The organism is Pseudomonas sp. FP818 (genome assembly GCF_030687335.1).
GTDB classification, from domain to species: domain Bacteria; phylum Pseudomonadota; class Gammaproteobacteria; order Pseudomonadales; family Pseudomonadaceae; genus Aquipseudomonas; species Aquipseudomonas shahriarae.
The window spans coordinates 1,480,590-1,594,848 of sequence record NZ_CP117427.1 but is presented as its reverse complement, the minus strand read 5'-3'; the positions used below and the strand labels follow the sequence as shown (position 1 = coordinate 1,594,848).

Sequence of the window (114,259 nt, the reverse complement as noted above, 5' to 3'; positions counted from 1 at the left end):
AGATCAAGGGCCTGTTCCAGTGACAGCTGTTGCTTGCCAATGGACTCGGCCAGCAAGGTGTAGACGTTCTTTTCCGAGCACTGCAACTGCCCGGCGATCTGGATCGGGGTCATGCCGGCGCGGGCCAGGCTGATCAGTTCGTGACGGATATCGGCGACTTCCTTCGGCGCCTCGGCCTGGCCGCCCAGGACTTCCAGGAAGGCCTGGCCATAACGCTCCAGCTTGCGCGCACCGACGCCACTGACCCGAGCCATTTCGGCCATGGTGGTGGGCTGCTCACGCAACATTTCCAGCAAGGTGGAGTCGGGGAAGATGACGTAGGGCGGCACGCTGTGCTCTTGCGCCAGCTTGCGGCGCAAGGCACGCAGGGCTTCCCACTGCTCGCGCTCTTCGCCACGCACCAGTTGGCTGGCCTGGCTGGTGCTGCTGGATTTGGCAGTGGTCTGCGGCTTGAGGTCGCGGCGCAGCTCCAGGCTGACCTCGCCTTTGAGCAGTGGCCGGCAACTGTCGTTCAAGCGCAGGCCGCCGTAGCCTTCCAGGTCGATATCCACCAGGCCACGGGCCACCATCTGGCGGAACAGCGAGCGCCATTCGCCTTCAGCCCGCGCCTTGCCCACGCCATACACCGACAGGTGCTGGTGGCCAAAGCTGCGGATTTTTTCGTTGTCCTTGCCCAGCAGCACATCCACCAGATGGCCGACGCCATAACGCTGGCCGGTACGGAAGATCGCCGACAGGCCCTGACGTGCTGGCTCAGTGGCATCCCAGGTCTGCACACCATCTACACAGTTGTCGCAATGCCCGCAGGGCTGGGGCATGTCTTCGTCGAAATAGGCGAGCAAGGTCTGGCGACGGCAGCGGGTTTCTTCGCACAGCGACAGCATGGCGTCGAGCTTGTGCTGCTCCAGGCGCTTGTGGCGCTCATCGCCCTCGGAGTTCTGCAGCATCTGCTTGAGCATCACCACATCCTGCAGGCCATAGACCATCCAGGCATCCGCCGGCAGGCCATCACGCCCGGCCCGCCCGGTTTCCTGGTAGTACGCTTCCAGGGATTTGGGCAAGTCCATATGGGCCACGAAGCGCACGTTGGACTTGTCGATGCCCATGCCAAACGCAATGGTCGCGACCATGATCAGGCCTTCCTCGTTGAGGAAGCGCTTCTGGTGGTAGGCCCGCAGTTCGTTGGGCAGGCCAGCGTGGTAAGGCAGCGCGGGGTAGCCCTGCTCGCACAGGAACGCCGCCACTTCATCGACCTTCTTGCGTGACAGGCAGTAGACAATCCCGGCATCGCTGCGCCGCTCCGAAAGGAACGCCAGCAACTGCTTGCGCGGCTGTTCCTTGGGCACGATGCGGTAAAAGATATTCGGACGGTCGAAGCTGGAGAGAAAACGCTCGGCGTTCTGCAGGTGCAGGCGCTCGACGATCTCTTCGCGGGTGCGCTTATCGGCCGTGGCGGTCAGGGCGATGCGCGGCACGTTGGGGAACAGTTCGGCCAGTTGCCCCAATTGCAGGTATTCACGGCGGAAATCGTGGCCCCACTGGGAAACACAGTGGGCCTCGTCGATTGCGAACAGGGAGATTTCCAGGCTCTGCAGGAACGCCAGCATCCGCGGCTGGACCAGACGCTCGGGCGCCAGGTAGAGCATTTTCACTTCGCCGCGGCGGATCCGCGCCGCCAGGTCGCGCTGCTGCTCGGCGCTCAGGGTAGAGTTCAACGCGGCGGCGGCGACGCCCAGTTCTTCCAGGGTGGCCACTTGATCGTCCATCAGCGCGATCAACGGCGAGACCACCACCGCCAGCCCTTCGCGCAACAATGCCGGCACTTGGAAGCACAACGACTTACCGCCGCCGGTAGGCATCAGGACCAGGGCATCACCGCCGCTGGCCACGCGCTCAATGATCGCACCCTGGCGGCCACGAAAGCTGTCGTAGCCGAAGATGTCCTTGAGGACGCGTTGAGCCTGTTCAAGCATGAAAAACTCCAAATTCCACCGAAATCCCTCTGTACAGGCTGGCTGAAAAAGCACGCCTGGCCGGAAAATAATCCGTAAGCGAACTTTTCCCGCAACCGCATCCGGCCTGCAGGGGCATCACAAAACGCGGCAGTATACCCGAGCACTCCCCGGCAAAGGGCGCCGCTGACGAATAGCGGCCCATCTGAAAACCTTGCAAATATGCCGTGCGGCTGGCCTGCACGCTCAAGAAAGCCTAGAATTCAGCATCGTATATTCCCAAGGTAGTCTTTCAATGTCCTTCGCTGAGCAACTAAACCGCCTGCAAGCCTTCCTCGATGCCGATGAGCTGCATGACGAGGCGCTGGACTACGTGGCCGCCCATGGCTACCTGACTGCGCTGTCGATCTGCTCCGAACCGGTTCCTGATCGTGAATGGATCGACGCCCTGTTCGCCGAAGAGCCACACTACAAGGATGAGGCCCAGCGCAGCGAGATCGAAGAAACCCTGATCCAGCTCAAGGCCCACATCTCCCGCCAACTGGCCTCCGATGAAGAGTTCGAGCTGCCCTGTGAGCTCGACCTCGGCGAAGAGCCGGACGACTCCGACCTGCGCGGCTGGTGCATTGGTTTCATGGAAGGTGTGTTCCTGCGTGAAGCCGCCTGGTTCGAAACCGCCGAGGAAGAAGTCAGCGAAATGCTGCTGCCGATCATGGTCGGTTCCGGCCTGTTCGACGACCAGCCTGAGTTCGCCGACATCGCCAGCGATGCCAACCTGATGGACGACATGATCGTACAGATCCCGGAAGCACTGACCGCCCTGTACCTGCTGTGCAACGCCCCCGACGAAAAACCGGCGATCCTCAAGCCTCGCCATCACTGAGTCCCCCGCCCGTGGCGCCCATGGGCAACCGCTCCCCGATTGTGCGCTACGTGCTGCTGGCCATTGGCTGGTTGAGCGTAGTGCTCGGGGTGATCGGAATCTTCCTGCCGGTCTTGCCGACCACCCCCTTCCTGCTATTGGCCGCCGGCTGCTTTGCCCGTAGTTCACCGCGCTTCTACGACTGGCTGGTCAACCATCCGCGCCTGGGCCCTTGGATTCGGGATTACCTCGATGGCAACGGCATCCCACTCAAGGGCAAAGTCTATGCAATCGGCCTGATGTGGCTGAGCATCGGCATCTCTTGCTACCTGGTGCCATTGCCCTGGGCACGGGGTTTTATGTTGACCAGTGCGGTGTTGGTGACAATCTACATCCTGCGCCAGAAGACCCTGCCGCCACGATCGTAGGAACTGCCCCCTACCCGACCTTCGTCGGCACTGACTAACCCCGGCCATCATGCGAGACTGTCGTCCCGGGCCTGGAATGCCTGGGCGTTCTTATGTCCGGAGTATTCATGACGCTGTCCAGCGGGCTGATCGCCGCCGTTGCCCTGGCCTATATGGCCATTATGTTTGCCATCGCCTTCTACGGTGACCGCCGCCGTGCGCCCCTGCCGCCACGGGTGCGTGCGTGGGTGTATAGCCTGTCGCTGGCGGTGTACTGCACCAGTTGGACCTTCTTCGGCGCTGTAGGTCAGGCCGCCGAACAGTTGTGGGCATTTTTACCGATCTACCTGGGCCCCGTCCTGCTGCTGGTGCTGGCGCCCTGGGTCCTGCAAAAGATGATTCTGATCAGCAAGCAGGAAAACATCACCTCCATCGCCGACTTTATCGCCGCGCGCTATGGCAAATCCCAGTCCCTGGCCGTGGTCGTGGCGCTGATCTGCCTGGTGGGCGTGCTGCCTTATATTGCCCTGCAACTCAAAGGCATCGTGCTGGGGGTCAACCTGCTGATTGGCGCCGGCGCCGATGCCACCGGCACGCGGGCCCAGGACACCGCCCTGATCGTGTCCCTGGTGCTGGCGCTGTTCACCATCGTGTTCGGCACGCGCAACCTCGACGCCACGGAGCACCACCGTGGCATGGTGCTGGCGATTGCCTTCGAGTCTCTGGTCAAGCTGTTCGCGTTTCTCGCCGTGGGTGCGTTTGTGACCTACGGCCTGTACGACGGTTTCAACGATCTGTTCAGCCAGGCAATGCTTGCGCCGAGGCTGGAGGAATACTGGAAAGAGACCGTCAACTGGCCCTCGATGGTGGTGCAGACCGGCGTGGCGATGATGGCGATCATCTGTCTACCCCGCCAGTTCCACGTCACTGTCGTGGAGAACATCGAGCCCCAGGACCTGCGCCTGGCCAAGTGGGTGTTCCCGGCGTATCTGGTGCTGGCCGCACTGTTTGTAGTGCCGATTGCCCTGGGCGGCAAGATGCTGCTGCCCAGCTCGGTACTGCCGGACTCCTACGTGATCAGCCTGCCTCTGGCCGAAGCCCATCCGGCCCTGGCGCTGCTGGCGTTTATCGGCGGTGCGTCGGCGGCGACCGGCATGGTCATCGTGGCCAGTGTGGCGCTGTCGACCATGGTCTCCAACGATATGTTGCTGCCGTGGCTGCTGCGCCGAACCAACGCCGAGCGCCCGTTCGAAGTCTTCCGTCACTGGATGCTCTCGGTACGCCGGGTCAGTATCGTGATCATTCTGCTGCTGGCCTATGTCAGCTACCGCTTGCTCGGCTCCACCGCCAGTCTGGCGACCATCGGCCAGATTGCGTTTGCCGCCGTGACCCAGCTGGCACCGGCGATGCTCGGCGCGCTGTACTGGAAGCAAGCCAACCGGCGCGGCGTGTTTGCCGGCCTGGCGGCGGGCACTTTCCTGTGGTTCTACACCCTGGTGCTGCCAATTGCCGCCCATAGCCTGGGCTGGTCGCTGAATATCTTCCCGGGCCTGGCCTGGCTGCATGGCAACCCACTGGGGCTGCCGATCACCCCACTGACCCAGGGCGTGGTGCTGTCTTTGGCGGGTAACTTCACCCTGTTCGCCTGGGTCTCGGTGCTGTCGCGCACACGGGTATCGGAGCATTGGCAGGCCGGGCGGTTCATCGGCCAGGAAACCAGCCAGCGCGCCAGCGCCCGCTCCATGCTCTCGGTGCAGATCAATGACCTGTTGAGCCTGGCCGCGCGTTTTGTCGGCGAAGAACGAGCGCAACAGAGCTTCATCCGCTTCGCCTACCGCCAAGGCAAGGGCTTTAATCCCAACCAGAATGCCGACAACGACTGGATCGCCCACACTGAACGGCTGCTGGCTGGCGTACTGGGTGCATCGTCGACGCGGGCGGTGGTGAAAGCAGCGATTGAAGGCCGCGAAATGCAGCTGGAGGACGTAGTCCGTATCGCTGACGAAGCCTCCGAAGTGCTGCAGTTCAACCGGGCGCTGTTGCAGGGCGCGATCGAGAACATCACCCAGGGCATCAGCGTGGTGGATCAGTCCCTCAAGCTGGTGGCCTGGAACCGTCGTTACCTGGAGCTGTTCAACTACCCCGAGGGCCTGATCAGCGTCGGCCGGCCGATTGCCGACATTATTCGCTACAACGCCGAGCGCGGGCTGTGCGGCCCGGGCGAGGCCGAAGTCCACGTGGCACGGCGCCTGCACTGGATGCGCCAGGGCCGGGCCCATACTTCGGAACGGTTGTTTCCCAACGGGCGGGTGATCGAGCTGATCGGCAACCCGATGCCGGGTGGCGGGTTCGTCATGAGTTTTACTGACATTACTGCCTTCCGCGAGGCCGAGCAGGCCCTGACCGAGGCCAACGAGGGCCTGGAGCAGCGGGTGACCGAGCGTACCCATGAACTGTCGCAGCTGAACGTGGCCCTGACCGATGCCAAAGGTGTGGCCGAGTCGGCCAACCAGTCGAAAACCCGCTTCCTCGCCGCGGTCAGTCATGACTTGATGCAACCGCTGAACGCTGCGCGACTGTTCTCGGCCGCCCTCTCCCACCAGAGCGAAGGTTTGTCCGGCGAAGCCCGGCAACTGGTGCAGCACCTGGACAGTTCGTTGCGCTCGGCCGAAGACCTGATCAGCGACTTGCTGGATATCTCCCGCCTGGAAAACGGCAAAATCAACCCTCAGCGTCAGCCATTTGCCTTGAGCGAACTGTTCGACGCCCTGGGCGCGGAGTTCAAGGTGCTGGCCCAGGAGCAAGGCTTGCGTTTCCGCCTGCGCGGCAGTCGCTTGCGCGTCGACAGTGATATCAAACTGCTGCGGCGGATCCTGCAGAATTTCCTGACCAACGCCTTCCGCTATGCCCACGGCCCGGTGCTGCTGGGTGTACGACGGCGGCGTGGCGAACTGCGCCTGGAAGTGTGGGACCGTGGCCCGGGCATTCCGCTGGACAAACAGAAAGTCATCTTCGAAGAGTTCAAGCGCCTGGACAGCCACCAGACCCGTGCCGAGAAAGGCCTGGGCCTTGGCCTGGCCATTGCTGACGGCCTGTGCCGAGTGCTCGGCCACCGCTTGCGCGTGCGCTCATGGCCAGGCAAAGGCAGCGTGTTCAGCGTCAGCGTGCCGCTGGCCAAGGCGCAGACCAGCGTGCAGGTACAGGCCACACCGGAAAAGGGCCTGCCGTTGAGCGGCGCCCAGGTGCTGTGCGTGGACAACGAAGACAGCATCCTGATTGGCATGCGCAGCCTGTTGAGCCGCTGGGGCTGCCAGGTCTGGACCGCACGCGATCAGGCGCAATGCGCCGTGTTGCTGGCAGAAGGCATGCGCCCGCAATTGGCCCTGGTGGATTACCACCTGGACCACGGCGAGACAGGTACCGAATTGATGGGTTGGCTGCGCGCACAACTGGCGGAACCGATTCCGGGGGTGGTGATCAGCGCCGATGGCCGGCCGGAAATGGTGGCCGAGGTGCATGCGGCGGGCTTGGATTACCTGGCCAAACCGGTGAAACCGGCGGCGTTGCGGGCGCTGCTGAATCGGCATTTGCCGTTGTAACGTGTGGGAGTTGGTTTGCCTGCGATGGTCAACGGTATCTACACGACTCTTTCGTGGTTCTTGGGGTTGTGTACAGATCCATTGCTGCGGTCACGGCGGCTATTGGTTCCGCCCTTACGGCGGGTCACTTTTGGAAAAGAGCCCGGAGTGCCGGCCCAGCCAAAAGTAACCAAAAGGGCTCCTGCCCCACCACTCGGCACCTCGCCTGGGCTCGGTGTGCCCGTCATCCGACATTGATTTGGGGGGCCGCCGCGATGGGCCATCCATGGCCCAGCGCGGCTAACCCGGCGTCCTGCCGGGTTACCCCCCAAATCAATATCGGATGACGGCCAGCGTGGTTTAACGGGGCGCCTGAGATCAAAATCACAAGCAAAGCGAGGCGGCCTTAGAGCCGACCTGATCATTGAAGCGTGCGCGTCCTCCGGCTCCCACAAAAGCCCACTCCCGCATTTCGGTTCTGCGTCTAGTCAGGTAGCTGGGCGACGCCATCTTCGTCGGTCATCGCTTTTTCCAACAGATCCGCAGGCAGACCTTTACTGGCGCGCGCGCCGAGCAGCTTCAATTGTTCCACCCGGCTGACCAGATTGCCGCGACCATCTGTGAGCTTGTTGCGCGCTGCACTGTAAGCCTTATCCAGCTGTTGTAGGCGATTACCCACTTCATCCAGGTCCTGGATAAACAATACGAACTTGTCGTACAGCCAGCCGGCGCGTTCGGCAATTTCCCGGGCGTTCTGGCTTTGCCGCTCCTGCTTCCACAGGCTGTCGATCACCCGCAGGGTCGCCAGCAAGGTGGTCGGGCTGACGATTACGATATGGCGGTCGAAGGCTTCCTGGAACAGGTTCGGCTCGGCCTGCAACGCAGCTGAAAACGCGGCCTCGATGGGCACGAACAACAACACGAAATCCAGGCTGTGCAAGCCTTCAAGACGCTTGTAGTCCTTGCCGGCCAAGCCTTTGACATGATTGCGCAGCGACAGCACGTGCTGCTTGAGGGCGGCTTGGCCGATCACCTCGTCATCGGCCGCCACGTACTGCTGATACGCAGTCAGGCTGACCTTGGAGTCCACCACTACCTGCTTGTCGCCCGGCAACATGATCAGCACGTCGGGCTGGAAACGCTCGCCATCGGGGCCCTTGAGGCTGACCTGGGTCTGGTACTCGCGGCCCTTCTCCAGGCCGGCATGTTCCAGCACCCGCTCCAGAATCAACTCACCCCAGTTGCCTTGGGTCTTCTGCCCCTTGAGGGCGCGGGTGAGGTTGGTGGCTTCGTCCGACAGGCGCAGGTTCAATTGCTGTAGGCGCTCCAGCTCCTTGCCCAGGGAAAATCGCTCCCGCGCCTCGTTCTGATAGCTTTCTTCCACGCGTTTTTCGAACGACTGGATGCGCTCCTTCAGCGGGTCAAGCAATTGCCCGAGGCGTTGCTGGCTGGTTTCGGCAAATCGCTGCTCGCGCTCGTCGAAGATCTTCCCGGCCAACTCGGCGAACTGCGCGCGCAGCTCATCCCGCGAGCCTTGCAGGTCGTTGAGGCGTTGTTGATGGCTGTCCTGCTGCTCGCGCAGTTCGGCACGCAGGGAGGCCGACAAGGCGTCCAGGCGGCGCAGCTCGCCTTCCTTAGCGGAGCGCTCGAGGTTCCAGGCGTGGGCCGCATCGCGGGCGTTGTCGCGGTCGATCTGCAGCAGCTCGACTTCCCGGCGTACCGCCGCCAGGTCGGCCTGTTTGGCCGCATTGGCCTGGCTCAGGTCGCTGATCTCGTCACGGCTGGCGTCCAGTTGTGCGGCCAGCCCTTCCTGGGCCATCTGCGCGGTAGCCAGGCGCTCCTCCAACAGCTCCCAACCGGCGCTGCGAGCGTTCAGGCGACGCTGGATCTGCCAGCACAGGACCATCAGAGGCAACGCCGCAGCGGCGAGGCCCAGTGCCACACTGGTCCAGTCAAAAGCCATAGCCATTCCTGCCATTACGGTAAAAGAGGAAGGTTAACCAAGCAGGCGCTTCGTGGACAGCTCAGTCTTTGATCTGACCCAGTTCACGCTGGGCGCCAGGGTCGCCGGCACGGGCGGCCTGGCGCAGCAGGTCGTGGCCGATGCGGCGGTCCCGGGCATTGCCGCACTCACGGCACATCAACAGGCCCAGGCGACTCTGCGCCACGACCACCCCTTCACGGGCGGGCTGCTTGAGCAAACGCCCGGCGAAGTGCTTGATATTGGGGTTATCGCCAATGCGCGGGTTATCCAGCAGCCACAGCGCGACTTTCAAAGAGAAACGCTTGGGCGGGGTAACACTCGGAGGGTTGTCGGTAACAGCGGGTGATACTGAGCGAAACTTCATAAAGCACTGTAGGGCAGAACGGAAGGCGCGCCACTCTACTCCTTTTTTCGTACGGGTAAAGCTGAAAAAACCCGGCACGCCCGTTCTAGAGCAAGCGCTTGGGACAATCCACAGAAGCTGTGGATAACTCAGTGGACAACCGTGCTTTAACTCGCGCAAAGGCCCATGGAACGGGGGCCGCGCTTAAACTGACGATTTTTTCACCAATAAAAAAAAGCCAGATTTTTCATTGACTTAAATTTTCGATGCAGGCATTCGTGGGCTAATCCGACCACACGCCTTCCGGGTGACACACTGCGCAACCAATGTGCACAACTACCTGCCTGGTGGTTATATCGCCGCCGCTTTGTGGCCCAAAACGTTACAGGGGTGACACACAAGCGTGGGCTGTACCAGGGGCCCAAGTAAGGTATTTTTGCTAACACACTTGCTTTACCGGTTTCAAGCCATTACTATCCGCAGCGTTAGTACCAAGCTGAAAGTCAATTCTGGTCGAACAAATCCCCGCGACGTAGCTTCCCTAAAGAGAAGTTTTGTCAATCTTGATGGGATCGACCACCTCGATGGTTTCCAGGTATCACTTGAGACGACACTGCCTTTGAACAATGCAAAGGGTGTCGCGAAGTTTCCATACTCTGACCGAACCAACCTGCAAATTGATCAGGATCTTCACCCTGGGCCCAGAACCTTTGCCCCTGTTGTGTTGCCTGCCCTCCTAAGTACCTACCTGCCAGCCCAAGCGCGCCAAATTATTCAGCGCTTCAAACTGGCTGCTTTGTTCCAGTCGGGTTCTTCGCATGATCAATGGTGATCAGCGTCACTGGAACGTTTTAACGTTGCACGGTTCTTAACCGTGTCATTTGTAGGAACACCAATAATATGTCCACTCAAATCCATACTCAGGATGCCATTCGCACCCTCACCAATGCTTTTGCTCCAATGAACTGCCTGATCATGGCCGCTCGCAAAGGCTGCTTCAGCTTCACCCTGGTCAACGAACACGGCATCGCTCGTCACAGCGAGCGCCTGTACCCCGATCAATACTCCAGCGCAGAGCCGCTGCAGGCCGTGATCGAGCGTACCCGTCAGGCCCTGGTTGCCTGATTGACCCGACGCTGAACATCGAAAACCCTGCCCGCAGAGCAGGGTTTTTTATTGCCTGGAATTCGGTTTTTTGTCGGTTGGCTTTAGGTCAAACAGATATAACGCTTATAACCCCCCACCGGAAATATTTTAAAAACAGACCTTTACGTCGTGAATCTGACACTACACTTCAACTCAGGCGGCATGATCCGCCTCCGGCGAGCCTGAGATCCGATCCACCGCTGCCAAGCACCCCCCCCCTTCTCAGGCATCGCCGACCATTTTCAAGGGTTCCGAGGGTTCTATGGGCATTGCCGCCAGCGAATTGTGTCGTTATGTGATCCGACCCACGCTGATTTACCTGGGTCGCCACAGCCAAACCGCAGAATCCCTGCTGCTGGGGGTTGCCGCCAGCCAATCGGAACTGGGCTCGGCCCTGCATGACCGGCGCGGCCACGGCCTGTACCGCATTACCGAATCGCGCCACAGGGCCTTATGGGACAGCTACCTGGCCCTCGACCCGGAACGTGCCAGCCTGGTGCGCGGCCTCGCCAGCCAGCATGCCTTCCTCAGCGGGCCGCAGCTGGAACTGACGGTCAACCTGCGCTACGCCACCGCCATCGCCTGGTTGCTGGTGGAACAACATCGCCCCGAACTGCCCCAACCCGACGATCTGCTGGCAATGGCGCGTATCTGGAAAGAAATATTTCACCCTCAGGGTCGGCTGCGGGATTACACCCAGGCCTGGCAAACCTGTGTAAACCCAATGAATCAGGTCGCGTGCTGATCGGGCGCTTTGCAAGATTCGGCAAAAAGCGGCAATTTTGGTCGGATTGTCCTACAAAACCGCTCTATCTCCGGCATTACAGCCTATAGCGCTAAGTTAATTTTATTGATACTTTCCGCAGCGGTGATCACCCCGGAGTTCTAATAATGAAAAAAGTAATGCTCAAGACCACACTTAGCCTCGCCGTTGCCATGGCCTCCTCCCAACTGTTCGCAAGCGGCTTTGCCCTCAACGAACAAAGCGTCAGCGGGATGGGTACCGGGTTCGCGGGCCGTTCTTCTTCTGCCGATGATGCAAGCACTGTTTTTGGCAACCCTGCCGGTATGGCTCGCCTTGAAGGCCAGCAAGTCACGGGCGGTGTTGCGGCGATTGATGCTTCCACTGATATCAAAGATGTCAGCGGTCGCTCCAGCGGCACCAACAAAGGCGACATGGTCCCCTTCACGGCGGTACCGTTCGGCTTCTACACCAACAAACTCAGTGACCAGTGGGCAGTCGGCTTCGGTGTGTATGCACCGTTCGGCCTGATTACCGACTACGAGAGCAAATATCAGGGCCGTGGCTTTGGCAGCAAAAGTGAAGTTCAAGTCATCACTTTCCAGCCAACCGTCAGCTATGCCTTCAACGACAGGGTTTCCGTCGGTTTTGGTCCAACCTTCAACCGCATTGCCGGCACCCTGGAATCAGAACTGACACTGAACCCTGCTGCGCCTGACACCCGGATCAAGATCAAGGGCGACGATACTGCCATTGGCTTCAACGCCGGCGTGCTGGTCCAGGCAACCGATAGCACCCGCGTTGGCCTGACCTACCACTCGAAGGTCAAGTACAAGCTTGAAGGCCACACCGAAGTGAACGCCCCGGCCATCACCTCCGGCGCCCTGGCGACCGGTCGTTATGACGCCTCGCTGAAAATCGACACCCCTGAATCCTGGGATCTATCGGTTACCCAGGACATGAACGACGCCTGGAAGCTGTATGCCGGTGCCACCTGGACGCGCTGGAGCCGTCTGAAGGACATCACCGTCAACAACAAAGGCGTCACCACCGCCGGCGGCGGCTTCGCCCCAACGCTGGTAGGTACCATCAAGGAAGAACAGAACTGGCACGACACCTGGGCTTATGCCGTGGGTACCTCTTACCAGTTGACCAAGCAGGTTGTGCTGCGTACCGGCTTGACCTTCGACCAGTCGCCAACCAACAGCACTGATCGTTCGCCACGTATCCCTACCGGCGACCGGACCATCTTCAGCGTTGGCCTGGGCTACGCCGTCATGGATAACATGACCATCGACCTGGCCTACTCCTACCTCAGGGAAGAAGAAGTCAGCGTCAACCGCTCCAACCAGTTGGCCAGCTACAACGCCAAGTACAAAAACAGCGCCAACGGTTTCGGCCTGGGCATGACATACAAGTTCTGATCCAACGCTGCATAAAAAAGCCCCGCTCTCCTGCAAAGGAGGCGGGGCTTTTTAGTGGCTGATAATCAGGGTTTGGAAGCCAGTGCCTGCTCCACGGCCTTGATCAGATCCGGGCTATCCGGTTTGGTCAGGCTGGAGAAGCTGGCGATCACCTTGCCCTGGCGATCCACCACGTACTTGTAGAAATTCCATTTCGGCGCGTTGCTCTGCTCGGCCAGGACCTTGAACAGATGCGCCGCATCGGGGCCCCTGACCTTCTGTGGCTCGGTCATGGTGAACGTCACGCCGTAGTTCACATAGCAGACCTTGGCCGTCTCCTCGCCTGTCTTGGCTTCTTGCTTGAAGTCATCGGAGGGCACACCAATCACTTCCAGGCCGTCGCCTTTGTAGCGCTGATACAACGCCTCCAGCCCCTTGAACTGCGGGGCGAACCCACAAAAGCTGGCGGTATTGACGATCACCAGAGGCTTGCCGGCAAAGCGCTGGCACAGGTCGATGGACTCCTTGGCGCGCAATTTGGGCAACTGGCCCTCAAGCAACGTTGGGCAATCGGCGGCCATGGCGACACCACCAAAGGCCATCATCAGGGCGGGTACTGCAAGCCAACGCATCAACATGTCGGGTGTCCTTGGACAAAGTCAGGCAAACAACTTAACAGATCGACATACCCAGTTGCATCAACGCCAGCCCGCTGCGCTGCCAGCCCCACCAGGCCAGCAGCAACAGCGTCAGCAGGCCGGCTGCGCCAACCCAATACCCGATCGAGTTCATGCTACCCCCATCTGCGCTTGCAACCTGGCCACAGGCCGCTCACGCACGGGCCAATTAAGGGCGGCCGCGACCAGGCTCAAGACGATCGCCACCTGCCAGATCAAATCGTAATTACCGGTTCGATCATAGACCACGCCCCCCAGCCAGCCGCCGAGGAACGAGCCCAACTGATGGAACAGGAACACGATCCCACCCAGCATCGACAGGTTTCTTACACCAAACAAGGTCGCCACCGTACCGTTGGTCAGCGGCACGGTCGACAGCCATAAAAAGCCCATGGCCATGCCGAACAGGTAGGCACTCATTTGCGTCACTGGCGCCCACAGGAACAACACGATCACCACCGCCCGCAGCAGGTACAGCGCGGTGAGCAAACGCGGTTTGGACATCCGCCCGCCGAGCCAGCCCGCCGTGTAGGTGCCGAAGATATTGAACAGGCCGATCAGCGCCAACACCGTGGTGCCGACGGTCGCCGGCAGGTGCTGATCCACCAGGTAGGCCGGCAAGTGCACGCCGATAAACACCACTTGGAATCCGCAGACAAAAAAACCAAAGGCCAACAACCAGAAACCGGAATGGGAACAGGCTTCATGCAAAGCCTCGCGCAGGGTTTGCTGGCCAGCCATGACCGGCAGCGGGCGGTCCTTGATCATCGTCACCAGCGGCACGATCAGCGCCACCAGCAGCCCCAGCACCAACAAGGCGGCGGACCAGCCCAGCCAACCGATCAGGCCGAGGGTGCCCGGCAACATGGCGAACTGGCCAAAGGAACCGGCGGCGCTGGCAATGCCCATGGCCATGCTGCGTTTTTCCGGGGCCACGGCACGTCCGACCACGCCGAGGATCACCGAGAATGAGGTGCCGGACAGGCCGATACCGATCAACAAGCCGGCACTCAAGGACAGCGACCACGCCGAATCGGACAAGCCCATGAACACCAGGCCCAAGGCATACAGAACGCCACCGATCATCACCACTTTGGCCGCGCCAAAGCGGTCGGCCAGGGCTCCGGTAAACGGCTGCGCCAGGCCCCAGATCAGGTTTTGCAAGGCGATGGCAAAGGCAAAGGTTTCACGACCCCAGCCGAACTCAGCGCTCATGGGTGCCAGAAACAAACCAAAGCCATGCCGCACGCCCAGGGAAAGGGCCAGGATCAGCGCACTCCCGACAAGAATCCAGCCACTGGTACGCCACATCGAGGTCATTATTATTCTCCGCTACGGGTATATACCCGCTTGTATTCGAACAAGCCCGCGTTTAAGCGAGTTCATCCAGCAAGGCCAACAGGGTTTCGCGTTTTTGCACGCCCAATTTATCGATCAGTTTCTGCTGCGCCGCTTCCCAGGCCGGCAATGCGGCCGCCAGGCGCTGCTTGCCTTGCTCCGTGAGCACCACCAGACGGTTGCGCAGGTCATCGCCTTCGACCAACCGTACCAGGCCTTCGCCCTCCAGCACCCGCAGGTTACGCCCCAGGGTGCTGCGGTCCAGGCCCATGGCATCGGCCAGGCTGGAAATACTCGGTTGATTCAGACGCTGCAGGTTACACAGCAAAGAATACTGGGCGACGTTGATTCCGAAGCCATCGAGGGCGCCGTCGTAGTGCCTGCTGACGCCACGGGCGGCACGACGCAGGTTGGTGCATAAACATTGGGAGGTAAGCATGGAACGTGTATATACCCGCGATTAAGGAAATGCAAGAAAGTGTTACAGAGCCAGGCCGATCAACACCGCCACTTCGAGCAGTTCCAGCAAGGCGCCGGCCGTGTCACCGGTGGTGCCGCCCAGTCGATTGATCATCACCTGCCGCAAGCCCACAAAGCAGATGGCCGCCAGCAACACCGCAATCCCGCCGCTGAAACCGCCGATCAACACACACGCCAGGCCACTGAGGATCAGCACCAGCTGCCCGACAATCCGTGGCAAATGGTCAGCCAGCGCCTGGCCCAGGCCCCCGGCACGCACATAGCGGGTGGTGAGAAACAGTGCCAGCAACGAGCTGCGACCGATCAATGGGGCGAGGATCAAGGCGGCGCCATTGTGTTGCTCGATCAGCGCCACCAGCGCGGTGAATTTAAGCAGCAGCACCAAGCCCAGGGTCACGACAGCAATCGGGCCGCTGCGCGGGTCCTTCATGATGCTCAGGGTGCGTTCTCGGTCGCCAAAGCCACCCAGCCAGGCGTCGGCGCTGTCCGCCAGGCCATCCAGGTGCAGGCCGCCACTGAGCCACACCCACGCCGTCAGCAGCAAGGCCCCGTGCAACAGCAAGGGCGCGCCCATTAACAGCATGTTCAAGCCCCACAGCAGCAACCCGAACAACAGCCCCACCAGCGGATAAAACAGCAGCGAGCGCCCCAGCTCCTGGGGTTGCGGCATGCCCGGCAGGCGAATCGGCAGGCTGCTGAGAAACTGCAAGGCAATCCAGAATGGCAACATTCAGGCGCCCTCGCTCAACACACCGTCGGCCTCGACCCGCAGGCTGAACAGGCCGCCGTGGCCCACCTCGACATTCAGCAACTGCTCACGGGGCAAGCCGCGGGCCTGGGCCAGCAGTAAACGCATGACGCCACCATGGCTGATCAGCAGCACCCGTTGGCCGGCATACAGCTGATGCAGACGCAGGACAGCGTCCCGTACACGCTGGGAAAAGGCCTCGACAGGCTCGCCATCCGGCGGCGTAAAGCTATACGGATCAGCCCAGAAAAGCCCCAATGCCTCGGCATCGGTTTCCATCAATTGCACCGCGCTCTGCCCTTCCCAGGCGCCGAAGTGCAGTTCCTGCAGATCCTGTTCCAGGCTCACCGGCAGGTTCAGGCGTGCGCCCAACTCCTCAGCAAAACGCGCGCAGCGCTGCAGCGGCGAGCTGACCAGACGATCCCACGGCCCGCCCGCCAGCACCGCCTCGCGCATCTGTGCCCAGCCCTTGGCGGTCAGGGCATCATCCAGGCTGCCGCGCAAACCGCCGCCCAGTTCGGTCTCACCATGGCGTAGCAGGTCCAGGTGCAAGGTCATGCCGGGCGGTCCGCCACGGCCGCTTCTGCAAATGTCGCCATCTGCCCGTGTAACGCACAGGCCAGACGCAACAGCGGCACCGCCAGCGCCGCGCCGCTGCCCTCGCCCAGGCGCAGGCCCAGTTCCAGCAGTGGCTGGGCTTCAAGGCTATGCAACACATGGCGATGGCCCGGCTCGGCGCCCCGATGGCCGAACAACAGCCATGGCCGGCACGACGGGTTGAGGCGCGTGGCGACCAGCGCCGCGACGCTGCAGATAAACCCGTCGACCAGCACCACCACCCCCGCCTGGGCGCAGGCCAGATAGGCCCCCACCAACCCGGCGATCTCCAGGCCACCGAGATTGAACAAGGTCTGCAACGGGTCGCCCCGCTGCCCGGCATGCAATGCCAGGGCCCGCTCGATCACCGCCACTTTATGGCTCACGCCCTGGGCATTCAGGCCGGTGCCGGGACCGGTCAGGTCGCTGACTTGGCAATCGAGCAAGGCACAGGCCAGCGCACTGGCGGCAGTGGTGTTGCCGATGCCCATCTCACCGCCAATCTAAACAGCTGCGCACCGGCGTTTGATCGCGCGCTGCACGCTGTCACGCCCCGCCGCCAGGGCCAACTGGCCCTGGGCCTCGGTCATGGCCGCGCCCAGCACAAAATTGGCCGTGCCCGGGGCGATATTCAGGTGGCGCACGCCCGGCAGGTCGAGCGACGGCTTCACGGTGCCCAGATCCACCACTTCCAGCTGTGCATCCAGTTGGCGGGCCAGCACACTGATCGCCGCGCCACCGCTGACAAAGTTATGCAGCATCTGCCCGGTGACTTCCTGGGGATAGGCCGAGACCCCTTCCGCGACCACTCCGTGATCGCCGGCAAAGATGGCGATCCACACCTGCTCGACCGTCGGTTTGACCCGGCCCTGCAAACCGGCCAGTTGCACCGCCAACGCTTCCAGTTGCCCCAGGGACCCGGCGGGCTTGGTCAGTTGTTGCTGGCGGGCCAGGGCTTGTTCATAAGCCGCAGCGTCCAGCGCCTTGCACGGGTCCAGCCACCAGGATGGGCTCATAACGCAGTACCTTTCAAAGTCAGGGGCAGGCCGGCAACGGTCAGCACTACACGCTGACACCGCTCGGCCAAGGCTTGATGCAGCCATCCGGCTTCATCCACATAGCGGCGAGTCAATTCGCCCAGCGGCACGACACCCAGACCGGTCTCGTTGCTGACAAAAATGATTTCGCCCGGCAGCGACGCCAGGCAGTCCAGCAGGGATTCACGCTCGACGCCCAGGCGCTGCGGGTCGTCCAGCAGCAACAGGTTGGTGAGCCACAGGGTCAGGCAATCGACCAGCAGGCAATGCCCAGGGGCCGCGTTTTCACGCAGAACCCGCGCCAATTCCAGAGGTTCCTCGATCAACCCCCACTGGCTGGGACGGCGCTGGCGATGCAGGGCCACGCGCGCATTCATCTCACCGTCCAGGGGTTGGCTGGTGGCGATATAGGTGACAGGCATGGCGCTGTCGCTGGCGAGTTTTTCCGCCAGGCGGCTTTTACCAGAGCGGGCGCCGCCGAGGATCAGTTGCAACATGGTCAAGCCCTCAAATCCCACATAGCTGACGCAGCAATCGGGTATCCAGATGCTGTTCCACCAGGTCCGCCAAGCGCTCGATATCGCGCTCGCGCAAGCCGTGGTAATCCACTTCCTGCACGTCCTGCAAACCGGCCCAGCGCAACACGGCGCTGCAGGCCGCCGGGGTTTCGAACAGGCCATGCAGATACGTGCCGAGGATTTGCCCGTCATCGCTGCAGGCACCGTCGCTGCGGCCGTCATCCAGGCGTACCGCTGGCTGCGCCAGGGCGGCACCTCGGGTCACGCCCGCATGGATCTCATACCCGCTGACCGACGCCTCTTCCAGCACCAGGCGGCCGTGCACATTGCGCAATTGTTTCTCGGCTTCCAGGGTGGTGCTGAACGCCAGGAGGCCCAGGCCATCACTGGAGCCCTCAGGCCCTTCCAGACCCAGTGGGTCGTGAACCTGCTCGCCCAGCATCTGCAGGCCACCGCAGATGCCCAGCACCTTGCCGCCGTAACGCAGGTGCCGGGCAATGGCGGTGTCCCAGCCATTGGCGCGCAGGTAGGCCAGGTCGCTGCGCACGCTTTTCGAGCCGGGCAGGATGATCAGGTCGGCGGCGGGGATTGCCTGGCCCGGGCCGACAAACTGCAAATCCACCTGGGGATGCAGGCGCAGCGGGTCAAAATCGGTGTGGTTGCTGATGCGCGGCAGCACAGGCACCACCACCTTGAGCACCTGCGCCGCCTTGTCGATCTGGCGCTGGTCGATGCCATCCTCGGCTTCCAGGTGCAGGTCCATCACATACGGCAGCACCCCCACCACCGGCTTGCCGGTGCGCGCCTCAAGCCAGTCGAGGCCCGGTTGCAGCAGGGCGATATCGCCGCGAAAGCGGTTGATGATAAAGCCCTTGACCCGCGCCTGTTCCGACGGCGACAACAGCTCCAGGGTGCCCACCAGATGGGCGAATACCCCGCCGCGATTGATATCGGCAATCAGCAACACCGGGCAATCCACCGCTTCGGCGAAGCCCATATTGGCAATGTCATTGGCCCGCAGGTTGATCTCGGCCGGCGAGCCTGCGCCTTCGACCATCACCACCGGGTAGGCCGCACTCAAACGCGCGTGGGAGGCCAGCACCGCCTGCATGGCGATGGCCTTGTAGTCGTGATAGGCCACGGCATTCATGCTGGTCACGGCGCGGCCATGGATGATGACCTGGGAGCCGGTGTCGCTATTGGGCTTGAGCAGCACCGGGTTCATATCGGTGTGCGGCGCCAGGTTGGCAGCCTGGGCCTGCACAGCCTGGGCGCGGCCGATTTCGCCACCTTCTGCTGTCACCGCGCTGTTGAGCGCCATGTTCTGCGGCTTGAAGGGCACCACCGGCACGCCCTGGCGCACGACCCAACGGCACAGTGCGGTCACCAGGGTGCTTTTGCCCGCGTCGGAGGTGGTGCCTTGCACCATCAGGGTGGTCATGAGGTTTGCTTCCAGGCAGTCAGGGCCTGTTCAAGGCGCAGCCAATCGGCATCAGTCCCGGGCAGGCCAAAACGCAGGCTGCTGTCGTGGACAAACAGGCGCAGCAGGATGCCGCGCTGGGCCATGAATTCATGCAACTGCTCGGCGTGATCGCTGATCAGCCACTGGAACAGCGCGCAGCCACCTTGCGGGCGCAGGCCATACTGCTCCAGCAGGCGGAACAGGCGCTGGCTGGCGTCTTCGCAGCGCTGGCGCTGGTAGGTATGGCCGGCGCTGTCGCGCAGGCAGACCTGGCCCAACTCCCGGGCCGGCCCGCTCACCGCCCACGGCCCGACCTGTTCGGCCAGCAGCTTGAGCAGTTTGCGTTCGGCCAGCACAAAACCCAGACGCACCCCAGCCAGGCCGAAAAACTTGCCGAACGAGCGCAACACAATCAGCCCGACTTGATTGGCCTGGCTCGCCAGGCTCAAGTGCGGGGTGTTGTCCATAAAGGCCTCATCCACCACCAGCCAGCCACCGCGCTCGGCCAGGCGCGCATGCCAATCCAGCAGGCGCTGGGGCGTGAGGCTCAGACCGGTGGGGTTGTTGGGATTGACCACCACCAACACGTCGAGGCTGTCGAGGAAGAAGTCGACTTCCTGCTCCAGCACCTCGCGCACGATGTAACCGGCGCGGCGCCAGGCTTCGGCATGCTCGGCATAGCACGGCGACAACACGCCGACCTTGCCCGCCCGGCGCAGGCGCGGCAGCAACTGGATGGCCGCCTGGGAGCCCGGTACCGGCAATACCTGGGCCGCGCCGTAGTAATCACAGGCTGCTTGTTCAAGGCCATCATCGGTCTCTGGCAAGCGGGCCCAGGCCCGCAGCGGGATGGGCGGGATGGGCCAGGGCCAGGGCGCGAGGCCACTGGACAGGTCCAGCCAGTCTTCCTGGGCAATGCCGTACTGCAGCGCCGCCTTGCGCAGCCGTCCACCGTGTTCAAGCATAGAAATGCGCCCCCGCACACAGGATCAACACCCACAGCCACACGCCGCGCTGCACCAACTGCCAGCCACGCTCGATGGAATCGGCATCGGCCGGCGGCCCTTCGCCGAGGATCGGACGCTGGTGCAACTCACCGTGATAAATCGCTGCCCCGCCCAACTCGACGCCCAGGGCGCCAGCGCCCGCAGCCATCACCGGCCCGGCATTCGGGCTGTCCCAGGTCGGCCCCTGGCGGCGCCAGCATGTAAGCGCCAGGCGCGTCTTGCCGAGCACGGCGTAGGTCAATGCGACCAGCCGCGCAGGGATGTAATTCAGCAGGTCGTCAATCTTCGCCGCCGCCCAGCCAAAACGTTCAAAACGTTCATTGCGATAGCCCCACATGGCATCCAGGGTATTGCTCAGGCGGTACAGCACCACGCCGGGCACGCCGGCCACGACAAACCAGAACAGCGCGGCAAACACCGCGTCGCTGCCGTTTTCCAGCACCGACTCGGTGGCTGCGCGGGCCACTTCGGTGCTGTCCAGCTCACTGGTCTGGCGGCTGACCAGGTAACTCACGCGCGTGCGTGCTTCGTCCAGGTCGCCGCTGCGCAGGGCCTGGGCCACCGGCAACACGTGCTCGCCCAGGCTGCGCATGCCCAGGGCCAGGTACAACGCGAGGATCTCGATCACCCAGCCGAAGTAAGGCGCCCAGGACAAGGCCGTGGCCAGCAAGGTCAGCGGTATCACCGTGATAAACCACGCGCTCACGCCATGGCTGCGCCAGCCACGCCCCGCGGAGTTGAAACGTTGCTCGATGCGCCCGGCAAAATTGCCGAACGCCACCAGCGGATGCCAGCGCCTGGGCTCGCCCAGCAGCGCATCCAGCGCCACTGCAGCGACACTCAGCAAGGCCACACTCATTGACTCACTCCCCAATAATTCTCATACAGCATGTCACTCAGCGGACGCGGTTCGGTCCAGCCTTCGAGTTGCAACATCGGTGCCGGATAAAACTCCGTCACCGGGCCCAGGCACAGCACGGCCAGGGGCTTGGCACCGGGTGGCAGGCCCAGCAGGTCAGCCAGGTCCCGGGGTTCGAACAGTGACACCCAGCCCATGCCCAGGCCTTCGGCGCGGGACGCCAGCCATAGATTCTGGATTGCACAGGACAGCGAGGCCAGGTCCATTTCCGGCAAGGTCCGACGCCCGAAAATATGCCGCTCACGGTCATCCATCAACGCCGCCACCAGCACCTCGGCGCAGTCGTGGATGCCTTCGACCTTGAGCCTCATAAAGTCGTCCGAGCGCTCGCCCAGGGCTTGCGCGGTGCGGATGCGTTCGGCTTCCACCAACTGCTGGATCTGCCCACGCAGGTTGCGGTCGCTGATGCGGATAAAGCGCCAGGGCTGCATCAGGCCGACGCTGGGGGCCTGGTGCGCGGCGTGCAGCAGGCGGTGCAACAACTCGGGGGCGACGGTGCCGCCACTGAAGTGGCGCATGTCGCGGCGTTCGGCAATGGCGCGGTAGATGGCATCGCGCTCGGCCTGGGGGAAGGCGTTGTCGGTCATGACCCTATCGCGGGCAAGCCCGCGCCTACCGTTGCAATACAATCGCCTGCGTTGGCGGCGTCTCGATCCGGCGCAAACAGCGCGGCCACTGCAACCGGGTTCGACGGGAAATAAAAGTGCACATAGGAGGCCGTCATCCGCCCCTGGCGATACACCGCCTCGGCGCCGCGCCCGCCATTGGGGCTCAGGCCACGGGCAATCGGCTGCCACGGCGTGCTGGTCAGGGAATGATGATAGGTGTGGCCGCGCAATTCGCCTTCCGGCAATTCGACCGTTTGCAGGGCCAGGGCCGCCAGGCGTTTCTGCATGACCGCATCGCCTTGCAGCAGCCCCAGCAGTTCGGCACGCGTGCCCTCGACATCGGTCAGGGAGTCGAGCAGGTAGAGCATGCCGCCGCATTCGGCCAGCAATGGTTTGCCGGCGCTGTGGTGGGCGCGGATCGCCTGCAGCATCGAGGTGTTTTGCGACAGCGCCTGATGATGCAACTCCGGGTAGCCACCGGGCAGATAGAGGCTGTCGGCGTCGGGCAGCACGCGGTCATGGATCGGCGAGAAGAAGTGCAACTGCGCGCCCATCGCCCGCAGTAAGTCGAGGCTGGCGCCATAGGTGAAGGCAAAGGCTTCGTCACGGGCCACGGCAATCCGCACCCCGGCCAGCAACGGCTGGGCCTCGATCACCTCCGGCGCAGCGAATTCCACCGGCGGTGGCAGCGCTACCTCGCAACTGCTGGCCAGGGCGGCGGCGGCAGCATCCAGGCGCAGGTCGAGGTCATTCAACTCGCTGGCCTGCACCAGGCCCAGGTGGCGGCTGGGCAGCTCGATCCCGGTTTCCCGGGACAGCGCGCCGTACCAGCGCAGGCCTTCAGTCAGGCTGCCTTCCAGCAACTGCGCATGGCGCACGGTGCCGACGCGGTTGGCCAGGACCCCGGCGAACGGCAGGTCCGCCTGGTAACGCGCCAACCCCAGCGCCAGGGCGCCAAAGGTTTGGGCCATGGCGGTGCCGTCGATCACTGCCAGCACCGGCACGCCAAAATGGCGCGCCAGGTCGGCGCTGGACGGTGTGCCGTCGAACAGGCCCATCACGCCCTCGATCAGGATCAGGTCCGCCTCCCCCGCGGCTTCCCACAACAGGCGACGACTTTCCTGCTCGCCGACCATCCACATGTCCAATTGATAGACCGGCGCACCACTGGCGCGCTCATGGATCATCGGGTCGAGAAAGTCCGGGCCGCACTTGAACACCCGGACCTTGCGCCCCAGGTTGCGATGCAAACGGGCCAGCGCGGCGGTAACAGTGGTCTTGCCCTGGCCTGACGCCGGCGCGGCGATCAACACCGCTGGGCAATGGCGCGGCTGGTTCAAAGTTCGATGCCTTTCTGTGCCTTGATACCGGCCTGGAACGCGTGCTTGAGCATGCCCATTTCGGTGACGGTATCGGCCATTTCAATCAGTTCCGGTTTGGCGCCGCGGCCGGTGACCAGCACGTGCTGCATCGGTGGCCGGGCTTGCAGGTCGCTCAACACTTGGTCCAGGTCCAGATAGCCGTGCTTGAGCGCGATGTTCAGCTCATCCAGCACCACCAGGCCGATGGATGGATCCTGCAACATTTCCCGGGAAACCTTCCAGGCCGCTTCGGCGGCGGCGATATCGCGCTGGCGGTCCTGGGTCTCCCAGGTAAAGCCCTCGCCCATCACATGGAAGCGCACCTGCTCGGGGAAGCGGCGGAAGAACAGTTCTTCACCGGTGCTGTTACGGCCCTTGATGAACTGCACCACACCGCATTGCATACCGTGCCCCATGGCCCGGGCGAGCATGCCAAACGCCGAACTGCTCTTGCCTTTGCCGTTGCCGGTCAACACCAGCAGCAAACCGCATTCATTCGGTGAATTGGCAATGCGCTCGTCAATCACCGCTTTTTTGCGCAGCATGCGCGCCAGGTGGCGTTCGTCACGATCAGGGGTATCAGTCATGGCAGCTCTCCGTTGGGGCTGGACAAAAACGGCGGGCAGGAAAAGACAACTTAAATGAAGCCAAGCATCGCCCACCGTGATGCTGTTGGATGAATCAGGCCGGTCTCCGGGCTCATGAGTGGCGCCCGATTGACCAGGGCAAGCCGACGATGCGCCTTCCCATATCGCAGGCGATACAGTGGCAAAAGCAGCGTCTTGACTCATTTACCGTTGCGGGGGCAGCGCCGGGATCGTGGCCACACTGTAGAAAAGTGCGCACACTCACCGGCTTCCCTGTTTCACTCGGTCGGCGCGTACGCCACAGAGCACCTGAAACAAGCGGCGAAGGTTAGTGGGTTGGGGGTACAGCGTCAATTAAAGCCGGCCACGTACTTGAACCATCGCCGCGCGCCATACCTCTATGACTACAGGCATTGAGGAGAAAAACATGCACAAGACCCGACTCGCCCTACTGATCATGGCCGCAGGCGCACTCGCTGCCTGTGGCGAAAGCTCAACCTTGCAGGTATCCGATGGCACCGGGCCGTCGCCCAAGCTGCCGGAACCGAATAAAACCCTGATCCCCACCGTCAACATCGCCCCGGCGATTGGCTGGCCCGCCGGGGCCAAGCCCAAGGCCGCCGCCGGCACCCAGGTTGGCGCCTTTGCCGAAGGCCTGGATCACCCGCGCTGGCTGTATGTATTGCCCAATGGCGACGTGCTGGTGGCCGAGACCAATGCGCCGCCCAAGCCGGATGATTCCAAGGGCATTCGCGGCTGGGTCATGGAAAAGGTCATGGGCCGTGCCGGTGCCGGCGTACCCAGCCCGAACCGTATCACCCTGCTACGCGATGCCAACCATGATGGCGTGGCAGAAACCCGCACGGTGTTCCTGGAAAACCTCAACTCGCCGTTTGGCATGACCCTGGTGGGCAACGACCTGTATGTGGCCGACTCGGACAAGCTGCTGCGCTTCCCCTATCAACCGGGAGAAACCGCGATCAAGGCCCAGGGCACCAAGGTCATCGACCTGCCGGGCGGTCCGCTCAACCACCACTGGACGAAAAACGTGGTGGCCAGCAAGGACGGCAACACGTTGTATGTGAGCGTAGGCTCCAACAGCAACGTCGGTGAAAACGGCCTGGAAGCCGAACAGGGGCGTGCGGCGATCTGGGAAGTCGACCGGGCCAGCGGCAAGCAGCGGATTTTTGCCTCCGGGCTGCGCAACCCCAATGGCATGGCCTGGGAGCCGCAAAGCGGCAAGCTGTGGACGGCAGTCAACGAGCGCGATGAAATCGGCAGCGACCTAGTGCCGGACTACATCACCTCGGTCAAGGATGGCGGCTTTTATGGCTGGCCGTTCAGCTATTACGGCCAGCATGTGGATGTACGGGTCACGCCGCAGGACCCGGACCTGGTGGCCAAGGCCATTGCGCCGGACTATGCCGTCGGCCCCCACACCGCGTCGCTGGGCCTGACCTTTGCCGAAGGCAACACCCTACCGGCGCAATTTGCCCAAGGCGCTTTTATCGGCCAGCACGGTTCGTGGAATCGCAAGCCGCACAGTGGGTACAAGGTGATCTTTGTGCCATTTGCGGAGGGCAAGCCCAACGGCGCGCCGGTGGATGTGCTGACCGGCTTTCTCAACAGTGATGAGAAAGCCATGGGCCGGCCGGTGGGCGTGGTGATCGACCAGCAAGGCGGGTTGCTGGTGGCGGACGATGTGGGGAATAAGGTGTGGCGGGTGTCTTCAGCCAAATAAATGATTTGCGAGCACCCCAAAACAACTGTGGGAGCGGGCTTGCCCGCGATGGCTGTGGATCAGTCAGGAATCTATCCACTGACACACCGCCATCGCGGGCAAGCCCGCTCCCACATTGGGTTTTATATTTGGCTTAGGGATTACGCGCCAATTGCCCCGCCGGCAACACGCGCTTGGCGCTCAAATAGGCATTCTGCCAGTAGGCCTTGGACAAGGTATCAAGCTTCACCGTACCGCCGGTTTGCGGCGCATGCACGAAACGCCCCTCACCCACGTAGATGCCGGCATGGCTGACCTGCGAGCCGCCGCCCGTGGCGAAGAACAGCAGGTCGCCGGTCTGCAGCGCATCTTCGCGTACGTCCTGGGCCCGCATCACAATCAGCTCGCGAGTGGTGCGCGGCAGCGAGATGCCCGCGGCGTCGCGGTAGACAAAACCAATCAAACCACTGCAATCAAACCCCGAATCCGGGGTGTTGCCGCCCCAGCGGTAAGGCGTGCCCACCAGGCCCAGGGCGCGAAACAGCACATCTTCGGCCACTGGCGAAAAGTTCTGGGTGGAATAGTTGAATACCGGCTTGGGCTTGACGGCCACAGGCGCAGGTGGAGGACGGCTGGCGCAGGCACTGAGCAGTGCGGCGCAAACAACAAGAATTAGGCGGGCCGAGGTCGACATGGGCAGAACAATCCTGATCTGGATGCGGCTTTCGCTGCCGAACGCTGAAAACTAGACCGCGCAAGCAAGCTTGCGCGGTCAGGTTCGCAACAATATCTCAGGATTCTAGCGCTTACGCGTCAAACTTCAAGTATCACTTTAACTTTACTTGCGAGCGGTAACGGTAGTCGGGGCCATCGCCAACGCGCGCTTGGCTTCGATGAAGGTTTTGCTCCAGTAGCTGTCACCCAGCTTATCGACCCGCACCCCACCGCTACGGCGGCTGCTGGAGTGGATGAACTGGTCATCGCCCAGGTAGATACCGGCGTGGCTGACGCGACCACGGCCGTTGGTACTGAAGAAAAGCAGATCGCCGGGCTTGAGGTTGTTTCGTGCGACCAACGGTGCATCCACGTTGATCATTTCGCGGGTGGAGCGCGGCAGGTTCATGCCGGCTTCTTCACGAAACAGGTAGCCGATAAAGCCACTGCAGTCGAAACCGGCTTCAGAGGTACCACCGAAACGGTAACGGGTACCGATCAGGGACATGCCGCGTTCGAGGATACTGTCGGCCAGCAGTGGCAGTTGATAAGGCTTGCTGTCGGCGAACTCAGCCAGTTCTTTTTCGGTCGCCACCTCTTCTTCATAAACAGAAGAAGACTGTGCTGCGACGAATTTGGCTTGATGCTGTTGTTGTGGCTTTTGCTGCTCGACCACCTGCTGGGGGTGGGTGGCGCAACCAAACAACAGGGTAACGAGTGCGAGAGGCACGAGGGGTGCGAAGCGATTTAGCATGGGCACGACCGTGGCTGATATGTAAAGAAGTCGAGACTATGCCTTCTATGACATCGATTTGCAAATTCAATCGTGATCTATGTGACTTCTTGTTTGACCTATGTCATCTAAGCCCTTGAACCCCATTTAGACCCTTTTGCGTGGCCAGAGCGGCCCAAACGCAGGTTTTCTGACGCCTGTAATTTGCCAGGAGCCCCGGTTTTAAAGGGCTGGCTACCAGCCGAGGGTTTCTTTGAGGAAGGGAATGGTGAGCTTGCGCTGGGCCTGCAACGAGGCCTGGTCGAGTTGTTCGAGCAAGTCGAACAGCGCGCTCATGCTGCGGGTGCCACGGGTGAGGATGAAATGCCCGACTTCATCGGTCAGGTGCAGGCCACGACGCGAAGCGCGCAGTTGCAGGGCACGCAGCTTGTCTTCGTCGGACAGTGGGCGCATCTGGAAGATCAGCGCCAGGGTCAGCCGCGACTTGAGGTCTGCCAGCTTGACCGGCAATTCCCGTGGCGAGGTAGAGGCGGCAATCAACAGGCGCCGGCCGCTGTCGCGCAGGCGGTTGAACAGATGGAACAGCGCTTCTTCCCAGTCCGCCCGGCCGGCAACGGCTTGCAGGTCATCCAGGCACACCAGTTCGTATTGCTCGAGGTTATCGAGGATGCCGATGCCACGGTCCAGCAGTTCGGCCAACGGCAAATACACCGCTGGCTCCCCCATCTGCTCAAAGCGCAGGCAGGCGGCCTGCAACAGGTGGGTACGCCCCACGCCGTCCTTGCCCCAGAGGTAGATCAGGCTTTCCGTCCACCCGGCGTCGGCTTCGCAGAGCCGCTCGACATAGCCGAGTGCAGCGGCATTGGCGCCTGGGTAGTAATTGATGAAGGTAGCGTCGTCACGCAGACGCACACCTAGGGGCAGCTGAATCGGTTTCATGCTGACTGAACGGTCCCAATCGAACCGTTAGTGGCCTCTGTGAAAAGTTTGCAAAGTTTATACCCGTGACGCCGGGCGCACAATGCAACAGACCACAAGCAAAATCAAAGGTTTGCGTTAACTCATTGGATTTTTTGGAGATTGTTTGGCGCGATGGCTAAATGCCAAGCCCCACAGACAACAAACCCGGCCTTGAGCCGGGTTTGTGATCAGTCTTACAACTGGGGGTCATCGGCGCCCGTATAGGCGCCCGAATCCTTGTACACATCGTGCACATGGCGCACCAGCACCATGATCACCGCCGCTACCGGCAGCGCCAGGAGGATGCCGGTAAAGCCGAACAGCTCGCCGCCCGCCAGGATCGCAAAGATCACCGCCACCGGGTGCAGGCCGATGCGATCGCCCACCAGCAACGGCGTCAGCACCATGCCTTCCAGGGCCTGGCCGGCCATGAACACCGCGACAATCCCCAGCATCGGGTACAAGTCACCGCCAAACTGGAACAGGCCAGCCACCAGCGCCGCACCAATCCCGATGACAAAGCCCATGTACGGCACAATCGCCGCCAGGCCGGCAATCATGCCGATCAACAGGCCCAGTTCCAGGCCAATCGCCATTAGCCCGCCAGCGTAGATAATCCCCAGCGCCACCATCACCAGCAACTGCCCACACGGACAAAGGCGCCCAGCACCTCATGGCACTCCCCGGCCAGGGACACGATGCGCTCCTCGCGATCACGGGGCAGCAGGCTGCGGATCTTGGCCATCATGATGTCCCAGTCACGCAGCAGGTAGAACGCCACCACCGGGATCAATACCAGGTTGGTCAGCCAGCCAATCAACGCCAGGCTGGAGGCCGTGGCCTGACTGAGGATCACCCCGACGATATCGGTGGTCTGGCCCATATGCTCGCTGATCGCGGCCTTGACCTTGGTCGAACTTCCAGAAGCCATCGGCCAGGCCGAGTTTGGACTGCACCCAGGGCATGGCCGTGTGCTGCAGCCAATCGAGCATTTGCGGCGCCAGTTCGTACAGGCGCAACAGTTGCTTGGCCAGCATCGGCACCAGCACCAGCAACAGCGCCATGACGATCAGGGTAAACAGCGCAAACACCGCCACCACGCCCCAGGTGCGCGACAGCCCGGCCTTTTCCAGGCGATCCACCACAGGATCGAACAGATAGGCCAGCAGCAAGGCGACCAGGAACGGCGTCAGGATCGAATGCAGCAAGAATACAAAGACGCACAGCAGGACAATCCCGCCAAGCCACACCCAACGACGCGTATCCGCCATAAACCACTCCATCTGTTATTTGCTTCTATATAAGGAAGAACATTTACCAACGGAAACGCAGTTGCGGCTCAGGCTCGGCTTGCGGCACCGGCTGCGCGCCTTCGGCCACGGGCGACGGCACAGGTTGTGGCGCGAGCGCCTCACCGGCCGGCACTTCCTGCAACTTGGCCAGGCTCAATTGGCTGCGCAACTGCTCGCTGCTGCCGTTGACGCGATAGACGATCCGGTCACCCTCCACCCGCTGCAACTGAGCACCAAACGGCTCCAGCAGATGACCGAGGGCGGCGTAGCGCTCCAGGGTCATGCCCTGCACTTGCAGCAACTGCTCGCTGGACACCCCGGTTTTTACCGCAAAACGGGGCGCCAGGCGCTCGCTGACTGCCAGCAGCACGGCATCGGCCAACGCCGCGGGGTCGGCGCCCTGCACCGTGCCCTGCTCGGCTTTGTCACCCAGCCACAGGCGCCACTTGGCTTGCCATTGGCCCGCATCTTCACGGGCATGCACCGCCAGCAAGGCGTCGGCGCCATAACGCTCGGAGGCCGCACGCAGAGGGGCCGGATCGGCACTTTCAAGAGTGGGTGCGGTGGCGACGATCTGCTCATCGAGATCGCCCAGCGGCAGGCGCAAAGGCAGGCCGCGATGCTGGGCCGCACGGCGCAGCGGCTCGGCAGCCGACTGGCCATCACCGACCAGGCTGCTGCCTTCAGTGGAATCGCTCAGCCACCAGCCAAGGATCGACGGCCGATTGTTGCCCCACAACGCCAGGCCGGCATCGCGCAGGGCGCGGTCGGTGCTGACCGGATCGAAATCCACTTGCAGGCTTTCCGGCGGGCCGGCGTCGTAACCGTACTGGCTGATGATCTGTTGCGGATCCTTGCGGATCGCCGCCAGGCCAGGGCCCTGGGCGGCCTTGGCGTCGCCGGTGAGGCGGACTACCAGGGTCTGCAGGGCGCGCTGGGTAGCTTGTTCGCGCTCCTCCGGCGCCTGGCTGCTGACCGGCTCCAGCACTTGATAAAGACCATTAACGGTTTCGGCATGACTGGCCAGGCTGACCAACGACAAACAGCCAACAAAAAAGTATCTACTCAGACCCATGAAAAAAGATTCCCGAACGACAAAAAAGCGGCTGGAACAGGCCGCGTGAAGAAGGTTAAGCAAGGCTGTGACCACAGCGACCGGCAAAACATTCACAAGGCCCCGGTAAGTTTTCGTACTGTCATAACGATAGCGGGTTAAAGGCTATACCTTAATACAGGCGATCGCGGCGCCTATTAAGGTTTTTTTAGCACCATATGCCCCTGCCCGTCGGCCCGAGGATGGCCGCTGCCCCTCAAGCCTGATAAAATCGCGCGCCTTCGCAGACCGTCAACGGCTGGGCGTCCTGAAGTGTTCAGCTTCTGTGCCCACCGCATCGGTCGTTACCCCTGAATCCCCTAAAGGCCTGGATCATGAGCAAGCAACCCTCCCTGAGCTACAAGGACGCCGGTGTAGACATCGACGCCGGTGAAGCATTGGTCGAACGCATCAAGAGCGTCGCCAAGCGCACTGCGCGCCCCGAAGTCATGGGCGGCCTGGGCGGTTTCGGCGCCCTCTGCGAGATCCCGGCCGGCTACAAGCAGCCAGTGCTGGTCTCCGGCACCGACGGCGTGGGCACCAAGCTGCGCCTGGCCCTGAACCTGAACAAGCACGACACCATCGGCATCGACCTGGTGGCCATGTGCGTCAACGACCTGGTGGTATGCGGCGCCGAGCCGTTGTTCTTCCTCGACTACTACGCCACCGGCAAGCTCAACGTGGAGACCGCTGCACAAGTGGTCACCGGTATCGGCGCTGGCTGCGAACTGTCGGGTTGCTCCCTGGTCGGCGGCGAAACCGCTGAAATGCCAGGCATGTACGAAGGCGAAGACTACGACCTGGCCGGCTTCTGCGTCGGCGTCGTGGAAAAAGCCGAGATCATCGACGGCTCCAAGGTGGCTGCCGGTGACGCCCTGCTGGCTCTGCCATCGTCCGGCCCGCACTCCAACGGCTACTCGCTGATCCGCAAGATCATCGAAGTGTCCGGCGCCGACATCGAGAACACCCAGCTCGACGGCAAGCCTTTGACCGACCTGCTGATGGCCCCGACCCGCATCTACGTCAAGCCATTGCTCAAGCTGATCAAGGACACCGGCGCGGTCAAGGCCATGGCCCACATCACCGGTGGCGGCCTGCTGGACAACATCCCGCGCGTACTGCCAAAAGGCGCCCAGGCCATCGTCGACGTGGCCAGCTGGCAGCGCCCGGCGGTCTTCGACTGGCTGCAAGAGAAAGGCAACGTCAACGAGACCGAAATGCACCGCGTGCTGAACTGCGGCGTGGGCATGGTCATCTGCGTGGCTCAAGAGCACGTGGAAACCGCGCTGAACGTTCTGCGTGAAGCCGGCGAGCAGCCATGGGTGATCGGTCAGATCGCCACGGCTGCCGAAGGTGCTGCCCAGGTTGAACTGAAGAACCTCAAGGCTCACTGATGCCAGCAACCTGTGATGTCGTGGTGCTGCTCTCCGGCACCGGCAGTAACTTGCAGGCCCTGATCGACAGCACGCGCGCCGGCGACAGCCCGGTGCGCATCGCTGCGGTGATTTCCAACCGCAGCGACGCCTACGGCCTGCAACGCGCCCAGGACGCGGGTATCGACACCCGCGCCCTGGATCACAAGGCGTTCGACGGTCGCGAGGCCTTCGATGCAGCCTTGATCGAATTGATCGACGCCTTCAACCCCAAGCTCGTGGTCCTCGCCGGTTTCATGCGCATTCTCAGCGCTGATTTCGTGCGCCATTACCAGGGGCGCCTGCTGAATATCCACCCTTCCCTGCTGCCTAAATACAAAGGGTTACACACTCACCAACGGGCCCTTGAGGCCGGCGATACGGAGCACGGCTGCAGCGTGCACTTTATCACCGAGGAACTCGATGGCGGGCCTCTGGTCGTACAGGCAGTAGTTCCGGTAGAGTCTGCGGACTCAGCGCAGAGCCTTGCGCAACGGGTTCACACCCAGGAACACAGGATTTACCCGCTGGCGGTTCGCTGGTTTGCCGAAGGCCGCTTGGTTCTCGGTGAACAGGGTGCATTGTTGGATGGCCAGTTACTTGCGGCCAGCGGCCACTTGATTCGTACCTAGGAGATTTTATGCGTCGCGCCCTGCTCTTCGCTTTTGCTCTGTTTGCCCTGCCTGCCGTGCACGCGGCAGACCTTCAGCCTTTCTCCGCCAGCTATACCGCCGACTGGAAGCAGTTGCCCATGAGCGGCACTGCGGAACGCAGCCTGGAAAAAAACGCCGACGGTACCTGGAAGCTCAGCTTCAAGGCCTCGATGATGATCGCCAGCCTGACCGAAACCAGCACCTTGACCCTGGACAAGGATACTTTGCTGCCACAGTCCTACCACTTTGAACGGGGTGGGCTGGGTAAAGCCAAGAAAGCCGACCTGGACTTCGATTGGACCGCCAAGATGGTCACCGGCACCGATCGCGGTGATGCGGTGAAGATCCCGCTGAACCGTGGCATGGTCGACAAATCCACTTACCAGTTGGCCCTGCAGCATGACGTGGCCGCCGGCAAGAAAACCATGAGCTACCAGGTGGTGGATGACGGCGAGGTCGACACCTATGACTTCCGCGTGCTGGGTGCCGAGAAAGTCGAGACCAAGGCCGGCAAGATCGACGCCATCAAGGTTGAGCGCGTGCGCGACCCGACGCAAAGCAAGCGCATTACTGTGATGTGGTTTGCCAAGGATTGGGATTACCTGCTGGTTCGCCTGCAACAAGTCGAAACCGACGGCAAGGAATACAACATCATGCTGTTGGACGGCACGGTCAACGGCAAGGCTGTGAAAGGCAGCTGATCGTTGAGTGTTTAAAAGAGCCTCGCTAAATGCGGGGCTTTTTTTCGCCTGGCGTTTGGAGTGAGGCGACTGGCGTTATCGCAGGCAAGCCAGCTCCCACAGGTGGTGCATTCCAAGGTGGGAGATTCTATGGTTTTGGGGAAGCCCCCAAAACCGCTTTTGACTGGTATTCGCTCAGGTTTTTCATGAGCGAAAAGGCGATGCGCGCCAGCTTGCGGCCAATGATGACCAGGGCTTGAGTCGTTTTCAGGCCCCTGGCCAGATAACCCTCGTATAAAGGTTTCCAGGCTTCTGACCTGATACCTGCTGACGCCGCGTTATGCAGCAATCTGCGTATCTCTGAATCTCCCTTCTTGCTCAATGAGCGGCGTCCGCTCATTTGCCCAGAATCGGATACTCTCAAGTCCATTCCCAAGAACGCGATGTAAGCGTCAGCACTTTCAAATTCTCCTCGCTGAAACGCCATTACCAGGGCAACTGCTGTCAGAAAACCAATGCCCTCGACGGCTTGGCAGCGCTTGACCTGATGCAAAAGCCCCGCCTCAGTAACAGCATCTAATATCCTTTTCTCAATGAGCCCCTCATGCCTATCAAGACACGCTGAAATGCTCTTGGACGAGGCCTTGAGTGATGGCTCGCCCGCCCAGCTCTGATTCAGCGCAACACGCATTTTCACCAGCGCTGCGCGTCGACGCAGCAAGCTTTGAAGCTTGGTATAAATCTTCGGCGGCGGATTCCAGGCGCGTAAATCAGCCTGTTCATTCTTCAAGTAGCGAGCCAGCAACTGCGCATCACTGAAGTTGTTTTAGCGCGACACCTGTGCCTTTGCGGTAATGGCTAAGGCGATATCCATCAATCACGTAAACGATATGGCCCATCGAATGAGCCAAGTTGACGGTATCCACGTGATAGATATTGGTGGCTTCAATTGCGATGGCGCTGCCCGCAGGCAAAGACTTCAGCCATGCCTTCAGCTCGCTTTTCTTGTTCGATACGATCTTTGTTTCAGCAGTTTCACTTTGATAAACAACTACTTCGGCTTTAGCGACATCCACTCCAATGATTGATTGCGAGACAGTCATTGCCATGAGAAAAGCTCCGGGTTAGGGTTTACGGGCTTGTCGGGGCTTCACCGTTGCGCTGGCTTGCTTCTATCGTCGGTCATGGCCGATGCATTCCTTATCGGCGCTTTGGTGAAGGGGTGGGACGAAGTCTCCCACGGTCTGTACTGGCTAGAGTCAGATGCTGGCTTTTAGTCCCACCACCCCTACAAGTCTAACCATACAAGCTGGCTCGCCTGGGATAGCGGTGGAAGGCCTGGCACCCGGCCAAAGCCTGACTCGAACATGAAGCTTTTGTCATAAAACCCCAGGCCCTGCGACGCAATGTCGCGGTTTACGTGGCTTGGAGCATTGTTGCGTTTGCTGCAATGAATTGTTGCGTGCAAAGTCAGTTTACTTAGCAAGCTAACAAAATATATAACAAAGGCCTGCGACGCCTTGCCGCAGATCAACCAGAGACTGGAGCAAGCAGATGACAGTAAAAGTAACGGAACGCGACGATGCCCATATGTCCCACGAGGCCCTGGCCCACGGGATTCATATCTGGGATGTGCATCAACAAGACCTGCTGGTCGGTATGTTTCACAACGAGTGCGACGCCCATAATTATAAAAACGAGCTCGAAACCCTCGAAATGAGACGCCAGGCATCAAGCGCCTGAAGCGCTGAAATCCCATAGCCACCCGGCCCACGCAGCCGCAGTGCCTATAAACACAAACCCCGCCTTTTGAGCGGGGTTTGTTGTTTTTAACGCCTTACCACATCAGGTCGTCAGGGATCTGATAGGCGGCGTACGGATCATCCTCATCCGGCACCTGGGTCTCGGTGAGGATGTTCATCTGGACGATACGCTCAGGTGCGCGCTCCTGGATTTTCAGCGCGGCCTCCCGTGGAATAACTTCGTAACCGCCACCGTGATGGACAATCGCCAACGAGCCATTGCTCAGCTTGTTGCGCATCAAGGTGTTGACCGACAGGCGCTTGACCTTCTTGTCGTCCACGAAGTTGTAGTAGTCCTCGGTGGTCAACTTGGGCAGGCGCGAGGTCTCGATCAATTGCTTGACCTGCGCGGCACGGGCCTTGGCCTCGACCTTTTCCTGCTGCTGGCGGTTGAGCTCCTGGTCGCGCTTGACCTTCTCGGCCTGCGCTTCCAGGGCCAGGCGCTGCTGGGTGTCATCGGCCTGGGCCTGGCCTTTGTGAACCAGGCGCTGCTGCTTCTGCTTGTCTTTGCCGACCTGCTTGGCCTGCTTCTGATTGACCAGGCCTGCTTTGAGCAACTGGTCGCGAAGGGAAATGCTCATGGTGCTTACTCACTTAGGCAACTGCTCAACCGCAGTTGGACACATTCTTTTCCTGGCGTTTGGCTTCGCCCCAGAGGGCGTCCAACTCTTCGAGGGTGCAATCTTCCATGGGACGGTGGGTGTCGCGCAATGCCTGTTCGATAAATCGGAATCGCCTTTCGAATTTGGCATTGGCACCGCGCAGGGCGGTTTCCGGGTCCACCTTGAGGTGCCGGGCCAGGTTGACCGCTGCAAACAGCAGGTCACCGACTTCATCGGCAATCGCTGCCGGGTCATTGTCGGCCATGGCTTCGAGCACTTCATCGAGCTCTTCACGCACGTTATCCACCACCGGCAGCGCCGCTGGCCAGTCGAAGCCGACCTGGCTCGCGCGCTTTTGCAATTTGGCGGCGCGGGACAGGGACGGCAAGGCGTTGGGTACATCATCAAGCAGGGACAGTTGCTGCGGGGCGTCGGATTTTTCTGCGCGCTCCTCGGCCTTGATTTGCTCCCAGCGCGCCTTGACCTGCTCTTCGCTTAACTGAGGGATATCCAGCGGCGCATACAGGTCGCCGGTGGGGAACACATGGGGATGCCGGCGAATCAGCTTGCAGGTGATGCTGTCGACCACGCCGGCGAACTCGAAGCGCCCTTCTTCCCGGGCCAGTTGGCTGTAATACACCACCTGGAACAACAGGTCGCCCAGCTCGCCTTGCAGATGCTCAAAATCCCCACGCTCGATGGCGTCGGCGACTTCGTAGGCTTCTTCCAGGGTGTGAGGCACGATACTGGCGTAGGTTTGCCTGATGTCCCACGGGCAACCGTATTGCGGGTCGCGCAGACGGTTCATCAGGTGTAGCAGGTCTTCAAGTGAATACATCGTTCTCTATCCGATCAAGTGGGAAAACCACCGAGCAAATGTGGGAGCCGGGCTTGCCCGCGATGCAGGCACCTCGGTATCGGGTAGACCGAGGCGCCTGCATCGCAGGCAAGCCAGCTCCCACACAAGCCAGCTCCCACATTTCAGGCCGCACTCATCCAGCGATTCATGGTGTGCGGTTACGCCGGGTCTCGATGATGTTCGGCAGTTGGGAGATACGCCCCAGCAGCCGCCCCAACGCGTCCAGACCCGGAATCTCGATGGTAAGGGACATCAACGCGGTGTTGTCCTCCTTGTTCGAGCGGGTGTTGACCGCCAGTACGTTGATCCGCTCGTTGAGCAGCACTTGCGAGACGTCACGCAGCAACCCCGAACGGTCGTAGGCGCGGATGATGATGTCCACCGGGTAGGTGAGCACCGGCACCGGGCCCCAGCTGACCTGGATGATCCGCTCCGGCTCGCGCCCGCCCAGTTGCAACACCGAGGCACAATCCTGGCGGTGAATGCTCACCCCACGGCCCTGGGTGATGTAGCCGACGATCGCGTCGCCCGGCAACGGCTGGCAGCAGCCGGCCATCTGGGTCATCAGGTTGCCCACGCCCTGGATCTGGATATCGCCGCGCTTGCCCGGCTTGTAGCCGGTGGCCTTGCGGGGAATCAGCTCCAGTTGTTCGCTGCCGCGCTCCGGCTCCACCAACTGCTGGGCCAGGTTGACCAGTTGCGCCAGGCGCAGGTCGCCGGCGCCGAGGGCGGCGAACATGTCTTCGGCAATCTTCATGTTGGCTTTTTCGGCCAACTTGTCGAAATCCACCTGAGGCAGGCCCAAGCGCCCCAGCTCGCGCTCGAGCAGGGTCTTGCCGGCGGCGACGTTCTGGTCCCGCGCCTGCAGCTTGAACCAGTGGACAATCTTCGCCCGCGCCCGCGACGTGGTGATGTAGCCCAGGTTCGGGTTCAGCCAGTCGCGGCTCGGGGTGCCGTGCTTGCTGGTGATGATCTCGACCTGTTCACCGGTCTGCAGGCTGTAGTTGAGCGGCACGATACGCCCGTTGATCTTGGCGCCACGGCAGTTGTGGCCGATCTCGGTGTGCACCCGGTAGGCGAAGTCCAGCGGTGTCGCGCCCTTGGGCAGGTCGATGGCGTGGCCGTCGGGGGTGAAGATATAGACCCGGTCTGGCTCGATATCCACACGCAACTGTTCGGCCAGGCCGCCGATATCGCCGAGTTCTTCGTGCCACTCCAGCACTTGGCGCAGCCAGGAGATTTTCTCTTCGTACTGGTTGGAGCCCGCCTTGACGTCGGTACCCTTGTAGCGCCAGTGCGCGCAAACCCCCAGCTCGGCTTCTTCGTGCATGGCATGGGTGCGGATCTGCACTTCCAGCACCTTGCCCTCGGGGCCGATCACCGCCGTGTGCAGCGAGCGGTAGCCGTTTTCCTTGGGGTTGGCGATGTAGTCGTCGAATTCCTTGGGAATATGCCGCCACAGGGTGTGGACGATGCCCAGCGCGGTGTAGCAATCGCGCATTTCCGGCACCAGCACGCGTACGGCGCGCACGTCGTAGATCTGGCTGAAGGCCAGGCCCTTGCGCTGCATTTTGCGCCAGATCGAATAGATGTGTTTGGCGCGCCCGCTGATATCGGCTTCGACGCCGGTCGCCTGCAACTCCGAGCGCAACTGGCCCATCACATCGCTGATAAAGCGCTCACGGTCCAGCCGCCGCTCATGCAGCAGGGTGGCGATCTGTTTGTATTGATCGGGTTCGAGGTAGCGGAAGGACAGGTCCTCCAGCTCCCACTTGATATGGCCGATCCCCAGGCGGTGGGCCAGGGGCGCGTAGATATCGAAGACCTCGCGGGCGACACGGTTGCGCTTTTCGTCATCGGCGGTTTTCACCGCACGGATCGCGCAGGTACGTTCGGCCAGCTTGATCAGCGCCACGCGTACGTCGTCGACCATCGCCACCAGCATCTTGCGCAGATTTTCCACCTGGCCCTGGGTGCCCAGCACCATCGACTGGCGCGGGCTGAGGCTGGCGCTGATCGCAGCCATGCGCAGCACGCCGTCGATCAGCTTGGCCACCACCGCGCCGAAACGCTGGCTGACCAAGGGCAACGCAATATGCCCCTCGCGTACGCCGCGATAGAGCACCGCAGCGATCAGCGAGTCCTGATCCAGCTTGAGGTCGGCGAGGATCTCGGCGATTTCAAGCCCGGTACGGAAACTGGAGGTTCCTTCGGCCCACAGATTCTTGGCCGCATTGTCTTGCTGTTCGGCCTCGCGAGCGAACTCGCAGGCGGTTTTCAAGGCTTCACGGTCCAGTGCCGGATCGACACTGACGGCATGATCCAGCCATGCCTCGAGATTGATACTGCCGTCGGTGTTGATCGGCTGGTGTGCTCTCACCTGTACCATCTTGCTTACCTTCCCTACGACGCGCCTGTAGCGCGTCAAAATCGCTGACCCTTGTAACGCGAACTCCCTGGCAGGTCACAGGCCCAGGAGAACGCAGGCCAGTCGGACTAAGCGAGCATCCTAGCTCGCTTCAAATAACGCCATCGCCTCGACATGCGCGGTTTGCGGAAACATATCGAGGATCCCGGCACGTTTTAGCCGGTAGCCTTGCTTGACCAACTCGACAGTGTCCCGCGCCAGCGTGGCTGGATTGCAGGACACATACACCAGGCGATCAGCCCCCAGAGTGGCGAGCTTGCGCACAACCTCCAGGGCACCATCGCGGGGTGGGTCCAAGAGTACCGCACAAAAGCCTGCTTTGGCCCATTGCGCGTCACTCAAAGGCTGGGACAAATCGGCCTGAAAAAACTGCACATTATGCAAATTATTGCTGCCTGCGTTGAGGGCCGCGCGGTCCACCATGGCCTGCACGCCCTCTACCGCCACCACTTCACGCACCTGGCGGGCCAGGGGCAAGGCAAAGTTGCCCAGGCCACAAAACAGGTCCAGTACCCGTTCGTCGGAGCGCGGTGCCAGCCAGTCCAGCGCCTGGGCCACCATCGCTTCATTGACCCCGGCGTTGACCTGGACAAAATCCCCCGGCCGGTACGCCAGCTCCAGGTCCCACTGCTCCAGACGATAGCCCAGGGCCTGCCCGGCCGCGAACGGCTGCGGCTCGCCCTCTCCATGCAGCCACAACTGGGCATCATGGAACGCGCAAAATTCCTGCAGCACCAGCAGGTCAGCGTCGGACAGCGGCGCCATATGCCGCAGCAACACGGCAATCGACGAGCCGCTGAACAACTCGACATGCCCCAGGGCCTGAGGTTTGCTCAGGCGCCGCAACATATTGGGCAGACGCTGCATGATCGGTTGCAAGGCCTGTACCAGCACCGGGCAATCGTCGATGGCCACGATGTCCTGGCTGGCCACGGCGCGAAAACCCACGTCCAGGCGCTTGGCCTTGGCGTCCCAGCGCACCGCGACACGGGCGCGGCGGCGATAGCCGAACTCGGGCCCGCTCAACGGCGCGGCCCACTCCTGGGGCTCGACCCCGGCGACACGGGACAATTGCTCGGCGAGCATGCGCTGTTTCAGGGCAAGCTGTTCGCCATGGGGCAAATGTTGCAGGCTGCAACCGCCGCAACGACCGGCATGGACGCACGGCGCCGGGCGCCGCAGTTCACTGGCCTTGAACACCCGCTCGGTGCGGGCCTCGACCACTTTGCCATGGGCGCCCAGCACCCGCGCCTCGACTTCCTCGCCGGCCAGGGCACCCACCACAAACCAGGTGCGGCCTTCGAAAAACACGATCCCCCGGCCATCATTGGCCAGGCGCTCAATGGTCAGGCGCTGCTTTTTGCCGACCGGTACTTGGGGCGCCCGGCTGCCACCCGTGGGCTGGAAGCGCAGGCCTCGCTCTTGCTTGGCCATCAGTTGGGCGCGTCGAAAATGCCGGTCGACAGGTAGCGGTCGCCTCGGTCACAGATGATCGCGACGATCACCGCGTTTTCCAGTTCTGCAGACAAACGCAACATCCCCGCCACCGCACCGCCGGAGGACACGCCGCAGAAGATGCCTTCTTCACGGGCCAGGCGACGGGTGGTGTCTTCGGCTTCACGCTGGGCCATGTCGATGATGCGATCGACGCGGGCAGCGTTGTAGATCTTGGGCAGGTACTCTTCGGGCCAACGGCGGATCCCCGGGATCGCCGCGCCTTCCATCGGTTGCAGGCCAACGATCTGGATCGCCGGGTTCTGCTCCTTGAGGTAGCGCGAGTTACCCATGATGGTGCCGGTGGTGCCCATGGAGCTGACGAAATGGGTGATGGTGCCCTGGGTCTGGCGCCAGATCTCCGGGCCGGTGCTGGTGTAGTGCGCCTCGGGGTTGTCACCGTTGGCGAACTGGTCCAACACCTGGCCACGGCCTTCGGCGGCCATGCGCTCGGCGAGATCACGCGCGCCTTCCATGCCCTCTTCCTGGGTCACCAGGACCAGCTCGGCGCCATAGGCGGTCATCGCGGCCTTGCGCTCGGCGCTGCCGTTGTCGGGCATGATCAGGATCATTTTGTAGCCCTTGATCGCTGCGGCCATGGCCAGGGCAATCCCGGTATTACCGGAGGTGGCTTCGATCAGGGTGTCGCCGGGCTTGATCTGCCCGCGCTGCTCGGCACGGGCGATCATCGACAGCGCCGGACGGTCCTTGACCGAGCCCGCCGGGTTATTCCCCTCGAGCTTGAGCAGCAAGGTATTGCTGGTGTTACCCGCCATGCGCTGCAAGCGGACCAAAGGTGTGTTGCCGACGCAATCGGCGATGGTTGGGTATTGCAGGGTCATGGCGTATTCGCAATCCAGACTGCGGGGGCGCCTATCATACCGGCAAACGCTGGCGGGCCATATCACGCAAAGTATGGTGCTTATAACTCAATGAGCTAAAGCCACAGGCCAGTACCTGTCTGTGGCGAGAGACGTGGCGAGGGAGCTTGCTCCCGTCGGGGCGCGAAGCGGCCCTGAATGGGACTGCTACGCAGTCCAACGGGAGCAAGCTCCCTCGCCACAGGGGATTACACGGTATCCACCTTCAACGAATGGTCATTCAACATCCCATTGATGATCGTCGCCGTATCCGCCCCGCCCGCAATCAACCCGCCCGCGCCCGGCGTGACGCCGTATTGGGTCGCCAGGTTGACCCCGGCCAGGTCGATGGTCTGGTTCGGCGTGGCACCTGCAACGGCGCTGATGTCGATGGTGGTCGTACCGCCCACCACCTTGAAGTGCAGGTAGTCATCCAGGGACGCCGTCGTCGCATTCTCGCCTTGCAGCAATTGCGACAGGTCGAGCTTGTCGGTGCCCACCGCAAAGTCGGTGATGACATCGTGCCCGCTACCGCCGGTCAGGTACTGGAAGGTATCGGCGCCAGGGCCACCGGTCAGGGTGTTGTTACCCAGGCCGCCGATCAGGATGTCATCGCCCCCCTCGCCCTTGAGGGTGTCATTGCCCAGCCCGCCGGAGATCAGGTTGTTGTTGCCGTTGCCCGTGAGGAAGTCATTGAAGTTGGAGCCCACCAGGTTCTCCAGGGCCATCAATGTATCGGTTCCGGCGCCGCCAGTGATTTGCCCCGTCGCCAGGCCAAGGTTGACGGTCACGCCTGCCGTGGCATGGGCATAGCTGACGGTGTCGAGGCCCGCCCCGCCATCGAGCAGGTCATTGCCGGTGCCGCTGAACAGCAGGTCATTGCCATTGCCGCCGTGCATCTGGTTGTTGCCGGTGCCGGCGGTGAGCACGTCGTTGCCATCGCCGCCATTGAGGATATTGTTGCCGGGCCCGGCCATGATGATGTCATCACCGTTGGTACCGGTGAGGGTCGTACCGGCCTGGTAGCTGATGTCTACCGCGGCGCTGTCGCTGCCGCCGTGGTTATCGCTGACCGAGTAGTTGCCGTGGTACTGCGGTGTGTAGTCCTGGGCGCCGGCGTAGTTGATCTTCATGTCCAACTGGTAGCTTTCTGTGCCATTGGGGTTGCCGCCTGTTGGATTGGAGGTGTTGGTAATGTGAATCTGATAGCTACCGTCCGCTAACGCAGTCAGCGTCGTGCCATCCGCAAGAGGGAGCTCGCTGCCACCGTTGATCGAATAGGCCATGATGATGTTACCGACCGGCCGGTTGTGATCCAGGCTGAGGGTCTCACCCGCCTTGAGCGTGACCGTTAAGCGATCGTCGGCCGTAGCGCCACCGACATTGCCGAGACTGCCAGTGATCAAAAGTGCTGCAGTGAGGTTCGCCGCATCACCGGCAAACGAGGTACGTACATCCCCCACAGTTGTACCGGTGAGCGTTCTGGTCCCCGTCCCGGTAAAGGCCGCGCCTTTGGCCACCCAGCCGGTTGGAAAACTGGTGGGGATAGCCGTCAGGTTGTCATGGTTGGCATCGCTGTCATTGGCCAGCAGCAACTCGGCAGGCACCACAATATTGCTCGACAGGATATTGGTGATCACATGGTCATCACCCGCCACCGGCGCCACGTTCGGGTTGACCTTGACTACCAGGCTGGACGTCGCGAGATCGCCGTCGTTGTCGCTGACGGTCACGCCAAAGGTTTCGGTGACCAGCGAGTCGGTCAGCTTCGGCGGCGTGTAGCGGAACTCGCCGTTGTCCATGTCCACCACCAGCGTGCCGCCCTGGTTGGTGGTGATGGTGACACTGTTGCTGACGGTGTCGAACGTACCTTGGCCGCCTGGCAGGTTGGCACTCATCGAGCCCCCCGCCGCCGGGTTGTAGGTGTAGGTGATGCCATCCACCGTGAGGGCTTTGACGAAGCCACCGTCAGCACCGAACGAGCCGTCCGTCAGCAGGCTGCCGGTGACCGGCGCGCCCTGTACCGTGCCGGCCAGCACCGCATCCAGGCCCGCCAGGTTGGCCACCACCACCGCGTTGGTGTTGGTGTGGGTGCTGCCGTCGTAGGCCACCGGGTCCAGGTAAATACTGTTGACCCCCGCCCCCAGGCCTATGGCATAGGCCTTGATGCCGTTGGCATCGAGGAAGGCCCGCCATACGCCCTCTTCAGTGGCGTCGATCCCGTCGCCGTATTCCGGGTTGACCACGTTGCCGGGGTTGTTCGGATTATTGGTGTTGGACGTGGTGGGGTTACCGTCCGAGAAGAAATACGCCACGTTCTGCGCGCCTTCCAGCTTGCCAGCGGTGCCATAGGCGGTCTGCGCGGTGCCGAGGGCCGAGTCGTAGTTGGTGCCGTTGAACGCCGTGAGGTTGTTGACCAGGGTCTTGGCCGTGGCGACGCTGACCCATTGGCTGCTCAATTGCTGGGAGCTGTCGTTGAAGGTCACGATCTGCACCTTCACATCACCCATCTCGTCGTAGCGGTTAAGCAACTCGGTGATGGACGCCTTGGCCAGGTCAAGCCGCGTGCCGCCGGCCCCCGAGGCGTCGTTCATGCTGCCGGAAATATCAATGATCAGCAGCAGGTTGGAGTCCACCTCCGTCGCCGTGACTTCACGCGCGCTGGACACCACTTTGGGCACATCATCGACAATGCTCACCACGATGCTGCTGGTGGTGGTGTTGCCCAATTGGTCGGTGGCCTTATAAGTGAAAGTCTCGGTCAATACATTCGGCCCGTCGTTGCTGTTGGGCAAGGTCTTGGGTGCCGAGGTCAGGGTGTAGGTGTAGGTGCCGTTGGGGTTGAGCAGGATCTGCCCATAAGTGCCGGTAGCGCTGCCGACCAGGCTGAAACTCAGCGGACCACTGCCGCCGGTTACCGAGTCTGCGAGGTTGCCGCTGGCGGTTTCCGTGGTGGCCGTCGGGTCGCTGCCGACCACGGTGCCAGGCGCCAGGTCCTGGCCGTCGAGGTTCAGGTCCAGGGCTTTCTCGTAGACCGTGACATCGCCGTCAACCACCGCCTTGAGGCCGCTGTCGGTCACTGTAATCGTCAGGGTGGTGGTGCTTAGGTCACCGTCGGCATCCCGCACGGTATAGACGAAGGTGTCCACCGCCCCCGGAGGGCTCACCGCGTTGGGGTTGCTGTGGTACACGGCGTTGCCGTTGGCATCCAGAGTCAGGTAACCATAGGTGCCGTTGATGTTAGCGCCCAGGCCGCCAGAGGCCGGGGTGCCGATGTTGCTGCCCGCCCGCACCCCGACTACCGCGCCAGCCAATGTGGGGCTATCGGCGCCGCCGACATCATTGCCCAACACATTGGCGCTGACCACACCGCCTTCTATCACCGAACGCACGTCGGGGTTGGCAGTGGGCAGGTCATCAATGATGTTGATGTCGATCGTACCCGTCGCAGTATTGGTGTCGTTATCGCTGGCCGTGACCGTGATCTGCTCCGACAGACTGTTATCGCCGCTGGCATTGGGGTGCGCTTCATTGTCGAGCAAGGTGTAGCGGTAGCTGACCACCCCGGTGCTGGCGTTGTAGCCAGTGATGGTCAGGGTGTTGCCGAAGCCGGTAGGTTCCGATTGTGGGAAGGTCGCGGCGACGCCGTTGGTGACGACGCTGATGCCGCCCACAGTCAGGTTTTTCAGGCCGTCCAAGGCGGTCACCGTGAAGGTACCGGTCTGGGTCAACAACGGGATGTTCGGGCTGGAACCATCGACCAGGTTTTTCTCATAGACGGTCAACTCGCCGCCAGTGACGTCCAGGCCGGTGAGCACGACCGGGTCGTTGTTGTTATGCACCTGTAGCACCAGGTTGGCGGTGCTGGTGTCGCCGTCGAGATCATTAAGCTGATAGGTGAAGGTTTCGGTGCCGTTGCCGCCGCCATTCAGGGCGATAAATTGCGGGTCAGTTTTGTCCAGGGTGTAGGTGTAGCTGCCATCCGCGAACAGCTGCAATGTGCCGTAGGTACCGACGATAGTGTTGGGCGTAACCGGGCCGGTGGCGATGCGGTCGGCGCCTTGTACGTCGTTGCCCAGCACGCTACCGCTCAGGGTCAGCAGGCTCTCGGAGGCGATACCTGCGGGATTGTCGTCGACGGCTTTTGGCACGTCGTCGACCACATTGACGTCCAATGAACCATTGTCGCTGCTGTTGTTGGTGTCAGTGGCAACCACCGTGAACGACTCGCTAATGCTATTGGCACCCGCGCCGGTTGGGTGGCTATCGGTGCCGTTGAGGGTGTAGCGGTAGCTGACCACCCCGGTGCTGGCGTTGTAGCCAGTGATGGTCAGGGTGTTACCGAAGCCGGTGGGTTCCGATTGTGGGAAGGTCGCGGCGACGCCGTTGGTGACGACGCTGATGCCGCCCACAGTCAAGTTTTTCAGGCCATCCAATGCCGTCACCGTGAAGGTGCCGGATTGGGTCAGAGCAGACCCATCGTTAGCGCTACCCAACGGCAGGTTTTTCTCGTAGACGGTGACTTCGCCACCATTGACGTTCAGGCCGGTCAACACCACTGGGTCATCGTTGTTATGCACCTGCAACACCAGGTTGGCGGTGCTGGTGTCGCCGTCGAGATCGTTAAGCTGATAGGTGAAGGTTTCAGTGCCGTTGCCACCACCATTCAGGGCCATGAACTGCGGGTCAGTCTTGTCGAGGGTGTAGACATAACTGCCATCGGCGAACAGCTGCAAGGTGCCATAGGTGCCGACGAGGGTAGTTGGCGTGACAGGCCCGGTCGCTATGCGGTCAGCACCTTGTACGTCATTACCCAAAACACTGCCGCTCAAGGTCAACAGACTTTCCGAGGCCACTTGCGCATTGGTGTCATCAACTGCAGTCGGCACATCGTCGACCACATTGACGTCCAGCGAACCATTGTCGCTGCTGTTGTTGCTGTCGGTGGCAACCACCGCGAACGACTCACTGATGCTGTTAGTACCAGCGCCGGTTGGGTGGCTATCGGTGCCGTTGAGGGTGTAGCTGTAGCTGATCACACCGGTGCTGGCGTTGAAGCCAGTGATGGTCAGGGTGTTGCCGAAGCCAGTGGGTTCTGATTGTGGGAAGGTCGCGGCGACGCCGTTGGTGACGACGCTAATGCCGCCCACAGTGAGGTTTTTCAGGCCGTCCAAGGCCGTCACCGTGAAAGTGCCGGATTGGGTCAGAGCAGACCCATCGTTAGCACTGCCTAACGGCAGGTTTTTCTCGTAGACGGTGACTTCACCACCATTGACGTTCAGGCCAGTCAGCACCACTGGGTCGTCGTTGTTATGCACCTGCAACACCAGGTTGGCGGTGCTGGTGTCGCCGTCGAGATCGTTAAGCTGATAGGTGAAGGTTTCGGTGCCGTTGCCGTTGCCGCCGCCATTCAGGGCCATGAACTGCGGGTCAGTCTTGTCGAGGGTGTAGACATAACTGCCATCGGCAAACAGTTGCAGGGTGCCGTAGGTACCCACGATGGTAGTTGGCGTAACAGGCCCGGTCGTTATGCGGTCAGCACCTTGTACATCATTGCCCAGCACGCTGCCGCTCAGAATGAGCTGGCTCTCAGAAGCAATACCAGCGGGGTTGTCGTCGACGGCTTTTGGCACGTCGTCGACCACATTGACGTCCAGTAAACCATTGTCGCTGCTGTTGTTGCTGTCGGTGGCGACCACCGCGAACGACTCACTGATGCTATTGGTGCCCGCGCCGTTTGGGTGGCTGTCGATACCGTTGAGGGTGTAGCTGTAGCTGATCACGCCGGTGCTGGCGTTGTAGCCAGTGATGGTCAGGGTGTTGCCGAAGCCGGTAGGTTCCGATTGTGGGAAGGTCGCGGCGACGCCGTTGGTGACGACGCTGATGCCGCCCACAGTCAGGTTTTTCAGGCCATCCAATGCCGTCACCGTGAAGGTGCCGGATTGAGTCAGCGCAGGCCCATCAATAGCACTGCCCAACGGCAGGTTCTTCTCATAGACCGTAACCTCCCCGCCATTCACCTCAAGCCCCGTCAGCACCACCGGGTCGTCATTGTTATGCACCTGCAACACCAGGTTGGCGGTGCTGGTGTCGCCATCGGCATCCGTGAGGGTATAGGTAAAGGTTTCAGTGCCGCTGCCACCGCCATTCAATGCCAGAAAATCGCTATCGGCGGTATTCAGCGTGTACACATACGTGCCATTCGCCGCCAACTCCAACGTGCCGTAAAGCCCCGTGAAGGAGCCCGGCGTAATCGGCCCGGACACGACCCGATCGGCGCCTTGCGCGTCATTGGTCAACACCGTGCCGCTCAGGGTCAGCAGGCTTTCGGAGGCCACTTGCGCATTGCCGTCATCGGCAGCGGTCGGTACATCGTCCACCACACTCACGTGCAGAGTGCCGGTGGCGGTGCTGTTGTTGGTGTCGTTGGCGATAACGCTGAAGCTCTCGGTCAGGTCATTCAACCCGCCCGCCGACGGATGCGCCTCGGTGCCCGTCAGGGTATAGCTGTAGCTGATCACCCCGGTGGCCGGGTCAAACCCGGTGATGGTCAGGGTATTGCCCAGGCCGGTGGCGATGGATTGCGGGAAGCCGGCGGCGACACCGCCGGACACCACGCTGATACCGCCCACCGACAGGTTCTGCAAGCCGTCCACGGCCGATACGGTCAGGCTGCCGGCGCGGGTCAGCGCGCCAGCGTCGGGGCTGCTGCCGTCCACCAGGTTTTTTTCATAGAGGGTCAGGTCGGCGCCATTTACGCTGATGCCGCCAATCACCACCGGGTCATCATTGTTGTGCACTTGCAGCACCAGGTTGGCGGTGCTGCTGTCGCCGTCGGCGTCGGTCAGGGTGTAGGTGAAGGTTTCGCTGCCATTGCCGCCGCCCTGCAGCGCGACAAAATCAGGGTCGGCAGTGTTCAGCGTGTAGGTGTAGCTGCCGTCAGCCGCCAGCACCAGGGTGCCGTATTGACCGCTGAACGTGCCGCCGGTGATCGGGCCGCTGGCGACGCGGTCGGCACCTTGGGTGTCGTTATCCAGGACGTTGCCGCTGAGGGTCAGCAGGCTTTCCGAAGCGCGGCCCTCATGGCTGTCATCCAGCGCCTTGGGCACGTCGTCGATGAGGGTGATATCCAGCGAGCCGGTGGCGCTGTCGTTATCGCTATCGGTGGCGACCACCGCGAATTGCTCACCCAGGCTGTTGCTGCCGTTGCCCGACGGATGGGCCTCATTGCCGGTCAAGGTGTAGCTGTAGCTGATCACCCCGGTGGCTGCGTTGTAGCCGGTGATGCTCAGGGTGTTGCCCAGCCCGGTGGTGATAGTTTGCGGGAAGCTGCTGGCCACCCCGCCGCTGACCACGCTGATGCCGCCCACGGTCAGGCTTTGCAGGCCATCGGGCGCCGAGACGTTGAAGGTGCCGGTCTGCACCAGCGCCGCCGGATTGCTGGCCGAGCCTTGTGCAAGATTGGCCTCGTTGAGCGTCAACTCGCCGCCCTCGACCTCCAGCCCACCCAGGCTCACTGGGTTGTCGGGAGGCACCACCACGGGCTGGTCGTTGCCGGTATCGGGCTGGCCGGCGACCTGGAACAACGGAAACTCAGGAATCCCGCCAAACCCTGCCGTGGGAAAGCCGATGACCGGCTCCACCCGCCCGGCGACTTCGGTCAACAACACAAAGGAGTGCCCACCGCCCAGCTCACCTGCCGCCGTGCTGCCGGTTTGGCCGGCGGCCGTGGCTTCAGCGGTCTGGGTCGGGTCGTCACCGGCGGCGATGGCTTTTTGCAGTTGCTGCACGTCGGTCAACTGTGCCTGGCTCGGTGCGAGGTCTTCCGAGGCGTGAATCTGCGGCGCCTGGCCAGCCAGCAATTGCGGGGAAAGGCCCAGGCTGCTGTCGCGCCCCAGGGTCAGCTCCTGGCCGTTGGTCAGTTGCACCGCGACTGCACCGGCCGCACCGGTCTGCAGTTGCTCGCCGGCAAACAGTCGGTCGCCTTCGATCAGGCTTCGGCGACTGCCATCTCCTGCCACGGCAAAGACTTCCCCAACCACCTTGCTGACAACACCGATTAACTTGGCCATGCGCTTATCTCCCTGTCCGACCCCAGTAGTCGGCACCTCGGTTACGTGCACAAGTGCAGTGGATCGGGGGGGGCCGGAAGTGGCACAAAACTGATTCAAATCAGCCGCCAACCCGCGCTTCAACCCCGTTACAGAGAGCCTTTCAAAAAGAGAGAGAGTGACAAAAAACCGTCACCAAAAAACGCCCTTTTTTTCGCTACCCCATCACCTGCTCGCACTTGCGATTGAACTTTCCCCGAGCCGAAAAACACGCCACAGCGCACATAACTCAAGGCTTGTGCTTTGAACAATGTCTTGCTTCGCGCAGAACGCATAAGTTTTTTTGGACATAAACATTATGAGAAATCCTTCTTAGCTCCCCCCGCAAATGTTCTTAGCTGTGTTGTTACAAGCCTGAGACGGTTTGCCCCCTAAATTCGTCAAATAAATGGCGACAGACCAGTAACACTGACACCGGGAGATGTACCCATGCGCGCCTTTACCCCCCTCTGCAGCGCGATTCTGATCGCCATGGCCTGCACCAACACCCAAGCAATGTCGCTGACCCAAGCGATCCAAAGCACGCTGGACACTCACCCGGAATTGAATGCCAGCCGTAACAGCCGGCTTTCGGCCGATGAAGATGTGAAAGTCGCCAGAGGCGGCTTCTACCCCAGTCTCGACCTCAATGCCGCCTACGGCCGTGACTACAGCGACAACAGCACCACCCGCGCCCGTGGTGGCAATCACCACACCGAGACCGACAACTACACCCAGTCGGAACTGCGCCTGCGCCAGATGCTGTTCGACGGGTTCAACACCTCCAACGAAGTGCAGCGCACCGGGGCGGTGGTCAACTCCCGCGCCTATTACACCCGTGGCACCGCCGAGAGCCTGGCCCTGCGCACCGTCGAGGTGTACCTGGAAGTACTCAAGCGCCGCGACCTGCTGACATTGGCCAAGAACAACCTGCAGGCGCACCTGCGCGTCACCGACCAGATCGGCCTGCGCACCGAGCGCGGCATCGGCAGCACCGCCGACCGCGACCAGTCCACCGCCCGCCGGGCCCTGGCAGACAATAACTACCAGACCGCACTGGTCGACCTGCAAGACGCCGAATCGAACTTCTATAGCGTGGTCGGGCGCATGCCGGATGAACTGGAAAGCCCGGCCTCGATCAAGGGCGAGCTGCCCAGCGACCAACTCGGCGCCCGGCGCAGCATGCTGGAGAACAACCCCTATCTGAAGTCGGCCCAGTCCGATGTGATGGCCGCCGAGAGCCAGTACGAGGTGGCCAAGTCGCCGTTCTATCCACGCTTCGATGCCGAGGCGGCGGTGGGCGCCAATAACAATGTGCGCGGCGACCTGGGTCACGATAACCAATGGCGGGTGGGCGTGGTGATGAACTACAACCTGTTCCGTGGCGGCAGCGACAAGGCCCGCCTGGCGTCGGACTCGCACAAGATCAACCAGGCCATGGACATCCGCAACAACGCCCTGCGCATGCTCAACGAGAACCTCAACCTGGCCTGGCATGCCATGGACAACGCCCGCATCCAGACCCCCACCGCCCGCGAATATGCCGAAACCACCCAGCGCGTACGCGCGGCCTATCAGGACCAGTTCGGCCTGGGCCAGCGCACCCTGCTGGACCTGCTGGACAGTGAAAACGAGCTGTACAACGCCAACCGGCGCTACACCGAAGTGCGCTACACCGAAGAGTTCTCCATGTACCGCGTGCTGGCCAATATGGGCGAGTTGCTGAACAAGGAGCGCGTGGTGGTGCCGGCCGAAGCCATTGCCCAGTCGGAAGTCAGAAGCGAAGCCCACCTGCCCGACCTGAAGTAGCCAAAGACGTGGAGCAGATCGCCGTGAGCCAGATGGAACCGCTGAACCCGGGTGTCGACCCGCGCCAGAGCTTTGATGACCCGTTGCTCGACGGCCTGCTGATCCTCTGCAAGCTGCACGGCTGCAGCGTCAGCCGTAGCAGCCTGAGCGCCGGCCTGCCCTTGGCGCAACAACGCCTGAGCCTGGACTTGCTGCCACGGGCCGCGGCCCGGGCCAGCTTGCAGGCGCGGGTATTGCGCCGGGACTTGAAGGCCATCTCGGCGCTGAACCTGCCAGTGCTGTTGCTGCTCAACGAAGGCCGCTGCGCGGTGTTGCGGCGCTGGGGCGAGGATGGCCAGGCGCTGATCCTGCCCAGCGAAGCCGAAGGCGGCGAACAGTGGGTCAGCCGCGAAGAGCTCGACGCGGCCTACAGCGGCCAGGCCCTGTTTGCCCGGCCACGGCACGAAATCGAAGACCTGCGCACGCCGCTGGTACCAAGAGTCGAGGCGTGGTTTCGCGACACCTTGAAGCTGTCGCGCTGGCTGTACAGCGATGCAATTCTCGCCAGTTTGCTGATCAACCTGCTGGGCCTGATGGTGCCGCTGTTCGTGATGCAGACCTACGACCGCGTGGTGCCGAACCAGGCCACCTCGACCTTGTGGGTACTGGTGATCGGTCTGCTGATCGGCACGGCGTTCGAGCTGGTACTGCGGGTGGTGCGCGCCCATCTGCTGGACACCGCCGGCAAGAAGACCGATGTGATTTTGTCAGCGACCCTGTTCGAGCGCATCACCGGCATGTCGATGAAGGCGCGCCCCGCCACCATCGGCGGTTTTGCCCAGAGCATCCATGACTTCCAGGGCCTGCGCGAATTCCTCACCGCGGTGACCCTTACCAGCCTGATCGACCTGCCCTTCGCCGTGCTGATGCTGCTGGTGATCGGCCTGCTCGGCGGCTGGCTGGTGATCATCCCTTTGTGTGCGTTCCCGCTGACCATCGGCTTTGCAATGCTGATCCAGGTACGCCTGCGCGACACCGTGCAAAAAAGCCTGAGCCTGGGCGCCGAACGCCAGGCGCTGTTGATCGAAACCCTCAGCGGCCTGGAAACCCTCAAGGCCTGCAGCGCCGAAAGCGAGCGCCAGCACCAGTGGGAAAGCACCCACGGCGCCCTCACCCGCCTCGACAGCCATGCGCGCAACCTCTCGGCGCTGGCCACCAATGGCACGCTGTTCATCCAGCAGTTTTCCGGGATGGCGACCATTGTTGCCGGGGTCTACAGCATCATCGCCGGCAGCCTCAGTGTCGGCGCGCTGGTGGCCACCTACATGCTCGGCAGCCGGGTATTGGCGCCGCTGGGGCAGATCGCCGCGTTGATCACCCGCTACCAGCAGGCGCAATTGACCATGCGCAGCACCGACGCGCTGATGGCCCTGCCCCAGGAGCGCGACCCGCAGCAGCGCCCACTGGAGCGCACGCAACTGAGTGGCGCCCTGGAAGTCAGCCAGGTCACCTTCCGCTATGCCGGGCAGAACACCCCGGCCCTGAGCCAGGTCAGTTTCCAGCTCAAGGCTGGCGAGCGCGTGGGCATTATCGGCCGCAGCGGCTCGGGCAAAAGCACACTGGGCCGCCTGGTGATGGGCTTCTACGCGCCAGAAGAAGGCCAGTTGCTGCTCGATGGCCTCGACCTGCGCCAGCTGGATGTGGCCGACCTGCGCCAACAAGTGGGCTATGTGGCCCATGACCTGCCGCTGTTGGCCGGCAGCCTGCGCGATAACCTGACCCTGGGCGCGCGCTATATCAGCGATGTGCGGATGCTCGAAGTGGCCGAACTGACCGGCGTCAGCGAACTGGCCCGCCAGCACCCACAAGGCTTCGACCGGCCGGTGGGCGAGCGCGGGCAACTGCTGTCCGGCGGCCAGCGCCAGGCGGTGTTGCTGGCCCGCGCGTTGCTGCTCGACCCGCCGATCCTGCTGCTGGACGAACCCACCAGCGCCATGGACAACAGCAGCGAAGAAACCCTGCGCCAGCGCCTGGAGCTGTGGGTCAAGGGCAAGACACTGCTGTTGGTCACGCACCGCACCTCGATGCTCAGCCTGGTCGACCGCTTGATCGTGCTGGACAACGGCCGCATCGTTGCCGACGGCCCCAAAGAAAGTGTGATTGATGCACTGCGCAAGGGCCGTGTCGGCTCGGCCGCCGTCTAGGAGCCCACCATGTCAGCCACTCCCGCGCCACCGGGCTACTTCAAGAGCTTTGGCAAAACCGCCGACAGCGAATTCATGCCCGAACTGGCGGGTGCTTCGCTGCAGGACTCACCGCGCCGTTCACGGATTATCGTGTGGCTGACCGCCGGCCTGATCATCTGCGCCCTGCTGTGGGCCAACTTTGCCGTTCTCGATGAAGTGACCATGGGCGAAGGCAAGGCCATCCCGTCGAGCAAGGTGCAAGTGATCCAGAACCTGGAAGGCGGCATCGTCACCCAGATCTACGTGCGCGAAGGGCAGATGGTGGACAAAGGCGACAAACTGCTGCAACTGGACGACACGCGGTTCCGCTCGAACAAGGGCGAAAGCGAAGTCGACCGGTATGCCCTCACCGCCCAGGTCGAGCGCCTGTCGGCCGAGGCCGAGGGGCGACCGTTCAAATTGTCCGATGAAGTGATCGCCAAGGCCCCGCAAGTGGCCGAAGACGAACGCTCGCTGTTTGAACAACGCCAGCGGCGCTTGAGCAGCGAGCAACGGACCTTGAGTGAACAGTTGCGGCAGAAAACCCAGGAACTGGCGGAGTTTCGCTCCAAACAGGGCCAATTCAGCTCCAGCCTGGCGCTGCTGCAACAAGAGATGAACATGTCGGCCCCTCTGGTGGGCACCGGCGCGGTGTCACCGGTGGAAATCCTGCGCCTCAAACGCAGCGCCGTGGAGATCCGTGGCTCGTTGAACGCCACCACCCTGGCAATCCCCCGGGCGGAATCGGCGATCAATGAGATCAAGAGCAAGATCGACGAATCGGTACAGACCTTCCGCTCGGAAGCGGCCAAGGAACTCAACGAAAAACGCACCGACCTGTCAAAAATCACCGCCACCAGCATCGCCATTGATGACCGCGTGAGCCGCACCACCGTGGTCTCCCCGGTGCATGGGGTGATCAAGCAACTGAAGGTCAACACCATCGGCGGCGTCGTCCAGCCGGGCAGCGACATGGTGGAAATCGTCCCGCTGGAAGACAACCTGCTGATCGAGGCCAAAGTACGGCCCCAGGACGTGGCGTTCTTGCATCCGGGGCAGAAGGCGATGGTCAAGTTCAGTGCCTATGACTACACGATCTACGGCGGACTGGCGGCGAAACTGGAACTGATCGGCGCCGATACGATTACCGACGACAAGGGCAACAGCTTCTACCTGATCCAGGTGCGCACCGATAAGAACCATCTGGGCGGGGATAAAAAACCGTTGCTGATCATCCCGGGAATGGTGGCAACGGTGGACATTATTACCGGGGAGAAAAGCGTGCTGGATTACTTGCTCAAGCCGGTGTTGAAGGCACGCACGGAGGCGATGCGCGAGCGTTAGCGGTGTTTGGGCAGGCGCCATCGCCGGCAAGCCAGCTACACATCGACCGCGTATGTCTTGAGCGGCGCGGTCAACGGGGGAGCTGGACCTGGGTGAACCGGCTAATCACCCCCATGATTGCGCTGAAACACCTCCTCCCCCATCGCTGCAATCTGCCCGTCGATCAACGCCTCAAACGGCCGCAACAACGGATCAAATGACTGCGGCGCCTCCAGCACCTGCAACGCCTGCACAATTGCCTCCACCGTCGACAACGCCCCTGGCCCCGGTGCCTTGCGCAACCGGTAACGGGACACTGCGCCCGCCGCCAGAGTCACCCGTGGCAACGCCGCCAGCAGCGGGTTGAGGTGCAGCAACTTGCGCGCCTTGCGCCAGGTACCGTCGGGCACCACCAGCAGCAACGGCTCATCGGATGGGCCATAGGTCTGCAGCGACTGCGCCTCTTCGCCAGGAAACAGCAGCCGTGCCTGATACCCCGGAGGGTTGAGCAAGGTCTGCAAGCCTTCAAATACTTCGCCCACTACCAACTGCGCATTCACCAGGCCCAACGCGGCGAGGCGCGCGGTGTTGAGCGCATGGTTGACCTCGCTGGGATGCTGCAACAGCAACACCCGGGTACGGCTGTGCAGGCTCGGGATCAGCGCGCACAGGCAGTGGGTGGTCGGCCGCAGGCAGCGGGGGCATTGGGGTCTGGACATATTCAGGCCTGATTGAGCTGTGCTTTGAGTAAATCGCGGAAGGTCTGGATCAACGGTTCGCGGCTGCGCCCACGGCGCATGATCAGCGAAAACGGCGCCTGGTAGCCAAAGGTCGCCGGCAGCAGCACCCGCAAGTCGCCCTTGTCGGCCCAGGCCTGGGCGTAGTGCTCGGGCAAGTAGCCGATGTAGGCGCCGGACAACACCAGGATCAACTGCGCCTCCATACTTTCTACAGTGGCGGCGCTGTGTTTGAAGCCATGGCGCGCCAGTTCCGCCTGGCTCCAGTAACCGCGCCCGACCATGCGTTGCTGGGTAATCACCTGCTCCGGAATGCGTCGCTCGCTGAACAGCGGATGCCGCGAGCTGCAATAGAGCCAGTGCTGTTCGCGGTACAGCGGCATGTAGACCAAGCCGCTCATGCGGTTGGAGAAGGCGCCAATGGCCAGGTCCAGACGATTGTCCTGCACCCCCAGTTGCAGTTCGTAGGGGCTCATCACCGATAAGTGCAGATGCACCGCCGGATGCTCGAGGCTGTAGGCGCCGATGACTTCGGCAAATGGCAGGGCCTTGTCGCTGACGGTCGAATCAAGCACACCCAGTTTGAGCGTGCCGCGCAGTTCGCCCTTGAGCGCCGCCGCGTATTGCTCGAAGCCCTCCAGTTCGCCCAGCAGGCGCAAGGTTTCCTGGTGAAACAACTCGCCCTTGCTGGTCAGGCTGAACCCGCCACGCCCGCGATGGCACAGCACCAGGCCCAACGCGCCTTCCAGTTGGCTCATATAGGTGCTGATGGCCGACGTCGACAGGTTGAGCTCATGCTGGGCATTGGCAAACCCCTGGTGGCGCACGACGCTGACGAAGATGCGCAGCAATTTCAGGTCGGGCAAGGCATTGGCCATGGACGCTCCAGGCAAAAAGTCGGCGGACAGGGAACAGGTTTCGCAAACCGGTGGAGTCTACCCCAGGCATTAGTTTAGAAAAATCTGAACTAAGTATTTCCCCACAGCGATTCTTCCGTTGCCGGGCATTTCGCAGAATCGGCCTCTGATAACCACAACAACGATGAGGCACTGCCGTGGACAAGATCTTTCACCAACCACTGGGCGGCAACGAAATGCCGCGCTTTGCCGGCATCGCCACCATGATGCGCCTGCCCCACCTGCAAACCGCCGCCGGCCTGGATGCGGCCTTTGTCGGCGTGCCCCTGGATATCGGCACCTCGCTGCGCGCCGGCACCCGCTTCGGGCCGCGTGAAATCCGCGCTGAGTCGGTGATGATCCGCCCCTACAACATGGCCACCGGCGCTGCGCCGTTCGACTCGCTGTCGGTGGCCGATATCGGCGACGTGGCGATCAACACCTTCAACCTGCTGGACGCCGTGCGCATTATCGAAGAAGCCTACGATGAGATCCTCGGCCATAACGTAATCCCGCTGACCCTGGGCGGCGACCACACCATCACCCTGCCGATCCTGCGGGCGATCCACAAGAAACACGGCAAGGTCGGGCTGGTGCATATCGACGCCCACGCCGACGTCAACGACCATATGTTCGGCGAGAAAATCGCCCACGGCACCACCTTCCGCCGGGCCGTCGAAGAGGGCCTGCTCGATTGCGACCGTGTGGTGCAAATCGGCCTGCGCGCCCAGGGCTATACCGCCGAAGACTTCAATTGGAGCCGCAAACAGGGGTTCCGCGTGGTCCAGGCCGAAGAATGCTGGCACCACTCCCTCGCGCCGTTGATGGCCGAAGTCCGGGAAAAGGTCGGCGGCGGCCCGGTGTACCTGAGTTTCGACATCGACGGCATCGACCCGGCCTGGGCGCCCGGCACCGGCACCCCGGAAATCGGCGGGCTGACCACCATCCAGGCGATCGAGATCATCCGGGGCTGCCAGGGCCTGGACCTGATTGGTTGTGATCTGGTGGAGGTTTCGCCGCCCTACGACACCACCGGCAACACCTCGTTGCTGGGCGCCAACCTGCTGTACGAAATGCTCTGCGTACTGCCTGGAGTCACGCACCGTTGATGTAGCGCGTCACCTGATTAGTCCATAAAAACAATAACTGGAGAGGCGCCACCATGGCTCTGGATCTATTCGTCGTACTTATCTACGCCGCCGGCATGCTCGTGCTCGGCTATTTCGGCATGCGCCGGGCCAAGACCCATGAAGTTTACCTGGTCGCCGGGCGCAACCTGGGGCCGACCCTGTACATGGGCACCATGGCCGCGACGGTGCTGGGCGGCGCGTCCACGGTGGGCAGCGTGCGCCTGGGTTATGTGCATGGTATTTCCGGGTTCTGGCTCTGCGCGGCGCTGGGCACGGGGATCATTGCGCTGAACCTGTTTCTCGCAAAACCCTTGCTCAAGCTGAAAATCTTCACCGTGACCCAGGTCCTGGAGCAGCGCTACAACCCCACGGCCCGCCAGGCCAGCGGGCTGATCATGCTGGCCTATGCGCTGATGCTGGCGGTGACCTCGATCCTGGGGATCGGCACCGTATTGCAAGTGATGTTTGACCTGCCGTTCTGGGCCGCCATCCTGCTGGGTGGTGGCGTGGTGCTGGTGTATTCGACCATTGGCGGCATGTGGTCGCTGACGCTAACCGATATCGTGCAGTTTGTGATCAAGACCGTCGGCCTGATGTTTATCCTGCTGCCGATCTGCCTGTACCGCGTAGGCGGCTGGGATGAACTGGTGGCCAAACTGCCGGCGGCCAGTTTCAGCTTCACCAGCATCGGCTGGGACACCATCATCACCTACTTCATGATCTACTTTTTCGGCATCCTGATCGGCCAGGACATCTGGCAACGGGTGTTTACCGCCCGTGACGCAAAAGTCGCCCAGTACGCAGGAACCTTCGCCGGCTTCTACTGCATCCTCTACGGCCTGGCCTGCGCCCTGATCGGCATGGCCGCCCATGTGCTGATCCCGGACCTGGACAACGTCAACAACGCCTTCGCCGCCATCGTCAAACTGTCGTTGCCCGATGGCCTGCGCGGCCTGGTGATCGCGGCGGCCCTGGCGGCGATGATGTCCACCGCCAGCGCCGGCCTGCTCGCCGCGTCCACCGTGCTGACCGAAGACCTGCTGCCGCGCCTGCGCGGCGGCAAGCAGTCGAGCCTGAACATCAACCGCCTGTTCACCCTGCTGACTGGGGTGGCCGTGCTGGGTATCGCCTTGATAGTCACCGACGTGATCAGCGCACTGACCCTGGCCTATAACCTGCTGGTCGGCGGCATGCTGATCCCATTGATCGGGGCGATTTACTGGAAACGCGCTACGACGGCGGGCGCGATCAGCGCCATGGCATTGGGGTTTGTCACGTCACTGGTGTTTATGGTCAAGGATGGCTTGGAGGCAAACACGCCGATCTATTACAGCCTGGGCGTGAGTGTGGTGAGTTTTGTGCTGGTGAGTCTGCTGTCGCGTCGGCCAGAGGTGGCGGCGGCCGATGCAGCCTGAGTGAAGCTGGCTTGAGCGGGTGCGATGTCGGTTGTCGCACCCACCCTCTTATTTACTGTTCAGGTCTTTCAAACAGATCACCACATTCGTCACAGGCAAAGTACTGCTCTTTCGCCGAACACCAGATAACCCCAGTAGCTCCCGCCCTAACCTGCCATGTGCAGATATGCCCGTTGTACTTCAGGTTGCCCTCCAGATAACAAGGGGCCCACTCGTAACGGTCATGCAGGGTGCGGCTATCAATCTTCGAGGCGCGCTGGAAAAACGCCTGCACACGGTTTGGATCAAGGGGCACATCAGAAGGCCGGCAACTCTCAGGTTCTTGGGATTGGAAGCTGGAGACAACAATGCCTTCAAGGTCGGGCGTGTGCCGATCCGTACATCCCGCAAGAACGAGCAATGCGCCTATCGGCCATGCTTTGATCGGCATCATTCCCACACCGCACTACTGGCTTCACCCGGGTTTTTATAGGATATCTGCGGGTGCCTGTAGACATCACCCGAGGAGAGGTTGAAATGAACATATAACTCGTTGACGAGCCATTGAAGGGATTGGTTCTGCAAGGGGGTAACGGACTCATACCGCGAGGTATCCAAGTGTTTGCCCACCAATTCGATGCCAATAGAGTCGGAGTTCACAGGATAGCGTTCAGGATAGCTTTTTGCTCGCTCATGTGCGTCCAACGCCTTGATCTGCGCAGTCCACGATAACGCTTGAATACGGGCCACCTGGGCGCTGTCACACGATTTTTTATCAATCGCCAGGCACTTCGAGCGTATGAGCTTTCCAACGTGGTAGCAGCGCTTTTTCAAGCTGGCCGTCTGGTAAACAAAGCCATTTTTATCAATCAGAAAGTGCGCACCACTGCCTTTTGCAAGGTAGCCGTTGAACGTATGTTGCGCAGTAGGTGCATCCGTCTGGTGGACAACTAAAGCATGTATACCGTGCAGATCCCCATGCTCAATCGCGTAAAACCGACGCAGTATCACCTTGGCGGAAACCAGCATTCCATCACTGTTAACACACGACATAGCCCTGTCTTCCTTCCTTGAAGAGAGCAGGAATATAAAGCGTCCAAACACGGAAGTGGTCGAGGGAGCAGACAAAAAGAAACGTCCGACCAGAATACTTCCAGGGTCAGACAAGGTGAGCGCAACTTAATTTAGGAGTCCGGACTTAGACTGGTACAAAGCAATCGCATACAACCGCACGCCCAATCTACTGTGCTTCAGGGACAGTGTGACGAGTGATCGCGCCCAAACACCAATGTCTGAGCGCTTTTCCGGACTTACCTGCGACGCGGGCGGCGCTGTTCGTCATCGGTGCGGATTGGCACCGGTTGCAGCGGTGGCTCGATCAAGCCGAGTGCGACGCCGAGGTCGTGCAGCCAGTTTTGCAGTTTTTCTTTCATGGTGCCCCCTTTGAGGGTAGTGCCGAGCAGCTGGAATTCTGTGGCTGCTTCCTACAGATAGTAGTACTAAGTCCCACGTAATGCTTGTCTGAAACCGCAACGAACCATTACTGAATTGATACAAATCCTGACGGGGCGGTCAGGCAATCGCCCGGGACTCTTGTACAGGCCGCGTCTTGCCCTCTTGCTGCAGGTCAATCCATGCATTGAGATTAGCCCCGAGCATGCCTTTGCGCCACATCAGCCAGGTGGTGGCGTGGGCAAATGGCTCGGCCAGGGGATGGATCGACACGCTGTCCTTGCCGGGCAGGCTGTCGAGCATCGACTCGGACATCAACGCAACCCCGGAACCGGCAATCACACATGCAAGCATGCCTTGATAGGACTCGATCTCGATGGCGCGACCCATGGCCACACGGTCGTGGGAAAACCACGCCTCCAGGCGCGCCCGATAGGAACAACTGCGTCGGAAGGTGAACACCGCGCGCCCGGCCACATCCTGCGGGCCGCGTACCGGTGGGTGGTCCGCCTCGCAGATCAGCAGCAGGCGCTCCTCACACAGCGGTACGCCGTCCAGGGTCGCCAGGGTCAACGGGCCATCCACCAGCGCCGCATCCAGGCGCCCGGTGATCAGGCCTTCGAGCAGTTCACCACTGGGCGCCGACTGCACTTGCAGGTTCACCATGGGGTAAGCCTTGTGATATTGCGCCAGCAGTTTCGGCAAATGGATCGCAGCGGTGCTGTACATGCTGCCCAGCACAAAATCCCCGGCCGGTTGGCCACCCTGCACGGCACCGTGCGCTTCATCATGCAGGGCCAAAAGGCGCGTGCTGTAGTCGAGCAGCACCTTGCCGGCAGGCGACAGTTGCAGGCGCTGGCGCTCGCGCACGAACAGCTCGACGCCCAGTTGCTCTTCCATTTGCTTGAGGCGGGTCGAGAGGTTCGATGGCACCCGGTGCAGACGCTCTGCAGCACGGGTGATGGAGCCCTCTTCGGCCACGGCCTGGAAAATACGCAGTTGGCTGAACTCCACGACCTTTCTCCTAAACTGAACAAGTTGCTCAGTATTATTCATTTTTACTGAACACTAATCCACCTTAGCCTGAGGTCATCGCTTCTTCCTGGAATTTGGCCCATGTCTCCCCTGATTCGTTTACTCGCCAGTTTTATCGCCCTGATGATGGCCATGGGCATTGGCCGCTTTGCTCTCACCCCGCAGATGCCGCACTTGCTCAGCGAAGGGCAAATCGACCTGACCGCCGCCGGGCTGATTGCCGCGGCCAACTACCTGGGCTATTTCGTGGGGGCCGTGGACTCGATGTTCGCGCGCAGTCATCACCACATACGCGGACGGTTGCTCGGCGGGTTGTGGTTGTGTGTGCTGCTGACCCTGGCGTCGTTCTGGGCCAACGGCTTCTGGTCGCACCTGTTGCTGCGCTTCGGCACGGGTGTGGCCAGCGCCTGGGTGCTGGTGATGATTACCGGCCTGAGCCAGCCGCTGGCGATTGCCGCCGGGCGCCCGCGGCTGGGGGCACTGGTGTTTGCCGGGCCTGGACTGGGGATCCTGCTGACGGGATTGTTGGCACTGGCCTCCAACCTGTTGGGCGAGGATTCGGCAACACTGTGGCTGGTGTACGGCGTGGTCGCCCTGGGCATGTTGCTGGTGATCCTGCCGTTCCTGCCCAAGCCGGACAAGGGGGCGCCGCAAAGCAGCGCCCCTGCCGGGCGCAACGGCAGCATCGCGCATCTGGGCTGGATTTACCTGCTGTATGGCCTGGGCTACATCATTCCGGCCACCTTCCTGTCGCAAATGGCCAGCGCGCAGTTCAAGGGCGCCTGGCAGGCAGACCTGTTCTGGCCATGCTTTGGCTTGGCGGCGGCCCTGGGCGTGTTGCTGGTCAGTCTGCGCAAGCCCAACCCCGACACCACACGCTACTGGTTGATGGCAACCCTGGGGATGCAAGCGATTGGCGTCTTCGCCTGCCTGTGGGGCAATGGCGTGGGATTGGTGCTGGGTGTATTGCTCTGTGGGCTGCCATTTCTGGCCTGCATGCAATTGGTGATGCAACGTTCGCGGGAAGTTGCGCCCCACGGCGCGCAACGGAGCACCGGCCTGCTGACGGCATGTTTTGCCCTGGGCCAGTTAAGTGGCCCGCTGCTGGCGTCGTTGAGCAACCATTTTAGCGGCGGCTTGCAGCCGGCACTGACGTTAGCCGGCAGCGGCTTGATACTGGCCGGAGCGCTACTGCTACGCCCCGCCCAGGTAAAGGTTGATTGCCGGGCGCCGGTCAGCCGCTGACGCGCCGCGCCGCCCAGTATCCCAGCGAGCAGCAGGCCGCGGTGAGAAAGGTGCCCCACGCCATGTCCATCACTGCCAACCCCGCAGACCAGCCTTGCAAGGTCGCCCAGTTGCTCAGGTCGTAGGTGCCATAGGCGACCAACCCAAGCAAGGCACCGAGGCGGGCAGCCCGTTGCCAGCTGCCACTGGCCAGCGCCGGCAACACTACAAAGGCCACGCAGCCGAACACATAAAGGCAGTAGAACAGCGCCGCCGGGAGCAATCGCGGTTGCTCAAGCATCAGCGGCCCGAGCAGGCCCTTGTAGGTCGGCCCCATCAATACCCCAAGCCAGAGGCCATCGAGCACTAAAAAAGCCAACAACGTACCGAGGTAAGCAAACACGACTTTTTTGCCCATGGCGATGACCCACTGCAGGAGCCGGCTGACCGGCGATAGCGACGCCTACACAAGAGCAGGTTGCAATCAGCTTAGTTCAATACGATCAGCGTGAATTACGATCTGCCCCTGCTTGTACAGCGCACCAATGGCCTTCTTGAAGTTGCCCTTGCTCACGCCAAACAAGTTGCTGATCACGGTCGGGTCACTCTTGTCGCTGACCGGCAGGCTGCCGTTGTTTTCACGCAACTTGGCGAGGATCTTCGAGTTCAGGCTGGACGCCGCTTGCTCGCCGACCGGCTGCAGGCTCAGGCTGATATTGCCGTCGGCGCGGATTTCCTTGATGAAGCCCTTCTCTTCCTTGCCCGGACGCAGGAACTTGAACACTTCGTTCTTGTGGATCAGGCCCCAGTGCTTGTTATTGATGATTGCCTTGAAGCCCATATCAGTGGCTTCGGCAACCAGCAAGTCGACTTCCTGGCCCACGGTGTAGTTGGCCGGCGTCTTGTCCAGGTAACGGTCCAGGCGCGCGGTGGCGGTGATGCGCTTGGTGTGCTTGTCGAGGTAGACGTGCACCACACAGTATTCACCGGCGGTCAGCTGGCGTTTTTCTTCGGAATACGGCAGCAGCAGGTCCTTGGGCAGGCCCCAGTCGAGGAACACCCCGATGCTGTTGACTTCAACCACTTTCAGGCTGGCGAACTCGCCCACCTGCACTTTTGGTTTTTCAGTGGTCGCGATAAGTTTGTCATCGCTGTCCAGATAAATAAAAACGTTAAGCCAGTCTTCATCTTCACTGGGAATATCTTTGGGAATATAACGATTGGGCAAGAGGATTTCGCCCTCTTGTTCACCGTCCAGATACAAACCAAAGTTAGTGTGTTTAACCACTTGCAAACTGTTGTAGCGCCCGACTAAAGCCATTTCCAATACCCTCATTGCGTGGGCGGCATTCTACCCGAGTTGAAGGCGGCGGTCCCGTGTCCAGGCGCGCAACCCTGAAAAATCGCGGGTTTGCCGGGCACTTGCCGACAATTGCCCCGCTCGTCAGGTCAAGCTGCCGCCGTGCAGCAATGGCCAGGTGCTATTTTTACCCACGGTTTCTATTTAAAACAGCGAGTTAGGGCCTTCGACCAAAGACCAACTTCGGGCTTTTATAATAGCGCAGCTTATTCCTGGGAGATATTTACCAAGCAATTGTCAAGCATTTCATGTACGATGCCTGGCCAAGTTAATTTTCTACAGGTTAGTGGCCGCCATGCGCGTAAAAGCATCCAACAGCAAAGCAAAGCCAGCTCCCGCCGTTGAAACCAGCGAATCGATCAACAACCAAATCGCCGCGTTCCTCAAGTCCGGTGGCGAAATCCAGCAGATCGCCAAGGGCGTGAGCGGCCAGACATTCGGCCCGTCCAAGCAGATCACCCTGGGTAAGAAGTAAGCGCGCAAGCCGCCTACGCACCCCACCTGGTCCCTAAGCGCCTTGCCTATCAAGGCGCTAGGACTAGAGCCAGCAACATCCCCCCGACACACATTCAACCACGCCAATCGACGAACGGGTCTCAATACCTGACTTTCGCCGGTATGCTTGCACACGTCTAGAACGGGCATTTGCCCGATTTCTCCCGTTACTGCTCCTCGCTTTTCATGGAGTGAAGCGTGCTCAAACCCTGTATTTTTCTGGTCAGCGCCCTGCTTGCCAGCCCCCTCGCCGAAGCGCAGGTGTTCCAGCGCGAACTGGGCGACTTCGACTTGAAACTGGGCACCACGCCCGGCCGCAGCATGGCCCAGGGCCTGGTCAAACCCACCACACCGGGCAGCAACTCGTTTCACGGCGGCCTCGACCTGAGCCACGCCAGCGGCCTGTACTTCGGCCAGTTCTCTCCGAGCATGGGCCTGTCGCCCGCGAGCAAACTGGAAGTCGATTCCTACATGGGCTTCAAGCGCCCGTTCGACCAGACCCTGGGCTATGAACTGGGGATGATTCACTACAGCTACCCCAAGCTGAGCCCCCTCGACAGCCAGGAGTTCTACGGCGGCCTGAACCTGCTGGGCAATCGGTTTGGCGTGTCACTGGGCAATGACCCCGACCGTCGCGACAGCACCCTGTTTGCCGACCTGGGCGGCACCCAGCCGTTTGGCATTGGCGTGAGCATGAAGTACACCACTCATCAGTTGGGCGCCCCGGCCTCGGTGGAGGGCGGCTCTATCCGCAGTTTCAGCGACTGGTCGGTGAAATTTTCCCGACCGTGGATGGGCATGGACCTGGACCTGATCTACAGCGACTCCAACCTCAACGGCAGCGACTGCTCGGCCTACTCCGGACACAATTCGCAATGTGATGGCCTGTTGACCCTAAAGGCCGAGCGGTCGTTTTATTGATGGGCTGAACTGTCACGCCCCCGGCGGGTTCAGATGAACATCCCTGGTCTGCGCAAGGACTCGCCCATGCTGCGTCGGTTAAGAATCCTGGCTGCTTTACTGGTCCTGAGCGCCCTGCTTGCCGGCTGCAACCGCGTGGGCCTGGCCTATCGCAATCTCGACGTGATCATCCCCTGGACCCTCAACGACTACCTGGACATGAACGCCGGGCAGAAAAGCTGGTTCAACGAAACGCTCAAGGAACACCTGGCCTGGCACTGCACCACCCAATTACCTGGCTACCTGGACTGGCTCGACCGCCTGCAGCAGATGGTCGACAGCCACCAGGTCAGTGACGCCGCCCTGCAAGCCCACGCCCTTGAAGCCAAGCAAGCAATCGCCGACGTCGCCCGGCAAATCACCCCATCAGCCATCGAGTTGCTGCGCGGGCTGGATGAGCAGCAAGTGCGCGAGATGGATGCCGCGCTGACCAAGGACCTGGGCAAACGCCAGAACGAATACCTCAAGCCGCCCCTGGAGCAACAGATCAAGGAGCGTAGCGAGCGCATGAGCAAGCGCCTGGATGCCTGGCTAGGCCCATTGAGCGCCAGCCAGCAAGAGCGTGTGCTGGCCTGGTCCACTGCCCTCGGCGCGCAGAACCAGCAATGGATCGGCAACCGTGCCCATTGGCAGGCGCAGTTCATCGCCGCAGTCAATCAACGGGCCAGCAGCGACTTCCCACGCAAGATGGAGCAGTTGCTGGTGGACCGTGAAAGCCTGTGGACCGCGGACTATCGCCAGGCCTATGCCCAGACCGAAGCCGCAGCCCGCAGTCTGCTGGTGGACGTGATGGCCGAAAGCACGGTGCAACAACGCCAGAAGCTGGTGCAGAGAATCGCTAAGGTGCGCAGCGATTTCCAGGCACTCAAGTGCCTCAAGGACAGCCCGGCCTAGTCGGACGACATCGGGCCCAATGTCCCCAGCCCTGCCACCAACCCCAGGATCAGCAGCACCGCGCCAAACTCCAGGCTCAAACTGCGGCGCAGGGCACGACAGGCCATTGCCTGCTCGCCGGTCTCCACCGCCCGCAGCAGAAGCGGGCTCAGATGGAAGCGGTTGAGTGCCGCCATAGCCAACATCACCCCAAACAACGCCAGTTTCAGGCTGAATAAAATGCCGTAGGTACTCTGGATAATCCCGTCCAGCTTCGCCCCGACCACCAACAGGTAATTCACCACGCCAGTGACTATCAACACCGCCACCAGCACCGCGCCGACCACCTCAAAGCCGGTCAGCGCCCTGGCCAGGATCCTCACTGGCGCAATGTCCTGCGTGTTCCCAGGCAGCAACAGCAGCCCAAACGCCGCCAATGCCCCGAACCAGGCGCCGGCCGCCAACAGGTGTGCGCTGTCGGCCATCAAGTGCCAGGCGCGCAGCGCCCCGTCACTCATCGCGCCGTGACCGGCCCAGGCCAGTGTCGCCAGGGCGACACCGGCGGCACAGGTCGCCAGCCATAGACTGCCGGTGGGCCATGCCGCACCGGCCATAACAGCCAGCACCGCGAACCACAACGCCCCGATACGCAGTATCCAGGTCAAGCCCAGCTCGGTCTGCCACAGCATCATCTGCACATGCGGCCCAAGGGCCTGCCACGCTTGCTCGCCGCTCATGGCCCGCGTCATCACCAGCAACGAAGCCATTGAAAGCAGCACGCCCAGGATGGCAGTGCCGGCCAGCCAGCCCCTGATATTCAAGACCACACCGGACACTCGTTCCGACGCCTTCAAGCCATACAGAGCAAACAACCCCAAGCCAAACAGCAGCATCAGGTCCAGGTACAACGCAAACCGTAAGGCGATACCCAGTAAGTCACTCATGGCTGGACGCTGAACACCAGATTACCGGTGATGGGATGGGTATCCGACGACACCGCACGCCAGTCCACCCTGTAGGTCCCGACCGGCAGCGGCGCCGTGGGCTTGATCAGCATCACCTTGGGATCACTGCCGCCCGACACGCTGGCCTTGACCGGCATGGGTGAATGGGCCATGCCGGGCATCGCGGTCATGATCAGTTTGGCCCCGGAGAACTGCGTTATCAGGTTCTCCGAAAAATGCAGCTCGATGGTTGCGGGGGCAGCGCCCTTGGCGCCATCGGCTGGCGATGAAGACAACAACGTCGGATGTGCCAATACCGGCACACTCATCAACAGTCCAGCACACAGCGCAACCGCTTTAAACACAGACATGCAAGGCTCCTGGCCGCTCATGACGGCAGGTTATTAGTAAAGTGGTGTTCCATCAGAACCACAGGCGTACACCCAAGACCCAGCGCACCTCGTTGCGGTCCTCGCCCTCATCCCTGGCGTATTCGGCCGTCTGGCCATAGGCGCGATTCCAGGTCACGCCGACATAAGGGGCAAACTCGCGGCGGATTTCGTAACGCAGCCGCACCCCGAGTTCGGTGTCTGCCAGGCCGGAACCAATCCCGCGCCCGGGGTCGTTTTTCCCATAGAAGTTGGCCTCGGCGGTGGGCTGCAAGACCAGCTGGTTGGTCAGCAAAATGTCGTAGTCACCTTCCAGGCGCGCGGCGCTCTGGCCGCCGTCGCCGACAAACAGCGTGGCCTCGGCTTCAAAGTTGTACAGGACCATGCCTTGCAGGCCGAAGGCCGCCCACGTCTGACTGTCGCCTGGCTTGAAGTCCTGGCGCATACCGGCCACCACATCCCACCAGGGGCTGATAGCGTGCCCCCATAACGCCTGGACCTCGGCCTTTTCGGTCTTGCCCTTGGCGCGCTCGCCCTCGGTGCGTAACCACAGGCGATCAATATCGCCGCCCACCCAGCCGTTGACATCCCACCCCAGGGCATTGCCATCGTCGGAGCCCTGCCATTCCAACTGATTGATGACAAACAACGAGTTGAGACCGCTGTCATGCACCTTGTGCCCACCCGGTGCGTTGTAGACCGCTGCACGGTCTGCGTCGGTCAACACCGGGATCGGCGTGCGACTGTGGCTGGTGGCCGCCGGCTTGGCGGGCGCCATGCCCTGCATCTGGCTGTGATCCATGGTTTGGGCAGTGGCCAGCGCCACCGGTGCGCAGGTGGCGATCAGCAGTGCAACAGGTCGAAATAAAGGGTTCATGGTCGGCTCCTCACTCTTGCACCCGGACTTCACGGAACATGCCCATTTCCATGTGGTACAGCAGATGGCAGTGGAAGGCCCATCGCCCCAGGGCATCGGCCGTCACCCGGTAGCTGCGACGCGAGCCCGGCGGCATGTCGATCGTATGTTTGCGCACCATGAACTGGCCGTTTTCGTCTTCCAGGTCGCTCCACATGCCATGCAGATGGATGGGGTGGGTCATCATGGTGTCGTTGACCAGCACCAGCCGCACGCGCTCGCCATAGGTCAGCCGCAGCGGCTCGGCATCGGAGAACTTCACCCCGTCGAAGGACCAGACGAACTTCTCCATATGCCCGGTCAGGTGCAACTCGATGGTGCGGCCGGGTTCGCGGCCATCGGGGTCGGCAAAGGTGCTGCGCAAGTCGGCATAGGTCAGGACCTTGCGTCCGTTGTTTCGCAGGCCAATCCCCGGGTCGTCGAGCTTGGGCGAGGTGCTCATCGCCTGCATGTCCACCAGCGGGTTGTTGCTTTCGCTGGCCGGATGGCTTTGCATCGACATCCCCGCCATCGCGCTGTGGTCCATGCCGGGCATCGCACTGTGGTCCATGCCTGCCATGCTCTGCCCATCCATGCCGGACATGCCTTGCATCACCCCGCCGTCCATCCCGGCCATCTGTCCATGGTCCATGTCCGGCATATCGCCCATGGCGCCGTGGTCCATGCCGCCCATCCCCACATCGTCCATGGTCAACCAGGGACGCGGGGCCAGCGCTGGAACCGGCGCCAGTAATCCCGGCTGGCGGCTGAGGGTGCCGCGTGCATAGCCGGTACGGTCCATGGCTTGGGCAAACAGGGTGTAGGCCGCCTCGCTTGGCTCGACGATCACGTCATACGTCTCGGCCACGGCGATGCGCAACTCGTCCACGCTGACCGGTTTTACCGGCTGGCCGTCGGCAGCCACCACCGTCATCTTCAGGCCTGGAATACGCACATCGAAGTAGGTCATGGCCGAGCCGTTGATAAAGCGCAGGCGGATTTTCTCACCGGCGCGAAACAGCCCGGTCCAGTTTTGCGCTGGGACCTGGCCGTTCATCAAATAGGTGTAGGTCGTGCCGCTGACGTCCGCCAGATCCGTGGGGTTCATCTTCATTTTCGCCCACATCAGGCGGTCGGCGGCAGTAGCCGACCAGCCCTTGTCGGCCACATCCTTGATGAAGTCGCCCACGGTGGGCTTATGCAGGTTGTAGTAATCGGACTGTTTCTTCAGGGTTTTCATCAGGGCGGCGGGATCTTCGTCGGTCCAGTCGCTGAACATCACCACGTAGTCACGCTGGTAAGTGAAGGGTTCGGGCTCCCTGGGGTCGATCACCAGCGGGCCGTAGACCCCTTGTTGCTCCTGGAGCCCGGAGTGGCTGTGATACCAGTAGGTGCCGTGCTGGTTGACCTTGAACTGGTAGACATACACCCCGCCCGGCTCGATCCCCTTGAAACTCAGGCCCGGCACGCCATCCATATTTGCCGGCAGGATAATCCCGTGCCAGTGGATCGACGTCGGCTGCGCCAGGCGATTGTGCACGCGCAAGGTTACGGTATCGCCTTCACGCCAGCGCAGCAGCGGGCCTGGCAGGCTGCCGTTGATCGTCAGCGCGGTGCGCACGTGGCCGGTGAAATTGACCGCAGTCTGGCCGATAGACAGCTCGAACTCGCTGCCCGCCAGCACACCCGGCTGCCCGGTGCTGGCCAGGGCCCAGACCGGTGGCCGCCACAGGCCTGCGCCGCCCAGCAGGCCGGCCGCAGCCAAGCCTTTGACGAAGGTTCGTCGAGAAGTGTTGGAGTGCATGCCGATACCGTTCCCGTCAATTGAATGACTGCAGAGTAGGGATCGGCGCCTGTCAGTTGGCTTAGCGCCAGATTACCAATTTGACAGTTTGCGCGTGCTCAGGCGATCTGTGCCTTGGAGGCCACCATCTCGAACGTCGCCGGGTCCAGCGCGTCGGCCTGCTCGTCGAGCACTTGGCGCGGGTGATCGTTACCCGGGATGGAACTGTCGATCAGCGCCAGCAGCCGCGCACCCAAGGGCGTCAAAATGAAATTCTCGCCGTTGCCGCCCTCGTCTTCAGGCCGGGACTCGATAAAGCCGCGCTTGAACAACAGCGCTTCGTAATCGGCGGCGGTCTTTTTCAACGCATCCAGATCGCCAGTGAACTCGCCGGCCGTGGCCTTATCGGCCGCTTCCTGTTCGGCATATTTGCGCGGGGCAAAGCTGCCCTCGCCGTTCTGTACTTCATGCAACAGACGTTCGATCAGATCCCAATTGTAAGTGCTCATCCTGAATCCTCCTGCAGGCACACCGACTGGGTGCCTTCAAAAGTTGTGACCTGTGGCGGCTGCGGGCGTTCAGCCGGGTAGACGGGCGTGATTGCACTGAACTTTTCACAGGCCAGCCCCCTCAACCGGGTATCACCGCCAAGGAGGTCTACCCCATGAAAACCCTGATGCAACTGGCTGTCGCCGCCGCCCTGTTGAGCGCCCTGCCCGCCTGGGCCTGTACCCCGGAAGAAGCCACGGAAAAACGCGAACAACTGGCCAAGGAAGTCAGCACCCTCACCCAGCAGAACCCGACCAAGGCCAAGGAAATCAACGACGAGCTGCAGCAGATGGACCTGGACACCGAAAGTGCGAAATTTCCCGACAAGTGCCAGTTGATCGAGGCGCGACTCAAGGAGTTGAAGGAAGCGGCGGCCAAGGCGAAAAACTGAGGGCATAAAAAAACCGGACATTGTCCGGTTTTTTAGTGCGCTGGCGTATTACTCGGCAGCCGGTGCTTCTGGCTTGCGGCGCTTGAGCGGCGCCATGCCGTCCTTGCTGACCAACGACAGGTTGTCGGTCTTCGGCCGGTTGGCGATCTTGCGCTTGGTCGGCGACTTGGCGCCGGTTTTCTTCTTGTCGCCCTTGGCGTCGACCTTTTTCTTCTTCACGCCCACGGCCTTGCCCGAAGCCTTGACCTTCTTCGGCCCGGTGTAGGTGCCTTTGACTTCCTTGATGGTGCGGCGCTCGAACGACTGCTTGAGGTAGCGCTCGATGCTCGACATCAGGTTCCAGTCGCCATGGCAGATCAGCGAGATGGCCAGGCCATCGTTGCCGGCACGCCCGGTACGGCCGATACGGTGCACATATTCGTCGCCGCTGCGCGGCATATCGAAGTTGATCACCATGTCCAGGCCTTCCACGTCCAGGCCGCGGGCGGCGACGTCGGTGGCTACCAGAATCTTCACGCCGCCCTGCTTGAGTCGGTCGATCGCCAGCTTGCGGTCCTTCTGGTCCTTCTCACCGTGCAATACAAACGCCTTGTACTCCTGCGCCACCAGGCGCCCGTAGATCCGGTCGGCCATGGCACGGGTGTTGGTGAACACGATGGCTTTCTGATAAGTCTCGTTGGCCAGCAGCCAGTTGAGAATCTGCTCTTTATGCACATTGTGGTCAGCGGTGACGATCTGCTGGCGGGTGGTGGAGTTCAGGTCGCTGACGTTATTGACCTGCAGGTGCTCAGGGTTGTTCAGGACCTTGGCGACCATCTCGCGCAGGGTCGAGCCGCCGGTGGTGGCAGAGAACAGCATGGTCTGCTGGCGGTTGACGCACTCTTCGACGAGGCGCTGCACGTCGTCGGCAAAGCCCATGTCGAGCATGCGGTCGGCTTCGTCCAGCACCAGCACTTCGACTTCCTTGAGGTCCAGGTTGCCGGCGTTCAGTTGCTCGATCATCCGCCCAGGGGTACCGATCAGGATATCCGGGACCTTGCGCAGCATGGCGGCCTGGACCTTGAAGTCTTCGCCCCCGGTGATCAGGCCGGACTTGATGAAGGTGAACTGCGAGAAGCGTTCCACTTCCTTCAAGGTCTGCTGGGCCAGCTCACGGGTAGGCAGCAGGATCAGAGTCTTGATGCTGACACGGATCTTGGCCGGGCCGATCAGACGGTTGAGGATCGGCAGGACGAAAGCGGCGGTCTTGCCACTCCCGGTTTGAGCCGTCACCCGCAGGTCACGCCCTTCGAGCGCGAGCGGGATGGCCGCTGCTTGCACAGGCGTAGGCTCGACAAATTTAAGCTCGGCCACGGCTTTGAGCAGGCGTTCGTGCAGGGCGAATTGGGAAAACACGGGTGCTACCTCGAAGAAATACAAAAAATCAGCTGCATAGGGTAACGGTTTCGGGCGCTCAGGCCGAGTTTCTTTACGCGAAGTGGGCCAAACAGATGGTTTTTTGTCAGGTGATTTGTCTGCCTGCACAACTTTGCAGCACTTAAATGCTCTAATCGCCCCGTCATGTCTTACAGAAGAATCGCGTTAAACCATGGATATCAAACAGCTCTGGCTCAACGTCCAGGACCTCTGGGGTGCCCTGGACCAACATCCGCTACTGCATTCAAGCCTGGCTTTGCTGGTGCTGCTGGTGGTGGCCCTGCTGGTCGGACGGGTGGCACGCTACCTGATCCTGCATGCGGTCAAGTTGCTCGGCCGCCAACCTGCCCTGCATTGGCTCAATGACCTGCGCCATAACAAAGTCTTCCACCGCCTGGCCCAGATGACGCCGTCGCTGGTGATCCAGTTCGGCCTGCACCTGGTGCCGGAATTGAGCAAGACCAGCACGCTGTTTATCGGCAACGTGGCGCTGGCGTTCACCATTCTGTTCCAGGTATTGGCCATGAGCGCCCTGCTCAACGCCCTGCTGGATATCTACGCACGCACCGAACATGCCCGCACGCGCTCGATCAAGGGCTATGTGCAACTGGCGAAAATGGTGCTGTTCGTGTTTGGCGCGATCATCATCGTTGCAACCTTGATCGACCGCTCGCCGCTGTTGCTGCTGTCAGGGCTGGGTGCGATGTCGGCGGTGATCCTGTTGGTCTACAAGGACACGCTGCTGTCATTTGTCGCCAGTGTGCAATTGACCAGCAACGACATGCTGCGGGTCGGCGACTGGATCGAAATGCCCCAGGTCGGCGCCGATGGCGATGTGGTGGACATCACCTTGCATACGGTCAAGGTGCAGAACTTCGACAAGACCATCGTCTCGATCCCCACCTGGCGCCTGATGTCCGAATCGTTCAAGAACTGGCGCGGCATGCAGGCCTCGGGCGGGCGGCGGATCAAGCGCAGCCTGTTTATCGACGCGGCCGGCGTGCGTTTCCTGCGTGATGATGAAGAAGTGCGGATGACCCAGGTCCACCTGCTGACCGACTACATCAGCCGCAAACAGGCAGAATTGAAGGCCTGGAACGAAGCCCAGGGCCACAGCGCGCAGTTGTCGGCCAACCGCCGGCGCATGACCAACCTGGGCACCTTCCGCGCCTATGCCCTGGCTTATCTGAAGAGCCATCCGGATATCCAACCGAACATGACCTGCATGGTGCGCCAGATGCAGACCACCTCCCAGGGTGTGCCCCTGGAAATCTACTGCTTTACCCGCACCACGGCGTGGGCGGATTACGAGCGGATCCAGGGGGATATTTTTGACTACTTACTGGCGGTGCTGCCGGAGTTTGGTTTGAGCCTGTATCAGCAGCCGAGTGGTAATGACCTGCGGGCCGGAGTACTGCCGGCGGTGTTGGGTGCCAGTCATTTGCCGGTGCCGGAGAAGGCTACGCTCTAACCAGGCGCGAAGCAGCGCCTGGTTAGAGAGGGCTTGCCCGCGATAGCGGTGGGTCAGTCAACACATCTGTTACTGATCGTCCGCTATCGCGGGCAAGCCCGCCCCCACCTTTGGGAACGATCATTGCCGGCTGAGCGGCGCCGGGCGAATCCCCAACCGGCTGATCCACACCGCCGCCACAATCACCGCCCCGCCCAGGAACAGGCGCCCCAGCGGCTCATGCTGGTTCCAGATCAGCAGATTGAGCAGCAGCCCCACCGGCACATGCAGGTTGTTCATCACCGCCAGGGTGCCGCCGTTGACCAGGCAGGCGCCCTTGTTCCACCAGTACAGACCCAAGGCAGTGCTGACCAGGCCCAGAAACAGCAACACACCCCACTGCAACGGCGCTTCAGGCAGGAAGTTGGCCTTGCCGAACAGCAGGAACGCCGGCAACACCACGGCCAATGCCCCCAGGTAGAAATAGCCAAAGCGCCGGTAGTGCGGCAGGTCGCTCGGGTGTCGTGCCACCAGGCGCCGGTACAGCACCTGCCCGGCGGCGTAGGTGAAGTTGGCCAGTTGCAGCAACAAAAAGCCCATGAAGAAGTCCGGGTTGATCTGGTCAAAGCGGATCACCGCCGCCCCCGCCACCGCCACCAGCGCGGCAATCAGCGCCCAGGGGTTGAAGCGCCGGTTCAACGCGTCTTCGATCAAGGTCACATGCAATGGCGTGAGGATGGTGAACAGCAACACCTCCGGCACCGTCAACACGCGGAAGCTCAAATACAGACACACGTACGTCACGCCGAACTGCAACGCGCCGATCAGCAGCATGCCGCGCATGAACGCAGGCTCCACCGAGCGCCAGCGGGTCAGGGGGATAAACACCAGCCCGGCCAGCAGCACGCGCACCAGCACGGCGAAATAGCTGTCGACATGACCCGCCAGGTATTCGCCGATCAGGCTGAAGGAAAACGCCTGGATCAGCGTGACAATCAGTAAGTAGCCCATGTGCGCCTCATATTCGAATGGGCGCGACATTAGCGTCTTTCACGGCGGGGCGAAACTCGGCGCAAAAAAAACCCGACCTCGCTAAAGCGGCAGTCGGGCAGGAGCACTCAGGAGCAACAAGTGCAAAGGGAGGTTCGATACGCGTACTTGAAGGGTTGCGTGGGGCTATAAAAACACCGTGCGATTATCTGGCGATTAACGCGTCAGGCAACCTGTGCCAGCAGGGCCTTGGCGTGGTTCAAGCCCTTTTCCTGAAAGTCGCCACCCAGGTTCACCCCTTCGGCGTGGATAAAGGTCACATCATGGATCCCGATAAAACCCATGACCTGGCGCAGATACGGTTCCTGGTGATCGCTGCTCGCGCCGGTGTGGATGCCACCACGGGCGGTCAGCACAAACGCGCGCTTGCCGGTCAACAGGCCCTGGGGACCGGTGGCGGTGTACTTGAAGGTCACGCCGGCCCGCAACACATGGTCAAGCCAGGCCTTGAGGGTGCTGGGGATGGCGAAGTTGTACATCGGCGCGGCCATCACCAGCACATCGGCGGCCAGCAGTTCGTCGGTCAGGTGGTTGGAGCGCTCCAGGGACGCCTGCTCATCCACGCTGCGCTGCTCGGCCGGCTTCATCCAGCCGCCCAACAGGTTGGCGTCCAGGTGCGGCACTGGGTTGACGGCCAGGTCGCGCACGGTGATCTGATCGGCCGGATGGGCCGCCTGCCATTGGCTGATGAACTGTTGGGTCAGTTGGCGGGAAATAGAATCCTGCTGGCGGGCGCTGCTTTCGATGATCAGAACGTTAGACATGGCTTTGTAAGCTCCATCGGTAATTGCTGTAAGTCGATGGAGTGAAGGTTAAACAGAGCCCATTCGATAAAAAAGCGCAAAAAACTGCTATAACCCATCTATAAAGTTGTTTATAAGCGGGGCATGGCCAAGGCCCCGCAGCGAATTATTTGGGTTCGCAGGTCAGTTTGATCCGCATCTTGATAATCGCGCGGCTGAACTTGACCGTAGTGTTGGTGCTTTTCCCGGCAGGGACCGTGACCTTGCGCACCCGCGCTGGCTCCGGGCCATTGGTAAACGCGACCGTACACGCAGCGTCATTGCTGCCGTAGTTACTGAGCTGGATGGAGCTGATATCACCGTCAACATCGGAAGCGTTGTAGTCGATGCTGACCCCCTTGATCGACTTTGACACGTCGATCGGATAGGCGAACGCGCTCAACGGCAACAGTGCCAGCAATACACAACAGAATTTTCTCATTCGGCAGTCTCCAATAAGGACCGCCAGCTTAGGACAAGAGGAGCTCATCTTGAAAGCGCCCCGCGTGACCCTTGATCAATGGCGCACGTTGCAAGCCGTGGTTGACCATGGCGGCTTCGCCCAGGCAGCCGAAGTGCTGCACCGCTCGCAATCCTCGGTGAGCTACACCGTGGCCCGCATGCAAGACCAGTTGGGCGTGCCTCTATTGCGCATCGACGGGCGCAAGGCCGTGCTCACCGAGGCCGGCGAGGTGCTGTTGCGCCGCTCCCGGCAACTGGTCAAAAACGCCAGCCAGTTGGAAGACCTGGCCCATCATATGGAACAAGGCTGGGAGGCCGAAGTACGCCTGGTGGTCGATGCCGCCTACCCCAACGCCCGCCTGGTGCGCGCCCTCACCGCCTTTATGCCGCAAAGCCGGGGCTGCCGCGTGCGCCTGCGCGAAGAAGTGCTGTCGGGTGTCGAGGAGCTGCTGATTGAAGGCGTGGCCGACCTGGCGATCAGCGGCTTCAGCATTCCCGGCTACCTGGGCACGGAAATGAGCGACGTGGAATTTGTCGCCGTGGCCCACCCTGAACACCCGTTGCACCGACTCAACCGCGAACTGAGCTTCCAGGACCTGGAAAGCCAGATGCAGGTGGTGATCCGCGACTCCGGTCGCCAGCAACCGCGGGACGTCGGCTGGCTCGGCGCCGAGCAGCGCTGGACCGTGGGCAGCCTGGCCACCGCCGCCGCCTTCGTCGGCAGCGGCCTGGGGTTTGCCTGGCTGCCCCGGCACATGATCGAGCGTGAGCTAAAGGAAGGCCTGCTCAAGCAACTGCCCCTGGAGCAAGGCGGCAGCCGCCACCCCACGTTCTACCTGTACTCGAACAAGGACAAGCCCCTGGGCCCGGCCACGCAGATTCTGGTCGAGCTGCTGCGCACCTTCGACACTGCACCGCTGGACGCACCCTTTGCCGCTCCCCGGCAAGCCTGACACGGAGTTCACCCATGGCCTATTTCGAACATGAAGGTTGCACCCTGCATTACGAGGAATATGGCCACGGCGTGCCACTGATCCTGATCCACGGCCTGGGCTCCAGTTGCCAGGATTGGGAACTGCAAATCCCCGTGTTGTCCCGGCATTACCGCCTGGTGCTGCTGGATGTGCGCGGTCACGGGCGCTCCGACAAACCCCGGGAGCGCTACAGCATCGCCGGCTTTACCGCAGACCTGGTGGCGTTGATCGAACACCTGCAACTGCCCGCTGCCCATGTGGTCGGCCTGTCGATGGGCGGGATGATCGCCTTTCAACTGGCGGTCGACCAACCGCAGTTGCTCAAAAGCCTGTGTATCGTCAACAGCGCGCCCGAGGTCAAGGTGCGCAGCGCCAATGACTATTGGCAATGGGCCAAGCGCTGGGGCCTGGCCCGCGTGCTCAGCTTGAATACCATCGGCAAGGCACTCGGCGACCGGTTGTTCCCCAAACCCGCACAGGCCGACCTGCGGCGCAAAATGCGCGAACGCTGGGCAAGAAACGACAAACGTGCTTACCTCGCCAGCTTCGATGCCATTGTGGGCTGGGGCGTACAGGAACGACTCTGCAGAATCGCCTGTCCAACCCTGGTCATCAGCGCCGACCACGACTACACCCCAGTGGCGCAAAAAGAAATCTATGTAAAACTGCTGCCTGATGCGCGGTTGGTGGTGATCGAGGATTCGCGTCACGCGACACCGCTGGACCAACCCGAAACCTTCAACACAACCCTGCTCGATTTTCTCAAGACAGTCGAAACCACTTCCCAGGATCACTGACCCATGCTGAAAAAAATCGCCGTTTTTGCCGGTTCTGTTCTGTTTGCTGCCAACCTGATGGCGGCCACGCCGGCCAAGGCACCACACGTATTGATCTCCACCACCAATGGCGACATCGAAATCGAACTGGATCCGGTCAAGGCGCCGATCAGTACCGAGAACTTCCTGTCCTACGTCGACAAGGGCTTCTACACCAACACCATTTTTCATCGGGTGATCCCGGGTTTTATGGTGCAAGGTGGCGGGTTCACCCAGCAGATGTCGCAAAAGCCTACTGAAGCGCCGATCAAGAACGAAGCCAGCAACGGCTTGCATAACGTGCGCGGCACCTTGTCCATGGCCCGCACCAGCAATCCGAACTCGGCCACCAGCCAGTTCTTTATCAACGTGGCCGACAACGCCTTCCTCGACCCAGGCCGCGATGCGGGCTACGCGGTGTTCGCCAAAGTGGTCAAGGGCATGGACGTGGTCGATATCATCGTCAACTCGCAAACCACTACCAAACAAGGCATGCAAAACGTGCCTATCGACCCTGTCCTGATCAAGTCGGCCAAGCGCATCGACTAAGGTTCACAGGGAGTTGCGCGCGCCGCCCACAAGGCCGCGCGCGTCTTTAACAAGGAGAGCCCGCCCGGCGGGCGTCAGACCTAATGCTCTATCGTCGTTTTGAACAACTGATCGACATCTTCCGCGACGCTCCCAGCGCGGCACCTCCGGATAAAGTCCTACCCTTCTACCTCTATTACCTGCGCCAGGTGTGGCCGTGTTTTGCCGCGCTGTTGGTGGTGGGCCTGATCGGCGCGCTGATTGAAGTGGCGCTGTTCAGCTACCTGAGCCGCATCATCGACCTGGCCCAAGGCACGCCGCCGGCCAACTTCTTCCAGATCCACGCCACCGAGTTGATCTGGATGGCCGTGGTTGCCTTGCTGCTGCGCCCGATCTTCGGTGCCCTGCACGATTTGCTGGTGCACCAGACCATCAGCCCCGGCATGACCAGCCTGATCCGCTGGCAGAACCACAGCTATGTGCTCAAGCAGAGCCTGAACTTCTTCCAGAACGACTTCGCCGGGCGTATTGCCCAGCGCATCATGCAGACCGGCAACTCGCTGCGCGACTCGGCCGTGGCCGCCGTCGATGCCATCTGGCACGTAGCAATCTACGCCATCAGCTCCCTGGTGCTGTTCGCCGAAGCCGACTGGCGCCTGATGATCCCGCTGGTCACCTGGATCATCGCCTACAGCCTGGCGCTGCGCTACTTCGTGCCACGGGTCAAGGAACGCTCGGTCATCTCGTCCGAGGCGCGCTCCAAATTGATGGGCCGCATCGTTGATGGCTACACCAATATCACCACCTTGAAGCTGTTCGCCCACACCCAGTCCGAACAGGAGTACGCCAAGGAAGCGATCATCGAGCAGACCGAAAAAACCCAGCTGGCCAGCCGCGTGGTCACCAGCATGGACGTGGTCATCACCACCATGAACGGCCTGCTGATCGTCACCACCACCGGCCTGGCCCTGTGGCTGTGGACGCAGTCGCTGATCTCGGTCGGTGCCATTGCCCTGGCCACCGGCCTGGTGATCCGCATCGTCAACATGTCCGGCTGGATCATGTGGGTGGTCAACGGCATTTTCGAGAACATCGGCATGGTCCAGGACGGCCTGAAAACCATCGCCCAACCGCTGGCGGTGATCGACCGCGAAAACGCCCCGCGCCTGAGCGTGCCCCACGGCGAAGTGCGCTTCGAACAGGTCGACTTCCACTATGGCAAGAGCAGCGGCATCATCGGTGGCCTGAACCTGGTCATCAACCCGGGGGAGAAGATCGGCCTGATTGGCCCGTCCGGTGCCGGCAAATCGACCCTGGTCAACCTGCTGCTGCGCCTCTACGACCTGCAAGGCGGACGCATCCTGATCGACGGCCAGAACATTGCCGAAGTGGCCCAGGAAAGCCTGCGCGAACGCATCGGCATGATTACCCAGGACACCTCGCTGCTGCACCGCTCGATCCGCGACAACTTGCTGTATGGCAAGCCCGATGCCACTGACCAAGAGCTCTGGGACGCGATCCGCAAGGCCCGCGCCGACGAATTTATCCCGCTGCTGTCGGACGCCGAGGGCCGGATTGGCCTGGATGCCCACGTCGGTGAGCGCGGGGTGAAACTCTCCGGCGGGCAACGCCAGCGCATCGCTATCGCCCGGGTCCTGCTCAAGGACGCACCGATCCTGATCATGGACGAAGCCACCTCGGCCCTGGACTCGGAAGTGGAAGCGGCCATCCAGGAAAGCCTGGAAACCCTGATGCAAGGCAAGACGGTGATCGCCATCGCTCACCGCCTGTCCACGATTGCCCGAATGGACAGGTTGGTGGTCCTGGAAAAAGGCCAGATCGCCGAGAGTGGCAGCCATGCCCAGTTGCTGGCACATGGCGGCCTGTACTCACGATTGTGGCAGCACCAGACCGGAGGTTTCGTAGGTATCGACTGATTTCGGACTACTAACGGCGCTATCAATTCCGAACAATTCTGACAGTTTTTTCTATCTTGCTGGCCGTGTATCACAATCCTGCTGTACTGCAATCAGGGTCCAGGAGGGCCCTGACATCAGACTGCAGGGAAGCATCACACCCGTTGATTTAGAAGGACGCGTTCATGTCTCTGTTCAGACGTTCCGTTACGGAAGGGTTGGGTACGTTTTGGCTGGTGTTGGGTGGCTGCGGGAGTGCCGTTCTGGCCGCAGCCTTCCCGGATGTCGGAATCGGCCTGTTGGGTGTATCGCTGGCCTTCGGGCTTACTGTGTTGACCATGGCATTTGCCATTGGCCATATCAGCGGCTGTCACCTCAACCCGGCGGTCACCGTGGGCTTGGTGGTCGGCGGCAGGTTTGCGGCCAAGGAGATGCCTGCGTATATCGTCGCGCAAGTCATTGGCGGCGTGGTGGCAGCGGCCTTGCTGTACTTCATTGCCAGCGGCAAACCGGGTTTCGAACTGGCGGCGGGGCTGGCATCCAATGGTTACGGTGAACATTCGCCGGGGGGCTATTCAATGGCGGCGGGGTTTGTCACTGAACTGGTGATGACCGCGATGTTCGTGCTGATCATCCTCGGCGCCACCGACCGTCGTGCGCCTGCTGGCCTGGCGCCCATCGCCATTGGCCTGGGGCTGACGCTGATCCACCTGATCTCCATTCCGGTCACCAACACCTCGGTCAACCCGGCCCGCAGCACCGGCCCTGCGCTGATTGTCGGCGGGTGGGCAATCCAGCAACTGTGGCTGTTCTGGCTGGCGCCGATCCTTGGCGCGGTGATCGGTGGCATCACCTACCGTTGGTTGGGCAAGGAAGAAAAGGCCTGATCCAACCGCATGCACCTTGTAGACGCTGGCTTGCCGGCGATAACGGACTCCCTGCCAGCACATCATGGGCAGATACACCGTCATCGCCGGCAAGCTGGCTCCTACACCTGTCGATAAGGCAACGCCAAACGCGCCTCCTCGGCATACGCCAGAATCCCCACCCGCTCGCGCTCCAGGAAATCCGCCACGGCGGTTTTCAAGCCTGGATGGCGCAAGTAGTGCCAGGAATGGGTAATCACCGGCTCAAACCCACGGATCAACTTGTGCTCGCCCTGGGCCCCGGCGTCGAAACGCTGCAGGCCATTGGCGATCGCGTAGTCCATGCCTTGATAGAAACAGGTCTCGAAATGCAGCCGGTCAAATTCGCCCAGGCAGCCCCAATAGCGGCCATATAGGCTGTCGCCCCCCACCAGGCTGAACGCCATGGCCACCGGCCGCGCCCCTTGCTTGGCCAGCACCACCCGTATCGCCTGCGGCATGCGCTCGGCCAGCAGGCTGAAAAACGCGCGAGTCAGGTACGGCGACTGCCGGCGCACGGCGTAGGTGTTGGCGTAGCAGGCGTAGACAAAATCCCACTGGGCCTCGCTCAGCTCATGGCCTTGCAGCCACTCGAACTCGATGCCCTGCCCCGCGACCTGTTCGCGCTCCTTGCGCATCTGTTTGCGTTTGCGCGAACTCAGGGCGTCGAGGAAGTCCTGGAAGTTGCGATAACTGCGGTTCTGCCAGTGGAACTGGCAACCCAGACGCGCAAGCCAACCGGGTTGCTGGCCCAGGGCAGCATCGGCCAGGGCATCGGTGAAGTTGATATGGGCACTGGAAAGGCCTTCGATTTCCAGGTAACCAGGCAGGCTCTGGAGCAACTCCAGGCCGTCCGCACCATTGGCCACCAGCAAGCGCGGCCCGCTGACCGGGCTGAAAGGCACTGCTGTCAGCAGTTTGGGGTAGTACTCGATGCCCGCGCGTGCGCAAGCGTCAGCCCAGCCATGGTCGAACACGTATTCGCCATAAGAGTGCCATTTGCGGTAGCTGGGCAGCGCCGCCACCAGCCGCTCTCCCTCGTAATGCAGCAAGTGCTCCGGCTGCCAGCCAGAATGCCGGCCAAGGCTGGCACTGTCTTCCAGCGCACTGAGGAAGGCATGGCGCAGAAACGGCTGATCCTCGGGGACCAAGGCGTTCCATTCATCAGGCGATACTTCGGACAGGCTATTCAAACGTTTCAACGGCATGCCATTCCCCGACGGTAAACGCTCGCTCACAATATTCAGGCCATTCTGACAGAACCCGCCGCCCGCGCGGGCAGCAAAAAAAAACCCCGCCAATCGGCGGGGTAAAAAAGAGGATCGCGCTTTAACGGATGAAGAAAGAGCGCGTTGGAGCGGTATGACCGTTGCTTAGAACACGTACTGCACACGACCGACGATGGAATCACCGCTGTCATCGCCATTGGCGTTGGTGATCTTGTCGGTGCTGACCTTGCTGTAGTTCAGGGACAGCTTGACCGCTTCGTTGGCGTACCAGTTCACACCCAGGGTGTTGACGTTGGCCTTGGCATCGCCGGTTTCGCGGGTAGCGCTGCTGACGACGATGTTTTTGTCGTCAACCTTGATGTTGTCGTAGCGGTAGAACACTTCCCAGGCGCCGTACTGCTTGTTCTCAGGCTTGATGGCGTCGAACTTGCCGCCGTCGAGCTTGTAGGCACGGGATTCGCCGGTCAGGGTGTAGGCCAGTTGGCCGTAGAAACCGCTGGTTTTCACGTCCTGGTAGGCATTGCTGTCAGCTTTCATCTTGCGGCTCAGGGCTTCAGCCTGCACCGAGAATGGACCGCTGGCGAAGGCAAATTCACCCCCGAATACCGTGTCGGTATCGTAGGCGCCAACCGCCGTCAGGTTGCTGGCGTTCAGGCCCACACCACCGCCGAAAGTCGCGCGGTTGCCGTTGGAGCCGGCATCGTTACCACCGGTAGTTGCTACACCACGGGCGCCGAGACGCGGACGGATCCGCGAGTCGAAGGCGGCGTCGTTCAGGTCACGTGCCGCCAGGTTCAAGCCGAAGTGCAGGACGTTGCCGCCTTTGTTCATCGGTGCCAACACGATACGGCCGTTGAATTGCTTCACGCCCTTGCCGTCTTCGTCGTTGATGTCCTTGGAAGCCAGGCTGGCGGAGCCGTAGAACATATCAGCCGCAGTGCCGCTGACCTGGATGCCCATGCCGTTTTCGTGGGTGTTGACCCAGTCTGCAACCTCGTAAGCCGAGTTACGCTCCATGGCGGTGATCCACTTGGAGCTGGTGGCTTTTTCCAGACCGAAATCCGGGTCAAAGCGACCGACGCGGATGGTCACCGGCTTGAAGCCCACATAGGACATGGACGCTTCGTCGAAGTAACCGTCGTCGGAGTTACCCGAGTTGTGGGAGAAGTCGTAGTTGAGCTGGTATTTGAAATCCTTGTAGACGGTGCCACCCAGTTCCAGGAAGGCGCGACGGAAGTAAGCAGCGTCGCCCGAGTCACCGTTCTTGGTGTAGAAGCCGTCAAATGTGCCGTAATCGGCTTGCAAGCGACCACCCAGCTTGAAGCTGAAGTTCTGGTCGGTGGTAGCAACCTCAAGGCCGCCCTTGGTTTTGACAACGATATCGGCGCCGTCAGTAGTGACAGTACCAGCGAAAGCCTGGGCGGTAACGGCCAGGGCCAGGGCGCTGGCCGCGAAACCGGCGAAGTGCTTACGGATCATCGAAGAATTCCCCTAATTGGTGGTCTTTTGCGTTGGAAAACACACGGGTTCTGGCCCGCTGGTGTTGGGAGGGGATCTTGGCGAGGGGATATTTCAGACAAGTTGCCGCAAGATAAATATTTTATTACAGGGGAACTTTCTTACAACCACCGGGAATAAGCGCAACGCTACGGCCGGCGTGGGTTTGAGCAGAAAAAGTACGAGAAATGCCAGGTGAAAAAAAGGTGAAAAAAACTTACAAACCTGCAATGTTTTTCACCGAAAGGCTTTTCAACGACGTAAAAAAGCCCACGACAATGACGTCGCAGGCCTTGGGAAGCGCAGACAGCTCTAGGGTCAGGAGTTGCGTTTACGCTCCGAAGCCAGGCGTTCAGCCAACGCCTCGGCATCGCTCACCGGCGGTTCGGGCAGGAGGCGCAAGGTGGCCTGCATCAGGCGCATCTGGCGAATGAAGCGCCGGCAATTGGCACAAAACATCAAGTGATGGCGCATCAACAGGCGCTCACGAAAGGTCAGTTGCCCATCGAGAAAATCGCTGGAGCGCGCCACTTGTTCTTTGCAGGTCAACATTCGCCGGTTTCCTCGAAATGCTCCACCGTAGCGAAGACTTTAAGCCGCGCCCGGTGCAGCAGTACACGCACATTGGAGAGCGAGATCTGCAGAAGATTACAAATCTCCTCCAGCTCCAGCCCCTGGCGCTCGCGCAACAGCAGCACGCTGCTTTGCAGCTCGGAAAGGCTCAGTAAGGTGTGCTCCAGACACTCACGCAGCTCGTTTTCGGTGAGCAGCGCCTCGGGAGTGTCCTGGTGCCAGGCAAAGGGCGCGATCAGCCAATGCTCATCGCCGGCGGCAAAGCGCTCATCGCCGATGGTGCCATGGGGCGACGGCAGGTCGTCCAGCAACACCTCGCGACGGTTCTGCTTGTAGCGCCCCTTGGCCGAGTTGGCGGTGATGGTCAGCAGCCAGGTCTTGAGGCTGGAACGCCCCTCAAACCGGGCAAGGCTGCGCACCACCGAGAGCCAGGCGTCCTGCACCACCTCGTCGGCATGGCGCTGGCCAACGATGGCGTAGGCCACTGCACGCATCGCACTCTGGTAGGTGGTGACCAACTCCTTGTAGGCCTGCTGCTCACCCTTGAGCAGGCGTTCAAGCAGGTGCGCGTCGTCGGCTGCTGCCATTCAAAACCTCATTGTGCAAGACGTGACCGCAATTGCCTGGTTCTTAGCGCTTGCGCAGGATCACGCTGCCAATCGAATACCCGGCGCCAAACGAGCTGAGTACCGCCAGCGCGCCCTTGGGCAGGTCGTCCTGGTAGGTGTGGAACGCAATCACCGAACCTGCCGAACTGGTGTTGGCGTAGGTATCGAGAATCACCGGCGCTTCTTCGATCTCGGCTTCACGGCCCAGCAGCTTCTTGACGATCAGATGGTTCATGCTCAGGTTGGCCTGGTGCAGCCAGAAGCGTTTCACATCGGTAACGCTCAACTGGTTTTCCGTCAGGTGCTGGCCGACCAATTCGGCAACCATCGGGCAGACATCACGGAAGACTTTGCGGCCTTCTTGCACGAAAAGCTTGTCTGGTGCACCAATCCCCTCTTCCGCCGCGCGGTTGAGGAAGCCGAAATTGTTGCGAATGGTGTTGGAAAACTTGGTCAGCAACTTGGTGCTCACCACGTCGAACTGGTGCTCGGACGTCGCCAGGTCGGCACGCTCCAGAATCACCGCAGTCGCCGCGTCGCCAAAGATGAAGTGGCTGTCACGGTCACGGAAGTTCAGGTGGCCGGTGCAGATCTCCGGGTTGACCATCAGGATCGCACGGGCCTGGCCCAGCTGGATGCTGTTGCAGGCGTTCTGGATACCGAAAGTCGCCGAAGAACACGCCACGTTCATGTCAAAACCAAAACCCTGGATGCCCAGGGCTTCCTGGACTTCGATGGCAATGGCCGGATAGGCGCGTTGCAGGTTGGAGCAGGCGACGATCACCCCGTCGATATCGGCGGCGGTCTTGCCGGCACGCTGCAGGGCTTGCTCGGCGGCGCCCACGGCCATCTGGCAGAGGATCGACCACTCGTCGTTGGAGCGCTCCGGCAGGCGGGGGGTCATGCGCTTGGGGTCGAGGATGCCGTCCTTGTCCATGACAAAACGGCTCTTGATACCCGAAGCCTTTTCGATAAAGGCGGCGCTGGATTCGGTCAACGCCTGAACGTCGCCCTGCTCGATGGCCACGGCGTTGTCGGCATTGAACTGTTGAACGTAAGCATTGAAAGACTGCACCAGCTCTTCGTTGGAGATGCTGTTGGCCGGGGTGTACAGGCCTGTGCCGCTGATGACGACGTTATGCACGGTCGTTCCTCTAAATCTGTTCAGGCAGAAGGGATTGGTACCTTCGTACCAAACCGTAAGTCGCTCTAGTCCGCCGCGCGGACATCAAACGGGGAAACGCTTTGTCCCGGCGCGTCGAGGCTGATACAGCCAATCTAGACGATCCCGGCATTTATAGCGGCGAAGTTTGCCATAAACCGGGGGGTTTGGCGCCTGTCACGCGCACACCCGCCACCGGCACTACAGGTCAAGGTTCGACCTGGCTCCACTGTTTGCTCAAGCGCTTATCGGAAATCGGTGCCTTGGTGCCCAACTGCTGGGCAAACAACGACACCCGGTATTCCTCCAGCCACCAGCGGTAAAGCGCCAGCTGCGGATCGCGCTTGCCTTCCTGGGTGTGCTTGTTCAGGCGCGTCTGGTACTGGCTCCACAGACCACTCAACTCGCTGCTCCAGACCCGGTCCTTCTGCACTTGGCTGGGCAGTTTTTCCAGGCGTAGCTCGATGGCCTTGAGATAGCGCGGCAGTTCCTTGAACCACTGCGCCGGGGTCTCGCGCACAAAGCCCGGGTACACCAGGTTGCTTAGTTGCTGCTTGATATCGTTGAGTGCCACGGCCTGGGCCAGGTCGATCTTGCCCTTGAAACGTTTTTGCAGGCCATGCCACAGCTTCAATACTTCCAGGGTCAGGCGCGCCAGGCGTTCAGCGTGCTCGGTCCAGCTACCACGCTTGCGCTCGGCCAGGGCTGCCAGGCCCGCGCCATCCCGGGGCAGGCTGGCCTCGCCTTCCAGCACGCAGGTGTCGAGGCTGGCCAGCAAAATGTCTTCCACCAGGGCGTCGATACGTCCCAGCTCGCGGTACATCAGCCCCAGCTCGGTAAGGCCCGGCAGCTTGCCGCGCAGGAATTTTGCCGGCTCGGCCAATTGCTGCATCAACAAGCGCTGCAAGGCGCGGCGATGCTGGAACTCGGCTTCGGCGGCCGTGGAGAAACGTCCTTCCTTGACCGTGCCGTTTTCTTCTACCAGCGCCGGATACACCGTCATCGACAGGCCCGCAATCTTCTGCTGGGTAGTCTCGGCAACCGCCGCGAAGACCTTGGCCTCCACCGGCTGCTGGCTTTTGGCAGTTTGCGGCACTGCCAGGGCGGCCTGGCTGGCTTCGACAAACCGCGCAGTCAGCGCTGCCAGGTCGCGGCCCTCACCGAGGAACTTGCCCTGGGCATCGACCACTTCCAGGTTCATCTTCAGGTGGTTTTCCACCTGCTGCGCGGCTTCGCTCCAGGCTTCGTCGCTGACCCGCGCGCCGGTCATGCGCAACAGCTCACGCCCCAGCGCCTGGGGCAGCGAGCCCTGGGCAAATTCGATCCGTTGCAGCGCGGCCTTGACGAAGTCCGGCACCGGCACGAAGTTCTTGCGCAGGGCCTTGGGCAGGTTGCGCACCAGGGCAATGCACTTGGCTTCGATCAGCCCGGGCACCAGCCACTCCAGGCGCTCGGCGGGCAAGGCCGGCAACAGCGGTGCGGGCACGCGCAAGGTCACACCGTCGCGCGGGTGGTTGGGTTCAAAGTGATAACTCAAGGCCAGGGCCAGGTCGCCCAGGTGCAAGGTGTCAGGGTAATGGGCGGCGGTGACTTCACTGGCTTCGCGGGCCAGCACGTCTTCTTCGCGCATGATCAGCAGTTGCGGGTCTTTCTGGCTGGTGATCTTGTACCAACTGTCGAAGGTCGCCGTCTGGTGGATCTCTGCCGGCAGGCGCGCGTCGTAGAAGGCGTACAGGGTTTCTTCGTCAGCCAGGATATCGCGGCGCCGGGCCTTGGCTTCCAGTTCGTCCAATTGCTCCAGCAGCTGTTGATTGGCAGTCAGGCACTTGGCCCGGGACTGGATCTCGCCACGCACCAGGCCTTCGCGGATAAACAGCTCGCGGGACACCACGGGGTCCACCGGCCCGTAATGCACGGGCCGGCGCCCCACCACAATCAGGCCGAACAGGGTGATCTGTTCAAAGGCCACGACCTGGCCGCGCTTCTTCTCCCAGTGGGGTTCGAAGTGGTTTTTCTTGATCAGGTGCCCGGCCAATGGCTCGATCCAGTCGGCATCAATCTTGGCCACCATGCGCGCATACAGCTTGGTGGTCTCCACCAGTTCGGCGGTCATCAACCATTGCGGGCGCTTCTTGCCGATGCCCGATGACGGATGAATCCAGAAGCGCCGCTGGCGGGCGCCGAGGTAGTCGCCGTCTTCGGTTTTCTGGCCGATCTGGCTCAACAGGCCGGACAGCACCGCCTTGTGCAGTTTCGCGAAGTCCGCCGGTTCCTTGTTGACCGTCAACTGCATATCACGGCAGATCAGGCTCAACTGGCGATGGGAGTCGCGCCACTCACGCAGGCGCAGGTAATTGAGGAAGTTCTTGCGGCACCAGTTGCGCAGCGGGCTGGCGGTCAGTTCCTGGCGCTGCTCTTCAAAGCCGCGCCACAGATTGACCAGCCCGGCGAAGTCCGAATCGGGATCCTTCCATTGCGCGTGGGCCTGGTCGGCCGCTTGCTGGCGCTCCGGCGGGCGCTCGCGCGGGTCCTGGATCGACATGGCACTGGCGACGATCAGCACTTCCTGCAAACTGCCGAGCTTGGCCGCTTCCAACAGCATGCGGCCCATGCGCGGGTCCACCGGCAGGCGCGCCAGTTGCCGGCCCAGGGGTGTCAGCTGGCTGTTACGGTCCACCGCCGAGAGTTCCTGCAGCAGGTTGAAGCCATCGCTGATGGCCTTGCCATCCGGCGGCTCGATAAACGGGAAGTCGGTAATTTCACCCAGGCGCAGGTGCAGCATCTGCAGGATCACCGCCGCCAGGTTAGTGCGCAGGATCTCCGGGTCGGTAAATTCCGGGCGCCCGATAAAATCTTCTTCGCTGAACAGGCGCACGCAAATGCCCGGCTCGACCCGACCGCAGCGGCCCTTGCGCTGGTTGGCGCTGGCCTGGGAAATCGCCTCGATCGGCAGGCGCTGGACCTTGGCCCGGTAGCTGTAGCGGCTGATGCGTGCGGTGCCGCTGTCGATCACATAGCGGATGCCCGGCACGGTCAGCGAGGTTTCCGCGACGTTGGTTGCCAGCACCACGCGCCGCCCCGGATGGGACTGGAAAATACGCTGCTGCTCGGCCGGCGACAGGCGCGCGTACAACGGCAGGATTTCCGTGTGCTTGAGCTGGGCCTTGCGCAGCATATCGGCGGCATCGCGGATCTCGCGCTCACCGGGCAGGAACACCAGCACATCGCCTGGGCTCTTGCGCTCGCTGCGTTCAAAGGCGGCGATTTCATCAAGGGTGGCAAGGATCGCCTGGTCCACGGTCAAGTCGTCTTCGACGCGGTTGCCTTCCTCGTCCTGCTCCAGGGTCAGCGGGCGATACCAGGTTTCCACCGGGAACGTGCGCCCGGAGACCTCGACAATCGGCGCATCGTCGAAGTGCTTGGAAAAGCGCTCCAGGTCGATGGTCGCCGAGGTGATGATGACTTTCAGGTCCGGGCGGCGTGGCAGCAGGGTCTTCAGGTAACCAAGCAGGAAGTCGATGTTCAGGCTGCGCTCGTGGGCTTCGTCGACGATGATTGTGTCGTAGCGCTCGAGGTATCGGTCGTTCTGGGTTTCGGCCAGCAGGATGCCGTCGGTCATCAGCTTGATCAGGGTGTTGGCGTCGCTCTGGTCCTCGAACCGCACCTGATAGCCCACCAGCGCCCCCAGCGGGGTGGCCAACTCTTCCGCGACCCGGCTCGCCACACTGCGCGCGGCGATCCGCCGGGGCTGGGTATGGCCGATCAAGCCGTACTGGCCGCGACCGATTTCCAGGCAGATCTTCGGCAACTGCGTGGTTTTACCCGAGCCGGTTTCGCCCGCGATGATCAGCACCTGATGCTTGAGCAACGCCGCCTTGATCTCGTCGCGCTTGGCGGCGATGGGCAGGCTGTCGTCATAGCGGACCTGCGGCACGCTGGCCGCGCGCGCCGTGACCTGGGCACAGGACGCCTGCATGCGCGCCACCCACTGCGCCAGCTTCTCCTCATCGGGCTTCTTGCGCAGCTCAAGCAACTGCCGACGCAAGCGGTGGCGGTCGGCGAGCATGGCGTGATCGAGGTTTTTCAGGAGTTGGTCGATAGCGGGCGCTTGGTCAGTCATCAGGTACTTTGAAGGTCGTCTATTTATGCACGGCCGGCAATTGTGGCAGAAAAGCGCACACAACGTTAAAGGCCGCGTAAATCACGTGTGGGAGCTGTCGAGCCCCGGCGAGGCTGCGATGACGGCGGCACGGCCAACATCAATGCTGCCAGGCCCAGCGCTATCGCAGCCTCGCCGGGGCTCGACAGCTCCCACAGGGTTTAGCGCCTATTCGTTATCCAGGCCCTTGCGCCGATACGGGAACACATCAATCACCTTCCCCGCCCGAATCGCCTCCTGCAGGCCTTTCCAGTAGTCGGCGTTGTACAACTCGCCGTGCAGCTCATCGAACAAACGCCGTTGCCCGGCATCGGCAAACAGAAATGGCGGGAACTCCTCGGGGAACACGTCCAGCGGGCCGATTGAGTACCAGGGCTCGGAGGCCATTTCATCTTCCGGGGTGCGCGGTGCCGGGATATGGCGGAAGTTGGCTTCGGTGAGGAAGCAGATCTCGTCGTAGTCGTAGAACACCACGCGACCATGACGGGTGACGCCAAAGTTTTTCAGCAGCATGTCGCCGGGAAAGATATTCGCCGCCGCCAATTGCTTGATGGCCAGGCCGTAGTCTTCGAGGGCTTCGCGCACCTGGGCCTCGTTGGCGTTCTCCAGGTAGAGGTTGAGCGGAGTCATGCGCCGCTCGGTCCAGCAGTGGCGAATCAGTACCGTGTCGCCTTCCACCTCGACTGTGCCGGCAGCCACTTCCAGCAATTCGGCCAGGCATTCAGGCTCGAATTTGCTCAAGGGGAAACGGAAGTCGGCAAACTCCTGGGTGTCGGCCATGCGCCCGACCCGGTCGACACTTTTCACCAGGCGGTACTTCTCGATCACCGTGGCGCGGTTGACGTTTTTCGATGGCGAGAAACGGTCCTTGATGATTTTGAACACCGTGTTGAAACCCGGCAGGGTGAACACGCTCATGACCATCCCGCGCACGCCCGGGGCCATGATGAACTGGTCATCGGTGCTGGCCAGGTGGTTGATCAGCGCCCGGTAGAACTCCGACTTGCCGTGTTTGTAGAAGCCGATGGAGGTGTACAGCTCGGCGATGTGCTTGCCCGGCAGGATGCGTTTGAGAAAGCCGATGAATTCCGCCGGCACCGGCACATCCACCATGAAATAGGAGCGGGTGAACGAGAAGATGATCGACACATCGGCTTCATCGGTGATCAGCGCGTCGATGCGGATACCCTGCCCTTCGCGGTGCAGCAGCGGAATCACAAGCGGCCACTGTTCATCGCGGGTGTAGAGGCGGCCCACCAGGTACGCGCCCTTGTTGCGATAGAGCACCGAGGAAAACAGCTCGACGTTGAGGTCCGGATCCTTGCACACCCAGTCCGGCAGGTTCTCGCGCAGTTGTGCTTCAAGGCGCTGCAGGTCGGCGGGCAGGTCGGCGTAGGGCTCGCTGAAGCGGTAGTCGCTGAAGATCTGCTCGAGCATGCCCGCCAGTTGGCCCTGGGGCTTGTAGGTACGGGTTTGCGCAGCACGGGCGCGGCGCAGGCTCGGGCGGGTGGTATGGATGAACATGCAGCCGTCGCTGATCAGGTCGTGGCTGAACAGCCCGCAAAAGATCGAGTTGTACCAGGTCTCGGACAGCTCATCGTCAAACCGCAGGTCGATCAGGCTGATATAGGCACTCTTGACCAGGGGCCAGGACTGGATATCCAGCAGCGCGCCCTCGTCGAAGGTAGCCCGCAAACGCGTGGTGACTTCGCCGACCTTCTCTTCATACAGGTTGATCCGCGCCGCCGAGGCAGTTTGCGCCTCTTGCCACTGGGCCTTTTCAAAACGCTCACGGGCGCCGTCGGTGATCTGGCGAAAGTGTTCGCGGTAATCGTCGAAGCCATCGAGGATCATCTGGGCGATGGACTGCGCGGTGTCGATGGCAGACGTTTGCTGCGGCATGTCGGAGACCTCTGCGGGCATTCGGAAGACCTGAGATTAGCCAGTGTCCGCAGCCAGGAGAAGTACAATTTTTGCTGGGAGCTGTGTCCCGGATAGAGGGGCTTCAAACCCTGGCCGTGCACCTCAGTGGCTGGGTGACGCGCTTTATTGTGCAGTGGATACGTAAAAGATTGTGTCAGGCAGGCCCCTGGGCAACACTCTCGCCCTGGTTAAGAAGGAGTTGTCCGTGAGACCTGTCGACACCCTGTACCTGCTGGTACTGGCCGCCATCTGGGGCGCGAGCTTTTTGTTCATGCGAATCATCGCACCGGAAATCGGTACGCTGCCCACGGCGTTTTTCCGCGTTTCGATAGCCGCCGCCGGCCTGCTGGTGATCCTGGCCCTACTGCGGGTGCGCTGGGACTTCCAGGGCAAGTTCAAGACCGTGCTGTTGCTGGGGGTGATCAACTCGGGCATTCCCGCCACCATGTATTCGGTGGCGGCCCAGGTCTTGCCGGCGGGTTACTCGGCGATTTTCAATGCGACGACGCCGTTGATGGGGGTGTTGATTGGCGGGCTGTTTTTCCATGAACGGCTGACCCCCTCGAAAATCGCCGGGGTGTGCCTGGGGCTGTTCGGCGTAGGCATCCTGACGCGGGCCGGGCCGGTGGCATTTGACCTGGAACTGCTGATGGGCGCCCTCGCCTGCCTGTTGGCCACCACCTGCTACGGCTTCGCCGGCTTCCTGGCGCGCCGCTGGCTGGATCAACAGGGTGGCCTGGACAGCCGTCTTTCAGCACTGGGCAGCATGCTCGGCGCCACATTGTTTCTCTTACCCTGGTTTGGCTGGAACGCCATCAGCCATCCGCCGGCCAGCTGGGGCGGCTGGAATGTGTGGTTGTCGTTGCTGGGCCTGGGACTGCTGTGTACGGCGTTCGCCTACATCTTGTACTTCCGTTTGCTGACCTCCATCGGGCCAGTGAAGTCGATGACGGTCACCTTCATGATTCCGCCATTCGGCGTGTTGTGGGGGGCGTTGCTGCTGGATGAGCCATTGTCCATGGCGCACCTGTACGGCGGGATGTTGATCGCGGGGGCATTGTGGCTGGTGCTGCGGCCGGGGAAATTGATCAAAGCTGTGTAGGAGCCGGCTTTCGGCTCCTACACAGGGGTATCACGCTTTACGGAAGACGAATACCAACCCAATGATGATCAAACCCATCCCCAGCACGCTCAGCACTGCCAGCCGATTGCCGAAGATCAGGTAGTCCATCACCGCAGTGACTGCCGGCACCAGGTAGAACAGGCTGGTGACATTCACCAGGTTACCCCGTGCAATCAGGCGGTATAGCAGCAGCGTCGCCAACACAGACACCACCAGCCCCATCCACAGCACCGGCAGGTAGAAGCCGCTGTTGTGCTCGAAAGCAAAGGGCTGGAACGGCACGAACACTGCGCACAGCAACAAGCCCGCCAGGTACTGCACCGGCAAGGTGCCCAATGGGTTATCGGTGATGCGCTTCTGCATGATCGAGCCCAGGGTCATGCTCGCCAGCGCCAGCAAACCAAACAGCATGCCGGCCAGGGACATGCCGGCCAGACCGATGCCCTGGTACACCACCATGATCAGGCCCGCCAGGCCCAACGCCAGGCCGAACATCCGGCGCCATGAACGCTGGCGCTCCATCAGCACCACGGTGAGGATCGGTTGCACACCCATGATGGTCGCCATCACGCCGGGGGTGACCTTCAGGTCCAGGGCCAGCAGATAAAAAATCTGATAGGCCCCCAGTAGCACCAGCCCGGTGGCCGCCGCATACCACAGCGGTTTGCCCGCGCGCGGCAACTGCAGCTTGAGGATCGGCACCAGCAGCACCAGGCCCGCCAGGGCAATGGCAAAGCGAATCAACAGGAAGGCAAAGGGTGACGCATGGGCCAGGCCCAACTTGGAGAAAATCGCCCCGCTGCTCCACAGCAGGACAAACAGGCTCGTCGAGGCCGCCGCGGCCACGGATTGTTTCGAAATAACAGACATAAGAACACCTGTAGTCAGGCAAAAAGCCAACTCAGCCAAGGCTGAAATTCAGTAGGTTCGGTACAGGCGGGCAACGGGGAACAGCAGTTTGCTGATCAGCCCGAAACGCCAACGCCCGGCGGTGATACGACTGCGTACACCGGCGTGCTACTGACAGGTGGGGGGTAATGACTGATCTGCACAGGCTGCTGATTCCCGCACGGCACGACCGCAGCGTTGACCGCTGAATCGACTACCGCTATGCGTGGGGATGCAGGCATGGGCTGATCTTTTTTGAAGGGATGAAAGGTGCTGCGAAACACCTGGCGCCGACTATAACCAGCCGGCGACACGCTTTGCAATGGCTTTGCCAAAAGGCCAGTAAGGACACGTTGAGAAACCACCTCTAGCCTTGGGAAAAACCAACGCACTCCACTTAAGGAGACTTTCGACTCATGACCGCCAATGCCAAAAACACGCGGCGCCTTGCGATACCAGCTCTACCGATCCAAAGCCTTACGCCTTGCTACTGCATCGACGCATCTCCCCTCTATCAAAACCTGGGCTTTGACTTCGATTCACGGGGCAGGCTTGTGATAGCGGTAGAGAACCAATAGCTTCGAAAACATGTTCAATTAATGATCAATTGTGGAGGCTGCATGGGAGAACGTATAAAAAAACCGCTCATACGAGCGGTTTTTTTGAACCCATCAGCCAAATAACCAATACACCAACGCCACAACCACCACCGCCGCCAACACCGGCCGCATGATGCGATAGGCTTTGGGATGCTTGCGCTTCCACTGCTTGACCACCCCACTGAAGCGATCGCTGAAGCTCTTGCTCCAGGCGTAGGCCTGGTTGATCCCGCCCACACGCTCGTCATCCAGGTTCTGTGGCGCGGTTGCACGGCCTAGCTGGGCACTGACCCAACGGTTGATGCGGGTCATCAGCCGGTTGCTCAGTGGTCGCTCGATATCACAGAACAGAATCACCCGGGTCTTCTCGGTTTCGTTCTTTACCCAGTGCACGTAGGTTTCGTCGAACATCACGTCTTCGCCATCACGCCAGGCGTAGATCTGGCCATCGACGAAAATGCGGCAGTCGTCGGAATTGGGTGTCGACAACCCCAAGTGATAGCGCAGGGAGCCGGCGAACGGATCGCGATGGGGGTTGAGGTGGCTGCCACCGGGCAACAGCGCAAACATGGCGCCCTTGACGTTGGGGATGCTGCTGACCAGGGCCACGGTTTTCGGGCACAGCAGCTCGGCCGACGGCAGCGGTTTGTCGTACCACTTGAGGTAGAAGCGCTTCCAGCCTTTCTTGAAGAACGAGCCAAAACCGGCATCGTTGTTCTTCTCGGCGGCGCGGATATAGCCTTCGTCGAACAGGTGCATGGCCTCGTCGCGAATCACTTCCCAGTTGTCCTTGAGCACATCCAGCTCGGGGAACTTGCTGCGGTCCAGGTAGGGCTTGGACGGCACCGCCGAAAAGATGTACATCAAAGCGTTGTACGGGGCGAACAACGCCGAATGGTTGACGAACTGGCGCAGCACCGGCAAACGTGCCTTGCCGCGCAAATGCACGTACAGCGTACTGCCGATAAACAGCAACAGCACCGACAGCTTGGCGGCCAAAGAAAAGGTCATGCAGCAACTCCTGGAAATAGCCTCCCGGCAGCGGGAAACCAGACATAGCAGCCGGCCATGATAAACACTCCGGGCCGGAGGAAAAACCCGCGTTATCCAACAATCCGTTTTAAGGGGCCCGCGGCGAGCAATCAATTATGCATATGAGGCATAAAACCGGGCTGATATGGATCAACCCGATTTCGGTACACCGACACCTGCAACGTCAGGCCTGGTTTTCCTGATCGGTGAACAGATCGCTGAACAGCATGCTCGACAGGTAGCGCTCACCGGAGTCCGGCAGGATCACCACGATGGTCTTGCCCTGCATTTCCGGTTTTTCGGCCAGACGCACCGCCACCGCCATGGCCGCGCCACAGGAAATCCCGCACAGGATGCCTTCCTCCTGCATCAACCGCAGGGCCATGGCCTTGGATTCATCGTCACTGACCAGCTCCACCCGGTCCACCATCGACAGATCAAGGTTCTTCGGCACAAAACCCGCGCCAATCCCCTGGATCTTGTGGGGGCTGGGCTTGATCTCTTCGCCAGCCAACGCCTGGGTAATCACCGGCGAGCTGATGGGCTCCACCGCCACCGAGAGGATCGGCTTGCCTGCAGTGTTCTTGATGTAGCGCGATACACCCGTGAGGGTCCCGCCCGTGCCAACGCCTGCCACCAGCACATCCACCGCGCCATCGGTGTCGTTCCAGATTTCCGGGCCGGTGGTTTTTTCGTGGATGGCCGGGTTGGCCGGGTTGTCGAACTGGGCCGGCATGAAATAGGTCGCCGGGTCGCTGGCAAGGATTTCACTGGCTTTCTCGATGGCGCCTTTCATGCCCTTGGCCGGCTCGGTCAGCACCAGTTCGGCCCCCAGGGCCTTGAGCACCTTGCGCCGTTCGATACTCATGGACGCGGGCATGGTCAGCAACAATTTGTAGCCACGGGCCGCGGCGACAAAGGCCAGGCCAATCCCGGTGTTGCCTGAGGTCGGCTCGACGATGGTCATGCCCGGCTTGAGTTTGCCGCTGCTTTCCGCGTCCCAGATCATGTTCGCGCCGATCCGGCACTTCACCGAATACCCAGGGTTACGCCCTTCGATCTTGGCCAGGATGGTCACGCCACGGGGCGCGATACGGTTGATCTGAACCAGGGGCGTGTTACCGATGGAGTGCGCGTTGTCTGCAAAAATGCGGCTCATGGCGGGGTCCTTTAGGCGGTTTTCAGGAAGGCAACAAGGGTATGCCTCGTACTCCAAGGCGTCCAGTCGAGGAACGTTGCCGCTGCCTGTGTAGTCAATCGCCTATACACAGGGAGGAATAACCTATGAAGCGTCGCTACAGTTGGCCGATATGGACGGTCGCCGGGCTGGTGGTCGTGCTGGTGGCACTGGATATCGCCCTGCCCTACCTGGTGCGCAACTACCTCAATGAAAAACTCGCCGACATGGGCGACTACCGTGGCCAGGTGACCGATGTCGACCTGGCCCTGTGGCGCGGCGCGTACCGGATCAATGGCCTGCAGATCGTCAAGGTCGATGGCAAGGTGCCCGTGCCGTTCGTCAAGGCGCCAGTGATCGACTTGTCGGTCAGTTGGCATTCCTTATGGTACGACCACGCGGTGGTGGCCGAAGTGCAATTCGTCAAGCCGGAACTCAACTTCGTCGACGGCGGCGCCAACAAACAGGCGTCCCAGACCGGTCGCGGCACCGATTGGCGCGCCCAACTGGGCAAGCTGCTGCCCATTACCCTCAACGAAGTGCGGATCGACGACGGCAAGATCGCCTTCCACAACTTCAGCTCCAAGCCGCCGGTCAATATGGGCGCCACCCAGGTCAATGCCAGCTTCTACAACCTGACCAACGTGGTGGACGTCGAAGGCAAGCGCGATGCGCGCTTTGACGGCAAGGCCCTGTTACTGGGGCATGCGCCGCTGGAAGCCAGCGCGACCTTCGACCCGCTGAGCAATTTTGAAGACTTCGAGTTCCGCTTGCGCGCCCGTGATATCCAGCTCAAGCGCATGAACGACTTCGCCTCGGCCTACGGCAAGTTCGACTTCAATGCCGGCACCGGCGACGTGGTGATTGAAGCCCAGGCTGAAAAAGCCCAATTGACCGGCTATATCAAGCCGCTGCTGCGGGATGTGGAGGTGTTTGACTGGCAACAGGACGTGGAGAACCAGGACAAGGGGATTTTCCGCTCGATCTGGGAAGCCGTGGTCGGTGCCAGCGAAACCGTGCTGAAGAACCAGAGCAAAAACCAGTTCGCCACCCGGGTGGAACTCAGCGGCAGCGTTCACCAGCAAGATATCAGCGCGTTCCAGGCGTTTTTGCAGATTTTGCGCAATGGTTTCGTCCAGGCGTTCAACGCCCGCTACGAACAACCCAAACCCAGTGCGGAGTGACCCTGGCGTGACTGGTCATTCAGAGACTGAATAACCCGTCTGCGTTCACAGTCACCGGGGCTGCGCGCTATAGTCGCAGGCATGCTGACTACCGGCGTCATGTTCGAGGATTGAGAAATGAAGTTCGAAGGCACCCAGGCCTACGTTGCCACCGATGACCTGAAACTGGCTGTCAACGCTGCCATCACGCTGGAGCGTCCGCTGCTGGTCAAGGGCGAGCCGGGCACCGGCAAGACCATGCTTGCCGAACAACTGGCCGAATCGTTTGGCGCGCGGTTGATCACCTGGCACATCAAGTCCACCACCAAGGCGCACCAGGGCCTGTATGAATACGATGCGGTCAGCCGCCTGCGCGACTCGCAGCTGGGTGTGGACAAGGTCCACGACGTGCGCAACTACCTGAAGAAAGGCAAGCTGTGGGAGGCTTTCGAGTCCGAGGAGCGGGTGATCCTGCTGATCGACGAGATCGACAAGGCCGATATCGAGTTCCCCAACGACCTGCTGCAAGAACTCGACAAGATGGAATTCTACGTCTACGAAATCGACGAGACCATCAAGGCCAAGAAGCGCCCGATCATCATCATTACCTCCAACAACGAGAAAGAGCTGCCGGACGCCTTCCTGCGTCGCTGCTTCTTCCATTACATCGCCTTCCCCGACCGCACCACCCTGCAGAAAATCGTCGACGTGCATTACCCCGACATCAAGAAAGACCTGGTCAGCGAAGCGCTGGACGTGTTCTTCGACGTGCGCAAGGTCCCCGGCCTGAAGAAAAAGCCCTCCACCTCCGAGCTGGTGGACTGGCTCAAGCTGCTGATGGCCGACAACATCGGCGAGGCGGTGCTGCGCGAGCGTGATCCAACCAAGGCCATCCCGCCCCTGGCCGGCGCCCTGGTGAAAAACGAGCAAGATGTGCAACTGCTTGAGCGCCTGGCGTTCATGAGCCGTCGCGGCACTCGATAAGGGCTTTTGCCATGCTGCTCAACCTGTTCAATGAAATGCGTGCAGCCAAGGTGCCGGTCTCGGTACGTGAGCTGCTGGACCTGATCAACGCCCTGAAACAACGGGTGACCTTCGCTGACATGGACGAGTTCTATTACTTGTCCCGGGCGATCCTGGTGAAGGACGAACGCCACTTCGACAAGTTCGACCGGGCGTTCGGCGCCTACTTCAATGGCCTGGAGAAACTCGACGACCACTTGCAGGCATTGATTCCCGAAGACTGGTTGCGCAAGGAGTTCGAGCGCTCGCTGAGCGATGAAGAGCGCGCGCAGATTCAATCCCTGGGCGGCCTGGACAAGCTGATCGAAGAGTTCAAGAAACGCCTGGAGGAACAGAAGGAGCGCCACGCCGGCGGCAACAAGTGGATCGGTACTGGCGGCACCAGCCCGTTCGGTTCCGGCGGCTTCAACCCCGAGGGCATTCGCGTGGGCGATGCCGGCAAGCGCCAGGGCAAGGCGGTCAAGGTCTGGGACCAGCGCGAGTACAAGAACCTCGATGACTCGGTGGAGCTGGGCACGCGCAATATCAAGGTGGCCCTGCGCCGCCTGCGTAAGTTTGCGCGCCAGGGTGCAGCCGAAGAGCTGGATATCGACGGCACCATCGACCACACCGCACGTGACGCCGGCCTGCTGAATATCCAGATGCGCCCGGAACGGCGCAACACGGTCAAGCTGCTGTTGCTGTTCGACATCGGCGGTTCGATGGATGCCCACGTCAAGACTTGCGAAGAGCTGTTCTCGGCCTGCAAGACCGAGTTCAAGCACCTGGAGTACTTCTACTTCCACAACTTCATTTATGAATCGGTGTGGAAGAACAACATGCGCCGCACTTCCGAGCGCACCTCGACCCAGGACCTGCTGCACAAGTACGGCGCCGACTATAAAGTGATCTTTATCGGTGACGCGGCCATGGCCCCCTACGAAATCACCCAGGCCGGTGGCAGCGTGGAGCACTGGAACGAAGAGCCGGGGTATGTGTGGATGCAACGCTTCATGGAGAAGTACAAGAAGCTGATCTGGATTAATCCGTACCCGAAAGACACCTGGGGCTATACCTCGTCGACCAATATCGTGCGGGATTTGATTGAGGACCAGATGTATCCGTTGACCTTGCGCGGGCTTGAAGAGGGGATGCGGTTTCTCTCCAAGTAGGGGGTGGATTCACCGCCGCTATCGCAGGCAAGCCAGCTCCCACATTCAGCATGCATTCACATATTTTGCTTTGTGAATGCAGCCCAAATGTGGGAGCTGGCTTGCCTGCGATGCCTTTAGCGATTCGTAAATCGCTGCAAATAGCTCAGATGCTCGCGATGCGCCGTCTCCTGCATCACCGGCGCCAGCCTCACCTTCTCCCCCGGCAGACACTGGGCCAGGCGCGCCAACGCCAATGGCGTCAAAGCCCCCAATCGCGGGTAGCCGCCAATGGTCTGGCGATCATTGAGCAATACAATCGGCTGCCCATCCGGCGGTACCTGGATCGCACCCAACGGGATGCCTTCGGAGATCAGCGACGGCCCCTGATACGCCAACGGCTTGCCCAGCAGGCGCATGCCCATGCGGTCGGCGCGGCTGTCCAGGGTCCATTCGGTATTGAAGGCATCGAACAGGCTCTGGCCACTGAACTGGCCGATCTGCGCGCCGAGGATCACGTCCAGGGGCGCGGTGGATTGCAACCGCTCAACCGGCAACTCACGCAACTCACTGCCGGTACCGGAATACACCAGGGACCCACCTTCAGCCAGGGCCCGGCCAAAACCGTCCAGCCCGCCCAGGGCTTCGCGCCCGACACTGGCACAACTGCCCAGCACCTTGGGCGCGTCAAACCCGCCTGGCGCCGCCAGGTAAGCCCGTGCACCGCGGTGGGGTTGGGTGAAGCGCAAGCGCTGGCCTTTTTGCAGAATGAAACTGCGGCCTGGGCTGATGGCGCGCTCGTCGATGTACGCGCCCAGGTCCGCGCCGGCCAGCGCCAGCACGCAAAGCTCCTCGGCCTGCACGGTAAAACCGCCCAGGGTGATTTCCACCACCGGCGCATCCAGCGGATTGCCCAGCAGCCAGTTGGCCCAGGACATCGACACCCAATCCAGCGCGCCGCCCTGGGTCACGCCCAGATGCCGCACACCAAAACGCCCGGCATCCTGCAACAAGCACAGCGCGGTGCTGGCCTCGATCAACAAGCGGCTCATACCTGGGCCTCCAAGGGCGTGTCATCGCCACCCAGGTTGATAAATTCAGCACGCCCGATGGCTTCGAAACGCACACTGTCGCCCGGCTGCATCAGGCTGTAGCCGTCGCGTTCGCGGTCGAACAATTTGGCCGGGGTGCGCCCGATCAGGTTCCAGCCCCCCGGGGATTCCACCGGATAGGCTGCGGTCTGACGCTCGGCGATGCCGACGCTGCCCGCCGCCACCCGTTTGCGCGGGGTGCCCAGACGCGGCGCCGCGAGTTGCTCTTCCACCAGCCCCATAAAGGCAAAACCGGGGGCAAAACCAAGGGCGAAGACCTGGTATTGATGCTGGCTGTGGCGGCGAATCACCTCGTTGACCGCAAGCCCGCTGCGCTGGGCGAGCAAGGTCAGCTCAGGGCCGACGCTGAGGTCGTACCACACCGGCAAGACATGACACTGCCCGCTGCCCTGGGCCTGGGGCTGCAAGCCCGTGAGGGCCTGATTGATCAGTTCCCGCGCCTGTGCCGGACTCAGCGCCAGCAGGTCGTAATGCACCATCAGGGTCGTGTAGGAAGGCACCAGGTCCACCAGCGCCGCGCCAAACCCCTCGCGCAGGCGGCGCGTGGCAGCGAGCATCCAGGGCATGTTGTCTTCGGCGATCACGTCAAACAGGCGCACCATCAGGCAGTCGATGGCTACCACTTCAATCCGTGGGTTCATGCTGGCGTCAACGCCTGGCGAATACGCTGCACCGCCGCCACCGAGCTGGCGTTATCGCCATGCACGCAGAGGGTGTTGGCCTGCAGCAGCAAGGGGCTGCCGTCGCTGGCAACCAGGGTATCGCCACGGGCAATGGTCAAGGCCTGCTCGAGAATGACCTGTGCATCGTGATGCACCGCGCCCGGCAACTGCCGCGAGACCAGATGCCCGGCGTTGTCATAGGCGCGGTCGGCGAAAGCTTCGAACCACAGGGTCACGCCGTACTCATCCCCCAAGGCCTGGGCGGCACTGTTGTCACGGGTGGCCATCAGCATCAAGGGCAGGCTGGCGTCATACGCCGCCACGGCCTGGATCACTGCACGCAGTTGCGCAGGCTTGGCCATCATGTCGTTGTACATCGCACCATGGGGTTTGACGTAGCTGACCCGGCCACCCTGGGCCCGGCAAATACCATCGAGGGCACCGATCTGGTAATGCAGCAGGTCCTGGATTTCCTGGGGTGCATAGGCCATGGAGCGCCGGCCAAAACCTGCCAGGTCCTGATACGCCGGGTGCGCACCGATCTGCACGCCATGCTGCAACGCCAGGGCGACGGTCTTGCGCATGATGCTCGGGTCGCCGGCGTGGAAGCCGCAGGCGATATTGGCGCAATCAATGAATGGCATGACCTCGGCATCCAGACCCATGGTCCAGGCACCAAAACTTTCGCCGATGTCGCAGTTCAATAGCAGGCGGCTCACGGTGAAGACTCCTGTAGGCTTTATTTTTTTGTAGTGTGGGATCTTTTACCAAGATCTCGCAACGATGTTGTCCTGAGCCCCGACGACGCTTATCGTGAGACAGCCCGATTTTTGGCGCGCAGCCCCTGTTGCGTCCAACTAATAAAAACCGATCCATGCATAAGAAAAAGTTGATCCCATGAATTTGAAGTTCCTCGAAACCTTCGTCTGGGTGGCCCGACTCAAGAGCTTCCGGCTCACGGCAGAGAAGCTGTTCACCACCCAGGCCTCGATCTCCAGCCGCATTGCGGTGTTGGAAGGCGAGTTGGGGGTGAAACTGTTCCTGCGTGACTCGCGTGGCGTGAGCCTGACCCCGGATGGGGTGAAGGTGCTCGAGTATGCCGAGCAGATGATGATCACCATGCAGGGGCTCAAGCAGTCGCTGGAAACCACCAGCAGCAAGGTCGGACGCATCCGTATCGGCGTGATGGACACGGTGATCCATACCTGGCTCAGCCCCTTGGTGACCGAGTTGATGAACCATTTCCCCCTGGTGGAAATCGAGCTGGTCGCCGATACCGCGCTGAACCTCTGCGATCAGCTGCAAAAAGGCTTTCTCGACCTGATCCTGCAAACCGACCTGCTGCGCCAGGAATCGGTGCGCAGCCTGGAGCTGGCCAGCCACCCCATGGGCTGGATCGTCGCCAGCCATTCTATCTACAACCGTGATTACACCTCCCTCGCCGAACTGGCCCAGGAACGGATCATCACCTACTCGAAAAACTCCCATCCGCACCAGGATGTACTGAGCCTGATGCAAGCCCATGGCGTCGCGGCGCCGCGCATGAACTGCGTGAACTCGGTGTCGGCCATAACCCGCTTGCTGCGCGACGGCTTCGGTATCGGCGCGATGCCGCCGGTGCTGGTCAGCGAAGAGTTGGCGCGGGGTGAGTTGATATTGCTGCCCATGGCGCAGCGCTTGCCGAACCTGCAGGTGGTGGTGTCGTGGCGGGTGGGGGTGGAGTTGGTGGAGGAAATCGTCGCGCTGTGCCAAAGCGTAGCGGCGCGGTATGCCGAGGAAGTGGGTGAAGAGCGCATGGTGCTCAACCAGAAGAAACCCGATTAAACCTAGCAGGCGCGGGCTTGTGTGAGAGCTGGTTTGTGTAGGAGCTGGCTTGTGTGGGAGCTGGCTTGCCTGCGATGCGAGCACCTCGGTACATCGGTTGCACCGCGGTGACGCTATCGCAGCATAGGAATCTACACCGCTATCCTCTGGGTATGTGTACATATCCATTGCTGCGGTCACGGCCGCTTAGGGTTCCGCCCTTACGGCGGCTCACTTTGGAGAAGCGCCAAAGTAAGCAAAACGCTCTTGCCCCACCACTCGGTGCCTCGCCTAGGCTCGGCATGCCCGCAGTCAGGCATTGCTCCGTGGGCCCGCCGCGATCGGCCATCCATGGCCGTGTCGCGGCTACCCCGGCATCCATGCCGGGGTGCCCACTGCGCAATACCTGCCTGCGGCCATCGTGGTTTAACGGGGCGCCTAAGATCAAGATCAAAAGCCAAATCAAAAGCCAGATCAAAAGCCGGATCAAAAGCAGAGCCAGAGCGTGAAGCTGCATTCCTCCCGGTGGGAGCTGGCTCCAACCTTGGGATCTGTGGCGTACTCAGAGGCCTTTGAGGTCCCGCTCTTCAATCGGCCGGCTCTGGCGCAGACGCTTGCCGCCCAGCACCACCCAGTCAATCAAACGGAACAGGCACTCCAGGCCGAACGACAGCAGCATCGCCCCGCCCAAACCCCAGCCCATGGCCTCGGGGGTCAGGAGGATCTGGTAGCTGTAGCCATTCCAGGTTTCCCGGCGGATATCCGGGTCGGCGGCCACCGCCACCTGCAAGGCGCGGATGTACCACGGCCCCTGCATGGCCTGGAACTGCTTGTCCAACGCTAGCTGGCGATCGAGCAAACTGCCGAGGCTGTTGGCATCGCTGCGGAATACCGGGTCATCGCTGGCGCGGTAATGGGCGACCAGGGCCTGTAAATCGCCTTTGAAGAACTGCTGCGCAGTGCTTTCAAAACCGCGCAGGCCGGTCTGGGCCTCGATCAAATGGGCCTCGACCCGCTTGGCGTAGTCGTTGATAAACCCCGGGACTTGCACCCCGACCAACAAGCCAATGGCAAACAACACCAGGCGCAGATAGCTGAGCAACATAATCAACGTCCTTATGCAGTTGTGCCCTGGCTGACGCATTCGCCGCGCCGCCATAGGCTCCACTGGCCCGGTTCGTAACGGGTCCAGGTCTCGTTTTCGGTCAAGGGTTCGGTGGCAATCACCGTCACCACATCGTTTGGCGTGGTTTCGGCCTGAAAATCGACGATCACGTCGACATCTTTGAGGCGCGCCGGGCCAAAGGGTGCGCGGCGGGTGATCTGCGCCAGTTTGGTCGAGCAGTAGCAAAACAGCCAATCACCATCACTGAGCAGGCAGTTGAACACGCCCTTGCTGCGGTATTCGGCGCAGGCGGCGATCAGGTCCGGCAGCACCTGCTCGATATCCACGGGCTCGGGAAACGCCTCACGGATGCGGTTGAGCAGGTCGCAGAAGGCGGCTTCGCTGTCGGTATCGCCCACCGGGCGGTAGAACGTGGCCCGGGGCGTGAAGTCGGCGAGTTGGCCGTTATGGGCGAAACACCAATTGCGCCCCCACAACTCGCGGACGAACGGATGGGTGTTGGACAGGCTCACCTTGCCGACGTTGGCCTGGCGGATATGGCCAATCACCACTTCACTCTTGATCGGATAACGCTGCACCAGCAGCGCCACTTCCGACTCGCTGCTGGCCGCCGGGTCCTGGAACAGCCGCAAGCCACGGCCCTCGTAGAAGGCAATGCCCCAGCCATCGCGGTGCGGCCCGGTGCGCCCACCGCGCTGCATCAGCCCGGTGAAGCTGAACACGATGTCGGTCGGTACGTTGGCACTCATGCCCAATAATTCACACATGCCAGGACTCTCGATGCTGGGCAAACAACGTTAAAGACGCGGTTCGACCCGCATACCACTGACGGGGGCCGGCGCACGGCCATAGGGTTCGTCGTCCTCAGGCTCGGCCGCAACCGCAACCGCTGCCGCAGCCGCGGCTTTCTGCTCACGCCGGGCCTTGGCGGCACGTTCGATGGGCCAGCGGATCAGCACAAAGACCAGGTACAGGCCAAAGGCGATCATGGCGTACATCAGCAAGTCGGACACCGCCCGCCAGGCGTTATTGCCCACTTTGAGCAACAGATCCAGGGCGGTGATGGCCACGGCCGGGGCGAATTGCTCCTTGACCGGGTCGACAATGGTCGGGCTCAACAGCAGCACCGCCATCAGCAACCGCAGCGGTTCGCGCAGCCAGCGCCAGATCCAGCGGGTCAGGCGAAACCACACCAGCAGGCAGCCCAAAGCGGCGAAGGCGTAGAGGCCCCAAGCGGTCAGATAGTCGTTCTCGGTCATGGTGTCCATGGCAAGGTAGGCAAACAGGCCCGTATGATAACGGCTTTTGAGTGCCACGGCTGCAACGCCGTCGGCCCACCCCCAGACAGAGAGTGATCCATGCCTTCATCGACCCACGCCGCTGCCGCCCCAATTGCCCGCCAGGATTCAGGCCAGGACCCGTACGCCTGGTTGCAGGAGCGCGACAACAGCGAGGTGCTCGACTACCTCAAGGCCGAAAATGCCTGGCAAGAGGCGCAACTTGAGGAGCAGAGCGCGTTGCGCGAAAGCCTGTTCCAGGAGATCAAGGGCCGTATCCTCGAGACCGACCTGTCACTGCCCTCGCCCTGGGGCCCGTACCTGTATTACACACGCACCACTGCCGGTGACGAATACGCGCGGCATTACCGCTGCCCACGCCCGGCCGACGACAGCCAGCAGATCGACGAAAGCGCCGAAGAATTGCTGCTGGACCCGAATGTGCTGGCCAATGGTGGTTTTTTCTCCCTCGGTGCCTTCAGCATCAGCCCGGACCACAAGCGCCTGGCCTACAGCCTGGATACCAACGGCGAAGAGATCTACACCCTGTACGTGAAGGAATTGTCTTCAGGCAAGGTCAGTGAACTGGCCTTCGAAGACTGCGACGGCAGCATGACCTGGGCCAACGACAGCCTGACGCTGTTCTTCGGTGAACTGGACGACACCCATCGCCCGCACAAGCTGTATCGCTATCGGCTGGACGGCACCGCCGCCGAAGAAGTGTTTCACGAGCCCGACGGGCGCTTTTTCCTGCATTGCTACCGCTCCAGTTCCGAGCGCCAATTGCTGCTGTCGCTGGGCAGCAAGACCACCAGCGAAGTCTGGGCCCTGGACGCCGAGCAGCCGCAACAGGCATTTGCCTGCCTGGCGCCACGGGTTGAAGGCCATGAATACGATGTCGACCACGGCAAGCTGGACGACCAATGGACCTGGTTTATCCGCAGTAACCGCGATGGCATCAACTTTGCGCTGTTCCAGGCGGCTGACAACGGCAGCGTGCCCACTGAAGACCAGTGGCACAACCTGATTGCCCACGATGACGCAGTGATGCTCGATGGCGTGACCCTCAACGCCCGGGCCATGACCCTGAGCCTGCGCATTGGCGGCTTGCCGGTAATCGACGTGCACCCACAAGGCCTGCCGACTTACCGCGTGGAATTACCAGACGCGGCCTACAGCCTGTACGTGCAAAACAGCCTGGAATTCGACAGCGACAAGATCCGCCTGCGCTATGAAGCACTCAATCGTCCGGCCCAGGTCCGCCAGTTGGAACTGGCCAGCGGCGCGCAGCAAGTGCTCAAGGAAACCCCGGTATTGGGCGTGTTCAATGCCGACGATTATGTCAGCCAGCGGCTATGGGCCACTTCTGCCGATGGTACCCAGGTGCCGATCAGCCTGGTGGTCAAGCGCGACCAGGTGGGCCAGCCAACGCCGCTGTACCTGTACGGCTACGGCGCCTACGGTTCGAGCCTCGACCCGTGGTTTTCCCATGCGCGCCTGAGCCTGCTGGACCGTGGCGTAGCGTTTGCCATTGCCCATGTGCGCGGTGGCGGCGAATTGGGCGAAGCCTGGTACCGCGCCGGCAAGCAGGAGCACAAGCAAAACACGTTCAGCGATTTTATCGCCTGCGCCGAACACCTGATCGCCGAGGGCCTGACCACCTCCAAACAACTGGCTATCAGCGGCGGCAGCGCCGGCGGGCTGTTGATCGGTGCCGTGCTCAACCAACGCCCGGAGCTGTTCCAGGCGGCGATTGCCGAAGTGCCTTTTGTCGATGTGCTCAACACCATGCTCGACCCGGACCTGCCACTGACCGTCACCGAGTATGACGAATGGGGCAACCCACAGGAGCCCGAGGTGTATGAGCGGATCAAGGCCTATGCGCCCTACGAAAACGTCAGCGCCCAGGCCTACCCGGCGATGCTGGTGATCGCCGGCTATAACGACAGCCGCGTGCAGTACTGGGAAGCCGCCAAATGGGTGGCCAAGCTGCGGGCCACCAAGACCGACGACAACCTGCTGCTGCTCAAGACCGAACTGGGCGCCGGCCATGGCGGCATGAGCGGGCGTTACCAGGGTTTGCGTGATGTGGCCCTGGAATACGCCTTTGTGTTCAAGGCCCTGGGGCTGGTTTAAGAACCCGCCGCCTTCGGCTTGCTGTCGTTTTGCTGCAGGCCGGGCAAGGTCTGGTCCTTGGGCGGCTTGGGCATTTCAATCGGTGGCAACGGCACCCCGGCCCCTTGTGGCTTGGGTGCGGTTGGCGGGGTGATTTGCGGATAGGGGGTCGGCGTTGCAGTGCCCGGCGCGCCGGTGGTGGTCGCCGGCGTGTTCGGCACCGGTTGCAACTGCTGGGCATGTGCGGCACCCAATGTGAGCACACTTCCTACAATGACCGCTAGAATGCTGCACTTCATCGATGGCTCCATGGCCTGACTGTTAACCAGTCCCAAGGCTACTCCCAACCGCGCAAGAATGCCCTTCCCAATGAGATTTCCATGAAACGTTTCGTGCTGCTCGACACCACCCCGATCCCCGATAACGGCGGCGCCCTGTGCCTGTTCGAATACGGCGAGGATTTTGTGATCAAGATCCAGGGCGGTGACGGCGGGCAATTGATGAACACGCGCATGCACGGTTCCGAAGATGCCCTGGCAGAGATTCCCTGCCGCAAGGTCGCCGGACGCCCCGGTTCACGGGTATTGATTGGCGGCCTGGGCATGGGCTTCACCCTGGCCTCGGCCCTCAAGCACCTGGGCAAGACGGCCGAAGTGGTGGTGGCTGAATTGGTGCCGGGCGTGGTGGAGTGGAATCGCGGCCCGCTCGGGGAAAAATCCGGCAACCCGCTGCAGGACCCGCGCACCGTGATCCGCCTGGAAGACGTGGCCAAGGTGCTGCAGGGCGAGCCCCAGGGCTTTGATGCAATCATGCTCGACGTCGACAACGGCCCCGAAGGCCTGACGCAGAAAGCCAACAGCTGGCTGTACTCCGCCGGCGGCCTCAGCGCCTGCGCCAAGGCCCTGCGCCCCAAGGGCGTGCTGGCCGTGTGGTCGGCCAGCGCCGACAAGCAGTTCAGCGACAAATTGCGCAAGGCCGGCTTCAAGGCCGAGGAAGTGCAAGTCTTTGCCCATGGCAACAAGGGCACCCGGCATACCATCTGGATTGCCGAGAAACTCAAGGGCTGAAGGGCGCGCCGGTCAGATCGAGCGGCGCAGGCGATTCAGATGCCGCAAACCTTCCAGCACCAGCACCACCACCGCCAGCCAGATGGGCAGGTAGGTCATCCACTGGCCCGGCTTGAGGCTGTCGCCCAGCATCAGCGACACCGCCACCAGCAGCACCGGCTCAGCGTAACTGAGCAGACCGAACAGGCTGAAGGGCAACAGGCGGCTGGCGAGGATGTAGCAGTAACCTGCCGCCGCACTGACCAGGCCCATCACTGGCACCAGCCAGTACAACGCCGGGCGCTGCGCCAGCGTCTCGCCGATGGGGTGGCCGCCGAGGATGAACCACAGCGCCACCGGGATCATCAGCATCATGTCCAGCCATAAACCGCCCAGGTTGTCGGTGCCACAGCGCCGGCGCAGGACGAAATACAGCGGGTAACCGACGCAGACCACCAGGGTGGTCCAGGAAAACCCACCCGTGCGGTACAACTCATTGCCCACCCCCACCGCAGCCAACACGGCGGCAATCTTTTGCAGATGGGAAAGGCGTTCGCCATAAACGATACACCCGGTAATGACCATGGTCAGCGGCAACAGGAAGTAACCCAGGGAAACGTCCAGGCCGTGGCCATTGAGCGGCGCCCACATAAAGATCCATAACTGCACCCCCACCAGCGCGCTGGTCAGCACCACGCAGGGCAGCAAGGCCGGTTTCTCGCGCAAGCGCTTGTAGATCAGCGGCACCCATTGCCAATCCCCGGACAGGGCGAGCAGCAGCGTCATGAAGGGCAACGAAATAAGGATTCGCCAGGCAAATATCTGCTGGCCATCCAAGGGCTCAAGAAGAGAGGTAAAGAAATACAGCACGCCAAACAGGAAGGAAGCGGAAACCGCCAGAACAACACCTTTAGACACAACAGCCTCTACAACAAATTGCATGTATTGAATTGAAGACCGAGCCGTTGAATATAAGCAAAATGAGCATCAAAACTTATTAACACGCACCACAAACTTACAACTCACATAGAATATAATTCCAGAGTCATGAATTTATAAGCACAGGGTAATTCGTCGTTTTTATTATTGGAAAGACGATCATCAGACTCTTCAACCTACCCGACTTCGGTGATAGGCAGCAGCACGCTCTGGACGAGCGCCTCTGATTTGAAACGCCACAACGCCAGCCGCGGAGGCTGATATCGTGATGGGAAAACCCGATTGCACGGGAAACTAACGGTCGCCCGGAAAGACCAGGCTTATTGAATACTCGACACCACAGCGGCGGTGGGCCAAGAGGCGCCACATTAAAGAACTTGGCAAAGTTAGTCCAACACTTTCTCGCCCCAGACTAACTTTTGCGCTCTTTAACTTCCCAACGGTTTTTAAATAGATAGGCGGGCATTATTACCCCGCTCCACAGCACCCCATCGCCAGCCGGCACCCGGGCTGAAAAAGCCAAGGGCTTATTGCCCCGCGAGCAGCTAGAATCAACGCCATCCGTGATCCACTAGAAAACAGGAGCCATGATGAGCTCAAGCAACCCGCCCTCCCACACCGCCAAGCTGGACCGCATCCTTGCCGATGCCCAGCGCGACCGGGAAATGGGCTACCGCGACAAAGCCCTGAAAATGTACCCCCATGTGTGTGGCCGCTGTGCCCGTGAATTCGCCGGCAAGCGCCTCAGCGAACTGACTGTGCACCACCGTAACCACAACCATGACGACAACCCCCAGGACGGTTCCAACTGGGAATTGCTCTGCTTGTACTGCCATGACAACGAGCACTCGCGCTATACCGACCAACAGTATTTCGGCGAAGGCTCCACCAGCAGCCCGACCATCGCCAAGGCCACGCACAACCCGTTTGCGGCGTTGGCGGGGTTGATGAAGAAGGACGACTGACGGTCGTCGCTGAACGTTACGACGTCATCGCGGGCAAGCCCGGCTCCCACATTTGAAATGTGTTCACCTGTGGGAGCCGAGCTTGCCCGCGATGACAATCGCCCAAACACACCATTTCTATAGCGACCGCTGCTCGAGCAATCCCCGTATAATTGCGGTTTTTCTCGAAGGCACCCTCTCCCGTGGGCAATAAACGCTACAGCTGCATCGGTCTGTATAACCCCAAATCCCCCGAAAACGTCGGTTCGGTCATGCGCGCTGCTGGCTGCTATGGGGTGGCTTCGGTGTTCTACACCGGTAAACGCTATGAGCGGGCCCGGGACTTTATTACCGACACAAAAAAAGTCCACCACGACATCCCGCTGATCGGCATCGACGACCTGAAAAAGATCCTGCCTCTGGGCTGCATTCCGGTTGCCGTGGAGTTGGTGGACGGTGCCCGGCCGCTGCCGGAATACACCCATCCTGATCGCGCGCTGTATATCTTCGGCCCCGAAGATGGCTCCCTCGATAAAGAGATCCGCGAGTGGTGCGAAGATGTGGTCTACATCCCGACCACCGGCTGCATGAACCTCGCGGCCACCGTCAACGTGGTGCTCTACGATCGCCTGGCCAAGGGCAATAACACCCGTTCGGGGCCCAAGTACTGATTTGGCGGGAACATCCACCTCTGGCCCGCAGTCAGTTACATATCTATGGCCCTTTGTTGGAGACAGACCATGAGCGACAGCAAAACCCTCAAACCCATGATTGAATCGACACCGTTCCAGACCCAGCCGACCCAGAACGTCCAGGGCTGGGAGCGCATTGGCTCACTGGCCGGTGGCGTAGTGATGATGGGCAAGGGCATTCGCCGCGGTGGCTTTTTCGGCCTGATCCAGGTGGCGATTGGTGGTGTGGCCTTGGCGCGCGGGATCAGCGGCCATAGTTCGGCCAAGTCGCTGCTGGAAAAAAGCCGCCAGGATATGAATAGCGTGCGCACCCGCATCGAGCGCGCGGGTGAGGAACTTAAGAATCTCAAGACTCGGGCTGAAGTGGCTACCGAAAAAACCGCGCCCTGAGGTATAAGCCAAAGGTGGGGGCTGGCTTGTGTGGGAGCTGGCTTGTCGGGGCGCAGCATAGGTATCTACACAGCTCTTTTCTCTAGTGGTTCTTGGGGTTGTGTACATATCCGTTGCTGGGGTCACGGCGGCTATTGGTTCCGCCCTTACGGCGGCTCACTTTGGAGAAGCGCCAAAGTAAGCAAAACGCTCTTGCCCCACCACTCGGCACCTCGCCTAGGCTCGGTGTGCCCGTCATCCGACATTGATTTGGGGGGCCGCCATCGCAGCGATGCGGCGACCCAACTCCTACACAAACCTGCTTCCACCGTTGAGCTTCAGCGCAGCAATTTACTGTCGAGCACCACCGAGGATTCGCCGATCACGCTTTCGGCCAACTGCACAAACTCCTTGGTGCTGAAGCTGTCCAGGCGCATCAGTGCCTGGGTCAGGTCGTCCAGGGAGCGTTTATTGTGGGTTTTCAGGCGAATTTCACGATCCAGCTCCTGCAACACCACCACTGCCCGCGCCACCGTGGCGCCGTTGACGTGCTCACCGCGTAACGTCGTTACGCCCTTGCCGTCTTTGCTCAAGCGCGCCTGTATCGCCCCATAACGCTCATCGCTGATACCGCCTGCGCGACGCAGCAGTTCGATGGCGTAATACTCCGCGAGGCCCTCACTGATCCAGTCACTGCCCTGATGGTCATTGAACCGGCCAATGGCCTGCACCACTTCGCGGATCAGCGGGCTACTACCGTTTTCACTGACCAGCGGCGTACGGCTATTGAGGTACACCGAATCGCGCCCGGCGAACGCGCCGCGGCGCATCGGGTCACTGGCGCCCACCAGCAGCAGCTTGGCCGGATGCCGGGGAAACGCCGCTTGTACCTGGGGCCAGACAAATGTCAGCAAGGTCAGCACGTCCATGCGGCGCATGGCCTGGCCCTTGGGCGAGGACACGGTGATTTCGGTTTCGCCCAGGCGCACCCGGCGGCTGCCCAGGCTGCCGGCGACCATCCAGCCGGTGGGCCGGTCGAACAGCCGGGAGACATTGTCGATACGGAACTTATGCTTGCCGATCCGTGGCCAGGCGGTCTCGACGCTTTTCCAGCCCGGCGGCAGCTCGAAGGTCAGCCGGGACACCAACTCCACGCCGTCCTGCTGGTCCAGGCGAGCCGCCGGCACCAGATCCTCGCCGCGAAACAGCGCCCAACTGGGGGTCATGCGCGACTCGTAGATGCCGGCCTTGCGCGCATGGCTCAGGCGCACGCGGTAGGTCAGGCTGGCCTTGTCGGCGCCCGGCTGCCACAGGCCGCGACTGGCCCCCGCGTCAGGCGTGACCTGCCACTGGCCATCAGCCTTGAAATCACTGTAGTCACCGTCGCGACCCAGGTCGAAATTCAGGCTGCGCACAGCCGAACCCTGGGACAGGCTCAGGCACACCTCGGCCTGATCGCTCTGGGGCAACAGTTTGACGTGATAATCGAGATCGACCTTTTTCGCCGACCACGCCGACGCGCTCAACCCCAGCAACAGCAGGCTCGCCGCCAGCTTGGCTTGGACCGTCATACGCTCTCCTCAGCCTGCGCGGAAAATC

General features: G+C 61.4%; 99 protein-coding genes, 3 pseudogenes and 1 riboswitch (2 of these 103 only partly in view). Of the genes and pseudogenes, 37 read left to right on the top strand and 65 right to left on the bottom strand.

The window, feature by feature from the left end; genetic code table 11:
• Nucleotides 1–1,973, bottom strand: partial view of a DNA helicase RecQ gene (recQ, locus tag PSH80_RS07170; RefSeq protein ID WP_057438779.1) — the 5' portion only. Its footprint begins 157 nt before the window's first position; 1,973 of the gene's 2,130 nt are visible here — the first part of the coding sequence; it begins with the start codon at nucleotides 1,971–1,973; its stop codon lies beyond the left edge, outside the window.
• Between the two features lie 274 nt (nucleotides 1,974–2,247).
• On the opposite strand from recQ, the gene PSH80_RS07165 reads away from it, so the two are divergent.
• The 3 genes from PSH80_RS07165 to PSH80_RS07155 all read left to right on the top strand — a co-directional run bounded on the left by PSH80_RS07165 (nucleotide 2,248) and on the right by PSH80_RS07155 (nucleotide 6,820).
• Nucleotides 2,248–2,835: a YecA family protein gene (locus tag PSH80_RS07165; protein WP_057438778.1), complete on the top strand. Its 588-nt coding sequence runs from the start codon at nucleotides 2,248–2,250 to the stop codon at nucleotides 2,833–2,835.
• Nucleotides 2,836–2,855: 20 nt separating this feature from the next.
• Entirely contained in the window at nucleotides 2,856–3,242 is a 387-nt protein-coding gene (locus PSH80_RS07160; RefSeq protein ID WP_057438777.1) for a YbaN family protein, read from the top strand.
• A 107-nt stretch (nucleotides 3,243–3,349) separates the two neighbouring features.
• Nucleotides 3,350–6,820 carry a PAS domain-containing hybrid sensor histidine kinase/response regulator gene (locus PSH80_RS07155; protein ID WP_115127648.1) on the top strand — a complete coding sequence of 1,157 codons (3,471 nt, stop codon included), beginning with the start codon at nucleotides 3,350–3,352 and terminating at the stop codon, nucleotides 6,818–6,820.
• Nucleotides 6,821–7,283: 463 nt separating this feature from the next.
• Here the strand turns inward: PSH80_RS07155 and rmuC are convergent, their stop codons facing one another.
• Nucleotides 7,284–8,648, bottom strand: coding sequence for a DNA recombination protein RmuC (gene rmuC, locus PSH80_RS07150; RefSeq protein ID WP_169960423.1), 1,365 nt, complete (start codon nucleotides 8,646–8,648; stop codon nucleotides 7,284–7,286).
• A gap of 175 nt (nucleotides 8,649–8,823) precedes the next feature.
• Nucleotides 8,824–9,147, bottom strand: coding sequence for a sel1 repeat family protein (locus PSH80_RS07145; RefSeq protein ID WP_057438775.1), 324 nt, complete (start codon nucleotides 9,145–9,147; stop codon nucleotides 8,824–8,826).
• A gap of 879 nt (nucleotides 9,148–10,026) precedes the next feature.
• On the opposite strand from PSH80_RS07145, the gene PSH80_RS07140 reads away from it, so the two are divergent.
• From PSH80_RS07140 to PSH80_RS07130, 3 genes are all read left to right on the top strand, one after another.
• Nucleotides 10,027–10,251, top strand: a complete 225-nt coding sequence (locus PSH80_RS07140; protein ID WP_007898912.1) for a hypothetical protein — start codon at nucleotides 10,027–10,029, stop codon at nucleotides 10,249–10,251.
• Between the two features lie 283 nt (nucleotides 10,252–10,534).
• Entirely contained in the window at nucleotides 10,535–11,017 is a 483-nt protein-coding gene (locus tag PSH80_RS07135; protein WP_057958860.1) for a hypothetical protein, read from the top strand.
• A 146-nt stretch (nucleotides 11,018–11,163) separates the two neighbouring features.
• Complete coding sequence (locus PSH80_RS07130; protein WP_305419670.1) at nucleotides 11,164–12,438, top strand: OmpP1/FadL family transporter; 1,275 nt, start codon at nucleotides 11,164–11,166, stop codon at nucleotides 12,436–12,438.
• 65 nt (nucleotides 12,439–12,503) lie between these two features.
• On the opposite strand, the gene PSH80_RS07125 is transcribed toward PSH80_RS07130, so the two are convergent.
• The 13 genes and pseudogenes from PSH80_RS07125 to cobO form a co-directional block, all read right to left on the bottom strand.
• A complete protein-coding gene (locus tag PSH80_RS07125) occupies nucleotides 12,504–13,055 on the bottom strand; it encodes a glutathione peroxidase (protein WP_198792351.1) in 552 nt (183 codons plus the stop codon).
• 150 nt (nucleotides 13,056–13,205) lie between these two features.
• Complete coding sequence (locus tag PSH80_RS07120) at nucleotides 13,206–14,405, bottom strand: MFS transporter (RefSeq protein WP_162947787.1); 1,200 nt, start codon at nucleotides 14,403–14,405, stop codon at nucleotides 13,206–13,208.
• A gap of 61 nt (nucleotides 14,406–14,466) precedes the next feature.
• Nucleotides 14,467–14,871: a MarR family winged helix-turn-helix transcriptional regulator gene (locus tag PSH80_RS07115; protein WP_305419667.1), complete on the bottom strand. Its 405-nt coding sequence runs from the start codon at nucleotides 14,869–14,871 to the stop codon at nucleotides 14,467–14,469.
• Between the two features lie 42 nt (nucleotides 14,872–14,913).
• A complete protein-coding gene (locus PSH80_RS07110; RefSeq protein ID WP_305419666.1) occupies nucleotides 14,914–15,642 on the bottom strand; it encodes an adenosylcobinamide-GDP ribazoletransferase in 729 nt (242 codons plus the stop codon).
• Nucleotides 15,643–16,218, bottom strand: a complete 576-nt coding sequence (cobC, locus tag PSH80_RS07105) for an alpha-ribazole phosphatase family protein (RefSeq protein ID WP_305419665.1) — start codon at nucleotides 16,216–16,218, stop codon at nucleotides 15,643–15,645. It abuts the gene before it with no gap.
• Nucleotides 16,215–17,273: pseudogene (gene cobT / locus PSH80_RS07100) on the bottom strand (nicotinate-nucleotide--dimethylbenzimidazole phosphoribosyltransferase). Before cobT ends, cobC begins: the two are co-directional and overlap by 4 nt.
• Complete coding sequence (gene cobU / locus PSH80_RS07095; RefSeq protein WP_057958854.1) at nucleotides 17,270–17,791, bottom strand: bifunctional adenosylcobinamide kinase/adenosylcobinamide-phosphate guanylyltransferase; 522 nt, start codon at nucleotides 17,789–17,791, stop codon at nucleotides 17,270–17,272. The pseudogene cobT and the gene cobU overlap by 4 nt, the downstream one beginning before the upstream one ends.
• 10 nt (nucleotides 17,792–17,801) lie before the next feature.
• The gene (locus PSH80_RS07090) at nucleotides 17,802–19,253 is read right to left on the bottom strand and encodes a cobyric acid synthase (protein WP_057958853.1); all 1,452 of its coding nucleotides are present in this window, start codon (nucleotides 19,251–19,253) and stop codon (nucleotides 17,802–17,804) included.
• A complete protein-coding gene (cobD, locus tag PSH80_RS07085; RefSeq protein ID WP_057958852.1) occupies nucleotides 19,250–20,239 on the bottom strand; it encodes a threonine-phosphate decarboxylase CobD in 990 nt (329 codons plus the stop codon). Before cobD ends, PSH80_RS07090 begins: the two co-directional genes overlap by 4 nt.
• On the bottom strand, nucleotides 20,232–21,140 hold the full coding sequence (cbiB, locus tag PSH80_RS07080; RefSeq protein ID WP_057438764.1) for an adenosylcobinamide-phosphate synthase CbiB: 909 nt from the start codon (nucleotides 21,138–21,140) through the stop codon (nucleotides 20,232–20,234). Before cbiB ends, cobD begins: the two co-directional genes overlap by 8 nt.
• Nucleotides 21,137–21,787, bottom strand: coding sequence for a 5,6-dimethylbenzimidazole synthase (gene bluB, locus PSH80_RS07075; protein ID WP_057438763.1), 651 nt, complete (start codon nucleotides 21,785–21,787; stop codon nucleotides 21,137–21,139). Before bluB ends, cbiB begins: the two co-directional genes overlap by 4 nt.
• Entirely contained in the window at nucleotides 21,784–23,148 is a 1,365-nt protein-coding gene (locus PSH80_RS07070) for a cobyrinate a,c-diamide synthase (RefSeq protein WP_305419662.1), read from the bottom strand. The genes bluB and PSH80_RS07070 overlap by 4 nt, the downstream gene beginning before the upstream one ends.
• Entirely contained in the window at nucleotides 23,145–23,756 is a 612-nt protein-coding gene (cobO, locus tag PSH80_RS07065) for a cob(I)yrinic acid a,c-diamide adenosyltransferase (protein ID WP_057438761.1), read from the bottom strand. The genes PSH80_RS07070 and cobO overlap by 4 nt, the downstream gene beginning before the upstream one ends.
• Before the next feature lie 79 nt (nucleotides 23,757–23,835).
• A riboswitch (cobalamin riboswitch) is annotated at nucleotides 23,836–24,084 on the bottom strand.
• Nucleotides 24,085–24,183: 99 nt separating this feature from the next.
• Here cobO and PSH80_RS07060 point away from each other — a divergent pair.
• On the top strand, nucleotides 24,184–25,497 hold the full coding sequence (locus PSH80_RS07060) for a sorbosone dehydrogenase family protein (RefSeq protein WP_169989945.1): 1,314 nt from the start codon (nucleotides 24,184–24,186) through the stop codon (nucleotides 25,495–25,497).
• Between the two features lie 133 nt (nucleotides 25,498–25,630).
• Here the strand turns inward: PSH80_RS07060 and PSH80_RS07055 are convergent, their stop codons facing one another.
• From PSH80_RS07055 to PSH80_RS07035, 5 genes and pseudogenes are all read right to left on the bottom strand, one after another.
• Nucleotides 25,631–26,170, bottom strand: a complete 540-nt coding sequence (locus tag PSH80_RS07055) for a C40 family peptidase (RefSeq protein WP_057444557.1) — start codon at nucleotides 26,168–26,170, stop codon at nucleotides 25,631–25,633.
• A gap of 144 nt (nucleotides 26,171–26,314) precedes the next feature.
• The gene (locus PSH80_RS07050) at nucleotides 26,315–26,944 is read right to left on the bottom strand and encodes a C40 family peptidase (RefSeq protein WP_057958849.1); all 630 of its coding nucleotides are present in this window, start codon (nucleotides 26,942–26,944) and stop codon (nucleotides 26,315–26,317) included.
• A 213-nt stretch (nucleotides 26,945–27,157) separates the two neighbouring features.
• Entirely contained in the window at nucleotides 27,158–27,862 is a 705-nt protein-coding gene (gene hda, locus PSH80_RS07045; protein WP_032857040.1) for a DnaA regulatory inactivator Hda, read from the bottom strand.
• Between the two features lie 215 nt (nucleotides 27,863–28,077).
• Nucleotides 28,078–29,154: pseudogene (locus PSH80_RS07040) on the bottom strand (AI-2E family transporter).
• Nucleotides 29,155–29,197: 43 nt separating this feature from the next.
• Nucleotides 29,198–30,250, bottom strand: a complete 1,053-nt coding sequence (locus PSH80_RS07035) for a DUF2066 domain-containing protein (RefSeq protein ID WP_305419658.1) — start codon at nucleotides 30,248–30,250, stop codon at nucleotides 29,198–29,200.
• Nucleotides 30,251–30,603: 353 nt separating this feature from the next.
• Between PSH80_RS07035 and purM the strand changes: the two genes are divergently transcribed.
• From purM to PSH80_RS07020, 3 genes are read left to right on the top strand one after another with little or no spacing between them, the layout of a single operon-like run.
• A complete protein-coding gene (purM, locus tag PSH80_RS07030) occupies nucleotides 30,604–31,662 on the top strand; it encodes a phosphoribosylformylglycinamidine cyclo-ligase (RefSeq protein ID WP_032857036.1) in 1,059 nt (352 codons plus the stop codon).
• Nucleotides 31,662–32,312 carry a phosphoribosylglycinamide formyltransferase gene (purN, locus tag PSH80_RS07025; RefSeq protein WP_305419655.1) on the top strand — a complete coding sequence of 217 codons (651 nt, stop codon included), beginning with the start codon at nucleotides 31,662–31,664 and terminating at the stop codon, nucleotides 32,310–32,312. The genes purM and purN overlap by 1 nt, the downstream gene beginning before the upstream one ends.
• Before the next feature lie 8 nt (nucleotides 32,313–32,320).
• Nucleotides 32,321–33,034 (top strand): DUF3108 domain-containing protein, encoded by a 714-nt coding sequence (locus tag PSH80_RS07020; protein WP_057444555.1) that lies wholly within the window; start codon nucleotides 32,321–32,323, stop codon nucleotides 33,032–33,034.
• Nucleotides 33,035–33,161: 127 nt separating this feature from the next.
• Here PSH80_RS07020 and PSH80_RS07015 read toward each other — a convergent pair.
• A pseudogene (locus PSH80_RS07015) lies at nucleotides 33,162–34,122 on the bottom strand (IS110 family transposase).
• Nucleotides 34,123–34,567: 445 nt separating this feature from the next.
• On the opposite strand from PSH80_RS07015, the gene PSH80_RS07010 reads away from it, so the two are divergent.
• Nucleotides 34,568–34,756, top strand: coding sequence for a hypothetical protein (locus PSH80_RS07010; RefSeq protein WP_057438755.1), 189 nt, complete (start codon nucleotides 34,568–34,570; stop codon nucleotides 34,754–34,756).
• A 94-nt stretch (nucleotides 34,757–34,850) separates the two neighbouring features.
• On the opposite strand, the gene PSH80_RS07005 is transcribed toward PSH80_RS07010, so the two are convergent.
• The 6 genes from PSH80_RS07005 to PSH80_RS06980 form a co-directional block, all read right to left on the bottom strand.
• Entirely contained in the window at nucleotides 34,851–35,396 is a 546-nt protein-coding gene (locus tag PSH80_RS07005) for a DUF2058 domain-containing protein (RefSeq protein ID WP_057958846.1), read from the bottom strand.
• Between the two features lie 25 nt (nucleotides 35,397–35,421).
• Nucleotides 35,422–36,255, bottom strand: a complete 834-nt coding sequence (gene mazG / locus PSH80_RS07000) for a nucleoside triphosphate pyrophosphohydrolase (RefSeq protein ID WP_305419652.1) — start codon at nucleotides 36,253–36,255, stop codon at nucleotides 35,422–35,424.
• 166 nt (nucleotides 36,256–36,421) lie between these two features.
• Complete coding sequence (gene relA / locus PSH80_RS06995) at nucleotides 36,422–38,665, bottom strand: GTP diphosphokinase (RefSeq protein ID WP_099168065.1); 2,244 nt, start codon at nucleotides 38,663–38,665, stop codon at nucleotides 36,422–36,424.
• Between the two features lie 120 nt (nucleotides 38,666–38,785).
• Nucleotides 38,786–40,138 carry a 23S rRNA (uracil(1939)-C(5))-methyltransferase RlmD gene (gene rlmD / locus PSH80_RS06990; protein WP_057438753.1) on the bottom strand — a complete coding sequence of 451 codons (1,353 nt, stop codon included), beginning with the start codon at nucleotides 40,136–40,138 and terminating at the stop codon, nucleotides 38,786–38,788.
• A complete protein-coding gene (gene cysM, locus PSH80_RS06985; RefSeq protein ID WP_057438752.1) occupies nucleotides 40,138–41,040 on the bottom strand; it encodes a cysteine synthase CysM in 903 nt (300 codons plus the stop codon). The genes rlmD and cysM overlap by 1 nt, the downstream gene beginning before the upstream one ends.
• Nucleotides 41,041–41,267: 227 nt before the next feature.
• On the bottom strand, nucleotides 41,268–49,130 hold the full coding sequence (locus PSH80_RS06980; protein ID WP_305419647.1) for a retention module-containing protein: 7,863 nt from the start codon (nucleotides 49,128–49,130) through the stop codon (nucleotides 41,268–41,270).
• Nucleotides 49,131–49,598: 468 nt separating this feature from the next.
• Between PSH80_RS06980 and PSH80_RS06975 the strand changes: the two genes are divergently transcribed.
• The 3 genes from PSH80_RS06975 to PSH80_RS06965 are packed head-to-tail and all read left to right on the top strand — an operon-like array spanning nucleotide 49,599 to nucleotide 54,505.
• Nucleotides 49,599–50,957 carry a TolC family outer membrane protein gene (locus PSH80_RS06975; protein WP_057958844.1) on the top strand — a complete coding sequence of 453 codons (1,359 nt, stop codon included), beginning with the start codon at nucleotides 49,599–49,601 and terminating at the stop codon, nucleotides 50,955–50,957.
• A 23-nt stretch (nucleotides 50,958–50,980) separates the two neighbouring features.
• Nucleotides 50,981–53,140: a type I secretion system permease/ATPase gene (locus PSH80_RS06970; protein ID WP_305419644.1), complete on the top strand. Its 2,160-nt coding sequence runs from the start codon at nucleotides 50,981–50,983 to the stop codon at nucleotides 53,138–53,140.
• 9 nt (nucleotides 53,141–53,149) lie between these two features.
• On the top strand, nucleotides 53,150–54,505 hold the full coding sequence (locus PSH80_RS06965) for an HlyD family type I secretion periplasmic adaptor subunit (protein ID WP_057441200.1): 1,356 nt from the start codon (nucleotides 53,150–53,152) through the stop codon (nucleotides 54,503–54,505).
• Between the two features lie 101 nt (nucleotides 54,506–54,606).
• On the opposite strand, the gene PSH80_RS06960 is transcribed toward PSH80_RS06965, so the two are convergent.
• The gene (locus PSH80_RS06960) at nucleotides 54,607–55,203 is read right to left on the bottom strand and encodes a tRNA-uridine aminocarboxypropyltransferase (protein WP_057958842.1); all 597 of its coding nucleotides are present in this window, start codon (nucleotides 55,201–55,203) and stop codon (nucleotides 54,607–54,609) included.
• Between the two features lie 2 nt (nucleotides 55,204–55,205).
• Nucleotides 55,206–56,099 (bottom strand): LysR family transcriptional regulator, encoded by an 894-nt coding sequence (locus PSH80_RS06955; protein ID WP_057441205.1) that lies wholly within the window; start codon nucleotides 56,097–56,099, stop codon nucleotides 55,206–55,208.
• Nucleotides 56,100–56,275: 176 nt separating this feature from the next.
• On the opposite strand from PSH80_RS06955, the gene speB reads away from it, so the two are divergent.
• Nucleotides 56,276–57,226 carry an agmatinase gene (speB, locus tag PSH80_RS06950; protein WP_120732183.1) on the top strand — a complete coding sequence of 317 codons (951 nt, stop codon included), beginning with the start codon at nucleotides 56,276–56,278 and terminating at the stop codon, nucleotides 57,224–57,226.
• Between the two features lie 53 nt (nucleotides 57,227–57,279).
• Nucleotides 57,280–58,662, top strand: a complete 1,383-nt coding sequence (locus PSH80_RS06945) for a sodium:solute symporter (RefSeq protein WP_305419642.1) — start codon at nucleotides 57,280–57,282, stop codon at nucleotides 58,660–58,662.
• Nucleotides 58,663–58,714: 52 nt separating this feature from the next.
• On the opposite strand, the gene PSH80_RS06940 is transcribed toward PSH80_RS06945, so the two are convergent.
• The 4 genes from PSH80_RS06940 to PSH80_RS06925 form a co-directional block, all read right to left on the bottom strand.
• Nucleotides 58,715–59,095, bottom strand: a complete 381-nt coding sequence (locus PSH80_RS06940) for a hypothetical protein (protein ID WP_178112939.1) — start codon at nucleotides 59,093–59,095, stop codon at nucleotides 58,715–58,717.
• Nucleotides 59,092–59,670 carry an N-acetylmuramoyl-L-alanine amidase gene (locus PSH80_RS06935; protein ID WP_225923844.1) on the bottom strand — a complete coding sequence of 193 codons (579 nt, stop codon included), beginning with the start codon at nucleotides 59,668–59,670 and terminating at the stop codon, nucleotides 59,092–59,094. Before PSH80_RS06935 ends, PSH80_RS06940 begins: the two co-directional genes overlap by 4 nt.
• A 281-nt stretch (nucleotides 59,671–59,951) precedes the next feature.
• Nucleotides 59,952–60,074 carry a PA1414 family protein gene (locus tag PSH80_RS06930; protein WP_003210728.1) on the bottom strand — a complete coding sequence of 41 codons (123 nt, stop codon included), beginning with the start codon at nucleotides 60,072–60,074 and terminating at the stop codon, nucleotides 59,952–59,954.
• Between the two features lie 139 nt (nucleotides 60,075–60,213).
• Nucleotides 60,214–61,107 (bottom strand): LysR family transcriptional regulator, encoded by an 894-nt coding sequence (locus PSH80_RS06925; protein ID WP_057441212.1) that lies wholly within the window; start codon nucleotides 61,105–61,107, stop codon nucleotides 60,214–60,216.
• 102 nt (nucleotides 61,108–61,209) lie between these two features.
• Between PSH80_RS06925 and PSH80_RS06920 the strand changes: the two genes are divergently transcribed.
• Nucleotides 61,210–62,373, top strand: coding sequence for a YbfB/YjiJ family MFS transporter (locus tag PSH80_RS06920; protein WP_198818392.1), 1,164 nt, complete (start codon nucleotides 61,210–61,212; stop codon nucleotides 62,371–62,373).
• Here PSH80_RS06920 and PSH80_RS06915 read toward each other — a convergent pair.
• Together PSH80_RS06915 and PSH80_RS06910 are read right to left on the bottom strand one after the other, a co-directional pair.
• On the bottom strand, nucleotides 62,363–62,770 hold the full coding sequence (locus PSH80_RS06915; RefSeq protein WP_305419639.1) for a DUF2177 family protein: 408 nt from the start codon (nucleotides 62,768–62,770) through the stop codon (nucleotides 62,363–62,365). The genes PSH80_RS06920 and PSH80_RS06915 overlap by 11 nt on opposite strands.
• A 66-nt stretch (nucleotides 62,771–62,836) precedes the next feature.
• Entirely contained in the window at nucleotides 62,837–63,673 is an 837-nt protein-coding gene (locus PSH80_RS06910; RefSeq protein WP_029292380.1) for a S1 RNA-binding domain-containing protein, read from the bottom strand.
• 334 nt (nucleotides 63,674–64,007) lie between these two features.
• On the opposite strand from PSH80_RS06910, the gene PSH80_RS06905 reads away from it, so the two are divergent.
• From PSH80_RS06905 to PSH80_RS06895, 3 genes are all read left to right on the top strand, one after another.
• Complete coding sequence (locus PSH80_RS06905; protein WP_007946007.1) at nucleotides 64,008–64,187, top strand: hypothetical protein; 180 nt, start codon at nucleotides 64,008–64,010, stop codon at nucleotides 64,185–64,187.
• A 218-nt stretch (nucleotides 64,188–64,405) separates the two neighbouring features.
• On the top strand, nucleotides 64,406–65,128 hold the full coding sequence (locus tag PSH80_RS06900; protein ID WP_057958836.1) for a TorF family putative porin: 723 nt from the start codon (nucleotides 64,406–64,408) through the stop codon (nucleotides 65,126–65,128).
• Nucleotides 65,129–65,194: 66 nt separating this feature from the next.
• Nucleotides 65,195–66,061 carry a DUF6279 family lipoprotein gene (locus PSH80_RS06895; protein WP_057958835.1) on the top strand — a complete coding sequence of 289 codons (867 nt, stop codon included), beginning with the start codon at nucleotides 65,195–65,197 and terminating at the stop codon, nucleotides 66,059–66,061.
• On the opposite strand, the gene copD is transcribed toward PSH80_RS06895, so the two are convergent.
• From copD to PSH80_RS06870, 5 genes are all read right to left on the bottom strand, one after another.
• Nucleotides 66,058–66,984, bottom strand: a complete 927-nt coding sequence (gene copD, locus PSH80_RS06890) for a copper homeostasis membrane protein CopD (RefSeq protein WP_057958834.1) — start codon at nucleotides 66,982–66,984, stop codon at nucleotides 66,058–66,060. The two genes, PSH80_RS06895 and copD, sit on opposite strands and share 4 nt — an antisense overlap.
• Nucleotides 66,981–67,355 carry a copper homeostasis periplasmic binding protein CopC gene (gene copC / locus PSH80_RS06885; RefSeq protein ID WP_057958833.1) on the bottom strand — a complete coding sequence of 125 codons (375 nt, stop codon included), beginning with the start codon at nucleotides 67,353–67,355 and terminating at the stop codon, nucleotides 66,981–66,983. The genes copD and copC overlap by 4 nt, the downstream gene beginning before the upstream one ends.
• 52 nt (nucleotides 67,356–67,407) lie before the next feature.
• Nucleotides 67,408–68,250, bottom strand: a complete 843-nt coding sequence (locus PSH80_RS06880) for a copper resistance protein B (RefSeq protein ID WP_057958832.1) — start codon at nucleotides 68,248–68,250, stop codon at nucleotides 67,408–67,410.
• Between the two features lie 10 nt (nucleotides 68,251–68,260).
• Nucleotides 68,261–70,072: a copper resistance system multicopper oxidase gene (locus tag PSH80_RS06875; protein WP_057958831.1), complete on the bottom strand. Its 1,812-nt coding sequence runs from the start codon at nucleotides 70,070–70,072 to the stop codon at nucleotides 68,261–68,263.
• 98 nt (nucleotides 70,073–70,170) lie between these two features.
• Nucleotides 70,171–70,560, bottom strand: a complete 390-nt coding sequence (locus PSH80_RS06870; protein ID WP_200660363.1) for a transcriptional regulator — start codon at nucleotides 70,558–70,560, stop codon at nucleotides 70,171–70,173.
• 155 nt (nucleotides 70,561–70,715) lie between these two features.
• On the opposite strand from PSH80_RS06870, the gene PSH80_RS06865 reads away from it, so the two are divergent.
• Nucleotides 70,716–70,991, top strand: coding sequence for a hypothetical protein (locus PSH80_RS06865; RefSeq protein WP_057441219.1), 276 nt, complete (start codon nucleotides 70,716–70,718; stop codon nucleotides 70,989–70,991).
• Between the two features lie 48 nt (nucleotides 70,992–71,039).
• Here PSH80_RS06865 and PSH80_RS06860 read toward each other — a convergent pair whose 3' ends face one another.
• Nucleotides 71,040–72,386 (bottom strand): DEAD/DEAH box helicase, encoded by a 1,347-nt coding sequence (locus PSH80_RS06860; protein ID WP_057441220.1) that lies wholly within the window; start codon nucleotides 72,384–72,386, stop codon nucleotides 71,040–71,042.
• A 193-nt stretch (nucleotides 72,387–72,579) separates the two neighbouring features.
• On the opposite strand from PSH80_RS06860, the gene PSH80_RS06855 reads away from it, so the two are divergent.
• Nucleotides 72,580–73,878: a mechanosensitive ion channel family protein gene (locus tag PSH80_RS06855; RefSeq protein WP_057958828.1), complete on the top strand. Its 1,299-nt coding sequence runs from the start codon at nucleotides 72,580–72,582 to the stop codon at nucleotides 73,876–73,878.
• Nucleotides 73,879–73,998: 120 nt separating this feature from the next.
• On the opposite strand, the gene PSH80_RS06850 is transcribed toward PSH80_RS06855, so the two are convergent.
• The 3 genes from PSH80_RS06850 to PSH80_RS06840 all read right to left on the bottom strand — a co-directional run bounded on the left by PSH80_RS06850 (nucleotide 73,999) and on the right by PSH80_RS06840 (nucleotide 76,131).
• Entirely contained in the window at nucleotides 73,999–74,868 is an 870-nt protein-coding gene (locus tag PSH80_RS06850; protein WP_057441227.1) for a carboxylate/amino acid/amine transporter, read from the bottom strand.
• A gap of 203 nt (nucleotides 74,869–75,071) precedes the next feature.
• A complete protein-coding gene (locus PSH80_RS06845; protein WP_057444346.1) occupies nucleotides 75,072–75,671 on the bottom strand; it encodes an FMN-dependent NADH-azoreductase in 600 nt (199 codons plus the stop codon).
• Nucleotides 75,672–75,816: 145 nt separating this feature from the next.
• Nucleotides 75,817–76,131 carry a hypothetical protein gene (locus tag PSH80_RS06840; RefSeq protein WP_057441229.1) on the bottom strand — a complete coding sequence of 105 codons (315 nt, stop codon included), beginning with the start codon at nucleotides 76,129–76,131 and terminating at the stop codon, nucleotides 75,817–75,819.
• 49 nt (nucleotides 76,132–76,180) lie between these two features.
• Between PSH80_RS06840 and PSH80_RS06835 the strand changes: the two genes are divergently transcribed.
• The 5 genes from PSH80_RS06835 (at nucleotide 76,181) to aqpZ (ending at nucleotide 81,271) form a co-directional block, all read left to right on the top strand.
• On the top strand, nucleotides 76,181–77,104 hold the full coding sequence (locus PSH80_RS06835) for a LysR family transcriptional regulator (protein WP_057441231.1): 924 nt from the start codon (nucleotides 76,181–76,183) through the stop codon (nucleotides 77,102–77,104).
• Nucleotides 77,105–77,118: 14 nt separating this feature from the next.
• The gene (locus PSH80_RS06830; RefSeq protein WP_057958826.1) at nucleotides 77,119–77,922 is read left to right on the top strand and encodes an alpha/beta fold hydrolase; all 804 of its coding nucleotides are present in this window, start codon (nucleotides 77,119–77,121) and stop codon (nucleotides 77,920–77,922) included.
• A gap of 3 nt (nucleotides 77,923–77,925) precedes the next feature.
• The gene (locus tag PSH80_RS06825) at nucleotides 77,926–78,489 is read left to right on the top strand and encodes a peptidylprolyl isomerase (protein WP_057441236.1); all 564 of its coding nucleotides are present in this window, start codon (nucleotides 77,926–77,928) and stop codon (nucleotides 78,487–78,489) included.
• Nucleotides 78,490–78,572: 83 nt separating this feature from the next.
• Complete coding sequence (locus tag PSH80_RS06820; RefSeq protein WP_169989935.1) at nucleotides 78,573–80,405, top strand: ABC transporter ATP-binding protein; 1,833 nt, start codon at nucleotides 78,573–78,575, stop codon at nucleotides 80,403–80,405.
• 164 nt (nucleotides 80,406–80,569) lie between these two features.
• Nucleotides 80,570–81,271, top strand: coding sequence for an aquaporin Z (gene aqpZ / locus PSH80_RS06815; protein WP_057441240.1), 702 nt, complete (start codon nucleotides 80,570–80,572; stop codon nucleotides 81,269–81,271).
• 101 nt (nucleotides 81,272–81,372) lie between these two features.
• On the opposite strand, the gene PSH80_RS06810 is transcribed toward aqpZ, so the two are convergent.
• From PSH80_RS06810 to aceK, 7 genes are all read right to left on the bottom strand, one after another.
• A complete protein-coding gene (locus PSH80_RS06810; protein WP_120732170.1) occupies nucleotides 81,373–82,497 on the bottom strand; it encodes a GNAT family N-acetyltransferase in 1,125 nt (374 codons plus the stop codon).
• A gap of 165 nt (nucleotides 82,498–82,662) precedes the next feature.
• Complete coding sequence (locus PSH80_RS06805; RefSeq protein ID WP_057441247.1) at nucleotides 82,663–83,997, bottom strand: OprO/OprP family phosphate-selective porin; 1,335 nt, start codon at nucleotides 83,995–83,997, stop codon at nucleotides 82,663–82,665.
• Nucleotides 83,998–84,333: 336 nt separating this feature from the next.
• A complete protein-coding gene (locus PSH80_RS06800; RefSeq protein WP_057441249.1) occupies nucleotides 84,334–84,567 on the bottom strand; it encodes an anti-sigma factor in 234 nt (77 codons plus the stop codon).
• Nucleotides 84,561–85,175 (bottom strand): RNA polymerase sigma factor, encoded by a 615-nt coding sequence (locus tag PSH80_RS06795; protein WP_057441254.1) that lies wholly within the window; start codon nucleotides 85,173–85,175, stop codon nucleotides 84,561–84,563. Before PSH80_RS06795 ends, PSH80_RS06800 begins: the two co-directional genes overlap by 7 nt.
• A gap of 43 nt (nucleotides 85,176–85,218) precedes the next feature.
• The gene (locus tag PSH80_RS06790; RefSeq protein WP_305419627.1) at nucleotides 85,219–86,340 is read right to left on the bottom strand and encodes a beta-ketoacyl-ACP synthase III; all 1,122 of its coding nucleotides are present in this window, start codon (nucleotides 86,338–86,340) and stop codon (nucleotides 85,219–85,221) included.
• A gap of 226 nt (nucleotides 86,341–86,566) precedes the next feature.
• Nucleotides 86,567–90,478 (bottom strand): ATP-dependent RNA helicase HrpA, encoded by a 3,912-nt coding sequence (gene hrpA / locus PSH80_RS06785; protein WP_057958822.1) that lies wholly within the window; start codon nucleotides 90,476–90,478, stop codon nucleotides 86,567–86,569.
• A 207-nt stretch (nucleotides 90,479–90,685) separates the two neighbouring features.
• Nucleotides 90,686–92,419, bottom strand: a complete 1,734-nt coding sequence (aceK, locus tag PSH80_RS06780) for a bifunctional isocitrate dehydrogenase kinase/phosphatase (RefSeq protein WP_057441325.1) — start codon at nucleotides 92,417–92,419, stop codon at nucleotides 90,686–90,688.
• 226 nt (nucleotides 92,420–92,645) lie between these two features.
• Here aceK and PSH80_RS06775 point away from each other — a divergent pair, with 226 nt between their 5' ends.
• Nucleotides 92,646–93,542 carry a DMT family transporter gene (locus PSH80_RS06775; RefSeq protein ID WP_120732165.1) on the top strand — a complete coding sequence of 299 codons (897 nt, stop codon included), beginning with the start codon at nucleotides 92,646–92,648 and terminating at the stop codon, nucleotides 93,540–93,542.
• A 30-nt stretch (nucleotides 93,543–93,572) separates the two neighbouring features.
• Here the strand turns inward: PSH80_RS06775 and PSH80_RS06770 are convergent, their stop codons facing one another.
• From PSH80_RS06770 to cysK, 3 genes are all read right to left on the bottom strand, one after another.
• Entirely contained in the window at nucleotides 93,573–94,433 is an 861-nt protein-coding gene (locus tag PSH80_RS06770; protein ID WP_057958820.1) for a DMT family transporter, read from the bottom strand.
• Between the two features lie 689 nt (nucleotides 94,434–95,122).
• Nucleotides 95,123–96,061, bottom strand: coding sequence for an aspartyl/asparaginyl beta-hydroxylase domain-containing protein (locus tag PSH80_RS06765; protein ID WP_057441260.1), 939 nt, complete (start codon nucleotides 96,059–96,061; stop codon nucleotides 95,123–95,125).
• Nucleotides 96,062–96,266: 205 nt separating this feature from the next.
• Complete coding sequence (cysK, locus tag PSH80_RS06760; RefSeq protein WP_057958819.1) at nucleotides 96,267–97,241, bottom strand: cysteine synthase A; 975 nt, start codon at nucleotides 97,239–97,241, stop codon at nucleotides 96,267–96,269.
• A 125-nt stretch (nucleotides 97,242–97,366) separates the two neighbouring features.
• On the opposite strand from cysK, the gene PSH80_RS06755 reads away from it, so the two are divergent.
• The 3 genes from PSH80_RS06755 (at nucleotide 97,367) to PSH80_RS06745 (ending at nucleotide 100,596) form a co-directional block, all read left to right on the top strand.
• Complete coding sequence (locus PSH80_RS06755; protein WP_057958818.1) at nucleotides 97,367–98,443, top strand: DUF748 domain-containing protein; 1,077 nt, start codon at nucleotides 97,367–97,369, stop codon at nucleotides 98,441–98,443.
• A gap of 117 nt (nucleotides 98,444–98,560) precedes the next feature.
• Nucleotides 98,561–99,406 (top strand): MoxR family ATPase, encoded by an 846-nt coding sequence (locus tag PSH80_RS06750; RefSeq protein ID WP_029292347.1) that lies wholly within the window; start codon nucleotides 98,561–98,563, stop codon nucleotides 99,404–99,406.
• Between the two features lie 11 nt (nucleotides 99,407–99,417).
• Nucleotides 99,418–100,596: a VWA domain-containing protein gene (locus PSH80_RS06745; RefSeq protein WP_057441266.1), complete on the top strand. Its 1,179-nt coding sequence runs from the start codon at nucleotides 99,418–99,420 to the stop codon at nucleotides 100,594–100,596.
• A gap of 116 nt (nucleotides 100,597–100,712) precedes the next feature.
• Here the strand turns inward: PSH80_RS06745 and PSH80_RS06740 are convergent, their stop codons facing one another.
• Genes PSH80_RS06740 through PSH80_RS06730 form a run of 3 tightly spaced genes read right to left on the bottom strand, consistent with a single transcriptional unit; the run spans nucleotide 100,713 to nucleotide 103,068 of the window.
• Nucleotides 100,713–101,627, bottom strand: coding sequence for a biotin-dependent carboxyltransferase family protein (locus PSH80_RS06740; protein ID WP_305419621.1), 915 nt, complete (start codon nucleotides 101,625–101,627; stop codon nucleotides 100,713–100,715).
• On the bottom strand, nucleotides 101,624–102,328 hold the full coding sequence (pxpB, locus tag PSH80_RS06735; RefSeq protein ID WP_170045512.1) for a 5-oxoprolinase subunit PxpB: 705 nt from the start codon (nucleotides 102,326–102,328) through the stop codon (nucleotides 101,624–101,626). Before pxpB ends, PSH80_RS06740 begins: the two co-directional genes overlap by 4 nt.
• Nucleotides 102,325–103,068, bottom strand: a complete 744-nt coding sequence (locus tag PSH80_RS06730) for a 5-oxoprolinase subunit PxpA (protein ID WP_057958815.1) — start codon at nucleotides 103,066–103,068, stop codon at nucleotides 102,325–102,327. Before PSH80_RS06730 ends, pxpB begins: the two co-directional genes overlap by 4 nt.
• A gap of 178 nt (nucleotides 103,069–103,246) precedes the next feature.
• On the opposite strand from PSH80_RS06730, the gene PSH80_RS06725 reads away from it, so the two are divergent.
• Nucleotides 103,247–104,173 carry a LysR family transcriptional regulator gene (locus PSH80_RS06725; protein ID WP_057958814.1) on the top strand — a complete coding sequence of 309 codons (927 nt, stop codon included), beginning with the start codon at nucleotides 103,247–103,249 and terminating at the stop codon, nucleotides 104,171–104,173.
• Nucleotides 104,174–104,714: 541 nt separating this feature from the next.
• On the opposite strand, the gene PSH80_RS06720 is transcribed toward PSH80_RS06725, so the two are convergent.
• From PSH80_RS06720 to PSH80_RS06710, 3 genes are read right to left on the bottom strand one after another with little or no spacing between them, the layout of a single operon-like run.
• A complete protein-coding gene (locus PSH80_RS06720) occupies nucleotides 104,715–105,257 on the bottom strand; it encodes a DUF2937 family protein (RefSeq protein ID WP_305419617.1) in 543 nt (180 codons plus the stop codon).
• Nucleotides 105,258–105,268: 11 nt separating this feature from the next.
• On the bottom strand, nucleotides 105,269–106,045 hold the full coding sequence (locus PSH80_RS06715; protein ID WP_057441274.1) for a class II glutamine amidotransferase: 777 nt from the start codon (nucleotides 106,043–106,045) through the stop codon (nucleotides 105,269–105,271).
• A 30-nt stretch (nucleotides 106,046–106,075) separates the two neighbouring features.
• Entirely contained in the window at nucleotides 106,076–106,546 is a 471-nt protein-coding gene (locus PSH80_RS06710) for an MFS transporter (protein WP_305420546.1), read from the bottom strand.
• A 90-nt stretch (nucleotides 106,547–106,636) separates the two neighbouring features.
• Here PSH80_RS06710 and PSH80_RS06705 point away from each other — a divergent pair, with 90 nt between their 5' ends.
• On the top strand, nucleotides 106,637–108,691 hold the full coding sequence (locus PSH80_RS06705; RefSeq protein ID WP_057958811.1) for a S9 family peptidase: 2,055 nt from the start codon (nucleotides 106,637–106,639) through the stop codon (nucleotides 108,689–108,691).
• Here PSH80_RS06705 and PSH80_RS06700 read toward each other — a convergent pair.
• On the bottom strand, nucleotides 108,688–108,969 hold the full coding sequence (locus PSH80_RS06700; RefSeq protein ID WP_057441276.1) for a hypothetical protein: 282 nt from the start codon (nucleotides 108,967–108,969) through the stop codon (nucleotides 108,688–108,690). The two genes, PSH80_RS06705 and PSH80_RS06700, sit on opposite strands and share 4 nt — an antisense overlap.
• 81 nt (nucleotides 108,970–109,050) lie before the next feature.
• Here PSH80_RS06700 and PSH80_RS06695 point away from each other — a divergent pair, with 81 nt between their 5' ends.
• The gene (locus tag PSH80_RS06695; RefSeq protein ID WP_120732156.1) at nucleotides 109,051–109,737 is read left to right on the top strand and encodes a spermidine synthase; all 687 of its coding nucleotides are present in this window, start codon (nucleotides 109,051–109,053) and stop codon (nucleotides 109,735–109,737) included.
• 12 nt (nucleotides 109,738–109,749) lie between these two features.
• Here the strand turns inward: PSH80_RS06695 and rarD are convergent, their stop codons facing one another.
• On the bottom strand, nucleotides 109,750–110,634 hold the full coding sequence (rarD, locus tag PSH80_RS06690; protein WP_305419614.1) for an EamA family transporter RarD: 885 nt from the start codon (nucleotides 110,632–110,634) through the stop codon (nucleotides 109,750–109,752).
• A gap of 611 nt (nucleotides 110,635–111,245) precedes the next feature.
• Between rarD and PSH80_RS06685 the strand changes: the two genes are divergently transcribed.
• The 3 genes from PSH80_RS06685 (at nucleotide 111,246) to PSH80_RS06675 (ending at nucleotide 112,681) form a co-directional block, all read left to right on the top strand.
• The gene (locus PSH80_RS06685) at nucleotides 111,246–111,620 is read left to right on the top strand and encodes a YajD family HNH nuclease (RefSeq protein WP_038448187.1); all 375 of its coding nucleotides are present in this window, start codon (nucleotides 111,246–111,248) and stop codon (nucleotides 111,618–111,620) included.
• 182 nt (nucleotides 111,621–111,802) lie between these two features.
• On the top strand, nucleotides 111,803–112,270 hold the full coding sequence (locus tag PSH80_RS06680; protein WP_057441281.1) for an RNA methyltransferase: 468 nt from the start codon (nucleotides 111,803–111,805) through the stop codon (nucleotides 112,268–112,270).
• Between the two features lie 69 nt (nucleotides 112,271–112,339).
• Nucleotides 112,340–112,681, top strand: coding sequence for a DUF2892 domain-containing protein (locus PSH80_RS06675; protein ID WP_252118093.1), 342 nt, complete (start codon nucleotides 112,340–112,342; stop codon nucleotides 112,679–112,681).
• A gap of 317 nt (nucleotides 112,682–112,998) precedes the next feature.
• On the opposite strand, the gene PSH80_RS06670 is transcribed toward PSH80_RS06675, so the two are convergent.
• Nucleotides 112,999–114,231, bottom strand: a complete 1,233-nt coding sequence (locus PSH80_RS06670; protein WP_305419610.1) for a hypothetical protein — start codon at nucleotides 114,229–114,231, stop codon at nucleotides 112,999–113,001.
• Between the two features lie 9 nt (nucleotides 114,232–114,240).
• On the bottom strand, nucleotides 114,241–114,259 hold the 3' portion of the coding sequence (locus PSH80_RS06665) for a YcgN family cysteine cluster protein (RefSeq protein WP_029292333.1). It continues 431 nt past the right edge of the window; only the last 19 of its 450 coding nucleotides appear in the window; the start codon falls outside the window, past its right edge; its stop codon occupies nucleotides 114,241–114,243.

Excerpts from the sequence above, each read along its gene's own strand:
- PSH80_RS07165 (WP_057438778.1), top strand. The coding sequence starts at position 2,248 with ATGTCCTTCGCTGAGCAACTAAACCGCCTGCAAGCCTTCCTCGATGCC.
- PSH80_RS07160 (WP_057438777.1), top strand. The coding sequence starts at position 2,856 with ATGGGCAACCGCTCCCCGATTGTGCGCTACGTGCTGCTGGCCATTGGC.
- PSH80_RS07155 (WP_115127648.1), top strand. The coding sequence starts at position 3,350 with ATGACGCTGTCCAGCGGGCTGATCGCCGCCGTTGCCCTGGCCTATATG.
- PSH80_RS07145 (WP_057438775.1), bottom strand. The coding sequence starts at position 9,147 with ATGAAGTTTCGCTCAGTATCACCCGCTGTTACCGACAACCCTCCGAGT.
- PSH80_RS07140 (WP_007898912.1), top strand. The coding sequence starts at position 10,027 with ATGTCCACTCAAATCCATACTCAGGATGCCATTCGCACCCTCACCAAT.
- PSH80_RS07135 (WP_057958860.1), top strand. The coding sequence starts at position 10,535 with ATGGGCATTGCCGCCAGCGAATTGTGTCGTTATGTGATCCGACCCACG.
- PSH80_RS07130 (WP_305419670.1), top strand. The coding sequence starts at position 11,164 with ATGAAAAAAGTAATGCTCAAGACCACACTTAGCCTCGCCGTTGCCATG.
- PSH80_RS07125 (WP_198792351.1), bottom strand. The coding sequence starts at position 13,055 with ATGTTGATGCGTTGGCTTGCAGTACCCGCCCTGATGATGGCCTTTGGT.
- PSH80_RS07120 (WP_162947787.1), bottom strand. The coding sequence starts at position 14,405 with ATGTGGCGTACCAGTGGCTGGATTCTTGTCGGGAGTGCGCTGATCCTG.
- PSH80_RS07115 (WP_305419667.1), bottom strand. The coding sequence starts at position 14,871 with ATGCTTACCTCCCAATGTTTATGCACCAACCTGCGTCGTGCCGCCCGT.
- PSH80_RS07110 (WP_305419666.1), bottom strand. The coding sequence starts at position 15,642 with ATGTTGCCATTCTGGATTGCCTTGCAGTTTCTCAGCAGCCTGCCGATT.
- cobC (WP_305419665.1), bottom strand. The coding sequence starts at position 16,218 with ATGACCTTGCACCTGGACCTGCTACGCCATGGTGAGACCGAACTGGGC.
- cobU (WP_057958854.1), bottom strand. The coding sequence starts at position 17,791 with ATGTTGCAACTGATCCTCGGCGGCGCCCGCTCTGGTAAAAGCCGCCTG.
- PSH80_RS07090 (WP_057958853.1), bottom strand. The coding sequence starts at position 19,253 with ATGACCACCCTGATGGTGCAAGGCACCACCTCCGACGCGGGCAAAAGC.
- cobD (WP_057958852.1), bottom strand. The coding sequence starts at position 20,239 with ATGCTTGAACACGGTGGACGGCTGCGCAAGGCGGCGCTGCAGTACGGC.
- cbiB (WP_057438764.1), bottom strand. The coding sequence starts at position 21,140 with ATGAGTGTGGCCTTGCTGAGTGTCGCTGCAGTGGCGCTGGATGCGCTG.
- bluB (WP_057438763.1), bottom strand. The coding sequence starts at position 21,787 with ATGACCGACAACGCCTTCCCCCAGGCCGAGCGCGATGCCATCTACCGC.
- cobO (WP_057438761.1), bottom strand. The coding sequence starts at position 23,756 with ATGACTGATACCCCTGATCGTGACGAACGCCACCTGGCGCGCATGCTG.
- PSH80_RS07060 (WP_169989945.1), top strand. The coding sequence starts at position 24,184 with ATGCACAAGACCCGACTCGCCCTACTGATCATGGCCGCAGGCGCACTC.
- PSH80_RS07055 (WP_057444557.1), bottom strand. The coding sequence starts at position 26,170 with ATGTCGACCTCGGCCCGCCTAATTCTTGTTGTTTGCGCCGCACTGCTC.
- PSH80_RS07050 (WP_057958849.1), bottom strand. The coding sequence starts at position 26,944 with ATGCTAAATCGCTTCGCACCCCTCGTGCCTCTCGCACTCGTTACCCTG.
- hda (WP_032857040.1), bottom strand. The coding sequence starts at position 27,862 with ATGAAACCGATTCAGCTGCCCCTAGGTGTGCGTCTGCGTGACGACGCT.
- PSH80_RS07035 (WP_305419658.1), bottom strand. The coding sequence starts at position 30,250 with ATGGGTCTGAGTAGATACTTTTTTGTTGGCTGTTTGTCGTTGGTCAGC.
- purM (WP_032857036.1), top strand. The coding sequence starts at position 30,604 with ATGAGCAAGCAACCCTCCCTGAGCTACAAGGACGCCGGTGTAGACATC.
- purN (WP_305419655.1), top strand. The coding sequence starts at position 31,662 with ATGCCAGCAACCTGTGATGTCGTGGTGCTGCTCTCCGGCACCGGCAGT.
- PSH80_RS07020 (WP_057444555.1), top strand. The coding sequence starts at position 32,321 with ATGCGTCGCGCCCTGCTCTTCGCTTTTGCTCTGTTTGCCCTGCCTGCC.
- PSH80_RS07010 (WP_057438755.1), top strand. The coding sequence starts at position 34,568 with ATGACAGTAAAAGTAACGGAACGCGACGATGCCCATATGTCCCACGAG.
- PSH80_RS07005 (WP_057958846.1), bottom strand. The coding sequence starts at position 35,396 with ATGAGCATTTCCCTTCGCGACCAGTTGCTCAAAGCAGGCCTGGTCAAT.
- mazG (WP_305419652.1), bottom strand. The coding sequence starts at position 36,255 with ATGTATTCACTTGAAGACCTGCTACACCTGATGAACCGTCTGCGCGAC.
- relA (WP_099168065.1), bottom strand. The coding sequence starts at position 38,665 with ATGGTACAGGTGAGAGCACACCAGCCGATCAACACCGACGGCAGTATC.
- rlmD (WP_057438753.1), bottom strand. The coding sequence starts at position 40,138 with ATGGCCAAGCAAGAGCGAGGCCTGCGCTTCCAGCCCACGGGTGGCAGC.
- cysM (WP_057438752.1), bottom strand. The coding sequence starts at position 41,040 with ATGACCCTGCAATACCCAACCATCGCCGATTGCGTCGGCAACACACCT.
- PSH80_RS06980 (WP_305419647.1), bottom strand. The coding sequence starts at position 49,130 with ATGGCCAAGTTAATCGGTGTTGTCAGCAAGGTGGTTGGGGAAGTCTTT.
- PSH80_RS06975 (WP_057958844.1), top strand. The coding sequence starts at position 49,599 with ATGCGCGCCTTTACCCCCCTCTGCAGCGCGATTCTGATCGCCATGGCC.
- PSH80_RS06965 (WP_057441200.1), top strand. The coding sequence starts at position 53,150 with ATGTCAGCCACTCCCGCGCCACCGGGCTACTTCAAGAGCTTTGGCAAA.
- PSH80_RS06960 (WP_057958842.1), bottom strand. The coding sequence starts at position 55,203 with ATGTCCAGACCCCAATGCCCCCGCTGCCTGCGGCCGACCACCCACTGC.
- PSH80_RS06955 (WP_057441205.1), bottom strand. The coding sequence starts at position 56,099 with ATGGCCAATGCCTTGCCCGACCTGAAATTGCTGCGCATCTTCGTCAGC.
- PSH80_RS06945 (WP_305419642.1), top strand. The coding sequence starts at position 57,280 with ATGGCTCTGGATCTATTCGTCGTACTTATCTACGCCGCCGGCATGCTC.
- PSH80_RS06940 (WP_178112939.1), bottom strand. The coding sequence starts at position 59,095 with ATGATGCCGATCAAAGCATGGCCGATAGGCGCATTGCTCGTTCTTGCG.
- PSH80_RS06935 (WP_225923844.1), bottom strand. The coding sequence starts at position 59,670 with ATGCTGGTTTCCGCCAAGGTGATACTGCGTCGGTTTTACGCGATTGAG.
- PSH80_RS06930 (WP_003210728.1), bottom strand. The coding sequence starts at position 60,074 with ATGAAAGAAAAACTGCAAAACTGGCTGCACGACCTCGGCGTCGCACTC.
- PSH80_RS06920 (WP_198818392.1), top strand. The coding sequence starts at position 61,210 with ATGTCTCCCCTGATTCGTTTACTCGCCAGTTTTATCGCCCTGATGATG.
- PSH80_RS06915 (WP_305419639.1), bottom strand. The coding sequence starts at position 62,770 with ATGGGCAAAAAAGTCGTGTTTGCTTACCTCGGTACGTTGTTGGCTTTT.
- PSH80_RS06910 (WP_029292380.1), bottom strand. The coding sequence starts at position 63,673 with ATGGCTTTAGTCGGGCGCTACAACAGTTTGCAAGTGGTTAAACACACT.
- PSH80_RS06905 (WP_007946007.1), top strand. The coding sequence starts at position 64,008 with ATGCGCGTAAAAGCATCCAACAGCAAAGCAAAGCCAGCTCCCGCCGTT.
- PSH80_RS06895 (WP_057958835.1), top strand. The coding sequence starts at position 65,195 with ATGCTGCGTCGGTTAAGAATCCTGGCTGCTTTACTGGTCCTGAGCGCC.
- copD (WP_057958834.1), bottom strand. The coding sequence starts at position 66,984 with ATGAGTGACTTACTGGGTATCGCCTTACGGTTTGCGTTGTACCTGGAC.
- copC (WP_057958833.1), bottom strand. The coding sequence starts at position 67,355 with ATGTCTGTGTTTAAAGCGGTTGCGCTGTGTGCTGGACTGTTGATGAGT.
- PSH80_RS06880 (WP_057958832.1), bottom strand. The coding sequence starts at position 68,250 with ATGAACCCTTTATTTCGACCTGTTGCACTGCTGATCGCCACCTGCGCA.
- PSH80_RS06875 (WP_057958831.1), bottom strand. The coding sequence starts at position 70,072 with ATGCACTCCAACACTTCTCGACGAACCTTCGTCAAAGGCTTGGCTGCG.
- PSH80_RS06870 (WP_200660363.1), bottom strand. The coding sequence starts at position 70,560 with ATGAGCACTTACAATTGGGATCTGATCGAACGTCTGTTGCATGAAGTA.
- PSH80_RS06865 (WP_057441219.1), top strand. The coding sequence starts at position 70,716 with ATGAAAACCCTGATGCAACTGGCTGTCGCCGCCGCCCTGTTGAGCGCC.
- PSH80_RS06855 (WP_057958828.1), top strand. The coding sequence starts at position 72,580 with ATGGATATCAAACAGCTCTGGCTCAACGTCCAGGACCTCTGGGGTGCC.
- PSH80_RS06850 (WP_057441227.1), bottom strand. The coding sequence starts at position 74,868 with ATGGGCTACTTACTGATTGTCACGCTGATCCAGGCGTTTTCCTTCAGC.
- PSH80_RS06845 (WP_057444346.1), bottom strand. The coding sequence starts at position 75,671 with ATGTCTAACGTTCTGATCATCGAAAGCAGCGCCCGCCAGCAGGATTCT.
- PSH80_RS06840 (WP_057441229.1), bottom strand. The coding sequence starts at position 76,131 with ATGAGAAAATTCTGTTGTGTATTGCTGGCACTGTTGCCGTTGAGCGCG.
- PSH80_RS06830 (WP_057958826.1), top strand. The coding sequence starts at position 77,119 with ATGGCCTATTTCGAACATGAAGGTTGCACCCTGCATTACGAGGAATAT.
- PSH80_RS06825 (WP_057441236.1), top strand. The coding sequence starts at position 77,926 with ATGCTGAAAAAAATCGCCGTTTTTGCCGGTTCTGTTCTGTTTGCTGCC.
- PSH80_RS06820 (WP_169989935.1), top strand. The coding sequence starts at position 78,573 with ATGCTCTATCGTCGTTTTGAACAACTGATCGACATCTTCCGCGACGCT.
- aqpZ (WP_057441240.1), top strand. The coding sequence starts at position 80,570 with ATGTCTCTGTTCAGACGTTCCGTTACGGAAGGGTTGGGTACGTTTTGG.
- PSH80_RS06810 (WP_120732170.1), bottom strand. The coding sequence starts at position 82,497 with ATGCCGTTGAAACGTTTGAATAGCCTGTCCGAAGTATCGCCTGATGAA.
- PSH80_RS06805 (WP_057441247.1), bottom strand. The coding sequence starts at position 83,997 with ATGATCCGTAAGCACTTCGCCGGTTTCGCGGCCAGCGCCCTGGCCCTG.
- PSH80_RS06800 (WP_057441249.1), bottom strand. The coding sequence starts at position 84,567 with ATGTTGACCTGCAAAGAACAAGTGGCGCGCTCCAGCGATTTTCTCGAT.
- PSH80_RS06795 (WP_057441254.1), bottom strand. The coding sequence starts at position 85,175 with ATGGCAGCAGCCGACGACGCGCACCTGCTTGAACGCCTGCTCAAGGGT.
- hrpA (WP_057958822.1), bottom strand. The coding sequence starts at position 90,478 with ATGACTGACCAAGCGCCCGCTATCGACCAACTCCTGAAAAACCTCGAT.
- aceK (WP_057441325.1), bottom strand. The coding sequence starts at position 92,419 with ATGCCGCAGCAAACGTCTGCCATCGACACCGCGCAGTCCATCGCCCAG.
- PSH80_RS06770 (WP_057958820.1), bottom strand. The coding sequence starts at position 94,433 with ATGTCTGTTATTTCGAAACAATCCGTGGCCGCGGCGGCCTCGACGAGC.
- PSH80_RS06765 (WP_057441260.1), bottom strand. The coding sequence starts at position 96,061 with ATGACCTTTTCTTTGGCCGCCAAGCTGTCGGTGCTGTTGCTGTTTATC.
- cysK (WP_057958819.1), bottom strand. The coding sequence starts at position 97,241 with ATGAGCCGCATTTTTGCAGACAACGCGCACTCCATCGGTAACACGCCC.
- PSH80_RS06755 (WP_057958818.1), top strand. The coding sequence starts at position 97,367 with ATGAAGCGTCGCTACAGTTGGCCGATATGGACGGTCGCCGGGCTGGTG.
- PSH80_RS06750 (WP_029292347.1), top strand. The coding sequence starts at position 98,561 with ATGAAGTTCGAAGGCACCCAGGCCTACGTTGCCACCGATGACCTGAAA.
- PSH80_RS06745 (WP_057441266.1), top strand. The coding sequence starts at position 99,418 with ATGCTGCTCAACCTGTTCAATGAAATGCGTGCAGCCAAGGTGCCGGTC.
- PSH80_RS06740 (WP_305419621.1), bottom strand. The coding sequence starts at position 101,627 with ATGAGCCGCTTGTTGATCGAGGCCAGCACCGCGCTGTGCTTGTTGCAG.
- pxpB (WP_170045512.1), bottom strand. The coding sequence starts at position 102,328 with ATGAACCCACGGATTGAAGTGGTAGCCATCGACTGCCTGATGGTGCGC.
- PSH80_RS06725 (WP_057958814.1), top strand. The coding sequence starts at position 103,247 with ATGAATTTGAAGTTCCTCGAAACCTTCGTCTGGGTGGCCCGACTCAAG.
- PSH80_RS06720 (WP_305419617.1), bottom strand. The coding sequence starts at position 105,257 with ATGTTGCTCAGCTATCTGCGCCTGGTGTTGTTTGCCATTGGCTTGTTG.
- PSH80_RS06715 (WP_057441274.1), bottom strand. The coding sequence starts at position 106,045 with ATGTGTGAATTATTGGGCATGAGTGCCAACGTACCGACCGACATCGTG.
- PSH80_RS06710 (WP_305420546.1), bottom strand. The coding sequence starts at position 106,546 with ATGGACACCATGACCGAGAACGACTATCTGACCGCTTGGGGCCTCTAC.
- PSH80_RS06705 (WP_057958811.1), top strand. The coding sequence starts at position 106,637 with ATGCCTTCATCGACCCACGCCGCTGCCGCCCCAATTGCCCGCCAGGAT.
- PSH80_RS06700 (WP_057441276.1), bottom strand. The coding sequence starts at position 108,969 with ATGAAGTGCAGCATTCTAGCGGTCATTGTAGGAAGTGTGCTCACATTG.
- PSH80_RS06695 (WP_120732156.1), top strand. The coding sequence starts at position 109,051 with ATGAAACGTTTCGTGCTGCTCGACACCACCCCGATCCCCGATAACGGC.
- PSH80_RS06685 (WP_038448187.1), top strand. The coding sequence starts at position 111,246 with ATGAGCTCAAGCAACCCGCCCTCCCACACCGCCAAGCTGGACCGCATC.
- PSH80_RS06675 (WP_252118093.1), top strand. The coding sequence starts at position 112,340 with ATGAGCGACAGCAAAACCCTCAAACCCATGATTGAATCGACACCGTTC.
- PSH80_RS06670 (WP_305419610.1), bottom strand. The coding sequence starts at position 114,231 with ATGACGGTCCAAGCCAAGCTGGCGGCGAGCCTGCTGTTGCTGGGGTTG.